This is a genomic window from Ectopseudomonas guguanensis (assembly GCF_900104265.1).
GTDB classification, from domain to species: Bacteria; Pseudomonadota; Gammaproteobacteria; order Pseudomonadales; family Pseudomonadaceae; genus Aquipseudomonas; species Aquipseudomonas guguanensis.
Genome location: NZ_FNJJ01000006.1, coordinates 227,038 through 309,469, shown reverse-complemented (window position 1 = coordinate 309,469; position 82,432 = coordinate 227,038). Strand labels below are relative to the sequence as shown.

Annotated in this window: 66 protein-coding genes, 1 tRNA gene and 1 pseudogene (1 of these 68 cut by a window edge); 42 read left to right on the top strand and 26 right to left on the bottom strand. The window is 63.1% G+C overall.

Annotated elements, in window-relative coordinates:
- Nucleotides 1-45 precede the first annotated feature (45 nt).
- Nucleotides 46-7,131 (top strand): T1SS-143 repeat domain-containing protein, encoded by a 7,086-nt coding sequence (locus BLS61_RS11405; RefSeq protein WP_244157937.1) that lies wholly within the window; start codon nucleotides 46-48, stop codon nucleotides 7,129-7,131.
- Between the two features lie 124 nt (nucleotides 7,132-7,255).
- On the top strand, nucleotides 7,256-7,597 hold the full coding sequence (locus BLS61_RS11400) for a tryptophan synthase subunit beta (protein ID WP_090430865.1): 342 nt from the start codon (nucleotides 7,256-7,258) through the stop codon (nucleotides 7,595-7,597).
- A gap of 71 nt (nucleotides 7,598-7,668) precedes the next feature.
- Here BLS61_RS11400 and lapD read toward each other — a convergent pair whose 3' ends face one another.
- The 4 genes from lapD to BLS61_RS11380 form a co-directional block, all read right to left on the bottom strand.
- The gene (gene lapD, locus BLS61_RS11395) at nucleotides 7,669-9,609 is read right to left on the bottom strand and encodes a cyclic di-GMP receptor LapD (RefSeq protein WP_090430863.1); all 1,941 of its coding nucleotides are present in this window, start codon (nucleotides 9,607-9,609) and stop codon (nucleotides 7,669-7,671) included.
- A 9-nt stretch (nucleotides 9,610-9,618) separates the two neighbouring features.
- The gene (lapG, locus tag BLS61_RS11390; protein WP_090430861.1) at nucleotides 9,619-10,299 is read right to left on the bottom strand and encodes a cysteine protease LapG; all 681 of its coding nucleotides are present in this window, start codon (nucleotides 10,297-10,299) and stop codon (nucleotides 9,619-9,621) included.
- A 123-nt stretch (nucleotides 10,300-10,422) separates the two neighbouring features.
- Complete coding sequence (locus BLS61_RS11385; protein ID WP_090430859.1) at nucleotides 10,423-10,821, bottom strand: YbaN family protein; 399 nt, start codon at nucleotides 10,819-10,821, stop codon at nucleotides 10,423-10,425.
- 46 nt (nucleotides 10,822-10,867) lie between these two features.
- Entirely contained in the window at nucleotides 10,868-11,452 is a 585-nt protein-coding gene (locus BLS61_RS11380; RefSeq protein WP_090430857.1) for a UPF0149 family protein, read from the bottom strand.
- 171 nt (nucleotides 11,453-11,623) lie between these two features.
- Between BLS61_RS11380 and recQ the strand changes: the two genes are divergently transcribed.
- From recQ to BLS61_RS11360, 4 genes are all read left to right on the top strand, one after another.
- The gene (recQ, locus tag BLS61_RS11375) at nucleotides 11,624-13,756 is read left to right on the top strand and encodes a DNA helicase RecQ (RefSeq protein ID WP_090430855.1); all 2,133 of its coding nucleotides are present in this window, start codon (nucleotides 11,624-11,626) and stop codon (nucleotides 13,754-13,756) included.
- 93 nt (nucleotides 13,757-13,849) lie between these two features.
- Nucleotides 13,850-15,010, top strand: coding sequence for a GGDEF domain-containing protein (locus BLS61_RS11370; RefSeq protein ID WP_090430853.1), 1,161 nt, complete (start codon nucleotides 13,850-13,852; stop codon nucleotides 15,008-15,010).
- Between the two features lie 132 nt (nucleotides 15,011-15,142).
- Nucleotides 15,143-15,574, top strand: a complete 432-nt coding sequence (locus BLS61_RS11365; RefSeq protein WP_024308643.1) for a MarR family transcriptional regulator — start codon at nucleotides 15,143-15,145, stop codon at nucleotides 15,572-15,574.
- A 274-nt stretch (nucleotides 15,575-15,848) separates the two neighbouring features.
- Nucleotides 15,849-17,945 carry a FimV/HubP family polar landmark protein gene (locus BLS61_RS11360; protein WP_486598954.1) on the top strand — a complete coding sequence of 699 codons (2,097 nt, stop codon included), beginning with the start codon at nucleotides 15,849-15,851 and terminating at the stop codon, nucleotides 17,943-17,945.
- A 50-nt stretch (nucleotides 17,946-17,995) separates the two neighbouring features.
- On the opposite strand, the gene BLS61_RS11355 is transcribed toward BLS61_RS11360, so the two are convergent.
- Entirely contained in the window at nucleotides 17,996-20,182 is a 2,187-nt protein-coding gene (locus tag BLS61_RS11355) for a patatin-like phospholipase family protein (protein ID WP_090430849.1), read from the bottom strand.
- A 71-nt stretch (nucleotides 20,183-20,253) separates the two neighbouring features.
- On the opposite strand from BLS61_RS11355, the gene BLS61_RS11350 reads away from it, so the two are divergent.
- Nucleotides 20,254-20,535: an Rdx family protein gene (locus BLS61_RS11350; protein ID WP_090430848.1), complete on the top strand. Its 282-nt coding sequence runs from the start codon at nucleotides 20,254-20,256 to the stop codon at nucleotides 20,533-20,535.
- A gap of 57 nt (nucleotides 20,536-20,592) precedes the next feature.
- On the opposite strand, the gene BLS61_RS11345 is transcribed toward BLS61_RS11350, so the two are convergent.
- The 3 genes from BLS61_RS11345 to BLS61_RS11335 all read right to left on the bottom strand — a co-directional run bounded on the left by BLS61_RS11345 (nucleotide 20,593) and on the right by BLS61_RS11335 (nucleotide 22,737).
- Complete coding sequence (locus tag BLS61_RS11345; RefSeq protein ID WP_090430846.1) at nucleotides 20,593-21,444, bottom strand: DMT family transporter; 852 nt, start codon at nucleotides 21,442-21,444, stop codon at nucleotides 20,593-20,595.
- The gene (locus BLS61_RS11340) at nucleotides 21,441-21,776 is read right to left on the bottom strand and encodes a tRNA-binding protein (RefSeq protein ID WP_090430844.1); all 336 of its coding nucleotides are present in this window, start codon (nucleotides 21,774-21,776) and stop codon (nucleotides 21,441-21,443) included. The genes BLS61_RS11345 and BLS61_RS11340 overlap by 4 nt, the downstream gene beginning before the upstream one ends.
- A gap of 214 nt (nucleotides 21,777-21,990) precedes the next feature.
- Entirely contained in the window at nucleotides 21,991-22,737 is a 747-nt protein-coding gene (locus BLS61_RS11335) for a helix-turn-helix transcriptional regulator (RefSeq protein ID WP_090430842.1), read from the bottom strand.
- 214 nt (nucleotides 22,738-22,951) lie between these two features.
- Between BLS61_RS11335 and BLS61_RS11330 the strand changes: the two genes are divergently transcribed.
- Together BLS61_RS11330 and BLS61_RS11325 are read left to right on the top strand one after the other, a co-directional pair.
- On the top strand, nucleotides 22,952-23,770 hold the full coding sequence (locus tag BLS61_RS11330) for a UDP-2,3-diacylglucosamine diphosphatase (RefSeq protein WP_090430840.1): 819 nt from the start codon (nucleotides 22,952-22,954) through the stop codon (nucleotides 23,768-23,770).
- Nucleotides 23,767-24,804 carry a glycosyltransferase family 4 protein gene (locus BLS61_RS11325; RefSeq protein ID WP_090430838.1) on the top strand — a complete coding sequence of 346 codons (1,038 nt, stop codon included), beginning with the start codon at nucleotides 23,767-23,769 and terminating at the stop codon, nucleotides 24,802-24,804. The genes BLS61_RS11330 and BLS61_RS11325 overlap by 4 nt, the downstream gene beginning before the upstream one ends.
- A gap of 54 nt (nucleotides 24,805-24,858) precedes the next feature.
- Here BLS61_RS11325 and BLS61_RS11320 read toward each other — a convergent pair whose 3' ends face one another.
- Entirely contained in the window at nucleotides 24,859-26,247 is a 1,389-nt protein-coding gene (locus BLS61_RS11320) for an adenylate/guanylate cyclase domain-containing protein (protein ID WP_090430834.1), read from the bottom strand.
- Nucleotides 26,248-26,491: 244 nt separating this feature from the next.
- Complete coding sequence (locus tag BLS61_RS11315) at nucleotides 26,492-26,809, bottom strand: Mpo1-like protein (protein WP_090430832.1); 318 nt, start codon at nucleotides 26,807-26,809, stop codon at nucleotides 26,492-26,494.
- A gap of 129 nt (nucleotides 26,810-26,938) precedes the next feature.
- On the opposite strand from BLS61_RS11315, the gene BLS61_RS11310 reads away from it, so the two are divergent.
- Complete coding sequence (locus tag BLS61_RS11310) at nucleotides 26,939-27,952, top strand: AraC family transcriptional regulator (protein WP_090430888.1); 1,014 nt, start codon at nucleotides 26,939-26,941, stop codon at nucleotides 27,950-27,952.
- Between the two features lie 18 nt (nucleotides 27,953-27,970).
- Here the strand turns inward: BLS61_RS11310 and BLS61_RS11305 are convergent, their stop codons facing one another.
- Nucleotides 27,971-29,425: a TrkH family potassium uptake protein gene (locus BLS61_RS11305; RefSeq protein WP_090430831.1), complete on the bottom strand. Its 1,455-nt coding sequence runs from the start codon at nucleotides 29,423-29,425 to the stop codon at nucleotides 27,971-27,973.
- Between the two features lie 3 nt (nucleotides 29,426-29,428).
- Nucleotides 29,429-30,883, bottom strand: a complete 1,455-nt coding sequence (locus BLS61_RS11300; protein ID WP_090430829.1) for a TrkH family potassium uptake protein — start codon at nucleotides 30,881-30,883, stop codon at nucleotides 29,429-29,431.
- 299 nt (nucleotides 30,884-31,182) lie between these two features.
- On the opposite strand from BLS61_RS11300, the gene BLS61_RS11295 reads away from it, so the two are divergent.
- Nucleotides 31,183-31,554, top strand: coding sequence for a YkgJ family cysteine cluster protein (locus BLS61_RS11295; RefSeq protein ID WP_024308629.1), 372 nt, complete (start codon nucleotides 31,183-31,185; stop codon nucleotides 31,552-31,554).
- Nucleotides 31,555-31,715: 161 nt separating this feature from the next.
- A complete protein-coding gene (locus BLS61_RS11290) occupies nucleotides 31,716-32,276 on the top strand; it encodes a nitroreductase family protein (protein WP_090430827.1) in 561 nt (186 codons plus the stop codon).
- A gap of 11 nt (nucleotides 32,277-32,287) precedes the next feature.
- Here BLS61_RS11290 and BLS61_RS11285 read toward each other — a convergent pair whose 3' ends face one another.
- The 5 genes from BLS61_RS11285 to BLS61_RS11265 all read right to left on the bottom strand — a co-directional run bounded on the left by BLS61_RS11285 (nucleotide 32,288) and on the right by BLS61_RS11265 (nucleotide 35,629).
- Nucleotides 32,288-33,616 (bottom strand): sensor histidine kinase, encoded by a 1,329-nt coding sequence (locus tag BLS61_RS11285; RefSeq protein WP_090430825.1) that lies wholly within the window; start codon nucleotides 33,614-33,616, stop codon nucleotides 32,288-32,290.
- A gap of 63 nt (nucleotides 33,617-33,679) precedes the next feature.
- Nucleotides 33,680-34,087, bottom strand: coding sequence for a Spy/CpxP family protein refolding chaperone (locus BLS61_RS11280; RefSeq protein ID WP_090430823.1), 408 nt, complete (start codon nucleotides 34,085-34,087; stop codon nucleotides 33,680-33,682).
- 135 nt (nucleotides 34,088-34,222) lie between these two features.
- Nucleotides 34,223-34,900, bottom strand: coding sequence for a response regulator transcription factor (locus BLS61_RS11275; protein WP_090430821.1), 678 nt, complete (start codon nucleotides 34,898-34,900; stop codon nucleotides 34,223-34,225).
- 4 nt (nucleotides 34,901-34,904) lie between these two features.
- Nucleotides 34,905-35,288 (bottom strand): translation initiation factor 2 (IF-2, GTPase), encoded by a 384-nt coding sequence (locus tag BLS61_RS11270; protein ID WP_090430818.1) that lies wholly within the window; start codon nucleotides 35,286-35,288, stop codon nucleotides 34,905-34,907.
- A gap of 41 nt (nucleotides 35,289-35,329) precedes the next feature.
- Nucleotides 35,330-35,629, bottom strand: coding sequence for a YciI family protein (locus BLS61_RS11265; protein ID WP_090430816.1), 300 nt, complete (start codon nucleotides 35,627-35,629; stop codon nucleotides 35,330-35,332).
- 118 nt (nucleotides 35,630-35,747) lie between these two features.
- Here BLS61_RS11265 and BLS61_RS24130 point away from each other — a divergent pair, with 118 nt between their 5' ends.
- The 7 genes from BLS61_RS24130 to rluB all read left to right on the top strand — a co-directional run bounded on the left by BLS61_RS24130 (nucleotide 35,748) and on the right by rluB (nucleotide 41,823).
- Complete coding sequence (locus tag BLS61_RS24130; RefSeq protein WP_090430814.1) at nucleotides 35,748-36,614, top strand: PHP domain-containing protein; 867 nt, start codon at nucleotides 35,748-35,750, stop codon at nucleotides 36,612-36,614.
- A 13-nt stretch (nucleotides 36,615-36,627) separates the two neighbouring features.
- The gene (locus BLS61_RS11255) at nucleotides 36,628-37,254 is read left to right on the top strand and encodes an L-threonylcarbamoyladenylate synthase (RefSeq protein ID WP_024307822.1); all 627 of its coding nucleotides are present in this window, start codon (nucleotides 36,628-36,630) and stop codon (nucleotides 37,252-37,254) included.
- Nucleotides 37,255-37,325: 71 nt separating this feature from the next.
- Entirely contained in the window at nucleotides 37,326-38,540 is a 1,215-nt protein-coding gene (locus BLS61_RS11250) for a tryptophan--tRNA ligase (RefSeq protein WP_090430812.1), read from the top strand.
- A gap of 14 nt (nucleotides 38,541-38,554) precedes the next feature.
- Nucleotides 38,555-39,379 carry a segregation and condensation protein A gene (locus BLS61_RS11245; protein ID WP_090430810.1) on the top strand — a complete coding sequence of 275 codons (825 nt, stop codon included), beginning with the start codon at nucleotides 38,555-38,557 and terminating at the stop codon, nucleotides 39,377-39,379.
- Nucleotides 39,376-40,173 (top strand): SMC-Scp complex subunit ScpB, encoded by a 798-nt coding sequence (scpB, locus tag BLS61_RS11240; protein ID WP_090430808.1) that lies wholly within the window; start codon nucleotides 39,376-39,378, stop codon nucleotides 40,171-40,173. The genes BLS61_RS11245 and scpB overlap by 4 nt, the downstream gene beginning before the upstream one ends.
- Nucleotides 40,174-40,267: 94 nt before the next feature.
- A complete protein-coding gene (locus BLS61_RS11235; RefSeq protein ID WP_090430806.1) occupies nucleotides 40,268-40,450 on the top strand; it encodes a DUF1289 domain-containing protein in 183 nt (60 codons plus the stop codon).
- Nucleotides 40,451-40,665: 215 nt separating this feature from the next.
- Nucleotides 40,666-41,823 carry a 23S rRNA pseudouridine(2605) synthase RluB gene (gene rluB / locus BLS61_RS11230; RefSeq protein WP_090430805.1) on the top strand — a complete coding sequence of 386 codons (1,158 nt, stop codon included), beginning with the start codon at nucleotides 40,666-40,668 and terminating at the stop codon, nucleotides 41,821-41,823.
- A 114-nt stretch (nucleotides 41,824-41,937) separates the two neighbouring features.
- On the opposite strand, the gene BLS61_RS11225 is transcribed toward rluB, so the two are convergent.
- The 5 genes from BLS61_RS11225 to BLS61_RS11205 all read right to left on the bottom strand — a co-directional run bounded on the left by BLS61_RS11225 (nucleotide 41,938) and on the right by BLS61_RS11205 (nucleotide 46,895).
- A complete protein-coding gene (locus tag BLS61_RS11225) occupies nucleotides 41,938-42,864 on the bottom strand; it encodes a GGDEF domain-containing protein (protein WP_090430803.1) in 927 nt (308 codons plus the stop codon).
- 240 nt (nucleotides 42,865-43,104) lie between these two features.
- Nucleotides 43,105-43,845: a YciK family oxidoreductase gene (locus BLS61_RS11220; RefSeq protein ID WP_090430801.1), complete on the bottom strand. Its 741-nt coding sequence runs from the start codon at nucleotides 43,843-43,845 to the stop codon at nucleotides 43,105-43,107.
- Between the two features lie 71 nt (nucleotides 43,846-43,916).
- Nucleotides 43,917-44,588 (bottom strand): N-acetylmuramic acid 6-phosphate phosphatase MupP, encoded by a 672-nt coding sequence (gene mupP, locus BLS61_RS11215; RefSeq protein ID WP_090430799.1) that lies wholly within the window; start codon nucleotides 44,586-44,588, stop codon nucleotides 43,917-43,919.
- 5 nt (nucleotides 44,589-44,593) lie between these two features.
- Nucleotides 44,594-45,292: a bifunctional 2-polyprenyl-6-hydroxyphenol methylase/3-demethylubiquinol 3-O-methyltransferase UbiG gene (ubiG, locus tag BLS61_RS11210; protein WP_090430797.1), complete on the bottom strand. Its 699-nt coding sequence runs from the start codon at nucleotides 45,290-45,292 to the stop codon at nucleotides 44,594-44,596.
- Nucleotides 45,293-45,575: 283 nt separating this feature from the next.
- Nucleotides 45,576-46,895 carry a TRZ/ATZ family hydrolase gene (locus BLS61_RS11205; protein ID WP_090430795.1) on the bottom strand — a complete coding sequence of 440 codons (1,320 nt, stop codon included), beginning with the start codon at nucleotides 46,893-46,895 and terminating at the stop codon, nucleotides 45,576-45,578.
- 225 nt (nucleotides 46,896-47,120) lie between these two features.
- Between BLS61_RS11205 and mtnA the strand changes: the two genes are divergently transcribed.
- From mtnA to rpsA, 8 genes are all read left to right on the top strand, one after another.
- Nucleotides 47,121-48,197 carry an S-methyl-5-thioribose-1-phosphate isomerase gene (gene mtnA / locus BLS61_RS11200; protein ID WP_090430793.1) on the top strand — a complete coding sequence of 359 codons (1,077 nt, stop codon included), beginning with the start codon at nucleotides 47,121-47,123 and terminating at the stop codon, nucleotides 48,195-48,197.
- Between the two features lie 487 nt (nucleotides 48,198-48,684).
- Entirely contained in the window at nucleotides 48,685-51,453 is a 2,769-nt protein-coding gene (gene gyrA / locus BLS61_RS11195) for a DNA gyrase subunit A (protein ID WP_090430791.1), read from the top strand.
- 123 nt (nucleotides 51,454-51,576) lie between these two features.
- Nucleotides 51,577-52,662 (top strand): 3-phosphoserine/phosphohydroxythreonine transaminase, encoded by a 1,086-nt coding sequence (serC, locus tag BLS61_RS11190; protein WP_090430789.1) that lies wholly within the window; start codon nucleotides 51,577-51,579, stop codon nucleotides 52,660-52,662.
- Nucleotide 52,663: 1 nt separating this feature from the next.
- Nucleotides 52,664-53,758: a prephenate dehydratase gene (pheA, locus tag BLS61_RS11185; RefSeq protein WP_003243546.1), complete on the top strand. Its 1,095-nt coding sequence runs from the start codon at nucleotides 52,664-52,666 to the stop codon at nucleotides 53,756-53,758.
- Nucleotides 53,759-53,854: 96 nt separating this feature from the next.
- Entirely contained in the window at nucleotides 53,855-54,964 is a 1,110-nt protein-coding gene (hisC, locus tag BLS61_RS11180) for a histidinol-phosphate transaminase (RefSeq protein WP_090430787.1), read from the top strand.
- Nucleotides 54,961-57,201, top strand: a complete 2,241-nt coding sequence (locus BLS61_RS11175) for a bifunctional prephenate dehydrogenase/3-phosphoshikimate 1-carboxyvinyltransferase (protein WP_090430785.1) — start codon at nucleotides 54,961-54,963, stop codon at nucleotides 57,199-57,201. Before hisC ends, BLS61_RS11175 begins: the two co-directional genes overlap by 4 nt.
- Nucleotides 57,198-57,863 carry a (d)CMP kinase gene (gene cmk / locus BLS61_RS11170; RefSeq protein ID WP_090430783.1) on the top strand — a complete coding sequence of 222 codons (666 nt, stop codon included), beginning with the start codon at nucleotides 57,198-57,200 and terminating at the stop codon, nucleotides 57,861-57,863. Before BLS61_RS11175 ends, cmk begins: the two co-directional genes overlap by 4 nt.
- Before the next feature lie 149 nt (nucleotides 57,864-58,012).
- Entirely contained in the window at nucleotides 58,013-59,695 is a 1,683-nt protein-coding gene (rpsA, locus tag BLS61_RS11165) for a 30S ribosomal protein S1 (RefSeq protein ID WP_012018329.1), read from the top strand.
- A 266-nt stretch (nucleotides 59,696-59,961) separates the two neighbouring features.
- On the opposite strand, the gene BLS61_RS11160 is transcribed toward rpsA, so the two are convergent.
- The gene (locus tag BLS61_RS11160; RefSeq protein WP_090430887.1) at nucleotides 59,962-60,405 is read right to left on the bottom strand and encodes an REP-associated tyrosine transposase; all 444 of its coding nucleotides are present in this window, start codon (nucleotides 60,403-60,405) and stop codon (nucleotides 59,962-59,964) included.
- 432 nt (nucleotides 60,406-60,837) lie between these two features.
- Here BLS61_RS11160 and ihfB point away from each other — a divergent pair, with 432 nt between their 5' ends.
- From ihfB to BLS61_RS11090, 14 genes and pseudogenes are all read left to right on the top strand, one after another.
- Nucleotides 60,838-61,125, top strand: a complete 288-nt coding sequence (gene ihfB, locus BLS61_RS11155; protein WP_090430781.1) for an integration host factor subunit beta — start codon at nucleotides 60,838-60,840, stop codon at nucleotides 61,123-61,125.
- A gap of 218 nt (nucleotides 61,126-61,343) precedes the next feature.
- A pseudogene (locus BLS61_RS11150) lies at nucleotides 61,344-62,480 on the top strand (MBL fold metallo-hydrolase).
- Between the two features lie 54 nt (nucleotides 62,481-62,534).
- Nucleotides 62,535-63,515, top strand: coding sequence for an IS5 family transposase (locus tag BLS61_RS11145; protein ID WP_090430779.1), 981 nt, complete (start codon nucleotides 62,535-62,537; stop codon nucleotides 63,513-63,515).
- Nucleotides 63,516-63,864: 349 nt separating this feature from the next.
- Nucleotides 63,865-65,076 (top strand): glycosyltransferase family 4 protein, encoded by a 1,212-nt coding sequence (locus BLS61_RS11140; RefSeq protein WP_090430777.1) that lies wholly within the window; start codon nucleotides 63,865-63,867, stop codon nucleotides 65,074-65,076.
- A gap of 46 nt (nucleotides 65,077-65,122) precedes the next feature.
- Nucleotides 65,123-67,504: a hypothetical protein gene (locus BLS61_RS11135; protein WP_090430775.1), complete on the top strand. Its 2,382-nt coding sequence runs from the start codon at nucleotides 65,123-65,125 to the stop codon at nucleotides 67,502-67,504.
- Between the two features lie 7 nt (nucleotides 67,505-67,511).
- Entirely contained in the window at nucleotides 67,512-68,912 is a 1,401-nt protein-coding gene (locus BLS61_RS11130; RefSeq protein WP_090430773.1) for a hypothetical protein, read from the top strand.
- A gap of 36 nt (nucleotides 68,913-68,948) precedes the next feature.
- The gene (locus BLS61_RS11125; RefSeq protein ID WP_279615165.1) at nucleotides 68,949-69,809 is read left to right on the top strand and encodes a dTDP-4-dehydrorhamnose reductase family protein; all 861 of its coding nucleotides are present in this window, start codon (nucleotides 68,949-68,951) and stop codon (nucleotides 69,807-69,809) included.
- 340 nt (nucleotides 69,810-70,149) lie between these two features.
- Nucleotides 70,150-71,160, top strand: a complete 1,011-nt coding sequence (locus BLS61_RS11120) for a polysaccharide biosynthesis protein (RefSeq protein ID WP_090430771.1) — start codon at nucleotides 70,150-70,152, stop codon at nucleotides 71,158-71,160.
- A complete protein-coding gene (gene wecB, locus BLS61_RS11115) occupies nucleotides 71,153-72,280 on the top strand; it encodes a non-hydrolyzing UDP-N-acetylglucosamine 2-epimerase (RefSeq protein WP_090430768.1) in 1,128 nt (375 codons plus the stop codon). The genes BLS61_RS11120 and wecB overlap by 8 nt, the downstream gene beginning before the upstream one ends.
- A gap of 2 nt (nucleotides 72,281-72,282) precedes the next feature.
- Nucleotides 72,283-73,245, top strand: coding sequence for a UDP-glucose 4-epimerase family protein (locus tag BLS61_RS11110; protein ID WP_090430766.1), 963 nt, complete (start codon nucleotides 72,283-72,285; stop codon nucleotides 73,243-73,245).
- Entirely contained in the window at nucleotides 73,242-74,258 is a 1,017-nt protein-coding gene (locus tag BLS61_RS11105) for an MraY family glycosyltransferase (RefSeq protein WP_090430764.1), read from the top strand. Before BLS61_RS11110 ends, BLS61_RS11105 begins: the two co-directional genes overlap by 4 nt.
- A complete protein-coding gene (locus BLS61_RS11100; RefSeq protein WP_090430762.1) occupies nucleotides 74,255-74,845 on the top strand; it encodes a PglD-related sugar-binding protein in 591 nt (196 codons plus the stop codon). Before BLS61_RS11105 ends, BLS61_RS11100 begins: the two co-directional genes overlap by 4 nt.
- 9 nt (nucleotides 74,846-74,854) lie before the next feature.
- On the top strand, nucleotides 74,855-76,855 hold the full coding sequence (locus BLS61_RS11095) for a polysaccharide biosynthesis protein (RefSeq protein ID WP_090430760.1): 2,001 nt from the start codon (nucleotides 74,855-74,857) through the stop codon (nucleotides 76,853-76,855).
- Between the two features lie 88 nt (nucleotides 76,856-76,943).
- Nucleotides 76,944-77,267, top strand: coding sequence for a ComEA family DNA-binding protein (locus tag BLS61_RS11090; protein ID WP_090430758.1), 324 nt, complete (start codon nucleotides 76,944-76,946; stop codon nucleotides 77,265-77,267).
- Between the two features lie 312 nt (nucleotides 77,268-77,579).
- Here BLS61_RS11090 and BLS61_RS11085 read toward each other — a convergent pair.
- Together BLS61_RS11085 and BLS61_RS11080 are read right to left on the bottom strand one after the other, a co-directional pair.
- Nucleotides 77,580-77,655 (bottom strand) — tRNA-Asn (locus BLS61_RS11085).
- A 330-nt stretch (nucleotides 77,656-77,985) separates the two neighbouring features.
- Nucleotides 77,986-79,182 (bottom strand): amino acid aminotransferase, encoded by a 1,197-nt coding sequence (locus tag BLS61_RS11080; protein WP_090430755.1) that lies wholly within the window; start codon nucleotides 79,180-79,182, stop codon nucleotides 77,986-77,988.
- Nucleotides 79,183-79,427: 245 nt separating this feature from the next.
- Between BLS61_RS11080 and uvrB the strand changes: the two genes are divergently transcribed.
- Nucleotides 79,428-81,443, top strand: coding sequence for an excinuclease ABC subunit UvrB (gene uvrB, locus BLS61_RS11075; RefSeq protein WP_090430754.1), 2,016 nt, complete (start codon nucleotides 79,428-79,430; stop codon nucleotides 81,441-81,443).
- 741 nt (nucleotides 81,444-82,184) lie between these two features.
- On the opposite strand, the gene guaD is transcribed toward uvrB, so the two are convergent.
- On the bottom strand, nucleotides 82,185-82,432 hold the end of the coding sequence (guaD, locus tag BLS61_RS11070) for a guanine deaminase (RefSeq protein ID WP_090430752.1). It continues 1,054 nt past the right edge of the window; only the last 248 of its 1,302 coding nucleotides appear in the window; its start codon lies off the right edge, out of view — the gene reads right to left on this strand; the stop codon is at nucleotides 82,185-82,187.

Below are 82,432 nucleotides of genomic sequence, written 5' to 3'. Positions count from 1 at the left end.
CAGGTGCTGAGCGTCAGCGGTGGTGCCGGCACCCTGGATGCGCTGGTGAACTTCGGCGCCGACGGGCGTGGCGGCTTCAAGCTGAGTACCGAGACCGGCGCCCTGACGGCTCTGGAAGGCCTGGGGCTGAAGTCGGGTGGTGAGGCGCTGAGCTATTCAGTATCTGTCGATGGCACCACCCTGACGGCAACAGCCGGCGGTAAGACCATCTTCACCCTGACGGTGGGTACCGATGGCAGCTACGAATTCCTGCTGCAAGGCCCGCTGGATCATCCGCTGCAGAATGGCGATGACAGCGAAACCCTCGGCGGCAGCAGCCTGGTGCTGGATTTCTCCGGTTTTCTGATCGCCACCGATGGTGATGGCGACCCGATTGCCGGGGGCTTCAAGGCCGGCACCTTCGTCATCGACGTGGAAGACGATGTGCCGGTGCTCAAACCCGTCGACCCGCAGCGCCCGGTTATTGGCGGAACGGTCCATGAAGACCTGCTGTCCCTGCCGCATGGCGGCAATCCCGACAGCGGTGGCCAGACCTTGGTGATCAGCACCTTAGGCGGCGCAGGCAGCCTGTCTGCGCTGGTTTCCTTCGGTGCTGACGGCCCCGGCGTCTTCGGTCTGGTCGAAAGCAGTGTGGCCAAGGGGCTGCTGGACGCCCAGGGGCTGACGTCCGGGGGCGAGGGGCTGGCTTACCAGATGGTGGCAACCCTCGTCGACGGCAAGCTGGTCAGTACCCTGACCGCGGTATCCGCAGCAAGCCTGGGCAGCTACCCGGTGTTCACCCTGAAGGTTTATGCCGACGGCAGCTTCCACTTCGAGCTGCAGGGCCCCATCGACCATCCGCTACGCGATGGTGACGACGACGAGTTGTGGTCCAACGGTGAGGTGCTCGGCATCGATTTCACCCAGCTGATCACCGCCACCGATGGCGATGGCGACCCCCTGCAAATGCCTGCCGATGCCGCTGGCCTGTTCGTCATCAACGTGCAGGACGACGTGCCCCAGTTGGTCGATGGCGCCAACGGCTACAGCCTGACCCTGACCTACAAGGGGGGCGATGCGTCCTACTTCAACAGCTATGGCTACTACATCAAGGGCCCGGATGGCATTCCGCTCAGCGGTCAGATCGTCTGGGGCAACACCACCAGTCTCGGCGACGGCGACTCGATCACCCTTCACGGCCTGGACCCGAGCCAGGTTGGCTTCTTCATCATTCCCAATGGCGGCTTCAACGCAGTCGCCAATGGCACAGCGGTAACCTTCCAGCTGGTCGATGGGCAGTGGAAGGCCTTTGCCGGTGCCACGCCGCTCGAGGGTGCCGGTGGCGCTCATGTGCTGTTCGACAATCCGGCGCTCAATCCCAACAGCAAGTCCCATGTGCAGGACAATGCTGCGCCCGGCAACCAGAACTGGGAGGACGTCAACAACGGCAACAGCGACAACGACTACAACGACGTCAACATCCAGGCCAGCTGGAGCGGCAAGATCGGCGGTACGGTGCATGAGGACAAGCTGCAGACCCCCAATCCGGGCAATCAGGAGAGCGGTCAGACCCTGGTCGTCAGCACGGCTACCGGCGCCGCCAGCCTGGCCTCTCTGGTTGCCTTCGGTGCCGACGGTGCCGGTAGCTTCAAGCTGGTAGACAGCGAGGCAGCGAGCGCCGTGCTCGGCCCGCAGGGGCTGAAGTCTGGCGGTGCGGCTCTGGACTATGCCGTCAGTGAACAGATGGTCGATGGTCAGCCGGCCAGTGTGCTGGTCGCCACGGCTGCGGGCGGTTATCCGGTGTTCGAGCTGACGGTGTTCGCCAATGGTGATTTCAGGTTCGAGCTGAAAGGGCCGATCGACCACCCGCTGGCCGATGGCAATGACAGCGAGCTGTGGTCGTCGAATGGCTACTTCGGCATCGACTTCACTCGGCTGCTGAACATCACCGACGGCGATGGCGACCCGCTCGTGCTGCCAAAGGGCCTGGGTGGCCTGTTCGTGATCAACATCGAGGACGATGTGCCGACGCTTGGCGTGGATGCGCTGCCCGAGGCTGCGCGTCTGCTCAGGGTGGCGCTGGACGAGACGGTGGGGGCCCAGGATCGCTATGCCGCCAATGATGCCGATGACGGCTATGTCAATGACGATGCGCCCGGTGCCCTGGCACAGGCTCAGACCAACGTGGTCGGTGGCCTGGCGGCGCTGTTCGCATTCAGCGGCAGCTATGGTGCGGACGGGGCGGGTACCACGCTCGGCAACATGAGTTTCGTCGGAGTTCCCGAGAGCGGACTGCTGACCAATCTGCAGGCCACCGAGGGCGGCGCCGTCAAGCTTTTCGCTGCAGGCAGCGATACGCTGCACGGGATCGACACCCAGGGCCATACCGTCTTTACCATCAAGATCGTCGACGCAGGCGGCGGGGAACTGCAGCTGCAGACGACCCTGTTCGAGGCTATCCGTCACGGTGACAACGATGCTCGTTTCGATGAATCGATCGATCTGCTGATCACCGCTGGTGGCCCGCTGCAACTGCTTTATGAGGTCACCCGCACGGACTTCGATGGCGACTCGGTCACCGACTCGGCCCGCGTGACCCTGGCCGATGGCAACAGTTCGGTATTCAGTTTCGACGACGACGGCCCGCAGCAGAGCGTTGCGGTGTGCCTCAACGCTGACCTGGCCGGGCTCAAGGTCAGTCTCGACGAGACCGTCGGCGCCACCGACCGTTATGCCGCTGGCGAGAGCGAAGTCGGTCAGGCCTACAGCCAGACCGACAGCAACGTCCCGCCGGCCTATCTGGCGCGCGCGGTCACCAGTATCGAGGGAGGGCTGACGGCGCTGTTCAAGGCGGTCGGCAATTACGGCAGCGACGGGCAGGGCAGCCTGAGCAGCCAGCTGAGCTTCGTCGGCTTCCCGACCCAGGGTGGCCTGGCCACCACCCTGTTCTCCACCGCAGGCGGCGCCATCACCCTGTACCTGGAAGGAGGCGCCGTGGTGGGCCGCGACGCCAACGGTGGTGATCCGGTCCTGCGTATCGAGCTGGTGCAGGTCAGCGGCGAGGCGCAATTGCAGACCACGCTGTACGAGGCGATTCGCCATGGCAACAACAGCACCTTCGACGAGTCGGTGGATCTGCTGCTGACCGGGCAGAACAGCCTGGGCCTACGCTACGAGGTGGTGCGTGTCGATGGTGATGGCGACCAGGTGCGGGCCTCGGCCGATATCTCCCTGGCCAATGCCAACAGCTCGATGTTCAGTTTCGACGACGATGGCCCCGTACTGCTCAGCGAGCCTGAATGCCTGCAGGCCACCGAGGTGTCCGGCCTGATCGTCAGCGGCCAGCTGCAGGTCGACTTCGGCTCCGATGGCTTCGGCGCCTTCGACCTGTCGGGCAGCCAGCCGCCCGAGGGCAGCGGCCTGATCTACACCGTACAACCGGGAGGTGATGGCAGCTCGACGCTGACGGCTACCACGTCCAGCGGTCAGGTGTTCTTCGTCCTCACGGTCAAGGCCGATGGCAGCTACACCTTCGAGCTGGTCAACGCACGGCCGGTGACGACTGTGGGCTACGACTTCCGTCAGATCAGCGCCGGCGGCCCGACCCCATCCTTCACCCTGACCGGGACGGACGGTTTCAAACTGACGATTTCCGGCAGCGACGGCAATGCCAACAACGACCCGGACAACGTCAATCCGTCCAACCAGGGGCTGGGCGTCAACAATAACCTGATCAAGGGTAGCGACGTCGTCACCCTGAAGTTCAGCGAGACGGTCTACAACGCCACGCTGCTGCTCGACAAGTTCCGCGCGCAGAACCTGAACAACGCCGACAAGCTGGCCTGGAGAGCCTACGATGCCGATGGCAACCTGCTGGCCAAGGGCACCTACTCGCCCCCGGTCGGTACCGGCGAAGACGATGTCACCAACTTCAACCTGCTCGGCCAGGCGCAGTTCGATGCCGGCTTCAGCCCGGCCGATCTGACCAATGGCTTCAGCGAACTGCGCTTCGCTGCGGTCAACGGCGACTACCGTATCCTCACCCTGGAAGTCGAGCGCCAACTGCTGCCGCCGGATCTGCAGCTGCAGTTCAAGCTGGGCATGACCGATGGCGACGGCGACCCGCTGCATACCGTGCTGGACGTCTGCTTCGCCAACAATCAGCCCATCGGCGGCTACGTGTTCGATCTCGTCGACGAAGACGGGCTGCCGGGCGGCATCATCGGTGGGGTACAGGACGATGACGGCGCTGCGACCATCGTGACCGGCACCCTGGGTTACGACTACGGCGGCGACGGGTTCGGCAGCTTTGCCTGGCAGCCCTCGGGGTTGCCCAGCGTGACCTCCGGCGGCCAGGCGGTAGAATATGTGGTCAGCGGCAATGGCCAGGTGCTGACCGCCCAGACCGTCGGCACCAACCAGCCGGTGTTCACGGTGACGCTGACCAATCCTGCGACCGGTGCGTTCCAGTTCCAGCTGCATGCGCCGCTGGATCACCCGGCGCCGCTATCGGGCAGCGTGGAAAACAACCTGGACTTCCAGTTCGGCTACCAGATGGTCGATGGCAATGGTTCGACTGCCCAGGGCACGCTGCATATTTCCGTGGACGACGACTCGCCGGCCCAGCCGAACGACATCGCCAAGTCCGCCAGCGAACCCCAGGGCATCCAGACCAACCTGATGGTGGTGCTGGATCTGTCGGGCAGCATGGATAACGCCCCTCCGGGCGTCAGCGGCTTCAGCACCAAGCTGGCACTGGCCAAGGACTCGGTGCAGCGGCTGATCGACAGCTACGACGACCTTGGCAACGTGATGGTGCGTATCGTCACTTTCTCCAGCACGGCGAGTGCCGTGGGCAACGCCTGGATGACGGCCACCGCTGCCAAGGCCTGGCTGACCGCCCTGGCCAACGATGCCGGCAACGGTGCGACCAACTACGACGACGCGCTGATCAAGGCGATGAACGCCTTCGATTCGTCCGGCAAGCTTACCGGTGCCGGCGTTCAGAACGTGTCGTACTTCCTCTCCGACGGTCAGCCAACGCTGTCCAACGCCAATCCGGGCAGCAACAACAGCGGCAGCCAGTACAACCCGAATCTCGGCGATGGTATCGATGCCACCGAGGAGGCGGCCTGGATCGCCTTCCTCGACGCCAGGGGCATCAAGTCCTACGCGCTGGGCATGGGCCTGGGCAGCGATCTCGACAAGACCCTGCTCAACCCGATCGCCTATGACGGCCAGACCGGAACCAACACCGACGCCATTCTGGTTTCCAACCTCAACCAGCTCAACGACACCCTGCAGGGTACGGTGACCGGTACGGTGATTTCCGGCAACCTGATCAGCGAAGGCAGCAATGGCTTCGGTGCCGATGGGCCGGGTGTGCTGCCGATCGCGGCGATCACGCACAACGGCGTGACCTACACCAGTGCCTCTGCCGCCTACGATGCAGCGACCCACACGCTGACCTTCACCACCGCAGGGGGCGGCTCGTTCAGCGTCAACCTGCTCACCGGGGCCTACACCTACGGCTTCAATGGCGATGTGGCTCAGGACAGGACGGATACCATCCGCTACACCCTGATCGACCGCGACGGAGATGCCGTCACCGCCGAGCTGAAGCTGACCATCACCGACAGCAGCGAGGTGTATGCCTACGACAACTACAACCAGGCCATCGTCGGGCAGACGTGGGTCACGCCCGCTCCGGTGACCAAGGTGCTGGCGGATTTCTCCAGCACTACCAACACGGCCTCTTCAGGGCCCAACTACAACCCCTGGATATTCGACACCACCGACAACGCCAACGTCAGTGGCGATGAAACCACGGTGATCACCCAGGCCGCCGTCATGGATGTGGCCAACGCCAAATGGGGCGTCACCGCGGTCAGCTCGACCAACGGGGTCAGCGTCCAGAGTGGCGCGCTGCAGCTCATCGACAGTAACGGCAGCGCCGGGGCCAGCACCAAGGCGGCTACGCCCACCTTCGAGGTGGCCAGCGGCGCTAGCGCCAAGGTCTCCTTCGACCTGGGCAGCATCAGCAACTTCAGCAGCAGCGGTTCCGGCGATCAGTTCAGCTGGATCCTGTACCGCAAGGTCGGCAGTGGCTGGGTCGCGGAGGACAGCGGCAGCCATGCCTCCAGTACCTCGACCACCATCACCAGCAAGGATGTCGGTGAAGGCACCTACCGCCTCTACTTCGAGGTCAACGACCGTACCAACAACAGCCTCAGCTATCGAGTCCGGGTGGATAACATCACCCTCATCACCGTGGCGGCCGCGATACTGGTGGATACGGCGACGGCGGTGAGCGGCAACGTGCTGACCGATGGCAACAACTATCTGTACAGCGACCACCCCTGGGGCGCGGTGGACAGCAAGGGCAGCGAGGGCGCGGCGCTGAGCGTGCTGGACAGCGGCAGCTTCGTTGCCGTAAGCACCTCCAAGACCCTGGCCGGCCTGTGGGGAACCTTGCTGCTGCACAGCGACGGTGCCTATACCTACACGCCCGACCCCAGCTACGCCAACCTGGGCAAGGAAGACGTGTTCACCTACCGGCTTACTCAGCCCGATGGCGATACCAGCACGGCGCGTCTGGTGGTCGGCATCGGCTCCACCGCGGCGGTTGCGCCCAACCTGGTGATGGGGAACGAGGGGCTCGACGACAGCCTGCTGGGCAGCGAGGGCAGTGACGTGCTGCTGGGCCTGGGCGGCAACGACACGCTCCATGGCCTGGGGGGCAACGATCGCCTGGAAGGCGGCGCAGGTAACGACACCCTGATCGGCGGACCGGGTAACGATGTGCTGATCGGCGGTGCCGGCAACGACACCTTCGTGTGGACCGCCGCCGATCGGGGCGGCAACTACCACGATATCGTCAAGGACTTCGGCAATGGCGATGACAAGCTGGATCTGTCGCAGCTGCTGGTCGGCGTCAGCGATGCCAGCAACCCCGACGTGCTGGATGACTATCTGAGCTTCAGCTTCACCGCTAGCGATACGGTGATCAGCATATCCAGTTCTGGCGATGTGGCGAACGCCACCTCCATTGACCAGACCATCACCCTGCAGAACACCCTGCTGGGTGGCGGCATGGGCAGTGCGGCGGACATCATCCAAGGTATGTTGGACAATCATCAACTGGTGGCCTGAGACGATAACCGCGCGCAGGGATGTGCGCGTTGGAGTTTTCACCGAGCCGGCACTCAACTAGAGTAAGCCCGCTACCCGTTTCGGATGGCGGGCTTTTTCTTTATGGCGTTTGCCGGAGGCACCGATGGTTTACGTACAGCGCGACGCGGCCGGGCGTTTGTTGCGGGTGGAACACGAGCCCTTCGAAGGGATGACGGAGAACCTCGCGGTCGAGAGCGAGGAACTGCACAACTGGCTGGCCGCCAAGGAAGAGGTGAAGGCGCGTCTGGACAGCCTGAAACAGTCCGACCTGGAGCTGGTACGCGTGCTGGAAGACGTGGTCAGCGTGCTGGTCGAACGCGGGGTGATCCGCTATACCGACCTGCCCGAGGCCGCTCGTCAGAAACTCGATCAGCGCGCCATCGCCCGTGCCGAGATCGAAGGCCTGAGCGGTCTGCTCGGCGACGACGATCACCACCTGGTGTAATCGAGCTCGCGGCCACTTGCGCGGTGCACCGCGGGGCTCCACCCCATACAGGTGCACCATGCTGCCGGCCCCTACTGCCAGGGGGCCGGAGCGCCGATCAGGCGGCCCATCGCGCCATGCACGCCCAACTCCGTCAGCACCTCCAGCTCTCCCTGGGTTTCCACCATCTCGGCAATCAGCGGCAGATCGATGCTGTTGGTGGCGCGAAATATCGCTTCGATGAACATCCGCTTGTCGCTTTCCAGATCGATGGCGCGAATGTAGGTGCCGTCGATTTTCAGGTAGGCCAGGCCCAGGTGGGTCAGGTTGCCGATCAGGCTGAAGCGTCCGCCGAAATGCTGTAATCCAAGGCCGTAGCCGGCCTCACGCAGATTCTGGCTCAGTGCCTCCAGCTCGGCGGGGGGCGGCAGGTGGCGTTCGTCCACTTCAAGCGTCAGCAGGTGCGCCTGTTGCGGATGGCTCCTGAGCAGGGCGAGAAATCTGTCCCGGGTTGCCGCCTCGCGCAGGGTGGCGGCGGACAGGCTCAGTGCCAGCGGCTCGGCGTGGCGGGACAGATGGGCGAGGGCATGTTCGAGCATCGCCAGGTCGAAGCGCGCGGCCCAGCCGAGCCGCTCGATCCAGGGCAGGAAGCGCCCGGCCGCGATGGCCTCGCCCTGCGGATCGAGCAGGCGTGCGAGCACCTTGCGTTGCAGGAGCTTGCCCGAAACGCAGGCGACCACCGGCTGGAAATACAGCTGCAGCTTGCCCTGGTTCAGCGCCTCGTCGATCCAGCCGCGCCAGTCGTGCAGGCCCTGGCCACTCTGCGCGGTGAAGTCGTCGAGGCGTTCCCAGCACCTGGCCGCATTGCTCTGCGCCTGCGCCAGTGCCTGATCGGCGCGGCCGATCACGGCGGCAGGCTCCTCGCCCGGTCGAAACGCTGCGATGCCCATATGGGCGACCGGGTCGCAGTCGCTGGCACCGGTCTGGCGCAGGTTGTCCAGGTGTTCGCTGATCTCTTCGGCGAGGCGCTCGGCGTCATCGCTGCTCAGACCCGGGGCGAGCAGGGTGAATTCGCCGCCGCGGCTGCGCGAGGCCAGCCATTCGCTGCGTCCCGGAGTGGCCAGCAGACGTTTGAGCAACTCGCCCAGGGCGCCGATCAGCGCATCGGTGCGCTGCCCGCCCAGGCGCTGATTGAGGCCGCCGAGGTCGTTGACGCGCAGCAGCAGCAGATAGCCTTCGGCATTCTGCTCGTTGACCACCAGCTGATTGCCCAGGCGGATATCGAACTGGCGGCGGTTGGCCAGACCGGTCAGGCTGTCCTGATACGCCTCCTCGCGCAGCTTCTCGCTGCGTGCGGCCTCTTCGGCGAACAGCGTCTTGAGCTTGTCGACCATCTGGTTCATGGCCAGGACCACGCGTTTCAGCTCCGGGGTGCGCGGCACGCGGGGCAGGGTGAGGAACTCGCGGCGGGTGATGGCCTGTGCCTGCTGCACCATGTTGTCCAGCGGACGCAGCTGGGTGCGCAGCAGCCAGCCGCCGAGCACGGCGCTGACCAGGCCGCAGAGCAGCAGCCAGAGCAGGCTGCCGATGGCACCGTCCCACAACTTGGCCAGGGCGAACTGCGGGTGGCTGAGCACCTCGACCCTGGCGGCCTGCTCCCAGCCGCGCATGATCAGCGCGTCGCCGCCCTCGGGCGTCAGGTTGACCAGGTCGACGAACCATTGCGGAACATTCTCTGCCCGCACCTCGGTACTGCGTTCGACTATCACCCGGTCGTCGGCAATGCTCACCACGCGGATGCTGGCGAAGTAGCCGCTGTCGAAGATCGAGCTGACCATCAGCTCGAGCATGGCCGGGTCATCCACATGCGGCGCCATCGACAGGCCCAGCGCCGTGGCGGCGTCCTGCGCGTGTGAGCGCAACTGGCTGAGCAGCTGCTCGCGCGAAGTCTCGACGCTGGCGATGAAGCTGCCGGTGAAGGCCACGACCAGGAACAGGCAGATGGCGAGGAACAGTTGTTTCAGTAGCGACATGTCTTCCTCCTAGCCTTCGCCCACGGCGAAGCCTTCGGCATGCATTTTTTTCAGGATGTCCTGCCAGCGCGAGAGCTTCTTCGAGTCGCTCTTGCGGGCATGGGAGCCGGGCAGGTAGAGGCCCTCGGCGTTGAAGGCGTAGACCGGGAGCAGGTCCTTGCGCTGTGACGCCGGGCGGATGTCGTTGATCAGGTTGTCCAGCACCAGCGGCTCGGCGCTCGGGCTGGCGTAGTAGGTCAGCACCATGTGCGCCTGGTTGTAGTTCAGCGCCTTGACGTAGGTGATACGCAGTTTCTCGCTGGGAATGCCGAGGCGGCGCAGGGTGAAGTACTTGGCGATGGAGTAGTCCTCGCAATCGCCGGCGCCCTTGACCAGCATTTCCACGGGGGTGGCCCAGTAGTCGTTTTCGCGCCAGAGCTGGATGTCGTCGACGAAGCGCACCTTGCGGTTGAAGAAGCGATTGACCTCGTTGAGCTTGTCAGACTCGGCCAGCGCCGCGCTGCTCTTGATCAGCGCCTCCCACTCGAGCAGGCGGTCGCGCGCCGGGCCAAGGTTGCCGTAGCGGTGCTCGGCATTCCTGATGATCAGGGCGAAATCCCAGTTGGCCAGGGAAACACCGGCCAGCAAAGCGCCGCCGATCCATGGGATCAGCAGCCGCCACCGCCATCCCTGAATGCGCAGCCGTCGCATGGGTCGAGTCTCTGGGGCCTGATCGTCGAAGTCTAGGTGAGGTGCCGGCTTTTTGCCGGTCGTTTCGTTGGGCGCAGAGTCAGTGTCAAAAGGTTGTCGAGAAAAGGGGGCTACGTACAGCGCTCAGGGGCTGGGCAGGGTCTTCTGCCGCAGGATGTAGATACTCACCAGCACTGCGCTGATCAGCATGAAGGCACGCGCCCAGGGCAGCGGCACCAGATAGCAGGAGAAGCCGATGCTCGCCCACATCAGCCCCAGCGCATAGACCTTGCCCTTGAGCGGGATGCCATGGCCTTCGAGGTAATCGCGAATCCAGGGGCCGAGGTGAGGGTGGGTGACCAGCCAGATATAGAAGCGCCGCGAGCTGCGCACGAAGCAGGCGGCCGCCAGGAGCAGGAACGGCGTGGTCGGCAGCACCGGCAGGAAGATGCCGATGACGCCGAGGGCCACGCTCAGCCAGCCGATGGCCAGCAGCAGATAGCGGACGCTGCGATGGCGGCTTGGCTGGATGTCGCGCGGCATGGACAGGCTCTGGCGGGCAGCCGGGGCATTGCCCCGGCTCGTGCGGTCAGTGACGCGGCTTGAGCAGCGCGGGCTTTTCTTCCGGCGCCTGGCACAGCAGGAAGAGGGCGGTGAGCAGCTCCGGGATCTGGTCGATCATGCTGTCCACCAGGTCGCGATCTCGGGCGATCTCGGCGAATTCCTGCTGCTCGTCGAACAGACCGGAGCCGACCATGATCGGCAGCAGCAGTTCGCTGACTTCGTCTTCGGCATCCTCGAACCACACGGCTTCGCGCAGGAACACCCCTTCCATGAAACCGATGCACCAGCCGCGCAGGTCGGAGTCGTCCGGCTCGTCGCCGAGGTCCAGGTCGCAGGGCAGCTCCGGTTCCTCTTCGCCAGCGAGCTGGCGGGCGATGTGCGCCTTGAGGTGGACCAGGGTGTTCTCGATCTCTTCGCGCTCGGCATCGCTGCGGTAGTGCGGCGGCTCGGCGAACAGCGCGTCGATCCACTCGCGCTCCGGCACCTGATCCGGGCAGATCGCCAGGGCGGTGAGATAGCCGTGGGCGGCCACGTAGTCCAACGCCTCTTCGTGCAACTCATCGGCATCGAGAAAGGCTTGCAGGCGGGACAGTTGCTCAGCGAAGGACATCGTGGGGTTACCTTGAGGCTGGGGAGATAAACGAGGTTGGATTCTAGTTCACCGCTGCCTCTGCGACCAGCATGGGCGCTCTACGAGTGGCGATTGCACAGCTTCGGACGGGCAGGCGCCCTGTTGGGGGCGATCCTGCGGCATAATGCGCGGCTCGATTCGGAGGCCTTCATGCTCGACCACGCCCTGCGCATTCTCAAAGACGTTTTCGGCTATGACGCCTTTCGCGGCAACCAGGCCGCGATCATCGAGCGCGTGGCCGCGGGCGGCGATGCCCTGGTACTGATGCCCACCGGCGGCGGCAAGTCGCTGTGCTATCAGGTGCCGGCGTTGATGCGCGAGGGCCTGGCGGTGGTGGTTTCGCCACTGATCGCGCTGATGGACGATCAGGTGGCGACGCTCGACGAGCTGGGCGTGGCCGCGGTGGCGCTGAACTCGACGCTTAGCGGCGACGAGCAGCGCGAGATCGCCGAGCGCATTCGCCGCGGGCAGATCAAGATGCTCTACCTGGCGCCCGAGCGTCTGGTGCAGCCGCGCATGCTGAGTTTCCTGCAGGGCCTGGACATCGCCCTGTTCGCCATCGACGAGGCGCACTGCGTGTCGCAGTGGGGGCACGATTTCCGCCCCGAGTACCTGCAGCTCGGTCAGCTCGCCGAGCTGTTCCCGCAGGTGCCGCGCCTTGCCCTGACCGCCACGGCGGACAAGCGCACCCGCGAGGAGATCGTCCAGCGCCTGCACCTGGACAGCGCCGAGCGCTTCCTGTCGAGCTTCGACCGGCCCAACATCTTCTACCGCATCCAGCCCAAGGATCAGCCGCGCAAGCAGCTGCTCGGCTTTCTCGCCGCGCGCAAGGGCGATGCGGGCATCGTCTACTGCCTGTCGCGCAAGAAGGTCGAGGAGGTCGCCGACTTTCTCAGCAGCCAGGGCTTCCCGGCGCTGCCGTATCACGCCGGGCTGCCCAACGAGCTGCGTGCCTATCACCAGAAGCGCTTTCTCAACGAGGAAGGGCTGATCATGGTGGCGACCATCGCCTTCGGCATGGGCATCGACAAGCCCAACGTGCGCTTCGTCTGCCACCTGGATCTGCCCAAGTCGCTGGAGGCCTACTACCAGGAAACCGGCCGCGCCGGGCGTGACGGTTTGCCGGCCGATGCCTGGATGGCCTACGGCCTGCAGGACGTGATCTTCCTCAAGCAGATGCTGGCCAACTCCGAGGGCGACGAGCGCCATAAGCGCATCGAACAGCACAAGCTCGACGCCATGCTTGCCCTGTGCGAGGAAACCCGCTGCCGTCGCCAGGCACTGCTGGCCTATTTCGACGAGGAGCTGCCGCAGCCCTGCGGGCATTGCGACAACTGCATCGATGGCGTCGAGACCTGGGACGCCACCGAACCGGCGCGGCAGGCGCTGTCGGCCATCTACCGCAGCGGCCAGCGCTATGGCGTCGGCCATCTGGTGGACATCCTGCTCGGTCGCGACAACGAGAAGATCCGCGCCGCCGGCCATCAGCACCTGGCCGTGTTCGGCATCGGCAAGGGCTTTTCAGAGGTCGAGTGGCGCACCCTGTTCCGCCAGCTGGTCGCTCGCGGCTTGGCCGACGTCGATCTGGACGGCTTTGGCGGCCTGCGCCTGAGCGAGGCCTGCCGGCCGCTGCTGCGTGGCGAGGTCAGCCTGCAGTTGCGCCGCGAACCCAAACCGGCGCAGGCGGCCAAGGCTTCCAGCAGCGCCGCCAGTCAGCTGGTGCGCGGCCACGAGCGGGACATGTGGGAAGCGCTGCGCAGTCTGCGGCGCAAGCTGGCCGAAGAGCACAGCGTGCCGCCCTACGTGATCTTCCCCGATGCCACGCTGCTGGAAATGCTGCGCAGCCAGCCCGGCTCGCTCAGCGAGATGGCGCAGGTCAGTGGTGTGGGCGCGCGCAAGCTGGAACGTTACGGTCAGGCTTTTCTGGAAGTGCTCAATGGCAGCGCTGCGGATGATGCTCCGGCTCCGGTGGCCGATCTGCGCCACGAGCTGGTCAGCCTGGCTCGTGCCGGCATGACTCCGGCGCAGATCGCCGGTCAGCTGAAATGCTCCGAAAAGAACGTCTACAGCCTGCTGGCCGAGGCGATTTGCGCGCAGCAGCTGAGCCTGGAACAGGCGCTGGACCTGCCCGAAGACCTGCTCGGCGAGATTCAGGAGAGCTTTCTCGACGGCGAGGGCGAGCTGCCTGCCGTCAGCGAGATCGCGCCGCTGTTCGCCGGCCGGGTCGACGAGGCGGTGCTCTACTGCGTACGCGCGGCGCTGCAGGCCGAGTTCGAGTTGTAGAGCCTTCGGGACAACGCTCGGCGGCAAGGGTTCTGGCGACATTTCGCTGACGGGGCTAAGGTGTCGGACAGGCCGCCAGATGACGAGGTGAGGGTGCCCAACTATCACGCCTGGCTCGATGAAGTTCGTCCGAGTCCCTATGCCGACCAGCTCAACCTGGGGTTTCGCTGGCTGCGTTTCTCCCGTGGGCTCGAGCGTGAGTACCGCACCTACATCATCGAGGAGAGCTTCGATCTCAAGCGCATCGCGTTGAGCGTCGCCACGGTCATCTGGCTGGCCCTGGCAGCGCTCGACATGCTGGTGGTGCCGGCGTCGCACCTTGGCTGGGTGCTCGCCGTGCGCGTGGTGGTGCTGTTGATCCTGCTGGTGTGCGCCGCGCTGATCCTGCAGCGCCGGCATATCCATCTGCTGCTGCCGCTGAGCATGACCTGCATCCTGGTGCTTGGCGTCGGTGCGGCGCTGATCGTCGGCATCGCCCACCGTGCCGACCCCGCCTATCCCTACGAAGGCCTGCTGCTGGTGAGCATGGCCGCCTACTTTCTGGTCGGCCTGCGCCTGAGCGAGGCGATCGCCTGCTCGCTGGTGGTGTTGCTGGCGTACGTGCTGGCCGAATGGTTCGCCGGGTTGCCCGTGCCGAGGCTGATCAACAACGTGCTGTTCCTCGCCTTCGGCAATCTCATCGGCGCCGTCGGCTGCTATCTGCTGGAGTACAAGTCGCGCGAGTACTTCCTGATCAGCCGCCTGATGCGCCTGCTGGCCTACCACGACAGCCTGACCGGCCTGCATAACCGGCGCAGCTTCAACCGGCAGTTCGAGCGTCTGTTGCGTCAGGCGCAGCGCGACGGCAAGCCACTGGCGCTGCTGCTGTGCGACATCGACCATTTCAAGGCCTACAACGACTGCTACGGTCATCAGGCCGGCGATATGGCCCTGCAGCGCGTCGGCGCGTTGCTCGAGCAGGCAGCGCGGCGGCCGCTGGACATGGGCGTGCGGCTCGGCGGTGAGGAATTCGCCCTGCTGCTGTTCGACATCGGTGCCGACGAGGCGCTGCAGCGTGCCGAGGCCCTGCGCCAGTCGCTGGAGGCGGCCGGCATCGCCCACCGCGGCTCCGACAGCGCGCAGGTGCTGACCATGTCCATCGGCGTCGCCTGCCTGAGCCCCGGTACCCCAACCGAGCTGAGCCAGCTCTTCGAGCAGGCTGACCGTGCGTTGTACGAGGCCAAGGCTTTCGGACGCAACCGCGTCGCCACCTGATGCACCGCTGCGTCGCGGGCGTTCGGTCGCATTCTGCAACGCTCGCGACGCAATCTGCGCTTGCCCTGCGCAACGGGTTATGGCTAGCTAGCTAATAATTAGTTTTTGACCTTTGTACGAGCCCGCTAGCCCATGTCCTACCCCGATCAACACCGCTTTGCCATGCAGGTAGCCCAGCTTTCACGCGCCTGGCGTTCCGAACTCGACAGGCGCCTGGTCGGCCTGGGGCTGTCCCAGGCGCGCTGGCTGGTGCTGCTGCACCTGGCGCGCTTCACCGAAATGCCGACCCAGCGCGAACTGGCGCAGAGTGTCGGCGTCGAGGGGCCGACCCTGGCACGGCTGCTCGACAGCCTGGAAAGCCAGGGCCTGGTGACGCGCGTGGCCGTGCCGGAAGATCGCCGCGCCAAGAAGATCGCCCTGCAGCCCAAGGCGCAGCCGCTGATCGAGAAGATCGAGGCGATTTCCACCCAGCTGCGTCATGAAGTCTTTGCCGGCATCGACGAGGATGACCTGCGTCGTTGCCAGCAGGTGCATGCCCGGGTGCTGGGCAACCTGATGAAGTGAATCCCAGTCCTGTCAAATTGCGGCCACTTCTTTGACCGAGGGCATTCAGTGCCCAACTTTTGACTGATCGCGCTTGCTGGCACCCTGCTTTCGTCGGCAAACTGGCGTCCAAACCGCTACTTTGTGAATTAGTAGCCATAATGCTATTCGAGACGGCCTCGACAAGGACCTTGTCGGGCGTTCTCGAACTTAAAGGGCGCCAGCTCCCGATCTAGGGAATTCAGGACAGGAAGTCGAGGAGGTGGCGTTCGAGCCGGATAACCCTGGAGGTCACATGGCTCGGGTGCGTCAGTTAATGTTGGGTTTGGCGTCTGGGTCCGCTCTGTATTCAGGGATGGTGCCGGCGCTCGGTCTGGGTGAGATCACGCTGCATTCGGCGTTGAATCAGCCTTTCGAGGCTGAAATCGAGTTGCTCGAGGTGGGTGATCTGGGCGCGCAGGACCTGCGCGTCGGTCTGGCGCCCGCCGAGGTGTTCAACCGTTCGGGTGTCGAACGTTTCTATTTTCTCAACGATCTGCGCTTCACGCCGCTTCTGCGCGGTTCGCGCAGCGTCATCCGCGTGGTTTCGAGCCGCCCGGTGCGCGAGCCCTACCTGAATTTCATCGTCGAAGTGGCGCGCCCCAGTGGCCAGCTGCTGCGTGAGTACACCGTGCTGCTCGACCCGCCGGGCTCTTCGGCCTACACCTCGGTGGCGGCTGCGCCGACTGTGGCGCCGGTAACGCAAGCGTCCAGTGCCAGCGCGGCTCCGGTTGCCTCGTTAAGAGCGGTAACGCCTCCCAGTGCGGCGGCGGGGCATCGTCATCAGGTCGCTCGCGGCGACAGCCTCTGGCTGATTGCCGCGCGTCTGCGCGAGCAGGGCAGCACGCTGTCGCAGCAGGCGCTGATGGAAGGCATTCTCGCGCTCAACCCGAGTGCTTTCGCGGGCGGCGATCCCAGCCGCCTGCAGGCCGGCGCCAATCTGCTGTTGCCGGATGCCGCTCGCACCGGCGCTGCCGAGCCGGCGCTCGCCCCGGTAACGACCCAGTACGCTGCCGTTGCTGCCACCCCGGGCAGCGCCGAAGGGCCTGTCAGCGCGCCTGCGGCTGTGGTTGAGCCGGCGCCGGAGCAGGTCGACAGCCTCCTGCAGCTGGCAGAGAAGCAGCGCCAGGTCGATCTGGAGCTGGCCAGTCAGGCGGCGGAAAACCTGCAGCTGCAACAGGGCTTGGCGCAGCTGCAATTGCAACTGCAGCAGTTGCAGGAGCAACTGGCGCAGAAGGATGCGCAGCTGGCTGAGCTGTCGGCGCGTACCGCGGCCGAGCCTGTGACTCAGCCCGTGGCCGCCGCACCGGCGGTTGTCGAACCAGCCGTGGTCGCAGAGCGCGGCAGCTGGTCGATCTGGTTCGCTGGCGGTATCGGCTTGCTGCTGTTGCTCGGTGCGCTGCTCTGGGCGGCGCGGCGACGTGGCGCAACAACCACACCGGTGGTGCAGGTACCAGCGAAAGCGCAGGCGCCACAGCCGCCGGTTCGTGCGCAAAGCGCGGCGGTCGTCGCGCCCGTCGTCGCTGCGCCGGAGGCCAAGGTGGCGCCGTCCCCGGTGCGTGCACCGGGGCCGGTCGATCCGCTCGAGGCCGCCAACGTTTACATCGCCTATGGACGCATCAGCGAGGCGCGTGGCGAACTGGACAAGGCCCTGGCTCAGCAACCCCAGCGCAGCGACCTGCGCTTCCGGCTGCTGGAGGTTCTGGCCATGCTGGGCGACGGCGCAGGCTTCGCTCGCGAGGAGGCGGTGCTGCGTGCCGAGGACTTCGACGCCGCTCGCATCGATGCGCTGAAGGAGCGCCACCCGAATCTGCAGGCAGCGCCGCAGGCGCCGAATGAGCCTGTGGCGCCGCTGCAGCCTGTGGCCGAGCCTTTACCCGAAACCGAGTTCCAGCTCAATCTCGACGACCTGTCGCTGGATGCCGACTGGGACCTGGTCAGCCCGTTCCCGACCAAGGCCAAAGCCAAGCCCAAGGCGCCGGCCGAGCCGGAGTTCGATGCGTCTTTCGCCAGCAACCTGCAGGAGTTGCCCGAAGTCTTCGAACTGCACTACGAAGACGAGCAGGTGAGTGCCTTCGGCGAGATGGAAATGGTGCTGGACGATGAGGTGCATCGGCTGGACGACAACTTCCTCGATGCCTTCGCCGGTGACGCCGATGCCACCGCGGCATTGCAGGGTGACATCGATCAGCTGGCCGGCAACCCCGAGCACATGACCCTGCTCAACCAGGCCCTGGCCTACATCAGGCAGGGCGATATCGCTGCCGCCTGCGACATCCTCAACGAGGTGATCGACCACGGCGACGACGAGCAGAAGAAAGCCGCACGCCAGCTGCTGGCGGAAATCGCCTGATCGGCCCGGCTGGACCCTGCGAGGCCGCGCATATGCGCGGCCTCGTCGTTTTAGAAACTCTTGCCCAGGTTCAGATACAGCGCCTTTTCCCGCTCGTCGTTGAAGCCGTAGCTGAAGTTGAGCGGGCCGAGCGGGGTGTCCAGGCCGAGAAAGATGCTGGCTGCGTTGATGTAGCCGCTGTCGAAGTCGTTGTCGTTGTTCCAGGCGCGGCCGCGCTCCAGCGATAGGCCCAGGTACAGCGGGAAGTTCAGCGGCAGCAGCGAGTTCTGCGTCATGCGCCGGTAGTAGATCATCCGTGCCAGTGCCATGTTCTGCCCGCTCAGCGAGTCCTGACGAAAGCCCGAGAGTTCCTGCGCACCACCGAGGATGAAGCCCGAGGTGACCACCTCCGCTTCATCCAGGGTGCGCCCGTAGCGCCCGCCGAACAGCCAGGTGTTGGGACCGTGGCTGTAGGCCTTGTCCAGCGTCAGCTGCCATTGGCGATAGTCTTCGTCCGAGCCCAGGCCGCGGTCGTACTTGCGCAGCGTCAGGCCGATGTCCTCACCGCTGCGCGGGAAGTCGAGGTTGTCCAGGGTGTCGAAGGAATACAGCAGCTCGTAGTAGCCCTCGCTGAAGCTGAAACTGGGCAGGTCGCGCTCACCGACGCGCACATCCGCCTCGCCCCAGGCCTGGCCGATGCCGAAGCGAATCTCGCCGTTGTTGGCGATCTGCCGGCCCAGGTTGAGGCCATAGCCGTAGCGCTCCAGGCGGTATTCGGCGATGGGGTCGTTGTCCAGGATCGCCTCGACATTCTGCGCCTCGCCGAACAGGTAGGGCGCGACGAAGTAGCGTGAGCCGGCGTCCAGCGGCTGGTAGAACTCGCTGTAGAGTTCCTGGCGGTCGCCCAGCTGCAGGCGCGTCAGCCATTCGGCGCCCAGCTCGTTGATGCCGTTGACGCGATAACTGGCACCGATGTTGAAGGCGCTGTCGCCGCGCATGTCGTCGGACAGGTTCAGCCCCAGGCGCAGGTAGTCGGTGCCGGTGCGCTTGCCCCTGGCATCGATCACCAGGGCGCTGCCACGCTGGTCCAGCGGCTCCACGCGGTACTGCACGCGTTCGAAGTAGTCCAGGCCATAGAGCGTGCCCATGTCCTTCTGCAGACGATCCATGTCCAACGGCTCGCCCAGGGGTTGGCGAATGTGCCGGCGGATCACCGCGTCGCCGACCTTGGAGTCGTTCTCCACGCGGATTTCCCGGATCACCGGCGTGCGCTGCTCGCGGGTGCGAGCCATGGCCAGTGCCGGATTGCCGGCGCTGCTGGTGCGCAGGCGGGCCAGCTGTTCGGCCTTGATCTGCGTGGCGCGGTAACCGGCATCCATCATCCGCTCGCCCCGGTTGAAGTCGGCGACGCCGAAACCGGCCAGCGGCGGCTGGATCAGTACATCATCGGCAGTCAGCGTCTGCAGTTGTTCCTCGGAGTTCTTGCGCATCATCAGGTTGATCGACTGGTTCATCACGTCGACCACGGTGAGCAGTTCCTTGGCCGGCTTCAGTGGCATGCCCAGGTCGACGACGATGACATGATCGACGCCCATCTGCCGTGCCACGTCGATCGGCACGTTGTTGACCATGCCGCCGTCGACCAGCAGGCGGCCATCCACTTCCACCGGGGCGAACACCGCGGGGATCGACATGCTGGCGCGCATCACCTGCGGCAGGTGTCCGGTGCCCATGATCACCTGCTCGCCGGTCACCACGTCGGTGGCCACCGCGCGGTAGGGGATCGGCAGGTGATCGAAGTCGCGCGTGGCGCTGCGGTGTACCAGCAGGCTCTCCAGCAGCAGGGCCAGGTTCTGGCCCTGGATCACGCCCAGCGGCAGCCCCAGGCTGCCATCGTCACGGAAGCTGAGCTTCTGCTTGATCAGAAAGTCGCGGTCGTCCTGCTTGCGGCGGAAGGGGACATCCTCACGCGGCGGCGAGTCGGAGAGCGCCTGCTGCCAGTCCAGCTCGAGGGCCAGGCGCTCCAGCTCGGCTACCGAATAGCCGGCGGCGTAGAGCCCGCCGACGATGGCGCCCATGCTGGTGCCCGCGATGGCATCGATGCGGATGCCCTGTTCCTCCAGGGCCTTGAGCACGCCGATATGCGCCAGCCCGCGGGCGGCGCCGCCGGACAGCACCAGGCCGACGCGTTCGGCGGCGATGACCGGCAGGCTGGACAGGGCGAACAGGCAGAGCAGCGAAAGGAGCAGGCGACGCATGGCAGTTTCCGGCAGGGGCGGGGACAAAGGCCGGTATTATAGGCACCAAGCCCCAGCCTAGAGCCGCCGCCATGCCCGATCAGAAGCCTGAAATCGTCATAACCTATTGCACCCAGTGCCAGTGGCTGCTGCGCGCCGCCTGGCTGGCCCAGGAGCTGCTCAGCACCTTTGCCGACGAACTGGGCAGGGTCAGCCTGGAACCGGGCACTGGCGGGGTGTTCCGCATCCTCTGCGACGGCCGGCAGATCTGGGAGCGAAAGGCCGATGGCGGCTTCCCCGAGGCCAAGGTGCTCAAGCAGCGGGTGCGTGACCAGATCGACCCAACCCGCGACCTGGGTCATAACGACCGGTAGGGAACACATGCGCACCATGGCTCCTCGGGCGCGTAGACCGGGAGGCGCTCCTAATCCTCAACGCGCCATACGTGCCGACACGAAGATCGCACCGACGATCAGCACGCCGCCGGCCAGCATGCGCAGCGTTGGCTGTTCGCTGAACAGCCACCAGGCGAACAGGATGCCGTAGACCGGCTCCAGGGCGAAGATCACCGCCGTGGTGCGCGCCTTGAGCACCCGCAGGCTGGCGACGAACAGGCTGTGCGCCAGGCCCGTGCAGAAGATGCCGAGCATCGCCAGCCACAGCCAGTCCAGCGGGCGCACGCTGGGCAGCATTGGCCAGGCCAGGGGCAGGAAGCACAGCAGCACGGTGACGTTCTGGTACAGCGCGGCCTTGACCGGGTCCAGGCCGCGGGTGCTGGCCCGGTTGAGCAGCGACAGCAGGGCGAACAGGAAGCCCGACAGCACCGCCCACAGCAGCCCGACCGTGGCGCCACTGTCCAGGCTGAACTCGGGGGTGACCAGAATCAGCCCGACGCACACCACGCCGACCATGGCGAACTCGTCTGGGCGTGTGCGCTCGCGAAACAGCAGGCCCTCCAGCACGACGGTGAAGGCTGGGAAGCTGGCGAAGCCCAGGGTGGCGATGGCCACGCTGGAGACTTTCACCGACTCGAAGAAGGTGACCCAGTGCGTGCCCAGCAGCAGCCCGCCGAGAGCCAGCGATGCCATCTGCCGCAGGCTTGGACGAACCGCGTTGCGGCTGCGCCAGAGCAGGGCGGCCAGGGCCAGGGCGATGACGGCGAACAGGGCGCGGCCGCCGGCGATCATGTTCGGCGTGGTGGCGGCCAGCTTGCCGAAGATGCCCGACAGGCCGAACAGCAGGGCGCCCAGGTGGATCGCCAGCAGGGCGTTACGCTCCGTCATGCCAGGCGCGCCCCGTTGGGCAGGGGCTTGTCGAAGCCGGCGAGGACCACTCGCTTGTCGCTGTCGTAGACGCCGGTGACCAGCACTTCGGAACGCACGCCGGCGATGCGCTTGGGGGCGAAGTTGCATACGCACAGCACCTGGCGACCGATCAGTTCGTCGCAGCGGTAATGCGCGGTGATCTGGGCACTGGAGGTCTTGAGCCCCAGCTCGCCGAGGTCCACTTCCAGCACATAGGCCGGCTTCACGGCTTTTTCATTGGGGCGGGCACTGCGGATGGTGCCGACGCGCAACTGCACTTTGTCGAAATCCTGCCATTCGATATTTTGCATGGGATGCTCCTTGTCGATGCGGCGCAGTCTAGGGGGGCAGACGTGAGCTGTCTGTCGCGGGAGTCAGGCGTTTTGTCGCAAGGCTCTCGGTAGCGCGTAGGGTGCGCCGCGCGCACCGGGGCCAACCGATCATTCCGGTGCGCGCCCATGCCTCCAGGACTTCCGTCGGTGCGCACGGCGCACCCTACACAGGGGTAGGTGCGCCGATAGGCAGCTAGCGGCCGCGGCGCAGCTGTCGCGGGGTCATGCCCAGGTGGCGGGAGAGGGCGGCGGTAAAGGCGCTCTGCGAGGCGTAACCGACCCGTGCCGCCACTTCGCCAACGGGCAGATCACTGCTCAGCAGCATCTGCTCGGCCAGCTGCAGACGCCGCTGGCGAATGTGCTCCATGGGCGTGCGTCCGGTCTCGGCGAGGAAGCGCGCATGAAAACGCGCCACCGACAGGCCGGCCAGGCGCGCCAGGTCGGCCACCTGCAGCGGGTGCGCGGCGTGCTGCTCGATATGACGATCCAGTGCCGCCATCGGCAAGCCGACGCGCTCTGCCCGCTGGCGGTTGCAGGCCAGGCTGCCGAGCAGCAGGGCGGCGCCCTGGCCGGCGATGACCGGGTCATTGATCGGGCTGCTGGCCAGCCAGTTAAGCAGTTGGGCCTGCGACGGATCGAGCTGCAGGGCGCGGGGTTTGTCCAGCAGGCGCTGGATATCGCTTGCATGATGGCCCAGCTGCCGCTCGAGCCAATCGTTGGCCGGCAGGTCCAGCACCAGGCAGTGACTGCCGCCCGGGCTGCCGCAGGTGTGGCGCGATTCGGCCGGTACCACCGCGAGATGGTGACGCAGCACCCGACTGCCCTGACCGTCCACGTCGAACTGCAGTTCGCCAGCCAGGCCGAACACCAGTTGCGGGTGCTCGTGGCTGTGGCTGAGCACTTCGTGGCTGTAATGACGCAGGGACAGAATCGGCGGCATGGCGGCTTCCTCGGCAGGGGCGGGAGTGTAACGCATGCGCAGCGACTGCGGATGCTAACGGTAGGGCGGGTGCGACCCGCCAGGCCGATGGTGACGGGTTGCACCCGCCCTACGCCATTGAGCTTTGGCGCTACGTCATCGAACGGTCTTTTACCTGTCACAAGCATTTCACCGCAACGCCTCAAGCTCGTCTAAACCCAGCCGGAGGTCGCCCATGACCAGCGCCCAGCTCGCCAAGCCCAGCCGCAAGCAACGTGTCCGTACCCTGTGGATTTCCGATGTGCACCTCGGCACGCGCGACTGCCAGGCCGAGCACCTGGCGGCCTTCCTCAAGCGCTACCATGCCGACCGCATCTACCTCGTGGGCGACATCATCGACGGCTGGAAACTGCGTGGCGGCATCTACTGGCCGCAGGCGCACACCAATGTCATCCGCCGCCTGCTGACCATGAGCAAGCGCGGCACCGAGGTGATCTACGTCACCGGCAACCATGATGAATTCCTGCGCCGCTACTCCAGCCTGCTGCTGGGCAACATCCAGCTGGTCGACGAGGCGGTTCACGTCACGGTCGATGGCCGCCAGTTGCTGGTGATCCATGGCGATCAGTTCGATGTGATCACCCGCTACCACCGCTGGCTGGCCTTCCTTGGCGACTCCGCCTACGAGTTCACCCTGACCCTCAACCGCTGGCTCAACCACTGGCGCAGCCGCTGGGGCTACGGCTACTGGTCGCTGTCGGCCTACCTCAAGCACAAGGTCAAGACCGCAGTGAACTTCATCAGCGACTTCGAGGAAGCCATCGCCCACGAATGCGTCAAGCGTGGCCTGCAGGGCGTGGTCTGTGGCCACATTCACCACGCCGAGATTCGTCAGGTCAGCGGCGTGGAGTACATGAACTGCGGCGACTGGGTGGAATCCTGCACGGCGCTGATCGAGCATTGGGATGGGCAGATCGAGCTCTATCGCCTGGCTGAAGAGCAGGCGCGACTGGCCAGCGAGGAACAGGCCGTCGCCCTCGAGAGCGGCGCATGAGGATACTGATCGTTACGGACGCCTGGTCGCCTCAGGTCAATGGCGTGGTCACCAGTCTGGCCGCGCTGGTCGCCGAGCTGCGTGGGCTGGGGCATCAGGTCAAGCTACTGTCGCCGGCGGATTTTCGCGCCGTGCCCTGCCCAACCTACCCGGAAATCCCGCTGGTGTGGGACCTCTGGCGAGTGGGCGGCGCCATTCGCGACTTTCGTCCCGACTGCGTGCATCTGGCCACGGAAGGCCCGCTGGGCTGGGCGGCGCGACGCTGGCTGGTCAAGCGCGGGCTGGCCTTCTCTACGGCCATTCATACGCGCTTTCCCGAGTACGTCAGCACCCGCTGGCCGTGGATCGCGCCACGCTGGGGCTACGCCTACCTGCGCGCCTTCCATCGCCCCAGCCAGGCGGTTCTGGTGACCACCGAGCGCCTGCGCGAGGAGTTCGCCGGCTGGAATCTGCAAAGGCTGTACCTGTGGCGCAAGGGCGTCGACACCCGCCGGTTTTGCCCGGACGAAACGCGCCCGCGTCCTGCGCAAGCGGTGTTTCTCTACGTTGGCCGCATCGCCGCGGAAAAGAACCTGCAAGCCTTTCTCGAACTGGATCTGCCTGGCGAGAAGCGCGTGGTCGGTGATGGCCCGCAGCGCGAGCTGCTGCAACGGCAGTATCCGCAGGTGCGCTTTCTCGGCTATCGCCACGGCCAGGCATTGACCGAGAGCTACCAGGATGCCTCGGTGCTGGTGTTTCCCTCGCGTACCGACACCTATGGCCTGGTAATGCTGGAGGCACTGGCCTGCGGTACGCCGGTGGCTGCCTTCCCGGTGGCCGGGCCGCTTGATGTGCTGCAGCAGGGGCAGAGCGGGGTGATGGACGAAGATCTTCGCGCTGCCTGCCTGGCGGCGCTGAAGCTGGATCGGGCGCGCTGCGCCGAGCTGGCGGCGGCGCAGTCCTGGCGTGCTTCGGCCCTGGAGTTCCTGGCCTTGCAGCCGTTGATCGATAGCGAGCCGGTGGTGCTCGGCGAGGCGTTGGTGGACAGTCGGTAGCGGGTTTTCTCGGTGCGCATGGCGCACCCTACGCGAACGGGCTGCACGCGGACCTTAAAGAATGACCTTGTCGCGCAGCTTCTCGGCGGCCTGGTTGAGCGCCTGGATCACCCGTTCCTTGTCGAAGTTCTGGATGCCGTTGGTGTCCAGGTACATGGAGAAACCCGGCAGCTCGTGCTCGACGTAGCTGGAGGTGGCACCCAGATCGCGGCGGAAGTCCACCACCTGGTAGATCTGCACCGGGCGGGTGAAACCCTTGACGGCAATCTGGCCCTTGTCGCGGCACATGATCACGTCCTTGACCAGCGAATAGGTCTCGTGGGAGATCAGGATCTCGCCCGACTCCGCGGCGCTCTCCAGGCGGCTGGCGAGGTTCACGTCGCGGCCGATGATGGTGTAGTCCATGCGCGTGTCGGCGCCGAAGTTGCCCACCGTGCAATAACCGGTGTTGAGGCCCATGCGGATTTCCAGCGGCTTGGTGATGCCCTGGGCTCGCCATTGCTGGCGCAGCACCTTCATGTGCTTGCGCATGGCGATGGCCATGGAAACAGCGGCTACCGCATCCTTCTTGGCGCCGTTGCTGCTCGGGTCGCCGAAGAACACCATCACGCAGTCGCCGATGAACTTGTCGATGGTGCCGCCGTATTTCAGGCAGATCTTCGACATTTCGTTGAGGTAGGTGTTGAGCAGGTCGGTCAGTGCCTCGGCTTCCAGCTCTTCGGACAGTTCGGTGAAGCCCTTGATGTCGGAGAAGAACACCGTGAGCTTCTTGCGCTGGGTTTCCAGGCGCACGCTCTTCTTGCCGGTGAAGATCGACTCCCAGACCTGTGGCGACAGGTACTTGGCCAGGTTGCGTGCCAGCCGCGCGGCCTTTTCCTGCTCGCGCTTGATCTCGCTGCGCACCTGGGCCAGGCGCAGGCCCTGCTGGTTGACGAAATAGGCGGTGATGCAGATGTACAGGGTGGCGAAGAGAATGCTGACCAGCGCCACCAGGGTCGGGGTTTCGGGATTGGGCTGCACCTCCACCAGCGCTGCGCACAGCGCCGCGCCGCTGCCGGCCACCAGCAGCGACAGGCCCAGATAGCGCAGGCCGCCCATGACCAGGGCGCTGAAACACAGCGTCAGCAGGAACATCAGGCTGGGCACGACGGAGAAGCCCAGCAGCACGCAGGACGCCCCGGCATGCAGGGCGTCGATGAACAGCAGGGCGAGGTCGGTCTGTTGTGGGTGGTCGCGTTTGAAGCGGCGGCTGAGGTTGTGCGCCAGATGGGGATAGAGCAGGGCGTAGGGCACCATCCACAGGATGTCGTAAGAGAAATGTCCCACGTAGGTACCGGCGGCGATGCTGGCGGCCGTGGCGATATAGGCCAGTACGCGCGAATAGTATTCGCGCAACGGCGGCGTCGGCAGCCCGTTGGCACGGCTTGTGGTTGCTGGCTTCATCTGCTGGAACTGTCCCTGCTGGAATTCTGACGTCTCTTGTCGGACGCTCGAAGGTGGTCTGCAAGACCTGAGCCAGAGGCTCGTTGGGCGGGGATCATAACCAAGGGGGCACGGCCAGCCAAGCGCGCCCGCCGAGTGGCGCCAAAGCAATGGCAAGCGGTCTGCCGTCAGCCGGCAGGGAGAACGGTGCGCAGCGCTGGCGTTGTAACGCATGGGGGTGCGTGAGGCGCACCCCGCGCGGTGGTTAGAAGCGAATCCGTCCGGTCAAGGCGTCCTTGAGCATCACCCAGTCGCCCATCAGGCTGTACAGGGGATAGTCGAAGGTCGCCGGGCGGTTCTTCTCGAACACGAAATGGCCGATCCAGGCGAAGCCATAACCGGCCAGCGGCATGGCCAGCAGCCACAGCCATTGTTGGGTGAGCAGGGCGTAGGCGAGGATCGCCAGCACCAGCAGGCTGCCGACATAGTGCAGGCGGCGGCAGACCGGGTTGCTGTGTTCCTGCAGGTAATAGGGGTAGAACTCGGCGAAGCTCTGGTAGCGTTCGGTGGTCCGGGCGGTCATGGCGCACCTCCTGTTATTGTCAGCGTCAGTGTAACGGCGCTGTCCGCGCAGGCCACTGACTTAAGGTGCCAGTCTAGTATCCTTGCGCCGCCAACCATGGCCTTGCTGATTGATCACAAGAACAAGACGATGAGCGAAAGAACCACATCTTCCAACTGGGCACTGGCCATCGTGCAGGCGCTGGAGCTGGGCGGCGTCGACTGCGTCAGCCTGTTCGCCGAGCTGGACATGGACTATGCCGCCTTGAACGACCCGGACGCGCGCTTCCCGCAGGACGGCATGACCCGTCTCTGGCAACGCGCCGTGGCACTGTCGGGCAACCCGGCCATCGGCCTGAACATGGCGCAGGTGGTGCGGCCGGCGTCCTTCCATGTGGTGGGGTACGCGCTGATGTCCAGCCGCAATCTGCGCGACGGCTTCACCCGCCTGGTGCGCTATCAGCGCATCATCGGCGAAGGGGCGGATCTGAATTTCCTCGCGCAACCCGACGGCTATGCGTTGACCCTGGCGATCCACGGTGACCGCCTGCCGCCGGCCCGGCAGAGCGCCGAAGCATCGCTGGCCTACTGCCTGGCGTTCTGCCGCTGGATGACCGGCAAGCCCATACGGCCGCGCGAGATTCGTCTGCAGGGCCCGGCGCCGGCCGATCTGGCGCCCTATCAGCAGGTGTTCCAGGCGCCGCTCAGATTCAACGCCGAGCATTATGGGCTGATCTTCGAGCGTGCCGATCTGGAGGCGCCGTTGCCCAGCGCCAACGAGGCGCTGGCGCAACTGCACGATCGTTTTGCCGGCGAGTATCTGGCGCGCTTCTGCAGCAGTCGCGTCACCCATCAGGCGCGTCAGGTGCTGTGTCGCCTGCTGCCCCAGGGCGAGCCGCGGCGCGAGGCAGTGGCGCAGACCCTGCATCTGTCGCAACGCACCCTGCAGCGGCGCCTGCAGGAAGAGGGCACCAGCTATCAGCAACTGCTCGACGACACCCGTCGCGAGCTGGCCGAGCAATATCTCGGGCAGGTCGACCTGACGCTGCTGGAGGTCGCCTACCTGCTGGGCTTTGCTGACCCCAGCAACTTCTTCCGGGCCTTTCGCCGCTGGTTCGGTGAAACGCCTGGCGAGTACCGCAGCCGCCGCGGGCTGGCCGGCTGAGTCGGGGCGAACCGCGCTTCAGTGGCGCCAGAAGGCCGGGAACAGCAGCACCAGTACGGTTAGGATTTCCAGGCGCCCGAGCAGCATGCCGAAACTCAGCAGCCATTTGGCCAGGTCGGGCAGGGTGGCGTAGTTGCCGGCCGGGCCGACCATCTCGCCCATGCCGGGACCGACCCCGGACACCATAGCCGCGGCGCCGGTCAGGGCGGTGATCCAGTCCACACCGCACATGGCCACGGCCAGCGCCAGGGTGGCGATGGTGATGGTGTAGAAGAAGGCGAAGGCCAGAATCGAGCGCACGATGTCTTCGTCCAGCCGATGGCGGTTGTACTGCTGCTTGATCACCGCGCGCGGATGGATGAGCTGCTTGAGGTTGGCCTTGAGCAGGATGTAGGCCACCTGGAAGCGGAAGATCTTCAGGCCGCCCGCGGTGGAGCCGGAGCAGCCGCCGACGAAGCCGAGGTAGAAGAACATCATGCTGGCGAAGGGGCCCCACAGGTGGTAATCGCCGACGGCGAAGCCGGTGGTGGTCATGATCGAGGTGATGTTCACAGCGACCAGGCGCAGCGCATCGAGCCAGTGAAGGTCGGTGGTCAGCCATTTCCACCCCGCCAGCACGCACCAGCTGCCGATCAGCAACAGCAGAAAGCCGCGCACCTGGGCGTCGCGCAGCAGCGCACGGTAGTTGCCGCGCAGGGTGCTGACGTAGAGCACGAAGGGCAGGCTGCCCAGCACCATCACCAGCACCGCGACCCAGTGAATGGCCGGTGCCTGCCACTTGCCCAGGGAGGAATCGGAGGTGGAGAAGCCGCCCGTGGCGATGGCGGACATGGCGTGGTTGATCGCGTCGAACAGCCCCATGCCTGCCAGCCAGAAAGCCAGCACGGCGAGTGTGCTGAGGCCGACATAAGCCAGCACCATGTACTTGGCAACCATGTGCGAGCGCGGCATGACCTTCTCCGAGCGGTCCGACGACTCGGTCTGGAACAGGCGCATGCCACCGATGCGCAGCATCGGCAGGATCGCCACGGCCATGCCGATGAAGCCGATGCCGCCCAGCCAATGCAGCAGCGAGCGCCAGATCAGCGTACCGGGCGACATGTCGTCCAGGCCGCTGAAGACCGTGGCACCGGTCGCCGTGATGCCGGACATGCTCTCGAAATAGGCGTCGGTAATGCTCGCACGCTCGGCGAAGATGAACGGCAGGGCGGCGAAGATCGACACCATCACCCAGCTCGATACCGTCAGCATGTACATGTCGCGCGGGCGCAGTTGCGTTTGCTGGGGCCTGCCCTGAGCGATCATGGCGATGCCGACGAGCGCGGTGATCAGGCTCGACCAGAGAAAGGCATTGATGCCCTGTGGCTGCTCGAAGATCAACAGGGTGAGTACCGGCACCAGCATGCTCAGCGCCAGGGTGACGAGGAAGATGCCGTTGATGAAGGCGAAGATGCGCAGGCTGGACAGAGGCATCGGTCAGTGCTTCCAGAAACTGCGGGTGACCAGCACCAGCACGGTCAGAATTTCCAGACGGCCGAGCAACATGCCCAGGCTCAGCAGCCACTTGGCCGAATCCGGCAGGCTGGCGAAGTTGCCGGCCGGGCCGATGATCGGACCCAGCCCCGGGCCGACGTTGCACACCGCGGTGGCGGCGCCGGTCAGCGCGGTGACCCAGTCCAGGCCGACCAGGGTCAGGGCCAGGGCCAGCACGCCGATGGTGATGGTGAAGAAGAAGGAGAAAGTGATCAGCGAGCGAACGATCTCCTCATCCAGGTTGTGGTTGTTGTACTGCTGCTTGATCACCGCGCGAGGGTGCACCAGCTGCATCAGGTTGGCCTTGAGCAGCACGTAGGCGACCTGGAAGCGGAAGATCTTCAGGCCGCCGGAGGTGGACCCGGAACAGCCGCCGACGAAGGTCAGGTAGAAGAACAGCAGCACCGCGAAGCTGCCCCAGGTGGTGTAGTCGCCGAGGGCGAAGCCGGTGGTGGTGACCACCGAGGTGACGTTGACCGCGACGACACGCACGGCATCGAGCCAGGCGTAGTCCGAGTTGAGCCACAGCCAGGTGCCGAACACTAGCCAGGTGAGCAGCAGAAAGCCGATGAAGCCGCGCACCTGATGATCCCTGAACAGCGCCTGGCGATTACCGCGCACGAAGGCGACATAGAGCATGAACGGCATGCCGCCGAGCAGCATCAACACCACGGCCGTCCAGTGCACGGCCGGTTGCGGCCAGTGCGCCAGAGAGGAGTCGGAGGTGGAGTAACCGCCGGTGGAGATCGATGTCATCGCGTGGTTCAGCGCATCGAAGGGTTCCATCCCCGCCGCCCAGTAAGCCAGCACGCCGAGCAGGGTGATCGCCACGTAGACCAGTAGCAGATACTTGGCGGCCATATGCGAACGCGGCATGACCTTCTCGCCCCAGTCCGAGGATTCGGTCTGGAACAGGCGCATGCCACCGACGCGCAGCAGCGGCAGAATCGCCACCGCCATGCCGATGAAGCCGATGCCACCCAGCCATTGCAGCATCGAGCGCCAGATCAGGATGCCGGGTGACATGCTGTCCAGGCCGGTCAGTACGGTCGAACCGGTCGTGGTGATACCCGACATGGTCTCGAATACCGCATCGGTATAGCTGATATGGGCGATCAACATCAGCGGCAGGGCGGCGAAAGCGCAGACCAGGGTCCAGCTGCCCGTGGTCAGCAGATACATGTCGCGCGGGCGCAGCTGCGCGTTCTGCGGACGACCGGGAATCACCAGAGCAAGACCGGCCACCAGGGTAATCAGGCTGGACCATAGGAAGGCAGTGAGATCTTCCGGGTGCTCGAAGATCAGCAGGGTCAGCATGGGAATAGCCATGCTGACCGCCAGGGTAATCAGGAAAATGCCGATGATGAAACCGATGATGCGCAGCGTCGGCAAGGCCATGTGGGGGGCTCTGGCGGGTTGTAAAAATGCGCCATTCTACCTGCGCACGGGCGGCTGTAAACCGCTGCATCCGGGCTGTGTGAAAACGTAGCGAGCGAAGGTCAGGCAAGGCAAAAGCAGGCGAGGAAGCGCCTGTAAATGAGCATTTTGATCGGACTCGCGCACGAGCCTGTTTTCAACGCAGCCTGGCCGAGCGCAGTAGTTTTCACACGTGCCCGGTGAAGGGCTTTACAAGCGTAAGGCCAAGCATAGAATAGCCGCCAGTTGCCGGCGTCCGCCGGTTTCCGAGTCCTCCTCAAATGTCCGAAGCCAATCCCTGCCTTACGTGCGGCGCCTGCTGCGCGTTCTTTCGTGTGTCCTTTTTCTGGGGCGAGTGCCAATCCGCGGGCGGTAGCGTTCCGGACGAGCAGGTCATCCAGATCAGCCCCCACTACGTTGCCATGCGTGGTACCGAGAGCAAGCCGGCGCGCTGCACCCAGCTGCTGGGCGATGTCGGTTGTGGCGTGCGCTGCACCATGTACGAACAGCGTTCGAGCAGTTGCCGCGAGTTCGAGGCATCCTGGGAAAACGGCGTGCACAATCCGCGCTGCGACGATGCGCGCAAGGCCCATGGCCTGCCGCCGCTGACGCCGCCGGTGCAGCCGGTGATATCGCCTGACCGGGTAGCCTGACGGCGGCTGCAGGCTGGCCCGTAGCCCGGATGCAATCCGGGGCAGCGATCCCTCGATTGCAGGCTTCACGGGCTTGCGACATCCGAGTGTGTGCATCGGTCAGCTTGCAGCGTGCAGCTTGCAGCATCGAGAATGCGCCATCTTTGTTTTGGAGGTGGCCGATGGAGGCTCTCGACGCTCTGCTCAACCGTGTTTCCGTTCCTCGCCTGGTCGACCCGGCTCCGGATGCGGCGCAACGTGAGCTGCTGTTTCGCGCGGCGTTGCGTGCGCCGGATCATGGCCAGTTGCGCCCCTGGCGTTTTCTGACGGTCGAGGGGGCGGCGCGTGAGCGCATGGGCGAGCTGTTCGCCGACGCGTTGCTGGCAGCCGATGCCCAGGCGCCGGAAGAAAAATTGCTCAAGGCCCGCGGCATGCCCATGCGTGCGCCGCTGCTGGTGGTGGTGATCGCCCGCGTGCAGGCTCATCCCAAGGTGCCTGCGTCCGAACAGGTGATCGCCGCCGGTTGCGCCGCCCATGGCATCCTGCTCGCCGCCCACGCCCAGGGTATCGGCGCGGTCTGGCGTACCGGTGATATGGCCTACAATGCCCATGTGGCCAGAGGGCTGGGCCTGGCAGCGGACGAGCAGATCATCGCCTATCTCTACCTTGGTACACCGGAACGCGAGCTGCGCCGCGCCCCGGAAGTCAGCGTCGAGGATTTCGTCAGCGCCTGGCAGGGGTGAGCCGGCGCGCCTCAGCCTGTCTGCTGCCTGGCCGGCAGCCTGAGAGTGGCGACGAAGCCGCCTTCGGGGTGGTTGTTCAGCAGCAGTTCACCGCCATGACGCTGCGCCGCCCGGCGCGCGATGGCCAGCCCCAGGCCATGGCCGGAACCGCTCTGGCCCGGCGCGCGAAAGAAGGGCTTGCCCAGTTGCTGCAGATGCTCGCTGGCGACTCCAGGGCCGTGATCGCGCACGCTGAGCAGAACCTCCTGCCCCTGGCGCCGCACGCCGATGACCACTGGCTGGTTCGGTGGGCTGAAGCGCAGTGCATTGCGCAGCAGGTTGTCGAGCGCACGCTCGAGCATGTCCGGCCAGCCCTCCAGTTGCGCTCCCTGCTCGAGGTCGATCTGCAGCGATTGTTGCGGTGTGGTCAGGCGCGCGTCCTCCTGCAGTTTGCCGAGCAGGGCGCGCAGATCGACTGGCTGGGCAGCGCCCGGGTCGGCGTCCAGGCGGGCAAGGGCGAGAATCTCGCTGATCAGCGCTTCCAGCCGATCGCATTCCTGGCTCAGCCGCGGCCAGAGTTTCTCCCGCTCGGCGGCGTCGGCGCGTTCCGCCAGGGCCAGGGCGATGCGCAGGCGCGCCAGGGGTGAGCGCAGCTCGTGGGACACGTCGCGCAGCAGCTGGCGCTGGCTGCCGATCAGCCCCTGCAGGCGTTCGCCCATGCGGTTGAAGTCCTTGGCCAGCAGGCCCAGTTCGTCGCGCCGCCTGGCCAGGCGTGCCAGGCTGTTCTGCTGGTAGGCGGTCTGGCCGAGGTCGTGCACGGCGCCGCGCAGGCGATCCAGCGGGCGGGTGATCGACAGCGTCAGCATCAGGCTGAACAGCGTCAGCACCACCAGGGCGATGGCCACGGCGCTGAGCGGCCAGAACAGGCTGCCGCGGTGCCAGGCCGCCAGTTCCGGGTGTGGAATACGGTAGATGAACAGGTAGCTTTCACCGCTTTGCGGGCTGGTGTATTCGGCGGTCAGGCGGCGCCAGGGCAGGCGGCGCTCGTCGCCGTGACGCGCCTCGAAAGCGGCGGCGCGCGATGGAAAGGTGCCCTTGACCAGTTGCTGGCCGCTCTCGCCGAGCACCTGGGTATCGATGCGGTACTGGCGTTTGCGCCGTTCGAGAAAGTCCTGCGCCGCGGCCGGCCCCTGCTGTTCGTAGCGTTTGACCCACTGGCGGTCGAGGTCATCCAGGCCCGGGTGCAGGCTGAGAATCCAAGCGTCCTGATTCAGGGCGCGGCCGAGCAGCAGCGACAGGCCGGCTACCAGGGCGATGGCCAGCCAGAAGGTCGCCAGGATGCGCCAGAACAATGAACGCACGGTGATTCCTCATGCAAAAGCCGCCGGGCTCGGGGAGCGCGGCGGCAGATTGGGGACGACGGATCAGTTGGTCTTTTTGTCCTTCTCGGCCTTCCAGGCCTTGAATTCGGCCATTTCGGCGCGGCGAGCTTCCATTTTCTTCTGGTGCTCGTCGAAGGCTTTCTGCTGTTCGGGGTTGAGCAGGTCACGCAGGGCCTTGTGCTGGTCGGCGCGGGCCTGGTCCAGCTCCTTCTTCATGGCCTGCTTCTCGGCTTCCGGCAGCTTGTCCAGGTAGCGCTTGGTGATGTCGCGATGGGTCTTCATCTGCTCGCCCATCAGCTTGCGGAACTCCTGGCGTTGTTCCTTGCTCAGGTTCAGCTCCTTGAACATGCCGTGGTCGCGGTCATGGTGGCGCGGGCCGCCGTCCGGCATGGCGAAGGCCAGGGTCGGCAGGGTGGCGGCGAGCAGCAGGGCGGTAAGGGTCTTGCGCATGGTGATTCTCCTTGTCTCGAAACCGGTAACGACCGGATGGGCTCATTATGCGGCGGTCAAGGTCAAGGGCAGTCAGACGTCGGTAAAGCTTGGGTAAAGGCGATGTTGCAGGTCGTTTACTTAAGGGGCAAAGGATCACGTGGCGTAGTAATAACCGCGGCCACGCAGGGCGAGAATGCGCGGCCGGCCGTCGGGGTGCGGGCCGAGTTTCTTGCGCAGGTTGCTGACGTGCATGTCCAGACTGCGGTCATACAGGGTCAGTTTGCGACCCAGGGCGAGTTGCGCCAGCGCCTGTTTGTCCACCGGTTCGCCCGGTTGACGCAGCAGAGCCTCCAGCAGGCGGCTTTCGGAAAGCGTCAGCGGAACGTCATGCTCGCCGATACTCACCACGCCGCGGTTGGGGCTGAAGCTGAGGTCGCCCAGCTCCAGCTGGCTACTGGCCGGGGCCGGCGCGGTGCGCCGGAGTACGGCACGCAGGCGCGCGGTCAGCTCGCGCGGATCGCACGGCTTGGCCAGATAGTCATCGGCGCCCAGCTCCAGGCCGAGGATGCGATCCAGCGGCTCGCCGCGGGCGGACAACATCAGCACCGGCAGATCAGGATGTTCACTACGTAACTGCTTGAGCAGCTCAAGGCCGCTGCCGTCCGGCAGCATCACGTCGAGCACCACGGCATCGGGCGCCTGCGCGGCAAGTGCCTGGCGCGCGCCGCCGGCTTCGTGGCAGGCGGTCACCTGAAAGCCTTCCTGGGTCAGCCAGTTGGCGAGCAGCTCGCAGAGTTCCTGGTCGTCGTCGATCAGCAGCAGTCGGCTCATGGCTTCAGTTGATCCACTCGCGGCGGGTCTTACGCGAGCCGCGCAACAGGGCGCCGAACAGCACCGAAACCAGGCTCAGGGCGGCGCCAAGGGCGAACCAGGTCTGCTCCTCGCTGAGCAGGCGGGGTTGCGTCTGCGCCTGGCTTTCCTTGAGTTGCAAGCGCAGGCGCTGGTTTTCCTGGCGCAGGCGTTGCAGTTGCACAGCGCTGCTGGCTTCCTGCTCGCTGCGCAGCTGTTCGCTTTGCGCCAGGCGCTGCTCGAGCTGCCGGCTCTGCTCATCGATTGCGGCTGTTGGCGCTGCGGCTGGCTGCGCACTTTCTTCTTCAGCCTGCAGCGCGGTGCAGGTCAACATCAGGGTGACCAGCAGGGACGACGGGATCGAGCGCATCGCGATTCCTTGTGGGCGAAAGCAGCATGAAGGGCGCTGTATCAGGGCAGCACTTTCTTGAAGGGTTTGACCACCACGTTGGCATACACACCGGCTGTGCGGTACGGGTCGGCATCGGCCCATTTCTGCGCAGCTTCAAGGGAGTCGAATTCGGCCACCACCAGGCTGCCGCTGAAGCCCGCCGGGCCTGGGTCATTGCTGTCGATGGCCGGATGCGGGCCGGCCAGCAGCAGGCGACCTTCCTGCTTCAACTGTTCCAGGCGGGCGAGGTGAGCAGGGCGGGTGGCCAGACGATTTTCCAGGGAGTTTTCGACGTCGGTGGCGATGATGGCGTAGAGCATCTCAGTCCTTAATTCAGGTCGAAGCGGGGAGGGAATGGAGCGTTTGCGCTATACGGCGACTGCCTTGCGGCGGATGTGGGGCATAATAACAAACATCAATCTCAACGAAAGCGCCGCCATGATTGTCGATCTGCACTGCCACAGCACCGCCTCAGATGGCGCCCTGGCGCCCGCCGTACTGGTGGCCCGGGCGCACGAACGCGGTGTGCGGCTGCTGGCGCTGACCGACCATGACACCCTCGAAGGGCTCGATGAGGCGCGCCTCGCGGCCGAGCCGCTGGGCATGCAGCTGATCAACGGCATCGAGCTGTCCTGCACCTGGGGCGGGGCGACCATTCATGTGCTGGGCTACGCCTTCGAGCGGGAGGCACCCGCCCTGCGGGCTGCCATCGAGGCTTTGCACCATGGGCGCTGGCAACGTGCCGAGGAAATCGACCGACGCCTGGCGGCCAAGGGCATGCCAGGTGCACTTGAGGGCGCACGTGCTGTCCAACAGGAATTGGGCGATAGCGGCAACGCGCCGGCGCGTCCGCATTTCGCAGAATTTCTCGTGCGCGCCGGGCATGTCCGTGACCGTGCCGAGGCGTTTCGCAAATGGCTGGGCTCGGGCAAGCTGGGTGATGTCAAGCAGCACTGGCCGGCGCTGGAAGACACGCTAGCCACGCTGCATGCGGCCAAGGCCTGGATCAGCCTGGCGCATCCCTGGCAGTACGACTTTACTCGCAGTAAGCGCCGGCGCCTGGTGGCGGATTTCGCGGCAGCAGGTGGTCATGCCCTGGAAGTGGTCAATGGCATGCAGCCGGCCGAACAGGTTGGTGGCCTGGCGATCCTGGCGCGCGAGTTTGGCCTGATGGCCAGCGTCGGCAGTGATTTCCATGCGCCGGGCGACTGGTCCGAACTGGGTATGTATCGCCCGTTGCCCGATGACCTGACTGCGCTCTGGGAGCGCTTCGAACATGCACAGCCATCCGCTGTCACTTCATGAGCAGGGAGCAAGCGTGAGTCAATTTTTCCAGGTTCACCCGGAAAACCCCCAGGCGCGCCTGATAAAGCAGGCCGTGGAAATCATTCGTGGCGGTGGCGTGGTGGTTTATCCCACCGACTCGTCCTACGCGCTGGGCTGCGCCATCGGCGACAAGAATGCGGTCGAGCGTATTCGCCGCCTGCGTCAGCTCGACGACAAGCACAACTTCACCCTGGTCTGCCGCGACCTGTCGCAGATTGGTCTGTTCGCCAAGGTCGACACCGCCGCCTTCCGCCTGCTGAAGAACCATACGCCAGGCCCCTATACCTTCATTCTCAATGCCACCCGCGAAGTGCCGCGCATGCTGCTGCATCCCAAGCGCCGCACCATTGGCATTCGCGTGCCCAGCCATCCCATCGCTTTGGCATTGCTGGAGCAGTTGGGCGAGCCGCTGATGAGCGTCAGCCTGATCATGCCGGGCGACGAGCTACCGATGTCCGACCCCTACGAAATGCGGCAGATTCTCGAACACCATGTCGACCTGATCATCGACGGTGGTTTCGGCGGGCTGGAAGCCTCCACCGTGGTCAATCTCGCCGACGATAGCCCGGAAGTTCTACGCGTCGGATGCGGTGACCCGACGCCGTTCGACGATCTCTGACGCCGGCTTTTCCGTTGTGGGCGCAGCTACCCTATACTCCGTGGTCTTGTCTGGATTTTGGATAGAACGGTTTGAGCCTTAACGACTCCGAACGTCGGGTGCTGTCAGGAATGCGTCCGAGCGGTCGTCTGCACCTCGGGCACTACCACGGTGTGCTGAAGAACTGGGTCAGGTTGCAGCACGAGTACGACTGCTTCTTCTGCATCGTCGACTGGCATGCCCTGACCACCGAATACGCCGATAGCGGTCAGCTTTCCCAGCATGTCATGGACATGGCGGTGGACTGGCTGGCCGCAGGCGTCAGCCCCAGCTCCGCTACGTTGTTCGTGCAGTCGCAGGTGCCGGAACATGCCGAGCTGCACCTGTTGCTGTCGATGATCTGTCCACTCAGCTGGCTCGAGCGCGTGCCCTCCTACAAGGAGCAGCAGGAGCGTCACAGCGGCAAGGATCTCTCTACCTATGGCTTTCTTGGCTATCCGCTGTTGCAGGCCGCGGACATCCTGCTGTATCGCGCCGGCCAGGTGCCGGTTGGCGCCGACCAGTTGCCCCATATCGAGTTCGCCCGCGAAGTGGCGCGCCGGTTCAATCATCTGTACGGCAGCGAGCCGGATTTCGAGCTGAAGGCTGAAGCCGCCATTGGCAAGCTGGGCAAGAAAGTCGGCAAGCTCTACAGCAACCTGCGCAAGGCTTATCAGGAGCAGGGCGACGCAGAGGCGCTGGAGACGGCGCGGGCCCTGCTCAAGGAGCAGACCAGCATTACCCTCGGCGATCAGGAGCGTCTGTACGGCTATCTGGAAGGGGGCGGCAAGGTGATTCTCAATGAGCCGCAGCCGATTCTCGCCGAGTTTTCGCGGGTGCCTGGCCTGGATGGGCAGAAGATGGCCAAATCCAGTGGCAATGCGATATTCCTGCGTGACAGCGACGCCGAACTCGAGGAAAAACTGCGGCGCATGCCCACCGATCCGGCGCGGGTGCACCGTGACGACCCTGGTGAGCCGCAGCGTTGCCCGGTCTGGTCATTGCATCAGTTGTATTCCAACGACGAACAATTGCATTGGGTCATCGAGGGCTGCCGAAGCGCTTCGATTGGTTGCCTCGATTGCAAGAGCGCGCTGTGCTCGTCTCTGCAGACAGAGCTGACTCCTCTGCAGCAGCGTGCCTTCGACTACGAGGAAAACCCCGACCTGGTGCGCAGTATCCTCGCCGAGGGGGCCGAGCGCGCGCGTGACGAGGCGCGCAACACCCTGGCCGAAGTGCGCATGGCCATGGGCCTGAATTACCGCTAAAGGAACCTCAGCCGATGACCGAACCCGTCACGCCCACCCCCGACAGCCAGGCTGGCGCCCAGCAGGAGCTGCCGTTCGCCCTGGTCTATGGCGAGGCGGTCACCGAGCTGCCGCTGGACCTGTACATCCCCCCGGATGCTCTGGAAGTCTTCCTCGAAGCCTTCGAGGGGCCACTGGACCTGCTGCTTTATCTGATCCGCAAGCAGAACATCGACATCCTCGATATCCCGGTGGCCGAGATCACCAAGCAGTACATGGGCTATGTCGAGCTGATGAAATCGGTGCGTCTGGAGCTGGCCGCCGAATACCTGGTCATGGCCGCCATGCTCGCCGAGATCAAGTCACGCATGCTGTTGCCGCGCTCGGCAGAAGCCGAGGAGGAAGAGGACGATCCACGTGCCGAGCTGATCCGCCGCCTGCAGGAGTACGAGCGCTTCAAGGCCGCAGCCGAAAATATCGACGAACTGCCGCGCGTCGGCCGCGACGTGACCGTGCCCAGGCTCGACGCCCCCGAAGCCCGCGCGCGCAAGTTGCTGCCGGACGTGAGCCTGGAAGAGGTGCTGCTGTCGATGGCCGAGGTGCTGCGCCGCGCCGACATGTTCGAAAGCCACCAGGTAACCCGCGAGGCATTGTCTACCCGCGAGCGCATGAGCGAAGTGCTGGAGCGCCTCAAGGGCGGGGCTTTCGTGCCTTTCGTCGAACTCTTCGCGGCCGAGGAGGGCCGACTTGGCGTGGTGGTGACCTTTATGGCGGTACTCGAATTGATCAAGGAATCCCTGGTGGAGCTGGTGCAGAATGAGCCCTTCGCCGCCATTCACGTCCGAGCCCGTGCCGAATGAACCTGAACGACCCCAAAGACCTGGCCCAGTTGCTTGAAGCCTTTCTGCTGGCTTCCGGCAAGGCGCAGTCGCTCGAGCGCCTCTTCGAACTGTTCGAGGAGGGCGAGCGGCCGGAGCCCGAGCAGTTCAAGGCGGCGCTGGAAATCCTGCGTCAGTCCTGCGAGGGCCGCGCTTTCGAGCTCAAGGAAGTCGCTTCGGGCTATCGCCTGCAGGTGCGTGAGCGCTTCGCTCCCTGGGTCGGCCGGCTCTGGGAAGAGCGTCCGCAGCGCTATTCCCGTGCGCTGCTGGAGACATTGGCGCTGATCGCCTATCGCCAGCCCATCACCCGCGGCGAGATCGAGGACGTGCGCGGCGTGGCGGTCAACAGCAACATCACCAAGACCCTGCTCGAGCGAGAGTGGATTCGCGTGGTGGGCTATCGCGACGTGCCGGGGCGGCCGGTGATGTTCGCCACCACCAAGGGCTTTCTCGATCACTTCAATCTGAAGAGTCTCGACGAGCTGCCGCCGCTTGCCGCCCTGCGCGAGCTCGAGCCAGAGCCGGAACTGGCGCTGGATGACGACGCCGAAGTCCCCGCAGGCCTGCAGGCGCGAGCCGATCTTGCCGTGCAGGAGGAGGGCGAGGCCGCCGAGCCGCGTGAAGAAACCAGCTTCCGTAGTCTGCTGGCCGAACTGGACAGCATGGAGCAGGGGCTCAAGACCGACTTCGATGACCTGCGCCTGGCTGATGAAGGCGAGGGGGCGGTGGTCGAAGGCGATCTGGCTGACCTCGATGACGACGAACCGTTGCATTGACAGGCTTTAAGCCGGGTATCGAATCCTTCAATCTCTCCTGCCTGGTTCAGGCCTTTATTCTTCGCGCAGTCGATCCTTCCTGTCTGGAGATCCAATGAGCAAGAATCCCTGCATCAAGGTCTGTGAATTCGAAAAGGACATCTGCCTGGGGTGCGGCCGCAGCCGTCAGGAGATCAAGGGCTGGAAGCGCCTGGACAAGCACGAACGCCTGGCCCTGCTGGCCCAGGCCGACATGCGCTTGCTGGCGCTGGAGGCCACCGGGCGGCGCAGGCATTGACCGCATATCCGGTGCAGGAGCCGCGCCTCGCGGCGAATGGCAGGGCGTCGATAATACTTGGCCTATTCGCAAAGGCTTCGCCCCGGGGCGGGGCTCCTACCCTTCAGTGTCGTGTTCTTGGTTCGATCGCCGCAGCATCATCTACCCTATCTACTTCGCAGTGCGTATGATGCGCGCCCTTCGATCATCCATTACTACACCGGGAGGTGCCCAAGATGACTGAGCACGAACAACCGCGTCCTGCAGGCGAGAAACTGCAGAAAGTCCTGGCCCGTCTCGGGCTGGCCTCGCGTCGCGAGATAGAGACCTGGATCGCCGAAGGTCGAGTCAAGGTCAACGGCGCTGCCGCGACCCTGGGCCAGCGTGTCGACGCCAACGATGCCATCGCTCTCGATGGCCGCCTGCTCAAGCGTGAAGAGATCACCGGCTCGGTTCGCCGCGTGCTGATCTACAACAAGCCGGACGGCGAGATCTGCACCCGTGACGACCCGGAAGGCCGTCCCACCGTATTCGATCGCCTGCCGCGCCCGAAAGAGGGCCGCTGGATCAACATCGGGCGTCTCGATATCAACACCACCGGTCTGCTGCTGTTCACCACTGACGGTGAACTGGCCAACCGCCTGATGCACCCGTCCTATCAGATGGACCGCGAATACGCTGTGCGTGTACGTGGCGAGGTCACCGAGGAGATGCTGGAGAACCTCAAGACCGGCGTCATGCTCGAGGATGGTCCGGCCAAGTTCACCGACATCAAGGAAGCGCCCGGTGGCGAGGGTTTCAACCACTGGTATCACTGCGTGGTGATGGAGGGGCGTAACCGCGAAGTGCGTCGCCTGTGGGAGTCCCAGGGCCTGGTGGTCAGCCGCCTGAAGCGCGTGCGCTTCGGTCCGGTGTTCCTGACTTCCGAGTTGACCATGGGCCGCTGGCGCGAGATGGACCAGCGCGAAGTGGACATTCTCAGTGCCGAAGTCGGTCTGGCTCCGCAAGCGCTGCCGGCGATGAAGGAAAAGACCCGCGACAAGCTCGATCGTCTGCAGCGCAAGTCGGCCAAGCCGGTCGAGGTGCGTGGCAAGCGCGTATTGCGTCCGGCCAAGGACGAGGCGGCTGCCGAGGGCGTCCGCCCGAGCCGTGCGCCGCGCCGTGAGGATGGCGAGCAGCGCGCGCCGCGTGGCCCGCGCAAGGACAGCGGCGAGCGTCGTGAAAACGTTCGTGGCACGCCGGTAGCGGAGCGCCCGAGCGATGTGAAGAAGCGTCAGCCGCGACCGGCCGTCGAGTTGTCCGAGCGTCCGGCACGCAAGCCGCGCCCGGCAACGCCCGGTAAGCGTCCTCCATCGGGTGATGGCCAACGCCCGGGCTTTGGCCGCAAGCGCTGATAAACGAAAAGGGACTCCGCGGAGTCCCTTTTTCCATTCCGTGTCCCGAAGTTGGCTTGAACCCGTGCCTTCGGAGCATTCCCGGATTTCATCCGGGCTATGCGGAGCGGCCTCTCAGCCGGCCATCGACAGGCGGTTGCGGCCCTCGCGCTTGGCCACGTAAAGCGCGTTATCGGCGCGGCGCAGCAGGCTTTCGGCAGATTCGCCCGGCAGCAGGCTGGCACAGCCCAGGCTGATCGATACCTCGATTGGCCGTCCGGCATCCAGGCATTGCAACTCCAGTACCGCGAAGCGCAGGCGCTCCCCGACCAGCGCCGCCCCCTCGCGGTTGGTGCCGGAAAGAATCACCAGGAACTCCTCACCGCCGTAGCGGAAGACCATGTCGATATTGCGCAGCTGGTTCTTCAGGGTCTGGGCGACCGCTTTCAGTACCTGGTCGCCGAGTGCATGGCCATGGCTGTCGTTGATGGTCTTGAAGTGATCGATGTCGAGCATCAGCAGCGACAGTGGCTGCAGATTGCGGCGGGCCAGATCCACCTCGCGCTGCAGCACCTGATCCATGGCGATGCGGTTGCCGGTATCGGTCAGCGGGTCACGCAGTGCACTCTGCAGCGCGGTGCGGTAGAGCAGGGCGTTGCGCAGCGGGAACAGCAGGCTGGCCAGTAGCGATTCGAGCTGAATCAGTTCGTCCTCGGTGAAGCGCTGCCTGCGCCGGAAGATCAGCTCGCCCAGGTATTCCCCTTCATGGCTGAGACGGTAGCCGGCCGAGTGCGGTGCGCGTTCGCCCAGCTCCAGGCGCAGGTCATGCGAGGGTTGCTGGAAAGCCAGGGCATCGAGCGGCACCAGGCGCTGCACTTCGCGGAAAAACAGATTGAGGATGCGCTCCGCGTCCAGGCTGGTCTGCAATTGCAGGCTCAGGTGGTGGCGCAGCTCGGCCAGGCTGGCGGGCTTGAGCGGCAGGTTGCGGCTACTGGTGAAGCCGAGACGCTGCAGCTTGGCTGCGTCGAAATCGATGGTGTTGGACTGGCTGGGGGGAACCATGGAGCTGAACCTCTGGCGCGATGGTGCGACAAGAGGGTTAGAGCGAATTCCATGCCAAGTGGTTCAGGCGAGTATAAATTCTTGTGAATTCAGTCACTTAGCGAATATTGGCGGCGCTATTCGGCAAGCGTTTGCCGGTTGCTTGGCGCCAGTGGTGGCAATGTGCTGCCGCATGGCAAGGGGCGTGGCGGATTTCTGTCGCGCCATGGCCCGCCGGTAGTGGCAGGCCATGGCATGCGTTCACTGGGCGTTCAGCGCCTGGCCGTTGACGCCCTTGCTGTCCGGCCCCATCAGGTAGAGGTAGGCGGGCATGATCTCTTCCGGTAGCGGGCGGGTGGCCGGATTCTCGCCGGGGTAGGCCTGGGCGCGCATGGCGGTGCGGGTGGCGCCCGGGTTGATGCTGTTGGCGCGCACGTTACTGATACCGTCCAGCTCGTCCGCCATCACCTGCATCAGGCCTTCGGTGGCGAACTTGGATACCGCGTAGGCGCCCCAGTAGGCCCGGCCCTTGCGCCCGACGCTGCTGGAGGTGAAAACCACCGAGGCGTCCTGCGACAGCTTGAGCAGCGGCAACAGGGTGCTGCTGAGCATGAACATGGCGTTGACGTTGACGTGCATCACGCGCATGAAGTTATCGCCGGATAGCTGCTCCAGCGGCGTGCGCGGGCCGAGGATCGAGGCGTTGTGCAGCAGGCCGTCGAGGCGGCCGAATTCGTTCTCGATCATCACCGCCAGCTCGTCGTACTGGTGCGGCAGGGCGGTTTCCAGGTTGAAGGGGATCACCACCGGCTGTGGATGGCCGGCCGCTTCGATCTCGTCGTAGACCTGGCTCAGGTTGGCCTCGGTCTTGCCCAGCAGCAGCACGGTGGCGCCGTGGGCGGCGAAGCTCTTGGCGGCAGCGGCGCCGATGCCGCGGCCGGCACCGGTTATCAGGATCACCCGATCCTTGAGCAGGTCGGGGCGGGCGCTGTAGTCGAACATGTGAGGATCCTTCGCAAAACTTTGGGTGTAGGGCGGGTGCAAACCCGCCATAAGGCGTTCGAGCCGGCGATTCAGCAGCTGCACAAGGCTCGGTCGAGGACGGCGCGCAGCTCCAGCGGGTGATCCACCACCACGTCGGCGCCCCAGTTGCGCGGATTGTCTTCGGGGTGGATATAGCCGTAGGTGACCGCCGCGGTGCGGCAACCGGCGGCGCGGCCGGCTTCGATGTCACGCTCGTCGTCGCCGATGAACAGCACCTCTTGCGGCTGTACGCCGATCTTCTCGCAAGCCAGCAGCAGCATGTCCGGTGCGGGTTTGCTGTGCTCGACATGATCCGGGCAGACCAGCACGGCCGAGCGCTCGGCCAGATTCAGGCGCTGCATGATCGGCTCGGCGTAGCGCACCGGCTTGTTGGTGGCCACGCCCCATGGCAGGCGCGCCTGCTCGATGTCGGCGAGCAGCGCTTCGATGCCGTCGAAGGGGCGAGTCAGTACCGCGCAATGCGCCTGGTAGCGCTCGAGAAACTCCTGGCGCAGGGCTTCGAAGGCGGCCGAGTCCGGGGCTTCATCGAATGCGCAGGCGACCATGGCGCGCGCGCCGCCCGACACCTGATCGCGAATGGCCTTGTCTGCCAGTGGCGGCAGGCCGCGGGCAGCGCGCATGGCCTGGGTAATGGCGATGAAATCCGGCGCCGAGTCGAGCAGGGTGCCATCCATGTCGAAAAGAACTGCTTTCAAACGCATGCGTCTCACTCCTTGCGCAGCGTCTGGATCATGTAGTTGACGTCGACGTCGGCCGCCAGCTTGTAGTGCTTGGTCAGTGGGTTGTAGGTCAGGCCGATGATGTCCTTGACCTCGAGGCCAGCCGCGCGGCTCCAGGCGCCCAGCTCGGACGGGCGGATGAACTTCTTGAAGTCGTGGGTGCCGCGCGGCAGCAGGCGCAGGATGTACTCGGCGCCGATCACCGCGAACAGGTAGGACTTCGGATTGCGGTTGATGGTGGAGAAGAACACCTGGCCGCCGGGCTTGACCAGCCTGTGGCAGGCGCGGATCACCGAGGATGGATCGGGTACGTGCTCGAGCATTTCCAGGCAGGTGACCACATCGAACTGGCCGGGCATCTCCTCGGCCAGGGCTTCGGCGGTGATCTGCCGGTACTCGACCTCGACCCCGGATTCCAGCTGATGCAGCTGCGCGACCGACAGCGGCGCTTCACCCATGTCGATGCCCGTCACCGTGGCGCCGCGCTGGGCCATGGCCTCGCTGAGGATGCCGCCGCCACAACCGACGTCGAGTACGCGCTTGCCGGCCAGGCCGACGCGCTCGTCGATCCAGTTGACCCGCAGCGGGTTGATGTCGTGCAGGGGTTTGAACTCGCTTTCGCGGTCCCACCAGCGGTGTGCCAGGGCCTCGAATTTGGCGATTTCGGCGCGGTCGACGTTGCTCATAAGCATCTCTTTCAAAGCAGGGAAAGCGTATTGCCGTCATGTTGCCAGTTTCGGCGCCGGCATGGGACGGCTCGGGATCGTTCAATGTATGTCAGTTTGTCGCAGTCGCTTGTGAATGTTGTTGCGCCCAAGGTTTATCGGCTGCTCATTTATTTCGTTCATGCTCGGTCTGCCCCCCCCTCTCCCATTTATGGGAGAGGGTCAGGCGTGCAGCTCGGTGTTACCTGGCAGGCCTCTACCCCGACCCCTCTCCCGCAAGCGGGAGAGAGGAGGAAAAGCCATGTTACTTGCTGGCTATCCTGGCTCCCCACTCCCTGGCCCTGGCGATCAGCTCGCCTTCGTCCATGCGCGTCAGGCGGCCCTCATCCAGCAGCTGTTTGCCGCCGACCCAGAGGTGCTTCACGCAGTCGCGGCCACTGGCGTAGATCAGTTGCGATACCGGGTCATAGATCGGTTGCTGGGCCAGGCCGGAAAGATCGAAGGCGACCACGTCGGCCAGCTTGCCCAGCTCCAGCGAGCCGGTCTGGCTCTCCAGGCCCAATGCGCGGGCACCATTGAGGGTGGCCATGCGCAAGGCGCTGTGGGCATTGAGTGCGGTGGCTGAGCCGGCGACGGCCTTGGCCAGCAAGGCGGCGGTGCGGGTTTCGCCGAGCAGGTCGAGGTCATTGTTGCTCGCCGCGCCGTCGGTGCCGATGGCGACGTTGACCCCGGCCTGCCACAGGCGCTCGACCGGGCAGAAGCCGCTGGCCAGTTTCAGGTTGGATTCGGGGCAATGCACGATGCTGCAGTTGTGCTCCACCAGCAGGGCCAAATCCTCGTCATCGATCTGCGTCATGTGCACCGCCTGGAAGCGCGGACCAAGCAGGCCGAGGCGAGCCAGGCGCGCCAGCGGGCGCTCGCCGTGCTTGCTGACGGCCTCGGCGACTTCCTGGGCGGTTTCGTGCACGTGCATATGAATGCCGGCATCCAGCTCGTCAGCCAGCACGCGGATCTGTTCCAGCTTGTCGTCGCTGACTGTGTAGGGCGCGTGGGGGCCAAAGGCGATGCGGATGCGCGGGTGCTGCTTGAGGTCATCGAACAGCTGCAGGCCCTTGCGCAGCGCCTCGGCAGCGTTGAGGGCGCCGGGCACCGGGAAGTCCAGTACCGGGACGGTGATCTGGGCGCGCACACCGGCGTTGTGCACGCACTCGGCGGCGGTCTGCGGGTAGAAATACATGTCCGAGAAGCAGCTGACGCCGCCCTTGATCTGCTCGGCGATGGCCAGGTCGGTGCCGTCGCGAACGAAATCCTCGTCGACCCACTTGCCCTCGGCGGGCCAGATGTGCTCATGCAGCCAGGTCATCAGCGGCAGGTCGTCGGCGATACCGCGCAACAGGGTCATGGCGGCGTGGCCGTGGGCGTTGATCAGCCCGGGGGCGAGCAGGCACTGAGGCAGTTCGCGCATTTCCTTGACCGGGTGGCGCAGCGCCTCGGCGCGCGGTGCGATCAGGGCGATGCGCCCGTCGCGAATGCCCAGGCCATGATCGCGCAGCACGACCCCGGCCGGCTCCACGGGCACCAGCCAGGTGGGCAGCAGCAACAGGTCGAGAGGGGCTTCGGGCATGGGATCGTCCGTTTGGCTTGATCGGTGCAAGGAAGGTCGCCAGTGTATAGGTGAACGCGCGTAGCTTGAAGCCGTGGCGGCGTGCTGGATTGTTCGGCTGGAGTCTGCTGGTTAGGGTCTGTTCCCATTTGATTCGCGGCCGCGCAGCAACGCGGCTCGCGATGAAACGGGAGCAGGCCCTAGGTATAATCCGCGATTTTTTGGCTGTTAAGGATGGAGTGCGCGATGCGCGAGCAATTGCTGGCGGTGGAGAAGGTTCAGGCAATCGAGTGGCGCGATGGTGCGCTGCACTTGCTCGATCAGCGCCTGCTGCCGCATCGGCAGGTGTGGCTGCGCTTCGACGATGCTGCAGAGGTGGCCGATGCGATTCGCGACATGGTGGTGCGCGGTGCTCCCGCCATCGGTATCGCCGCTGCCTACGGTCTGGTACTGGGCGCTCGCGCCCGGTTGCAGGTTGGTGGCGACTGGCGTGAGGCGCTGGAGGCGGATTTTGCCCGTCTGGAGCAGTCGCGGCCCACGGCGGTGAATCTGTTCTGGGCGCTGCAGCGCATGCGCGAACGCCTGGCGCGGCTCAAGGATGGCGACGACATCCTCGCGTCGCTGGAGGCCGAGGCGGTCGGCATTCATGTCAGTGACCGTGAGGCCAATCTGACCATGGCGCAACTGGGCATGGAGCTGATCCGCAAGCACCAGGGCAACCCGCAGGTGGTGTTGACCCACTGCAATGCCGGAGCGCTGGCTACCGGTGGTTTCGGTACCGCGCTTGGGGTGATTCGTGCCGCCCATCTGGAGGGGTTGATCGAGCATGTCTACGTCGACGAAACCCGGCCCTGGCTGCAGGGGGCGCGGCTGACCGCCTGGGAGCTGGCCGGCGATGGTGTGCCGGTCAGTCTCAATGTCGATGCCGCCGCCGCTCATCTGATGAAGACCAAGGGCATCACCTGGGTGATAGTCGGCGCCGACCGGATCACGGCAAACGGTGATGTCGCCAACAAGATCGGCACCTACCAGCTGGCGGTCAACGCCATGCACCACGGGGTGCGCTTCATGGTGGTGGCGCCCAGTTCGACCATCGACATGAGTCTGGAAAGCGGCGACGACATCCTGCTCGAAGAACGCGACGGCAGCGAGCTGCTGGAAGTGGCGGGGCAGCCGGTGGCGGCCGATGTGCCTGCGGTCAATCCGGTGTTCGATGTGACGCCGGCAGATCTGGTCGACTACATCGTGACCGAGAAGGGTGTGATCGAGCGTCCTGACGCTGCCAAGCTGGCGCAGCTGATGTGCCGCAAGCGCCTGCACTGAGCTGATCGAGCACGGCTTGCTCCCCGTAGGAGTCCCGCCCCGGGGCGAAGCCTTCGCTCTTTCAGCTTTCCTGCGGTTACCACCTTCGAGGCATGGGCCAGATATCGTGCCATGGCCGCCATTCGCCGCGGGGCGCGGCTCCTACACAGATTGCGGTGTTCGATGGTGTGGTATGGGAGCTCCGGGGTGAAGCTTTTGCTTTCACTGGTCGTGAGGCAGCTGCTGCAGGTTGGTCGTTTCGCCTCTTTCCGTCTCGTTTGCTCCGCTTCTCCATGAGGGTGCTCGGGGTAGGTGTGCGGCACGCTTTGTGGTAATCTCCGGCAGTTTTCAAGGGCGTTGACTGCAGGCGCCCTCACTGCATCGAATCGTGACATAACTCGTTGATTTGTCGTGAGTCGCTGATGGCTTGAGGCTATCGCGACGTGCTCCATGGCGTTCCAGGAAGAATGACGCGGAGTTTCACCCAGAAAAAGGAACCAGGCTTCTCATGGGCGAACTGGCCAAAGAAATCCTCCCGGTCAATATCGAAGACGAGCTGAAACAGTCCTACCTCGACTACGCGATGAGCGTGATCGTCGGGCGTGCGCTGCCGGATGCGCGCGATGGCTTGAAGCCGGTCCACCGCCGTGTGCTCTACGCCATGAGCGAGTTGGGCAACGACTGGAACAAGCCCTACAAGAAATCGGCCCGTGTGGTCGGTGACGTGATCGGTAAATACCACCCGCACGGCGACACCGCGGTGTACGACACCATCGTGCGGATGGCTCAGGACTTCTCCCTGCGTTACCTGCTGGTCGACGGCCAGGGCAACTTCGGTTCGGTTGACGGCGACAACGCCGCGGCCATGCGATACACCGAAGTGCGCATGACCAAGCTGGCCCATGAACTGCTGGCCGACCTGGACAAGGAAACCGTCGACTGGGTGCCCAACTACGACGGTACCGAGCAGATTCCGGCTGTCATGCCGACCAAGGTGCCGAACCTCTTGGTCAACGGCTCGTCCGGTATCGCCGTGGGCATGGCCACCAACATCCCGCCGCACAACCTCTCCGAGGTGATCGATGGCTGCCTGGCGCTGATCGACAACGCCGACCTGACCGTCGATGACCTGATGCAGTACATCCCCGGCCCCGATTTCCCCACCGCGGGCATCATCAACGGCCGTGCCGGCATCATCGAGGCCTACCGCACCGGCCGCGGGCGCATCTACATCCGTGCTCGCGTCGAGGTCGAGGACATCGACAAGGTCGGCGGTCGCCAGCAGCTGGTGGTCACCGAGCTGCCTTACCAGCTGAACAAGGCCCGTCTGATCGAGAAGATCGCCGAGCTGGTCAAAGAGAAGAAGATCGAAGGCATCACCGAGCTGCGCGACGAGTCCGACAAGGACGGTATGCGCGTGGTGATCGAGCTGCGTCGCGGCGAAGTGCCGGACGTGGTGCTGAACAACCTGTACGCCCAGACCCAGATGCAGAGCGTGTTCGGCATCAACGTCGTGGCGCTGGTCGACGGTCAGCCGAAGACCATGAACCTCAAGGATATGCTCGAAGTGTTCGTCCGTCACCGCCGCGAAGTGGTGACCCGGCGTACCGTCTACGAGCTGCGCAAGGCGCGCGAGCGCGGCCACATCCTCGAAGGTCAGGCGGTGGCGCTGTCCAACATCGACCCGGTGATCGAGCTGATCAAGGCCTCGCCGACGCCGGCCGAAGCCAAGGAGCGTCTGATCGCCACTGCCTGGGAATCCAGCGCGGTCGAAGCCATGGTCGAGCGCGCCGGCGCCGACTCCTGCCGCCCGGAAGGGCTGGATCCGCAATACGGCCTGCGCGATGGCAAGTACTACCTGTCGCCGGAGCAGGCTCAGGCCATCCTCGAACTGCGTCTGCACCGCCTCACCGGTCTGGAGCACGAGAAGCTGCTGGCCGAATACCAGGAAATTCTCAGCCTGATCGGTGAGCTGATCCGCATCCTGACCAGCCCCGAGCGCCTGATGGAAGTCATCCGCGAAGAGCTGGAGAAGGTCAAGGCCGAGTTCGGCGACGCTCGTCGCACCGAGATCATCGCCTCGCGTCAGGACCTGACCATCGCCGATCTGATCACCGAGGAAGAGCGCGTCGTCACCATCTCCCACGGTGGCTATGCCAAGAGCCAGCCGCTGGCCGCCTACGAGGCGCAGCGTCGCGGTGGCAAGGGCAAGTCCGCCACCGGGGTGAAGGACGAGGACTACGTCGAGCACCTGCTGGTGGCCAACAGCCATGCGACCCTGCTGCTGTTCTCCAGCAAGGGCAAGGTCTACTGGCTGCGCACCTTCGAGATTCCCGAGGCCTCGCGTGCCGCCCGCGGTCGTCCGCTGGTCAACCTGCTGCCGCTGGACGAGGGTGAGCGCATCACCGCCATGCTGCAGATCGACCTGGAAGCCCTGCAGCAGAGCGCCGGGGCCGACGAGGACCTGGACGACGAAGGCCTGGTGATCGAAGGCGAAGCCACCGAAGTGGTCGAGGCCGAGGAAGTCGAGGAGGTCGAGGGCGAAACCCCAGAGCTGGTCGCCGAGCCGACTGGCGCCTTCATCTTCATGGCCACCGCGTTCGGTACCGTGAAGAAGACCCCGCTGGTGCAGTTCAGCCGTCCGCGTAGCGCCGGCCTGATCGCCCTGAAGCTGGAAGAGGGCGACACCCTGATCGCCGCCGCCATCACCGACGGCGCCAAGGAAGTCATGCTGTTCTCCGACGCCGGCAAGGTACTGCGTTTCGCCGAGAGCAAGGTGCGCACCATGGGCCGTACCGCCCGCGGCGTGCGTGGCATGCGCCTGGGCAAGGATCAGCGCCTGATCTCCATGCTGATTCCCGAGTCCGGTGCGCAGATTCTCACGGCCTCCGAGCGCGGCTTCGGCAAGCGCACCGGGCTGGGCAAGTTCCCCCGTCGCGGTCGTGGCGGTCAGGGCGTCATCGCCATGGTCACCAGTGAGCGTAACGGCAAGCTGGTCGGCGCCATCCAGGTACAGGACGGCGAGGAAATCATGCTGATTTCCGACCAGGGCACCCTGGTGCGTACCCGTGTCGACGAAGTGTCCAGCTCTGGCCGTAACACTCAGGGCGTGACCCTGATCAAGCTGGCCAAGGACGAGACCCTGGTCGGCCTGGAGCGTGTGCAGGAGCCAACGCCGGTGGAGGAGGACGAACTGGTCGAGGGCGAGGAGGGCGCTGAAGTCGCCGACAGCGCCGACGCGCCGATCGTCGACGCCGAGGAAGGCAGCGAGGAATAAAGTCGGGCTCCGTGGGAGGGGCTTTAGCCGCGACTGTCGTGCTAAAGCCTCCCATAGACATGGTGACAGTTTGGACATGCCATCGTCTGGTGGTGGCGTTCTGGCAATCTGAGAGAGACAGACGTGAGCAAGCGAGCTTTTAACTTCTGCGCCGGCCCCGCCGCGCTGCCGACCGCTGTACTGCAACGCGCCCAGGCCGAGATGCTCGACTGGCAAGGCAAGGGCCTCTCGGTGATGGAGATGAGCCATCGAAGCGACGAGTACGTGGCCATCGCCAGCCAGGCCGAGCAGGATCTGCGCGATCTGCTCGCCGTGCCCAACGACTACAAGGTGCTGTTCCTGCAGGGCGGCGCCAGCCAGCAGTTCGCCGAGATCCCGCTCAACCTGCTGCCCGAAGACGGCGTGGCCGACTATGTCGAGACCGGTATCTGGTCGAAGAAGGCCATCGAGGAGGCTCGTCGCTACGGCGCCATCAATGTCGCCGCCAGCGCCAAGTCCTACGACTACTTCGCCATTCCCGGGCAGAACGACTGGCAACTGTCGAAGAATGCCGCCTACGTGCATTACTGCAGCAACGAGACCATTGGCGGTCTGCAGTTCGACTGGGTGCCGCAGACTGGCGACATCCCGCTGGTGGTGGACATGTCCTCGGACATCCTCTCGCGCCCCATCGACGCCTCGCAGTTCGGTCTGATCTACGCCGGTGCGCAGAAGAACATCGGCCCCAGCGGCCTGGTGGTGGTGATCGTGCGCGAGGACCTGCTCGGTCGTGCCCGCTCCAGCTGCCCGACCATGCTCGACTACAAGATCTCGGCCGACAACGGCTCGATGTACAACACCCCGGCTACCTATTCCTGGTACCTGTCCGGCCTGGTGTTCCAGTGGCTCAAGGAGCAGGGCGGCGTCGAGGCCATGGAGCGCGTCAACCGCGCCAAGAAGGACCTGCTGTACAAGGCCATCGACAGCAGCGATTTCTACAGCAACCCCATCGCCCACAACGCCCGTTCCTGGATGAACGTGCCGTTCCGCCTGGCCGACGAGAAGCTGGACAAGGCCTTCCTCGCCGGCGCCGATGAGCGCGGCCTGCTCAACCTCAAGGGCCACCGCTCGGTAGGCGGCATGCGCGCTTCCATCTACAACGCCGTCGGTCTGGATGCGGTCGAGGCGCTGGTGGCCTACATGGCCGAGTTCGAGAAGGAGCATGCCTGATATGTCGGAACAGGAGCTGCAGGCGCTGCGCCTGCGCATCGACAACCTCGACGAGCGCATCCTCGAGCTGATCAGCGACCGCGCGCGCTGCGCCGAAGAAGTGGCGCGGGTGAAGATGAAGGAGCTCAAGGAAGGCGAGTCGCCGGTGTTCTATCGCCCCGAGCGCGAGGCCCAAGTGCTCAAGCGCATCATGGAACGCAACAAGGGCCCGCTGGGCAATGAGGAAATGGCGCGGCTGTTCCGCGAAATCATGTCTTCCTGCCTGGCTCTGGAGAATCCGCTCAAGGTCGCCTACCTCGGCCCCGAGGGCACCTTCAGCCAGGCTGCGGCGATGAAGCACTTCGGTCATGCCGTGATCAGCGTGCCGATGGCCGCCATCGACGAGGTGTTCCGCGAAGTGGCCGCCGGTGCGGTGAACTTTGGCGTGGTGCCGGTGGAGAACTCCACCGAGGGCGCGATCAACCACACCCTCGACAGCTTCCTCGAGCACGACATGGTGATCTGCGGCGAAGTCGAGCTGCGCATCCACCATCACCTGCTGGTCGGCGAAACCACCAAGACCGACAAGATCACCCGTATCTATTCCCATGCCCAGTCGCTGGCGCAGTGCCGCAAGTGGCTGGACGCGCACTACCCGAACGTCGAGCGCGTGGCGGTTTCCAGCAACGCCGACGCCGCCAAGCGGGTCAAGAGCGAGTGGAATAGCGCGGCCATCGCCGGCGACATGGCAGCCAACCTGTATGGCCTGACCAAGCTGGCGGAAAAGATCGAGGATCGCCCGGACAACTCCACGCGCTTTCTCATCATCGGCAGCCAGGAAGTGCCGCCGACCGGCGACGACAAGACCTCGATCATCGTCTCCATGCGCAACAAGCCGGGCGCGCTGCACGAGCTTCTGGTGCCATTCCACAACAACGGCATCGACCTGACCCGCATCGAGACGCGGCCGTCGCGCAGTGGCAAGTGGACCTACGTGTTCTTCATCGACTTCGTCGGCCACCACCGCGACCCGCTGATCAAGGACGTGCTGGAGAAGATCGGCCAGGAGGCCGTGGCGCTGAAGGTGCTGGGGTCATATCCGAAGGCGGTGTTGTAACCCGCGCCCTCGTAGGAGCGGCTTTAGCCGAGATATTCGCGACTGAAGTCGCTCCTAAAAAGCCTGTGGCACCCGGTCGAGACAATGAGGTTTGTGATGAGTTGCGATTTCCTGACCCTGGCTCAGCCAGGTGTGCAAAAACTGTCCCCCTACGTACCAGGCAAGCCAGTCGATGAGTTGGCCCGCGAACTGGGGCTCGACCCGGCCGGCATCGTCAAGCTGGCCAGCAACGAAAATCCGCTCGGCCCCAGCGCCAAGGCGCTGGCCGCGATCCGTGCCGAGCTGGACGAGCTGACCCGCTATCCCGATGGCAACGGTTTCACCCTCAAGAGCGCGCTGGCCGCGCGTTATGGCGTGGACGCGGCTCAGGTTACCCTGGGCAATGGCTCCAACGATATTCTCGAACTTGTCGCTCGCGCCTACCTGGCGCCTGGCCTCAACGCCGTGTTCAGCGATTACGCCTTCGCCGTCTATCCCATCGCCACCCAGGCGGTCGGCGCCCAGGGCAAGGTGGTGCCGGCCAGGGACTACGGTCACGATCTGGACGCGATGCTGGCGGCCATCGACGACAAGACGCGCGTGGTGTTCATCGCCAACCCCAACAATCCGACCGGCACCTGGTTCGGTCCGGACGCGCTGGAAGCTTTCCTGACCAAGGTGCCGGAGTCGGTGCTGGTGGTGCTGGACGAGGCCTATATCGAATACGCCGAAGGCGATGAACTGCCCGATGGCCTGGATTATCTGGCGCGCCATCCCAACCTGCTGGTCTCGCGCACCTTTTCCAAGGCCTATGGCCTGGCCGCGCTGCGCGTGGGCTACGCGATCAGCTCGCCGGCCATCGCCGACGTGCTCAACCGCGTGCGCCAGCCGTTTAACGTCAACAGCCTGGCCCTGGCCGCTGCCTGCGCCGCGTTGTCCGATGCCGAGTACCTGGCCGAGAGCCGTCGCCTCAATGACGCCGGCATGCAGCAGCTGCAGGACGGCCTGCGCGCGCTGGATCTGAGCTGGATTCCCAGCAAAGGCAACTTCATCGCCGTCGACTTCGGTCGCGATACCGCAGCGATCAATCAGGCGCTGCTGCGTGAAGGGGTGATCGTGCGGCCGATGGCCGGTTACCGCATGCCCAACTTCCTGCGCGTATCCATCGGCCTGCCGCGCGAGAACGCCCGTTTCCTTGAGGCCCTGGCCAAGGTGCTGTCGGCGTGACTGTCACCGCAGTGCAATCGAGCGCCCCTAAGATCGGCCGCCTGGTGGTGGTCGGTCTCGGTCTGATCGGCGGCTCTTTCGCCAAGGGGCTGCGTGAGCGCGGTCTGTGTCGTGAGGTGGTGGGCGTCGATCTGGATGCCGAGTCGCGCCGCCTGGCCGTGCAGTTGGGCGTGGTCGATCGTTGCGAGACCGATCTGGCGGCCGCCTGTCAGGGGGCTGAGGTGATCCAGCTGGCGGTGCCTATCCTGGCCATGGAGAAGCTGCTGGCCGAACTGGCCAAGCTCGACTTGGGCGATGCCGTGCTGACCGATGTCGGTAGTGCCAAGGGCAACGTGGTGCGCGCCGCGCGCCTGGCCTTCGCCGGCAAAACCGTGCGACTGGTGCCGGGGCATCCGATTGCCGGCTCCGAGCAGAGCGGGGTGGAGGCGGCGAACGCCGGGCTGTTCCGCCGCCACAAGGTGATTCTCACCCCCAGCGAGCACAGCGACGCGGCCGCTATGGCGTTGGTGGAGAGCCTGTGGCGCGAGCTGGGTGCGGATGTCGAGACGATGGAGGTGGAACACCACGACCAGGTGCTCGCCGCCACCAGTCACCTGCCACACCTGTTGGCCTTTACCCTGGTCGACTCGTTGGCCAAACGCAGCGAGAACCTGGAGATTTTCCGCTATGCCGCTGGCGGTTTCCGCGATTTCACGCGGATCGCCGGCAGCGATCCGGTGATGTGGCACGATATCTTCCTCGCCAACCGCGAGGCGGTGCTGCGCACACTGGATACATTTCGCGACGACCTCGACGCCTTGCGCGATGCGGTCGACGCCGGGGATGGGCATCAACTCCTGGGCGTGTTCACTCGCGCCCGCGTTGCCCGCGAACATTTCAGCAAAATTCTGGCCCGCAGGGCCTATGTGGACGCTATGCACTCGACCGATCTGATTTTCCTGGCAAAACCCGGTAGCAGCCTGTCCGGACGTATCCGCGTACCCGGTGACAAATCCATCTCGCATCGTTCGATCATGCTGGGTTCGCTGGCCGAAGGCACCACCGAGGTCGAAGGCTTCCTCGAAGGCGAGGACGCCCTGGCCACCCTGCAGGCGTTCCGCGACATGGGCGTGGTCATCGAAGGCCCGCACCACGGCCGCGTGACCATTCACGGTGTTGGGCTCAAGGGCCTGAAGGCTCCGGCTGGCCCGCTGTACATGGGCAACTCCGGCACCTCCATGCGCCTGCTCTCCGGCCTGCTCGCTGCGCAGCCGTTCGACACCGTGCTGACCGGCGATGCCTCGCTGTCCAAGCGCCCGATGAACCGTGTGGCCAAGCCGCTGCGCGAGATGGGCGCAGTAATCGAGACCGGCCCGGAAGGTCGTCCGCCGCTGACCATCAAGGGCGGCCAGCGCCTGACCGGCATGGACTACGAAATGCCGATGGCCAGCGCCCAGGTCAAATCCTGCCTGCTGCTGGCCGGCCTGTATGCTGCAGGCCGCACCTCGGTGACCGAGCCGGCACCGACCCGTGACCATACCGAGCGTATGTTGCGTGGCTTCGGCTACCCGGTAAGCGTGGAGGGCAGCACCGCCAGCGTCGAGTCCGGCCACAAGCTGACCGCCACGCGCATCGAAGTGCCCGCCGATATTTCCTCGGCCGCCTTCTTCCTGGTCGCGGCGAGCATCGCCGAAGGCTCCGAGCTGGTGCTCGAGCACGTTGGCATCAACCCGACCCGCACTGGGGTGATCGATATCCTCAAGCTGATGGGTGGTGATATCACCCTGGAAAACCAGCGTGAAGTGGGCGGTGAGCCGGTGGCCGATATTCGCGTGCGTAGCGCCAAACTGAAAGGCATCGACATTCCCGAAGACCTGGTGCCTCTGGCCATCGATGAGTTCCCGGTGCTGTTCGTTGCCGCCGCCTGCGCCGAAGGCCGCACCGTGCTGCGCGGCGCCGAGGAACTGCGGGTCAAGGAGTCCGACCGCATCCAGGTCATGGCCGACGGTCTGATCGCGCTGGGCGTCAAGGCCGAGCCGACCCCGGACGGCATCATCATCGAGGGTGGTTCAATTGGCGGTGGCGAGGTCTGGGCCCATGGCGACCACCGTATCGCCATGTCCTTCAGCGTCGCCTCGCTGCGCGCCAGCGCGCCGATCCGCATTCATGACTGCGCCAACGTCGCCACCTCCTTCCCCAACTTCCTCGCCCTGGCGGCCGAGGTTGGCATGCAGGTAGCAGAAGAGGGCAAGGCATGAACGCCCCGGTCATCACCGTCGACGGGCCGAGCGGCTCCGGCAAGGGCACGCTCTGCGCGCTGCTGGCCAAGCAGCTGGGCTGGAATCTGCTCGACTCCGGCGCCCTCTATCGCCTGCTGGCCTTCGCCGCCGGCAACCACGGTATCGACCTGACCAACGAGGAGTCGCTCAAGCAGCTGGCGGCCCATCTCGATGTGCAATTCATCGACAAGCGCATCGTGCTCGAAGGCGAGGAGGTGACCGACGCAATCCGCAACGAGCAGGTTGGCGCCGGCGCTTCCATGGTGGCCTCGCTGCCGGCAGTGCGTGAGGCGCTGCTACAGCGGCAACGCGCCTTCCAGGAGGCGCCGGGCCTGGTAGCCGATGGCCGCGACATGGGCACCGTGGTATTTCCCGATGCGCCGCTCAAGGTATTCCTCACCGCCAGCGCCGAGGAGCGTGCCCGTCGTCGTTACCTGCAGTTGAAGGCAAAGGGCGATGATGTTAATCTCGCGAGTCTTCTCGACGAGATACGGGCGCGCGACGAGCGCGACACCCAGCGCGCGGTGGCTCCGCTCAAGCCGGCAGCCGACGCAATCCTGCTGGATTCCACCGAACTGTCCATCGAGCAGGTGCTGGAACGAATTCTGCGCGAGGTCGCCGATCGCGATCTCGCCGGTTAAGGATTCTCGATTGCCTTAAATCGCTGAATCCGCCAGGAGGCATGCGGGAGACCAGTCCTAGTCCTGCAGGCCTCTTTTCACATGAACGAACCCACATTGTCTGGAATGTGGTTTGGGCGAATCCCCGCCCTTGATCAACAGGAATCAACATGAGCGAAAGCTTTGCAGAACTTTTTGAAGAAAGCCTGAAATCCCTCGACATGCAGCCGGGCGCCATCATCACCGGCATCGTGGTCGACATCGACGGTGACTGGGTTACCGTCCACGCCGGCCTGAAGTCCGAGGGCGTCATCCCGCTCGACCAGTTCTTCAACGAACAAGGCGAGCTGACCATCAAGGTCGGTGACGAAGTCCACGTTGCGCTGGACGCGGTTGAAGATGGCTTCGGTGAAACCAAGCTGTCCCGCGAGAAAGCCAAGCGCGCTGAATCCTGGCTGGTTCTGGAAGCTGCGTTCAACGCTGAAGAAGTGGTCAAGGGCGTTATCAACGGTAAGGTCAAAGGCGGCTTCACCGTTGACGTCAACGGCATCCGCGCGTTCCTGCCGGGTTCCCTGGTCGACGTCCGTCCGGTGCGTGATACCACTCACCTGGAAGGCAAAGAGCTGGAATTCAAGGTCATCAAACTGGACCAGAAGCGCAACAACGTTGTCGTTTCCCGTCGCAGCGTCCTGGAAGCCGAGAACAGCGCCGAGCGCGAAGCTCTGCTGGAATCCCTGCAGGAAGGCCAGCAAGTCAAAGGTATCGTCAAGAACCTCACCGACTACGGTGCGTTCGTTGACCTGGGCGGCGTAGACGGCCTGCTGCACATCACCGACATGGCCTGGAAGCGCATCAAGCACCCGTCCGAGATCGTCAACGTTGGCGACGAGATCGACGTCAAGGTTCTGAAGTACGATCGCGAGCGTAACCGCGTATCCCTGGGCCTGAAGCAGCTGGGCGAAGATCCGTGGGTTGCCATCAAGGCTCGTTACCCGGAAAACACCCGCGTCATGGCGCGCGTCACCAACCTGACCGACTACGGCTGCTTCGCTGAGCTGGAAGAAGGCGTCGAAGGTCTGGTGCACGTTTCCGAAATGGACTGGACCAACAAGAACATCCACCCGTCGAAGGTCGTCAACGTCGGCGACGAAGTGGAAGTCATGGTTCTGGACATCGACGAAGAGCGTCGTCGTATCTCCCTGGGTATCAAGCAGTGCAAGACCAACCCGTGGGAAGACTTCTCCGGTCAGTTCAACAAGGGTGACAAGATCTCCGGCACCATCAAGTCGATCACCGATTTCGGTATCTTCATTGGTCTGGATGGCGGCATCGACGGCCTGGTTCACCTGTCCGACATCTCCTGGAACGAAGCCGGCGAGGAAGCCGTGCGTCGCTTCAAGAAGGGCGACGAGCTGGAAACCGTCATCCTGTCGGTTGACCCGGAGCGCGAGCGCATCTCCCTGGGCATCAAGCAGCTGGAAGACGATCCGTTCAGCAACTACGTTTCCCTCAACGACAAGGGCACCATCGTCCGCGGCGTTGTGAAGGAAGTAGATGCCAAGGGCGCCATCATCGACCTGGGCAACGAGATCGAAGCTACCCTGAAAGCCTCCGAAATCAGCCGTGACCGCGTTGAAGACGCGCGCAACGTCCTGAAGGAAGGCGACGAAGTAGAAGCCAAGATCATCAGCGTCGACCGCAAGTCCCGCGTTATCAGCCTGTCCATCAAGTCGAAAGACGTCGAGGACGAGAAGGACGCGATGAAGGAACTGCGTAACAAGCAAGACGTTGAAAGCACCGGTCCGACCACCATCGGTGATCTGATCCGTGCTCAGATGGAAAACCAGAACTAAGTTCGGGTGATTCATCAAAAAAAGGCGACCTTCGGGTCGCCTTTTTCATTTCCGCCTTCCCCTAACGCCGCCCTTGTAGGAGCTGCGCCCCGCAGCGAATGGCGGCCATCCCGCAATCCCGAGCACAGCCCAAAGCTTCGCCCCGAGGCGGGGCTCCTACGCTAAACCACAAAAACAACGCTCCCCCTGTAGGAGCCGCGCCCCGCGGCGAATGGTAGCCATCCAGCAATTCCAAGCCTATGCCCAAAAACTATGCCCAACCGCCCTCATATCCACACCGCATCCCAATGCGGATAGTCACCCACGCGCTGCACAAGTCCAGCTCTTAAAGGATTTGCCACCACGTATCTAGCCACGCTTCGAACATCCTCCTCCCGACGCAACGCATGATCATGGAACCCCTTCTGCCATATAGGCCTACCCAGGCGCTTGGCTGAAATGGATTTGACCCTACCTACCAGGCGGGCCAAGTCCTCACTCTGTAGTTGCAACAGCCAATGCAGATGATCAGGCATTACGACAAAGCAGAGCGTTTGGTGTGATCCAAGCTGCTCGTCCTGACGAATGACTCGTATGAGCGTGCGCGCCGCTGAGAAATCAGCAAAGACAGGGATGCGACCGTTGGTTACGGTGGTGACAAGATAGATTTGCCCGCTACTGGACCAGCGTCCATCACGAAGCTTATGTGCGGCGTAGCGTTTCTCAGTCATCGGATTCCCTTCCGTTAGCGCTCGCCAGTTCAGCTTGGCCGAGCCAGAGCCAAAGAAAGCTTCGCCCCGAAGCAGGCCTTCTACACCAAACCGCAAAACAACGCTCCTCTTGTAGGGCGCGGGCCCCGCGGCGAATAGCGGCCATCCAGCGATATCCAACAGCTTCGCCCCGAGGCGGGGCTCCTGCACCAATCCACCCAACGACGCAGCTCCTGTAGGAGCCGCGCCCCGCGGCGAATGGCAGTCATCCCACAATATCGAAGCAACATCCAAAAGCTTCGCCTCGAGGTAGATCTCCCACACAAGACCCTCATTCCCACAACCAACCGCAAAACTCGCTAACACCTTGTTTTTTGGGCTGTTCAAAAGCTGACCAGCGTGCTAAAACCGAACCGTCGAGTCTTCTAGCCGCTTGAAAAAGAAGGGAAAACCATGACCAAGTCGGAGTTGATCGAAAGAATTGTCACCCACCAAGGTCAGCTGTCCTCCAAGGATGTCGAGCTGGCCATCAAGACCATGCTGGAACAAATGTCCCAGGCATTGGCTACGGGGGATCGTATCGAGATTCGCGGCTTCGGCAGCTTTTCGCTGCACTACCGCGCGCCGCGCGTTGGGCGTAACCCGAAAACCGGCCAGTCGGTACGTCTGGACGGCAAGTTCGTGCCGCATTTCAAGCCGGGCAAGGAGTTGCGGGATCGAGTCAACGAGGAAGAATCCTGACCTATGGCCTTAAGGTCTTTCGGTTGAGCCCTAATCCGCCGCCATATCTTTGTCGCGCTTGCGAAATGGTAAAAAACCGGCAAAATGTGCGGGATTTCACAATGCCATCATCTGGCAAGGCTTATCCAGATCACCTAGTCAGAACCCAGTGCCCCATTCATTACCCGCGCTATTGGGCTGAGTCCCTTTAGGTTTTGCCAGTGTTAAGGGATTGACTCGTGCGGTATCCCTCCATTGTTCATCATGGCGCCGTCACTGGCGTGACAGGCTCTTGCCATCAATTGCAGATGGACAGGAGCCACGGGCTTTTAGGACTGTGGCCTTTTTCAAGGGGCTGAAACCTCTCCAGAGGGACAAGCAGGTTCTGAGCGACTAGCATTCCCCTTGGATGGCATCAAGGCTCTGATCGCGACTCATGTCCATATCGACCACGTGGGTCGCATACCCTATTTGTTAGCGGCTGGCTTCAAAGGCCCGATCCTCTGCAGTGAGCCATCGGCCAAGCTTCTACCCATCGTCCTCGAGGATGCCTTCAAGCTCGGTTTCAGCCGCGACCAGAAGTAAGTCGAGCGCTATCTCAAACTGATCGAGCGGCGCATCGTAGCCTTGCCCTACAAGCAGTGGTTCACCTTGATCGACACGAAACAGCTCAAGGCTCGCATTCGTCTACAGCGCGCTGGTCACATCCTCGGTTCGGCCTATGTCGAGGTTGATCTGCACTACCCCGAGACGGGCGAGAAGAAACGTATCGTGTTCTCTGGCGACCTGGGCGCTCCTCATGCGCCAATCCTCGCGGCGCCAAGCCCCATATGAAGCCGATGTTCTGGTCATCGAAAGCACTTACGGCGACCGCCTGCATGAAGATCGCCGCAGTCGTCGTGCGCGTCTGGAGAGGGTGCTCGAGCATGCGCTGAGCAACCAGGGCACGGTGTTGATCCCAGCCTTCAGCATTGGCCGCACTCAAGAGCTGCTCTATGAACTCGAAGACATCATCCATCGCAGAGGCCATTGTTATTGCTGGCAACGGCATGTGCTCAAGTGGCCGTATCGTCAACTACCTCAAAGCAATGCTCAGTGATGAGCGGCATGATGTGCTGTTCGTCGGTTACCAGGCGGCCGGTACGCCCGGACGACAGATCCAGCGCTTTGGATCGCGTAATGGCTATGTGGAATTTGACTGGCAGCGCTATGACATTCGTGCTCAGGTGCATACCATAGGCGGTTATTCTGCCCAGGCAGATCACTGGCCGTCAGAGGTTCGTATCGTACATTGCGAGCTTGAAGCCAAGCAGCAATTTACAACGGTTCTGCAGCAGCGCTACGACGCTGCTGGCAAGACTCTAAGGAAACTCTGAAGAAGACTTCCGGTTTCTGGTGAAATACGCCGATCCCGTTGCCCGAGTATCCCGATGAATCAGATGACCTTCGCCGACGTCGAGTATGCCGGCAAGCGCAAGCAGACCCGCAAGGAGCTGTTCTTGATCGAGATGGATCAGGTGGTGCCTTGGAAGGGTTTGATTGCCTTGATTGAGCCGCACTACCCCAAGGGTGAAGGTGTTCGCCCGGTGTATTCGTTGATGGCGATGCTGCGCGTACATCTGATGCAGAACTGGTTCGGCTACAGCGACCCGGCGATGGAGGAAGCCCTGTATGAGACCACCATCCTGCGCCAGTTCGCCGGCTTGAGCCTGGAGCGCATTCCCGACGAAACCACCATCCTCAACTTCCGCCGTCTGCTGGAGAAACACGAGTTGGCGGCTGGGATTCTGGCGGTGATCAATGGCTATCTGGGCGACCGTGGTCTGTCGCTGCGCCAGGGCACCATTGTCGATGTCACGTTGATCCATGCGCCGAGCTCGACCAAGAACCAGGACGGCAAGCGCGATCCAGAGATGCACCAGACCAAGAAGGGCAGCCAGTACTACTTCAGCATGAAGGCGCATATCGGCGTGGATGACGAATCGGGACTGGTGCACAGCGTAGTGGGTACGGCGGCCAACGTTGCGGACGTTACTCAGGTCGACAAGTTGCTGCATGGCGACGAGAACGTGGCTTGTACGGACGCGGGCTACACCGGCGTTGAAAAGCGTCCAGAGCATGCCGATCGGAAGGTTATCTGGCAGGTGGCGGCACGCCGCAGCACCTACAAGAAGCTCGATAAGCGCAGTGCGCTATACAAGGCCAAGCGCAAGATCGAGAAGGCCAAGGCTCAGGTGCGAGCCAAGGTCGAGCACTCATTTCGCGTGATCAAGCGGCAGTTCGGCTACACCAAGGTGCGTTTCCGGGGGCTGGTGAAGAACACCGCACAACTGGTGACGCTGTTCGCCCTGTCAAACCTGTGGATGGCCCGCCGACATTTGCTGGCAAGCGCAGGAGAGGTGCGCTTGTAATGCGGAAAATGGCCGTCGCGAGGTGCTCGCGACGGCTGAAAGCACTGAAATGAGCGGGTGATCCGATCGTTTTTGATCGATTCACCGCTTTCCAAAAATCGGCAGGGGCTGAAGTCAGCCGGAAACACATGGCTACTTCAGACCATCCCTAAAAATCGTAATTCCGAGAAGTTTGTGATGGAGTGTAAGAGTGACAACTGAGTTGCTACTACCAGTGTTTGCAGGCTGTCTTGCTGGGCGAGGGCTGAGGGTACAATCGAATATGAACTATCTCGGCCGGTTTCGACTCAGTATTCAGGCTTCTGCGTCGCTGGAGCAGATGGAGGGTTCTTATGGGTACTGATCGTCCATGAGAGTCCTTGTGTTATCCCAGTACTTCTGGCCGGAAAGCTTCATCATTAACGACATCGTGCGCACGCTCGAAGAGCAGGGGCACGAGGTGGTGGTCGCCACCGGCAAGCCCAACTATCCAGACGGCAAGATCTTCGATGGCTACCGCGCATCGGGTACCCAGCATGAGCACTATCTGGGACGTATCGAGGTGCTGCGGGTGCCGCTGTGGCCGCGCGGGCAGGGTAGTGCGAAGAGTTTGATCCTCAATTATCTGTCTTTTGTATTCAGTGGTCTGATGTGTCTGCCGTGGATGCTTCGGGGGCGCGAGTTCGACGCCATCCTGGTATATGCTCCATCGCCGATCACCCAAGCGATTCCGGCTATCCTGATCAAGTGGCTGAAGAGGGCGAAGCTGGCCCTGTGGGTGCAGGATCAGTGGCCGGAGAGTCTGTCGGCCACCGGCTTCGTGCGCAATCCGTACCTGTTGCGTGCGGTGGGCTGGATGGTGCGTGCTATCTACCGCCCGTGCGACACCCTGCTAGTGCAATCGCGGGCATTCGTCGAGCCGGTGGCGCAGTATGCCGACCGCGCGAAGATCCAGTACTACCCCAATTCTATGGACGTCAGCACCAGCAAGGCTGTGTTGCCGGTGCCTGACGAGCTGCTCGAATTGCTCGAACAGCACTTTTGTGTAGTGTTCGCCGGCAATCTGGGCACTGCCCAGGCGCTCGATACCCTGGTGCAGGCAGCCGTCCACCTGCGCGATGAGCCGCGTATCCGTCTGGTGCTGGTAGGCAGCGGCAGCCGCCTGGCTTGGCTCAAGGCTCAGCAGCAGGCGCTGGGGCTGGACAACCTGGTGCTGCCGGGACGTTTTCCTATGGAGGCCATGCCGCAGATCTTCGAGCGTGCCTCGGCCTTGCTTGTTTCGCTGAGTGATGAGCCGGCATTCGCCCAGACCATTCCCAGTAAGATCCAGGCGTATATGGCCGCCGGCCGGCCGATCCTGGCCTGCATGAATGGAGAGGGGGCCAGGGTGGTCTGCGAGGCGCAAGCCGGGCTGGCCTCGCCGGCCGAGCAGGTGCTGCCGCTGGTGGCCAACATCTGTTCGCTCAAAGCTCTGGATGCTAGCGAGCGAGAAGCTATGGGGACTTCGGGGAGAGCCTATTTCGATGCCAACTTCGAGATGACCAGCCAGGTGCGCCGGCTTGTTGAGCTACTAAACGCTTGAATTCAAGGTCGCGTTTGAATACGAGCGCGAATCAAAGGACTGTGTAATGAGTTTGCTAGTTTACCCTGCCGCCTTTATGGTCAACACCTTCGCCATGATGCTGGTGATGATCGGTCTTAGCCTGTTCGGCAAGCCGGCGCTGGCGGCCGATTTCGGTCTGATCCATGGTGCCACGGTGGCGCTTTTCTACGCCTTTTCCGGCAATGCGCGTAGCCTGATCCTGGCTGAGTCCGGCGAGATCGACGCGGCCAGCATTCTGCGCCTGCGTCTAATGCTGCTGATGCCGCTGGGCATACTGGCTTTCATGCTGTGTATTGGTGTGGTCGATAGCGGCTGGCTGTTCGTGCTGCTATTGGTGGTGCGGCGGGCAGCGGAGTGGCTGGCGGAAATCTTCCTCAGTGAGCAGGAACTTCATCACCGGGGGCGCGCGGCGCTGCTCTTTCTGCTGATCCAGGGCTGCCTTAGCCTGGCGCTGCTGCCGGCGCTACTCGATGGTGGCGGCCTGGCGCTGCCAATGACCCTGCTCTGGAGCCTGTCGCCACTGATCGGCTGTGTCAGCCTGGGCTTGCTCTGCCGGGCCCTGCGCCACCCCATGCCATTGCTTTCGTGCATCCGCCAGCTGTTGCCGCACTTCGGTTCGACTCTGGTCATCGGTGTCTCGGTGTATGTGTTCCGGCTGTTCATTCTACTGGTGGCGGGCAAGCAGGTGGCCGGCGACCTGTTCTCGGCCTTTGCTCTGGGCGGCATCCTCGGTGCGATGTTCTCTCAGGCGCTGGGGCCGACCATGGTGCGTCACGAGCAGCGTTCCGCTGGGCTGGGGGGACTGGTCCGGCTGTTCAACCTGATGCTGGTGGCGCTGCTACTGGCGGGCTTGGGCCTAGTGACACTGGTCTGGAGCCTGCCGCAGGTGCTCGACTGGACGCGCAAGGGCCAGCTGTTCTGGTTGGCGGTGGGTTGCTCGCTGGCGGGTGGCGTGGTCATGGTGCTGGCGCAGCGCATCCGCCTGCGCATCATCCAGGACAATGTCGGCGGGGATGTATTCGGCTCGGACATCCTGGCAAACATCCTGCTGGTGGCGAGCATTCCGTTGCTCTTCTTTTGGGTTGGCCCTGAGTCGCTGACTCTTTTGTACCTGCTGGGTGCCTTCCTTTCTTACATCTTTTACGCGAGCGAAAAAGGTGGCTTGCCCAAGCTGCTCGGTGTCCGTTTGGGTGGGCATGCAATTCCTTTGCTGCTTGCAGTCATGGTCATGATGCCGGTGTTCTTTCAGTTGAAAGGCGGGGTGTTTGATTCGAAGGATATTGTTTTTTCAAGTGAGGGGGTTTTGTCACAGCTGCCACTCCCGGTTTCAATTTTTGCTTGCTATTTGGGGTTGATTTTTTTCGGTGGCTATTCAGGGGTGCGACGTTCCTTATCAGCCTTCTTTTTTCTATACTTGGGGATGCTTCTTAGTACTTTGCTTGCGGGTCCGGTTTCCAGTGAGCGACTCATTTTGTTGATTCAGTATTTGTTGCCTGTAGCGGCATTGATAATGGGCGAGCAGTTTGGTCAGCAGTCACGAGCTATTCCAGTTCTTTCCAATGCGGCAACATGGGTTCTATGGCTTGTTGTTCCTGTGCAGCTGTTCAGTAGTTGGCAGCTTGGTTATGGGTATCTTTCGCCAAGCTTGTATCTATTCAGTGTTTATCAGCATCTACAGTATGTGCCAGTTTTGTTTGTTGGGCTCTACTGGTTTTTGGTGTTTGCTCGGGATGACAAAAGTGCACCCTGGGATCTATGGGGGCTCGGATTTTTGATGGCGATTTATGTGGTCAAATCGCAGGCTATGGCGGCGATGCTTTTCATGATCTTGGCTGCGAGTGGGTATGCTGTTAGGTATCTCGGTTCAAGAGCTGTAAATGTTTTTGTCTTAGTTGCCTTTCTCGTGTTGGGTGCTTGGTTGGGTTATGTGGATATGGCAGGGCGGCCATCCTTTGTGCAGAAATTTTCTTCTGGTGCGGGGTTGCCTGTGAATATTTTGGAACGAACAGATTACTGGTCTTACTTTAGTGGTAAGGTGTTCGATGATAGTATGGGTTTGCTATTGGGCCATGCGCAGGCTATTGATCGAAATTTGTACCCAAGTTCGCATAATTATTACCTTGATGTTTTGTATGCTTTTGGTTGTGTCGGGTTATTGCCTCTGTTTGGATTGATCCTTTATACCTTGTTCAAAGTGGCTTCTGGTTTTCTTGGGTTATGGCGTCAGCCAGCTTTGCTCGGCCTTGTTGGAGTTTTGCTCTTTTGGGTGCTTGTCGATAACTCGCTAAAGGTCGGGCTGCGTCAGCCTTATTCTGGAATTCTAACCTTCTTTTTCTGGGGGGTTCTGCTAGCGCAGTTCGCGCGGCCAGCGGCGTGTCATGCAACGTTTAATAAAAAGAATGTCTGAGGGTTTTATGCGCTGGGAAGTTCTGATCAAATCTGTGTGGCTGGTCGTATTCGCGTTGATAGCCGTACTCGCCTGCTGCGCGCTGGTCGAGTACCAAGGTAGCGCCTGGGTCTATCTGCTATTCACGGCGCTTTCCACTGCGCTGCTGTTCTTCGGTTTTGACCGTGGCGCGATCTTCTTTGATGCCTTCATCGGCGCGCTGCTGTGGATCGGTTTCTGGCTCAAATTCAGCGTGCGCGTGGCATTCATGGAAGGTGTATTCATGGTGCCGGTAGGCTCTTTCGAGGGCACGCCACAGTCTTGGGATCAGGCTCTGCTGGTCGCGTCCTGTGCCTTTGCTGCTCTGCTACTGGTGCGTTTCGTGCGTGCGCGGTTGTTTTGCTACCCGCAGAATCTGGAGCAGGACGCTTTCCCCGGACTCTATGCGTTTTACCTGCGCTTTCGCTGGCTGGTGCTGGCTGGTTTTGTCGTGCTGGTGCTGCTGGTTGGCATCTCGAATGCCTGGTTCGGCATTTATCAGCGCGGCATGGTGGCCAGGACTCAGCTGCCATTCGGCCTGAACGGCGTCTATACGTGGTTGCTGACTTTCGGCCTGGCAGCCTTAGCCGCAGTTATGCTGCGTTTCGAGTTTGAGCGCAATCGCGACCAGGTCTGGATCGTCGCTACGCTGGCGCTGCTGGAGGGCTTTGTCTCAAGTGTTTCGATTTTGAGTCGTGGCATGGTCCTCAATGCTGGCGCACTAATATATGGTGGAGCGGCGCTGTTCCGACGTATTGAGGCACGGCTGCGCGCAGGGTTGCTGCTATATGTTGGGTTGCTGTTTTTTCTTCTCTTCCTTAGTTCCATGTTGGCAGTGAATAACCTGCGTTCGTATTTTTTTGATTACGCATCACTTGGAACAAGCGTAGAGACGCAAACTAAAGCGCTGTTTCTTGATCGCTGGGTCGGTATCGAAGGCGTGATGTCGGTGATCGACAAGCAAGAGCTGGGCGGCGAGTTGTTCGAGCAGGCCTTGGCTGAGCGTTTCGACCCCTCGGTGACCAGCTTCTATGACAAGAATTTCATCAATTCCTACCATTCGAACACCGGCGAGGACGGTCGCCACTTCATTTCGCTGCCCGGCTATGTCGCATTCCTCTTCTACCCCGGCTCCTACCTGTTCCTGTTCGCTGCGGTGGTGGTGTTCTCCATCTTCGCTGCCGCTCTGGAATACCTGACCTACCGCTTCGTCGGGCGCAACCTGGTGCTCTGTGCGCTGATTGCGCAGGTCGTCGCCTACCGGTTCACCAGTTTTGGCTATGTGCCGATGCAGAGCTACAAACTGTTCGGTACCATCGCCCTGACGCTCCTGACGCTGTATGTCGCGGACAAGCTATGCGGCCTGCTGTTTCGCCGTACGGCTGCATGAATCATTGGGTTTGATTGTTGATCGAAGGTATCTGTAGTGGCAAAGGTTCTGGTTCTGGGTGTCACCGGCATGCTTGGCAATGCCGTCTTTCGCGTGTTCGGTGCCGATGCTGCGCACCAGACTTGGGGTACGCTGCGTAGTGCTGCAGCGCTGCGGTACTTTGCTGCGGATAGCCATGCTCGCCTACTTTGTGGCGTCGATGTGCTCGATCAAGATGCGCTGGCTGCGGTGATGGCCAAGGTCCGGCCGGATGTGGTGATCAACTGCGTCGGCCTGATCAAGCAGCTGGCCGATGCCAAGGACCCGCTCACTGCGCTGCCGATCAACGCCATGCTGCCGCACCGGCTGGCGCGCCTCTGCGAGCTGGCCGGCGCAAGGCTCATACATGTCAGTACCGACTGCGTGTTCTCCGGGCGCAAGGGGTTGTATCAGGAGAGCGATCTCTCGGACGCAGAAGACCTTTACGGCAAGTCCAAGTACATCGGCGAGCTGCACGATCTGCCGCATGCGATCACTTTGCGTACCTCGATCATTGGACACGAACTTGGTTCGAACCACGCGCTGGTGGACTGGTTCCTGTCCCAGCAAGGCAGCGTCAAAGGGTTCACCAGGGCGATCTTCTCCGGCCTGCCGACGGGGGAGCTGGCGCAGGTGATGAAGGATTTCGTGATTCCGCACCCACAGCTCAATGGCCTGTATCATGTCGCCGCCGCGCCGATCGACAAGCACCAACTGCTTGGGTTGGTCGCCGCGCAGTACGGCAAGCAAATCGAGATTCGCCCGGATGATGCGCCGGTGATCGACAGGTCGCTGGAAGGCTCGCGTTTTCGCCTGGCTACCGGCTATGTCGCGCCGGACTGGCCGGAGCTGGTCCAGCGTATGTACGAGCAGCGCTAGTCTACGCTGACGAAAGAGAATCCAAGCAGCCGTTTAGGGAAATCCTGAAGAAGACTTCCCGAATCTGGTGAAATACGCCGATCCCGTTGCCCGAGTATCCCGATGAAGCAGATGACTTTCGCTGACGCCGAGTATGCCGGCAGCGCAGGAGAGGTGCGCTTGTAATGCGGAAAATGGCCGTCGCGAGGTGCTCGCGACGGCTGAAAGCACTGAATGAGCGGGTGATCTGATCGTTTTTGATCGGTTCACCGCTTTCAAAAATCGGCAGTGGCTGAAGCCAGCCCGAAACACATGGCTACTTCAGACTATCCTTAGCTGCGTTAACGTTCTGGAAGGTTTTATGTTCGACGACAAGGTATTGATGATCACCGGTGGCACCGGTTCCTTTGGCCATACGGTGTTGCGGCGCTTCCTCGATACCAATGTGCGCGAGATTCGCATCTTCTCCCGTGACGAGAAGAAGCAGGAGGACATGCGCATTGCCCTGGCCAATGACAAGGTGAAGTTCTACATCGGCGATGTGCGTGACTACGACAGCCTGAAGCAGGCCATGGTCGGTGTTGATTACATCTTCCACGCCGCAGCGCTCAAGCAGGTGCCCTCTTGCGAGTTCTACCCGATGGAAGCGGTGCGCACCAACGTCAACGGCACTGAGAATGTGCTCAACGCGGCCATCGCCAGCGGCGTGAAACGTGTGGTGGTGTTGTCCACCGACAAGGCGGTGTACCCGATCAATGCCATGGGCATCTCCAAGGCCATGGCCGAGAAGCTGATGGTCGCCAAGTCGCGAATGATCCCGGTAGGCGGCACCGTAGTCTGCGCCACCCGCTACGGCAACGTGATGGCCTCACGCGGTTCGGTGATTCCGCTGTTTATCGAGCAATTGCGCAGCGGCGAATCGCTGACCGTGACTGACCCCAACATGACGCGTTTTTTGATGTCGCTGGAGGACTCGGTCGACTTGGTGCTGCACGCCTTCGAGCACGGCGAGCAGGGTGACCTGTTTGTGCAGAAGGCGCCAGCCTCCACCGTCGGTGATCTGGCCCAGGCACTCAAGGAGCTTTTCGGACACGACAACCCGGTGCGGGTGATCGGTACCCGTCACGGCGAGAAGCTTTACGAGTCGCTGGTCTCGCGTGAGGAGATGGCCAAGGCCGAGGATATGGGCCGCTATTACCGCATCCCGGCCGACAACCGCGACCTGAACTACAAGAAGTACTTCGTCGAAGGCGAGGAGAAGATCGCTGAGTTTGACGACTACACCTCGCACAATACTCACCGTCTGGACATACCTGGCATCAAGGACCTCTTGCTCAAGCTCGATTACATCAAGGAGCAGCTCGATGCTTAAGGTCATGACGCTGGTCGGGACTCGCCCGGAACTGATTAAAATGAGCCGGGTGATCGCCGAGCTCGACCGCCAGGTCAACCATGTGTTGGTTCACTCGGGTCAGAACTATGACTACGAGCTCAACCAGGTGTTCTTTGAAGACCTGGAGATCCGCAAGCCCGATCATTTCCTTGGCGCTGCCGGTGAAACTGCCGCGCAGACGATAGCCGAGGTCATCGCCAAGGCAGACGCAGTGTTCGAGTTGGAGAAACCTGACGCGCTGCTGCTCTACGGTGATACCAATACATGCCTGGCCGTAATCGCCGCCAAGCGCCGCAAGATCCCGGTGTTTCATATGGAGGCGGGCAATCGCTGCTTCGATCAGCGTGTGCCGGAAGAGCTTAACCGCAAGGTGCTCGACCATCTCTCCGACATCAACATGGTGCTCACCGAGCATGCCCGCCGTTATCTGATCGCCGAGGGCATTCGTCCCGAGACCATCATCAAGACCGGCTCGCACATGCATGAGGTGCTGGACTACTACCGGCCGAAGATCGAGGCCTCCGACGTCCTTGCTCGTGAGGGGCTTGAGACCGGGAAGTTCTTCATTGTCAGCACCCATCGTGAAGAGAACGTCGACACTCCTGACAACCTGCGCGATCTGCTCGCCACCCTGCGAGCACTGGCCGACGAGTACGGCTTCCCGCTGATCGTTTCGACCCATCCGCGTACGCGCAAGCGTCTGGAAGCGCTGGGTGAGTCGCTGGAGCATCCGTTGATTCGCTTCTCCAGGCCTTTTGGCTTGTTCGACTACATCAAGCTGCAGATGAACGCCTTCTGTGTGCTCTCCGATAGCGGCACCATCACCGAGGAAGCCTCGCTGCTCAACTTGCCGGCGGTGACGCTGCGCAATGCCCATGAACGCCCCGAGGGTATGGATCAGGGCACGCTGATCATGAGTGGAGTGAGGAAGGACTCGGTACTTGCCGCGGTGAAGGTCGTTACCGATCAGCATCGGAGAGGCGAACGCGCTGTTCCCGTAGTTCCAGATTATGAAGGCGGCCCGGTATCGCTGCAGGTGGTGCGGGTGGTCTTGAGCTACACCGACTACGTGAACCGAACCGTCTGGCGCAAGGAGTGAGCATGCGTATTCTGCTGACTGGCTCCAGCGGCTTCGTTGGGCGTGCCGTGCAGGCACGCCTGCTTGCTGATGGCTCGCATCATTTGCGCTGCGCTCTGCGCAAGGCACCGATTACTCCACTCAATGAAGTTGAGTATTGTCTCGCGCCGTCACTGGGAGCGGATGCTGACTGGTCACAGGCGCTCGCGGGCGTCGATGCGGTCATCCACTGTGCGGCGCGGGTGCACGTGATGCAGGAGCAAGCTGCCGACCCACTGGCGGAGTTTCGTCGAGCCAATGTCGAGGGCACCCTGCGCCTGGCGCGTCAGGCAGTGGCAGCGGGTGCGCGACGCTTCGTCTTTGTCAGCTCGATCAAGGTCAATGGCGAACAGACCCTCCCCGGGCAGGCTTACAGGGCGGACGATGTTTCGAATGCGACGGATCCTTACGGTATCTCAAAACGAGAGGCGGAGGACGGGTTACTGAAATTGGCTGCCGAGACCGGTCTGGAGGTGGTAATCGTGCGTCCACCCTTGATCTACGGCCCGGGGGTCAAGGCCAACTTCTTGAGCATGATGCGCTGGCTGCAGCGGGGTGTGCCATTGCCCTTCGGGGCCATAGACAACCGCCGCAGTCTGGTTGCATTGGATAACCTAGTGGACTTGTTGGTTGTGTGTCTCACCCACCCAGAGGCCAGTGGACAGCGTTTTCTGGTCAGTGACGGCGAGGATTTGTCTACCACGGAGCTCATGCGACGCTTGAGTGCCGCTCTCGGGCGTTCGGCCCGGCTCTTGCCTGTGCCGCAGGCGTTGATTGAGCAGGCTGCGATCTTGCTGGGGCGTCGCCAGCTTAGTCAGCGCCTTTGTGGTTCGTTGCAAATCAACATGGACAAGACGCGGGAGCGGCTGGGATGGACTCCGCCTCTTACCGTTGATCAGGCTTTGGCCAAGACAGCTGCGCATTACTTAAAAGAACTATCTCAATGAACCTTATGTTTCTTATGGCCGTCATTGCTGTGTTGGCATGGGGGCTTACGGCACTGTTGCGCCGCTATGCACTGGCCCGCAGCCTGATGGATGTACCCAACGGACGTAGCTCGCACAGCCAACCAACGCCCCGAGGTGGAGGAGTGGCTATCGTTGTGGCATTCCTGGTGGGGTTATGCGTTGCAGTTGTCGCAGGGGTGGAACTGCCGTCCGAGATTTACTATGCGTTGCTAGGCTCTGGTCTGGCAATTGCGTTGCTTGGGTTCCTTGATGACCACGGCCACATCGCCGCGCGCTGGCGTTTGCTCGGGCATTTTGCCGCGGCGGCGTGGGCACTTTTCTGCCTCGGTGGGTTGCCGCCTCTAGCAATACTGGGTCAGGTAGTTGATTTTGGCTGGCTGGGTTATTTGTTGGCCTCCTTGTATTTGGTTTGGTTACTCAACCTTTATAACTTTATGGACGGAATCGATGGTATTGCCAGCGTCGAGGCTATCTGTGTTTGCCTGGGAGGCGCCCTGTTATATGTCCTTCATGGAGATGCTGAAGCTGCAGTGTTACCGCTGATGCTGTCGTTTGCGGTTGCAGGATTTCTTTATTGGAATTTCCCGCCGGCGCGAATCTTCATGGGGGATGCCGGGAGTGGTTTCCTCGGTATCGTGCTTGGTGTTCTTTCCCTACAGGCGGCGTGGATCGACCAATCCTTGTTTTGGGGGTGGCTGATCCTGTTGGGCGTTTTCATCGTGGACGCGACCTTTACTCTGTTTCGCCGTTTGCTCCGCGGAGACAGAGTCTATGAAGCTCATCGCAGTCATGCCTATCAGTATGCTTCGCGTCAGTTCGGTCGACATTTGCCGGTGACCCTGGCGGTGGCCGTGCTCAATCTGTGTTGGTTGTTACCCATAGCCCTGTGGGTGGTGCTGGGTGGCGATGGCTTATTCGGACTGATGTTTGCTTATGCGCCTTTGCTGGTGCTGGCTGTCAAGTTTCGTGCCGGTGAGTTGGAGAACATATGAGCCAGTTGCGTACTTTGCTTGTCGTCGGCGCCGGTGGCCACGGCAAGGCTGTCGCTGAAGCTGCGCTACTTTCCGGCCAATGGCAGCGGGTCAACTTCGTAGATGATAGATGGCCCGCGCTTGAGGCGGTTTGTGGTATGCCTGTTCTCGGTGGTCTGGATCGCTTGGCTGAATATGCCGCAACAGCGGATGGTGCGATCGCAGCGGTCGGTAATAATCGCGTGCGCAGGGTCTGGCAGGAGAGGATTGTCGCGGCAGGGGGGGCGTCATTGGTCAGCGTTGTTCACCCTCGCGCTTGTGTAAGCCCCTCTGCGGTGATTGGTCCTGGGTCGGCCATCATGGCATTGGCAGTCGTAGGCGCCGAGGCTCGGCTGGGACAAGGGGTTATCCTCAACGCGGGGGCGGTGGTCGATCATGATGTGGTTATGCATGACTATGCGCATCTTGGTGTGGGTGCCTGTCTTGCTGGTGGTGTAGTAGTTGGCATGTCGGCTTGGCTTCAGGCCGGTTGCAGTGCGGGGTATGGTGTCGTTATCGAGCCTGGTTGCGTTGTTACGCCCGGCCAAGCTCTGATTGCCAGGGATTGAGGTAATAAGATGATTCGTCAGCAAATAGCGGCGTTGCGCCTACGGCTGTTGCGCTTGTCTCGCCGGCAAAAGCGAATTCTCCAGCTTGCGGTGGATGTACTGCTGATCTGGTTGGCCATGTGGCTCTCATTCGCCATTCGTCTGGGAGACTGGGATGCTGCCAAGCCTTTCTCGGGGCATGGCTGGCTATTTCTACTCGCGCCCGTGATTGCCCTTCCCATCTTTATAAGGATGGGCATGTATCGCGCGGTCATGCGCTATGTGGGTAACGATGCGCTTCTGACCATCGCCAAGGCGGTTACCCTGTCTGCGCTGGTGCTGTCTCTCGCTGTTTATTGGTACCGAGGCCCGACTGCTGTTGTTCCTCGTTCCATGGTGTTCAACTACTGGTGGCTGAGCCTGCTTCTGTTGGGCGGTTTGCGTTTAGCCATGCGGCAGTTCTTCGTCGGCGATTGGTTTGAGCCGATTGCCCGTCGTCTCAGTATCGAATCCGAAATTGCCAGAGTCGCGGTATATGGTGCAGGGGCGGCTGGCAATCAATTGGTCGCTGCATTGCGTCTCGGCAAGGCGATGCGGCCGGTAGCCTTTATAGATGACGATGCGGGAATCTCGAATCGGACCATTGCTGGACTGAAGGTTTATACCCCCAAGCATATTCAGCAGATGATCGACGAAACGGGGGCTGTGGAGATTCTCTTGGCCATGCCCTCTGTGCCTAGAGCACGCAGGCGCGAAATACTGAACTCTCTTGAGCCTTATTCACTGCATGTACGCAGCATTCCCGGGTTCATGGATTTGGCCAGTGGGCGTGTAAAGGTGGGAGATCTCCAAGAGGTCGACATCGCGGATTTGCTCGGGCGCGACGCCGTACCGCCCCGGCAGGATTTGTTCGAGCGCTGCATCAAGAATCAGGTGGTGCTGGTAACGGGGGCTGGAGGTTCTATCGGTTCGGAGTTGTGTCGGCAGATCCTGGCCAGCGGTGCTCGGACGCTGCTGCTCTTCGAGCATAGTGAGTTCAACCTCTACAGTATCCATGCCGAGCTGCAGCGGCGTATCGAGCGGGAGGCGCTGCCGATCAAGCTGGTGCCGATTCTCGGATCCATCCGCAACTACGAACGGTTGTTCGATGTCCTGCAGACCTGGCGGGTCAACACCGTCTACCACGCCGCGGCTTACAAGCATGTGCCGATGGTGGAGCATAACGTTGCCGAGGGTGTGCTCAATAACCTGGTCGGTACACTCAATGCGGCGCAGGCTTCGATCAAGGCCGGGGTGGCCAACTTCGTTCTGATCTCGACTGACAAGGCTGTACGGCCTACCAATGTCATGGGCAGCACCAAGCGCTTGGCCGAGATGGTGCTGCAGGCGTTGAGTCGTGAGTCTGCGCCGTTGCTCTTTGGCGATGAACGTGGCGTTCATCACGTCAACAAGACCCGTTTCACCATGGTGCGCTTCGGTAATGTGCTGGGTTCTTCCGGTTCGGTTATTCCGTTGTTCAGGGAGCAGATCAAGCAGGGCGGGCCGGTGACAGTAACTCATCCGAACATCACCCGTTATTTCATGACCATTCCCGAGGCGGCGCAGCTTGTCATCCAGGCCGGTTCGCTGGGGCAGGGGGGCGATGTGTTCGTGCTGGATATGGGCGAGCCGGTGAAGATTGCCGATCTTGCCGAAAAGATGATTCGTCTGTCCGGCCTGAGTGTGCGAGATGAGCGTAATCCGCATGGTGATATCGCCATCGAGTTCACCGGCTTGCGTCCTGGCGAGAAGCTCTACGAGGAGCTGCTGATTGGCGAAGATGTGAAGCCGACTGAGCATCCGATGATCATGCGCGCTGAAGAGGACATGCTGCCTTGGGAGGAACTCAAGACTCGTTTGAAGGCTTTGCTGGTCGCGGTCAACGAGGATGACTACGCCCGGGTACGCGTGCTACTGCGCGAGACCGTGCATGGGTATGTGCCTGAGGGCGAAATCGTCGACTGGATTCATCTGAGAAATCGCGAGGGCTGAATCGCGGATTTGACAGCTGGCAGATAGCGTCTAGTTTGAAAAGCGAGGCTATGGTTGCCTCGCTTTCTCATTTACAAGGAGTGTTGTCATGCTGAAAAATCGTCTCTCCTCTCTGCTGTTCGCCGTTCTCGCTTCCCTCTCTCTGGCTGCCACCGCAGCCGAGCCTCCAAAAACCGAAAGTGCCAAGCCTGCGGCTGTCCAGGCCGCGCAGGTTGCCACCGTCAATCTGAATACTGCTGATGCAGCGACCCTGCAGAGGGAGTTGGCAGGTATCGGTGCGACCAAGGCGCAGGCGATTGTTGCCTACCGTGAAGAGCACGGTGACTTCGCTTCGGTTGACGAGCTGCTGGAGGTGAAGGGTATTGGTCAGGCGACGCTGGAGAAGAACCGCGACAAGTTGAGCGTGAACTGACGCCAGGCGGCGTTGCCATTTGGGCCGGTCTTTGACCGGCCTTTTTTGCTTTTGGCGGGAGCGTTTATGTCGGTGCCGGGTCCAGTAGTGCTGGTGCGCACGGCGCACCCTACGTTTGGGGCGCAGGTAATAAAAAACCCAGCACTAGGCTGGGTTCTCGAATTTGGCTCCGCGACCTGGACTCGACAGCGAAGCTGAACGCGCTCCCGCGCGGCCCCGAAGGGGGGAGCGAAGCGAATAACCTGGGACATGGTCCCTGGTGAGAGTCCGGCAGATACAAAAAAGCCCCGGATCAACCGAGGCTTTTGAATTTGGCTCCGCGACCTGGACTCGAACCAGGGACCCAATGATTAACAGTCATTTGCTCTACCGACTGAGCTATCGCGGAACAACGGCGCGTATGTTACTGATTAAAAAAGAGAAGTCAACACTTTGCCGTGACTTCTGCTTGTCTGGTATTGGGCAGATTCGGCGGCGCTATCGTGGGAGGGGCTTTAGCCGCGACGGCAGTGGCAGATCGCGGCTGAAACGGAATGCCGCCCAGTTGTTCCGAGGTCGGCGGTGCCTGGGTATTGGTGTGGGGGCCACGCTCCGGGGCGAAGCTTTTGCTTTTGCGCTGCCCTAGCGAACGATTCGCGGCGGGGCGCCGCTCCTACAGTCATTTGAGACATACAAAAACGCCGGCTTATGGGCCGGCGTTTTTGTTTATCGCAGACGCTTACAGCACCGCGTGAATCGCGCGAGTGACGCTGTCCAGGTTGCCGTTGTTCAGCGCGGCGACGCAGATGCGGCCGGTGCCGACGGCGTAGATGCCGAACTCTTCCTTGAGGCGTTCCACTTGCTCCACGGTGAGGCCGGAGTAGGAGAACATGCCGCGTTGCTCGGCGACGAAGCCGAAGTCGCGCTTGGCGCCCAATGCTGCCAGTTGTTCGACCATGGCCAGGCGCATGCTGCGGATGCGGTCGCGCATTTCGCCCAGCTCGGCTTCCCACATGGCGCGCAGCTCGGGGCTGTTGAGCACGCTGGCGACCACGGTGGCGCCGTGGGTCGGCGGGTTGGAGTAGTTGGTGCGGATCACACGCTTGAGCTGCGAGAGCACACGAGTCGACTCTTCGCGGCTGCTGGTGACCAGCGACAGGGCGCCCACGCGTTCGCCGTACAGCGAGAACGACTTGGAGAAGGAGCTGGAGACGAAGAACTCCAGGCCCGACTCGGCGAACAGGCGCACGGCTTCGGCGTCCTGCTCGATGCCGTCACCGAAGCCCTGGTAGGCGATGTCGAGGAAGGGTACGTGCTCGCGCTCGCGCAGGACTTCCAGCACGGCTTTCCAGTCTTCCAGCTGCAGGTCGACGCCGGTGGGGTTGTGGCAGCAGGCGTGCAGCACGACGATTGAGCGGGCCGGCAGGTTGCGCAGGTCTTCGAGCATGCCGCCACGGTTCACGCCATTGCTGAACGGATCGTAGTAGCGGTAGTTGTGCACCGGGAAGCCGGCGGATTCGAACAGGGCGCGGTGGTTTTCCCAGCTCGGGTCGCTGATGGCCACGGTGGCGTCCGGCAGCAGGCGCTTGAGGAAGTCGGCGCCGATCTTCAGTGCGCCGGTGCCGCCCAAGGCCTGGGTGGTGATCACGCGGCCGGCTTCGATCAGGGCTGCGCCCTTGCCGAACAGCAGCTCCTGTACGGCCTTGTCGTAGGCGGCGATGCCTTCGATCGGCAGGTAGCCACGCGGGGCATGAGCCTCGATACGTGCCTTTTCGGCTTCTGCGACGGCGCGCAGCAGCGGAATTCGCCCCTCCTCGTTGTAGTAGACGCCCACCCCAAGGTTGACCTTGGTGGTGCGGGTGTCCGCGTTGAATGCTTCGTTGAGGCCCAGGATGGGATCGCGCGGAGCCATTTCGACGGCAGAGAAGAGACTCATGATGGGTGCGGCAACTCGAGTGAGGGGTGGGAGGCCAGGCGTCCCCGACAAAAGCGCTAGGGGGCGCGTAAACGGGGCGTTAGTATAACGACCCTGAATCCAGGGGGCGACAGCGCAAAGCCCTGAATTAAGGGCTTTTGCCAGGTAATTCGACTCTATCTGGAACTATCGCCGAATCGCCCTGCAATTCATGGCTTTGAACGCAGTCCGAAAGGATGCGTCACAGCCATTTGTCGAGGTACTGCATGTCCGAGTTTCAGTTGGTGACCCGCTTCAAACCGGCCGGCGATCAGCCCGAGGCGATCCGGCAGATGGTCGAGGGACTGGAGGCTGGGCTTTCGCACCAGACCCTGCTGGGCGTGACCGGCTCGGGCAAGACCTTTTCCGTGGCCAACGTGATTGCCCAGGTGCAGCGGCCGACCCTGGTGCTGGCCCCGAACAAGACCCTGGCGGCGCAGCTGTATGGCGAGTTCAAGGCGTTCTTCCCGAACAACGCGGTGGAGTATTTCGTCTCCTATTACGACTACTACCAGCCGGAAGCCTATGTGCCGTCGTCGGACACCTTCATCGAGAAGGATGCCTCGATCAACGACCATATCGAGCAGATGCGCCTGTCGGCGACCAAGGCGCTGATCGAGCGCAAGGACGTCATCGTGGTCTGCACCGTGTCGTCGATCTACGGCCTGGGTAGCCCCGAGGAGTACCTGAAAATGGTGCTGCACCTCGACCGTGGCGACAAGATGGACCAGCGCGCGCTGCTACGCCGTCTGGCCGAGCTGCAGTACACGCGCAACGACATGGATTTCGCCCGCGCCACCTTCCGTGTGCGCGGCGACGTGATCGACATCTTCCCGGCGGAATCGGATCTGGAGGCCATTCGCGTCGAGCTGTTCGACGACGAGGTGGAGAGCATCAGCGCCTTCGATCCGCTGACCGGCGAGGTGATCCAGAAGCTGCCGCGTTTCACCTTCTACCCCAAGAGCCACTACGTCACTCCGCGCGAGACCCTGCTGGAGGCGGTGGAGCATATCAAGGCCGAGTTGCAGCAGCGTCTGGAATACCTGCGTGGGGCGAACAAGCTGGTGGAGGCGCAGCGCCTGGAGCAGCGCACGCGCTTCGACCTGGAGATGATCCTCGAGCTGGGCTACTGCAATGGCATCGAGAACTACTCGCGCTATCTGTCGGGGCGCCCGGCCGGTGCACCGCCGCCGACCCTGTACGACTACCTGCCGGACGAAGCGCTGCTGGTGATCGACGAGTCCCACGTCTCGGTGCCGCAGGTCGGCGCCATGTACAAGGGCGACCGTTCGCGCAAGGAAACCCTGGTCGAATACGGCTTCCGTCTGCCTTCGGCGCTGGACAACCGGCCGATGCGTTTCGAGGAATGGGAGTCCGCCTGTCCGCAGACCATTTTCGTTTCCGCCACGCCGGGGCCTTACGAGGCCGAGCATGCCGGGCGGGTGATCGAGCAGGTGGTGCGGCCTACAGGCCTGGTCGACCCCGAGGTGGAGGTACGCCCGGCGCGCACCCAGGTCGACGATCTGCTCTCGGAGATTCGTCTGCGTGTTGCCGTGGGTGAGCGCGTACTGGTCACCACCCTGACCAAGCGCATGGCGGAAGACCTGACCGACTACCTGGGCGATCACGACGTCAAGGTGCGCTACCTGCACTCGGACATCGACACGGTGGAGCGGGTGGAGATCATCCGCGACCTGCGCCTGGGCACCTTCGACGTGCTGGTGGGCATCAACCTGCTGCGCGAGGGCCTGGACATGCCCGAAGTGGCGCTGGTGGCGATTCTCGATGCGGACAAGGAAGGCTTTCTGCGCAGCGAGCGTTCGCTGATCCAGACCATCGGTCGTGCGGCGCGTAACCTCAATGGCAAGGCGATTCTCTACGCTGACAATATGACCGGCTCGATGCAGCGGGCCATCGACGAAACCGAGCGCCGCCGCGCCAAGCAAATGGCCTTCAACGAGGCCAACGGCATCGTGCCCAAGGGTGTGCAGAAGGACGTCAAGGACATCCTCGAAGGCGCCGTGGTGCCGGGCGCGCGCAGCAACAAGCGCAAGGGCATGGCCAAGGCGGCGGAGGAGAGCGCACGTTACGAGAGCGAACTGCGTTCGCCGAGCGAGATCACCAAGCGCATTCGTCAGTTGGAAGAGAAGATGTACGCCCTGGCGCGCGACCTGGAGTTCGAGGCGGCGGCGCAGTTGCGTGACGAGATTCAGAAGCTGCGCGATCGCTTGTTGCAGGTGTGATGTTGCCGCGTGGCGCGGGGTTGTCTGTGTAGGAGCCCCGCCCCGGAGCGAAGCTTCTGGTTTGCGGTGTGCTTGCAATTCGCCGCGAGGCGCGGCTCCTACAGGGTGGTGTGGTGCCTGTGGAATTTGTGTAGGAGCGGCTGAGCGGCATTCCGCTTCAGCCGCGAAATGCCCCGCCCAGAAGACCGCCGCAAACTGTGGGAGCGGCTTCAGCCGCGACAAACCTCGCCGCTAAAGCGCCTCCCACAAAGGTTTGATACCGCAGACCGCGTAGCCCGGATGTAATCCGGGGGCAGCAGCCCGAGCTCCCCGGATTACATCCGGGCTACGGTCCTGTTGGAGCCCCGCTAGGCGCGAAGCTTTTGGCTTTGCGGTGTTCTCTCGGTTTGCCGAGTGGCGCGGCTCCGTCAGGGTGGTGCGTTGCCTGTGGAATGTGTGTAAGCGGCTTCAGCCGCGAAGCATGTCAAGCATGTCAAGCATGCCTACAGCCTGATCGCGGATAAATCCGCTCCTACGAGAACGCGCAGCCCAGTAGGGTGGGTTAGCCGCTTTCACCGCTACCGGCCGTTTCGCCGTGCTCGATGCGGCGTAACCCACCATCGGCGCAACGCGATCCATCACCTGGTGGGTTACGCGGCGCACCACTCTCATCCGCGCCTGTGCGATTGGCATTCAGCGCCGCTAACCCACCCAACGCGAAGCAGCGTCCGGCATCACCTTGGGCGGCCACGCACCCTGCGCTTAGCGCTGGTGCACCGATACACCAGCCGCGAAGGTTTCCTCCACCGCACGGTCATCACCGAGCATGGTCAGGGCGAACAGACGCTCTTCCAGGCTCTTGGCCTGCTGCATGCGGTAGCTCATCAGCGGTGTGGCGTTGTAGTCCAGCACCAGGAAGTCGGCGTCCTTGCCGGGCAGGAAGTTGCCCAGCTGGTCGTCCAGGTACAGCGCATTGGCACCGCCCAGGGTGGCCAGGTACAGCGACTTGA

Bases quoted from the DNA above. Each gene is read 5' to 3' on its own strand.
- lapD (WP_090430863.1), bottom strand. From the start codon at position 9,609: ATGTCGCTACTGAAACAACTGTTCCTCGCCATCTGCCTGTTCCTGGTC.
- BLS61_RS11135 (WP_090430775.1), top strand. From the start codon at position 65,123: ATGAGTTTGCTAGTTTACCCTGCCGCCTTTATGGTCAACACCTTCGCC.
- BLS61_RS11295 (WP_024308629.1), top strand. From the start codon at position 31,183: ATGTCCGAAGCCAATCCCTGCCTTACGTGCGGCGCCTGCTGCGCGTTC.
- BLS61_RS11090 (WP_090430758.1), top strand. From the start codon at position 76,944: ATGCTGAAAAATCGTCTCTCCTCTCTGCTGTTCGCCGTTCTCGCTTCC.
- BLS61_RS11380 (WP_090430857.1), bottom strand. From the start codon at position 11,452: ATGTCCTTCGCTGAGCAACTGTCCCGCCTGCAAGCCTTTCTCGATGCC.
- BLS61_RS11270 (WP_090430818.1), bottom strand. From the start codon at position 35,288: ATGCGCTCGATCCCGTCGTCCCTGCTGGTCACCCTGATGTTGACCTGC.
- uvrB (WP_090430754.1), top strand. From the start codon at position 79,428: ATGTCCGAGTTTCAGTTGGTGACCCGCTTCAAACCGGCCGGCGATCAG.
- BLS61_RS11330 (WP_090430840.1), top strand. From the start codon at position 22,952: ATGACCAGCGCCCAGCTCGCCAAGCCCAGCCGCAAGCAACGTGTCCGT.
- BLS61_RS11225 (WP_090430803.1), bottom strand. From the start codon at position 42,864: ATGGTTCCCCCCAGCCAGTCCAACACCATCGATTTCGACGCAGCCAAG.
- BLS61_RS11110 (WP_090430766.1), top strand. From the start codon at position 72,283: ATGCGTATTCTGCTGACTGGCTCCAGCGGCTTCGTTGGGCGTGCCGTG.
- gyrA (WP_090430791.1), top strand. From the start codon at position 48,685: ATGGGCGAACTGGCCAAAGAAATCCTCCCGGTCAATATCGAAGACGAG.
- BLS61_RS11365 (WP_024308643.1), top strand. From the start codon at position 15,143: ATGTCCTACCCCGATCAACACCGCTTTGCCATGCAGGTAGCCCAGCTT.
- BLS61_RS11220 (WP_090430801.1), bottom strand. From the start codon at position 43,845: ATGTTCGACTACAGCGCCCGCCCCGACCTGCTCAAGGATCGGGTGATC.
- BLS61_RS11140 (WP_090430777.1), top strand. From the start codon at position 63,865: ATGAGAGTCCTTGTGTTATCCCAGTACTTCTGGCCGGAAAGCTTCATC.
- BLS61_RS11235 (WP_090430806.1), top strand. From the start codon at position 40,268: ATGAGCAAGAATCCCTGCATCAAGGTCTGTGAATTCGAAAAGGACATC.
- BLS61_RS11120 (WP_090430771.1), top strand. From the start codon at position 70,150: ATGTTCGACGACAAGGTATTGATGATCACCGGTGGCACCGGTTCCTTT.
- BLS61_RS11080 (WP_090430755.1), bottom strand. From the start codon at position 79,182: ATGAGTCTCTTCTCTGCCGTCGAAATGGCTCCGCGCGATCCCATCCTG.
- ihfB (WP_090430781.1), top strand. From the start codon at position 60,838: ATGACCAAGTCGGAGTTGATCGAAAGAATTGTCACCCACCAAGGTCAG.
- pheA (WP_003243546.1), top strand. From the start codon at position 52,664: ATGTCGGAACAGGAGCTGCAGGCGCTGCGCCTGCGCATCGACAACCTC.
- rpsA (WP_012018329.1), top strand. From the start codon at position 58,013: ATGAGCGAAAGCTTTGCAGAACTTTTTGAAGAAAGCCTGAAATCCCTC.
- BLS61_RS11245 (WP_090430810.1), top strand. From the start codon at position 38,555: ATGACCGAACCCGTCACGCCCACCCCCGACAGCCAGGCTGGCGCCCAG.
- BLS61_RS11355 (WP_090430849.1), bottom strand. From the start codon at position 20,182: ATGCGTCGCCTGCTCCTTTCGCTGCTCTGCCTGTTCGCCCTGTCCAGC.
- BLS61_RS11265 (WP_090430816.1), bottom strand. From the start codon at position 35,629: ATGCTCTACGCCATCATCGCCACCGACGTCGAAAACTCCCTGGAAAAT.
- BLS61_RS11100 (WP_090430762.1), top strand. From the start codon at position 74,255: ATGAGCCAGTTGCGTACTTTGCTTGTCGTCGGCGCCGGTGGCCACGGC.
- scpB (WP_090430808.1), top strand. From the start codon at position 39,376: ATGAACCTGAACGACCCCAAAGACCTGGCCCAGTTGCTTGAAGCCTTT.
- BLS61_RS11145 (WP_090430779.1), top strand. From the start codon at position 62,535: ATGAATCAGATGACCTTCGCCGACGTCGAGTATGCCGGCAAGCGCAAG.
- recQ (WP_090430855.1), top strand. From the start codon at position 11,624: ATGCTCGACCACGCCCTGCGCATTCTCAAAGACGTTTTCGGCTATGAC.
- BLS61_RS11320 (WP_090430834.1), bottom strand. From the start codon at position 26,247: ATGAAGCCAGCAACCACAAGCCGTGCCAACGGGCTGCCGACGCCGCCG.
- BLS61_RS24130 (WP_090430814.1), top strand. From the start codon at position 35,748: ATGATTGTCGATCTGCACTGCCACAGCACCGCCTCAGATGGCGCCCTG.
- BLS61_RS11105 (WP_090430764.1), top strand. From the start codon at position 73,242: ATGAACCTTATGTTTCTTATGGCCGTCATTGCTGTGTTGGCATGGGGG.
- BLS61_RS11300 (WP_090430829.1), bottom strand. From the start codon at position 30,883: ATGGCCTTGCCGACGCTGCGCATCATCGGTTTCATCATCGGCATTTTC.
- BLS61_RS11310 (WP_090430888.1), top strand. From the start codon at position 26,939: ATGAGCGAAAGAACCACATCTTCCAACTGGGCACTGGCCATCGTGCAG.
- BLS61_RS11205 (WP_090430795.1), bottom strand. From the start codon at position 46,895: ATGCCCGAAGCCCCTCTCGACCTGTTGCTGCTGCCCACCTGGCTGGTG.
- mtnA (WP_090430793.1), top strand. From the start codon at position 47,121: ATGCGCGAGCAATTGCTGGCGGTGGAGAAGGTTCAGGCAATCGAGTGG.
- BLS61_RS11280 (WP_090430823.1), bottom strand. From the start codon at position 34,087: ATGCGCAAGACCCTTACCGCCCTGCTGCTCGCCGCCACCCTGCCGACC.
- hisC (WP_090430787.1), top strand. From the start codon at position 53,855: ATGAGTTGCGATTTCCTGACCCTGGCTCAGCCAGGTGTGCAAAAACTG.
- BLS61_RS11400 (WP_090430865.1), top strand. From the start codon at position 7,256: ATGGTTTACGTACAGCGCGACGCGGCCGGGCGTTTGTTGCGGGTGGAA.
- BLS61_RS11275 (WP_090430821.1), bottom strand. From the start codon at position 34,900: ATGAGCCGACTGCTGCTGATCGACGACGACCAGGAACTCTGCGAGCTG.
- BLS61_RS11340 (WP_090430844.1), bottom strand. From the start codon at position 21,776: ATGCAAAATATCGAATGGCAGGATTTCGACAAAGTGCAGTTGCGCGTC.
- BLS61_RS11160 (WP_090430887.1), bottom strand. From the start codon at position 60,405: ATGACTGAGAAACGCTACGCCGCACATAAGCTTCGTGATGGACGCTGG.
- BLS61_RS11325 (WP_090430838.1), top strand. From the start codon at position 23,767: ATGAGGATACTGATCGTTACGGACGCCTGGTCGCCTCAGGTCAATGGC.
- BLS61_RS11305 (WP_090430831.1), bottom strand. From the start codon at position 29,425: ATGCCTCTGTCCAGCCTGCGCATCTTCGCCTTCATCAACGGCATCTTC.
- rluB (WP_090430805.1), top strand. From the start codon at position 40,666: ATGACTGAGCACGAACAACCGCGTCCTGCAGGCGAGAAACTGCAGAAA.
- ubiG (WP_090430797.1), bottom strand. From the start codon at position 45,292: ATGAGCAACGTCGACCGCGCCGAAATCGCCAAATTCGAGGCCCTGGCA.
- lapG (WP_090430861.1), bottom strand. From the start codon at position 10,299: ATGCGACGGCTGCGCATTCAGGGATGGCGGTGGCGGCTGCTGATCCCA.
- mupP (WP_090430799.1), bottom strand. From the start codon at position 44,588: ATGCGTTTGAAAGCAGTTCTTTTCGACATGGATGGCACCCTGCTCGAC.
- BLS61_RS11335 (WP_090430842.1), bottom strand. From the start codon at position 22,737: ATGCCGCCGATTCTGTCCCTGCGTCATTACAGCCACGAAGTGCTCAGC.
- BLS61_RS11095 (WP_090430760.1), top strand. From the start codon at position 74,855: ATGATTCGTCAGCAAATAGCGGCGTTGCGCCTACGGCTGTTGCGCTTG.
- cmk (WP_090430783.1), top strand. From the start codon at position 57,198: ATGAACGCCCCGGTCATCACCGTCGACGGGCCGAGCGGCTCCGGCAAG.
- BLS61_RS11385 (WP_090430859.1), bottom strand. From the start codon at position 10,821: ATGCCGCGCGACATCCAGCCAAGCCGCCATCGCAGCGTCCGCTATCTG.
- BLS61_RS11350 (WP_090430848.1), top strand. From the start codon at position 20,254: ATGCCCGATCAGAAGCCTGAAATCGTCATAACCTATTGCACCCAGTGC.
- BLS61_RS11360 (WP_486598954.1), top strand. From the start codon at position 15,849: ATGGCTCGGGTGCGTCAGTTAATGTTGGGTTTGGCGTCTGGGTCCGCT.
- wecB (WP_090430768.1), top strand. From the start codon at position 71,153: ATGCTTAAGGTCATGACGCTGGTCGGGACTCGCCCGGAACTGATTAAA.
- BLS61_RS11345 (WP_090430846.1), bottom strand. From the start codon at position 21,444: ATGACGGAGCGTAACGCCCTGCTGGCGATCCACCTGGGCGCCCTGCTG.
- BLS61_RS11290 (WP_090430827.1), top strand. From the start codon at position 31,716: ATGGAGGCTCTCGACGCTCTGCTCAACCGTGTTTCCGTTCCTCGCCTG.
- BLS61_RS11315 (WP_090430832.1), bottom strand. From the start codon at position 26,809: ATGACCGCCCGGACCACCGAACGCTACCAGAGCTTCGCCGAGTTCTAC.
- BLS61_RS11130 (WP_090430773.1), top strand. From the start codon at position 67,512: ATGCGCTGGGAAGTTCTGATCAAATCTGTGTGGCTGGTCGTATTCGCG.